This window comes from Streptomyces sp. NPDC026301, assembly GCF_055567935.1.
The window spans coordinates 57672-173014 of the sequence record NZ_JBVHPN010000015.1 but is presented as its reverse complement, the minus strand read 5'-3'; the positions used below and the strand labels follow the sequence as shown (position 1 = coordinate 173014).

General features: G+C 72.5%; 90 protein-coding genes and 1 riboswitch (2 of these 91 cut by a window edge). Of the genes, 55 read left to right on the top strand and 35 right to left on the bottom strand.

What is annotated here, in order from left to right:
- The 4 genes from ACZ4MH_RS25660 to ACZ4MH_RS25645 form a co-directional block, all read left to right on the top strand.
- On the top strand, positions 1-64 hold the 3' end of the coding sequence (locus tag ACZ4MH_RS25660; protein ID WP_351589861.1) for a MarR family winged helix-turn-helix transcriptional regulator. It extends 395 nt beyond the left edge of the window; only the last 64 of its 459 coding nucleotides appear in the window; its start codon lies off the left edge, out of view; its stop codon occupies positions 62-64.
- Positions 61-2904, top strand: coding sequence for an FUSC family protein (locus tag ACZ4MH_RS25655; protein WP_467754701.1), 2844 nt, complete (start codon positions 61-63; stop codon positions 2902-2904). Before ACZ4MH_RS25660 ends, ACZ4MH_RS25655 begins: the two co-directional genes overlap by 4 nt.
- Positions 2905-2997: 93 nt before the next feature.
- Complete coding sequence (gene miaB / locus ACZ4MH_RS25650) at positions 2998-4485, top strand: tRNA (N6-isopentenyl adenosine(37)-C2)-methylthiotransferase MiaB (RefSeq protein WP_351589855.1); 1488 nt, start codon at positions 2998-3000, stop codon at positions 4483-4485.
- 94 nt (positions 4486-4579) lie between these two features.
- The gene (locus ACZ4MH_RS25645) at positions 4580-5299 is read left to right on the top strand and encodes a class III extradiol dioxygenase subunit B-like domain-containing protein (protein WP_351589852.1); all 720 of its coding nucleotides are present in this window, start codon (positions 4580-4582) and stop codon (positions 5297-5299) included.
- 96 nt (positions 5300-5395) lie between these two features.
- Here the strand turns inward: ACZ4MH_RS25645 and ACZ4MH_RS25640 are convergent, their stop codons facing one another.
- The gene (locus ACZ4MH_RS25640) at positions 5396-5683 is read right to left on the bottom strand and encodes an antitoxin (RefSeq protein ID WP_351589849.1); all 288 of its coding nucleotides are present in this window, start codon (positions 5681-5683) and stop codon (positions 5396-5398) included.
- A 172-nt stretch (positions 5684-5855) separates the two neighbouring features.
- On the opposite strand from ACZ4MH_RS25640, the gene miaA reads away from it, so the two are divergent.
- The 6 genes from miaA (at position 5856) to hflX (ending at position 14489) form a co-directional block, all read left to right on the top strand.
- A complete protein-coding gene (gene miaA, locus ACZ4MH_RS25635; RefSeq protein ID WP_351589846.1) occupies positions 5856-6806 on the top strand; it encodes a tRNA (adenosine(37)-N6)-dimethylallyltransferase MiaA in 951 nt (316 codons plus the stop codon).
- Between the two features lie 179 nt (positions 6807-6985).
- On the top strand, positions 6986-7576 hold the full coding sequence (locus tag ACZ4MH_RS25630; RefSeq protein WP_351589843.1) for a hypothetical protein: 591 nt from the start codon (positions 6986-6988) through the stop codon (positions 7574-7576).
- 73 nt (positions 7577-7649) lie between these two features.
- On the top strand, positions 7650-8540 hold the full coding sequence (gene dapF / locus ACZ4MH_RS25625) for a diaminopimelate epimerase (RefSeq protein WP_351589841.1): 891 nt from the start codon (positions 7650-7652) through the stop codon (positions 8538-8540).
- A gap of 216 nt (positions 8541-8756) precedes the next feature.
- Positions 8757-11117 carry a RelA/SpoT family protein gene (locus tag ACZ4MH_RS25620; RefSeq protein ID WP_351589838.1) on the top strand — a complete coding sequence of 787 codons (2361 nt, stop codon included), beginning with the start codon at positions 8757-8759 and terminating at the stop codon, positions 11115-11117.
- A gap of 117 nt (positions 11118-11234) precedes the next feature.
- Positions 11235-12782 carry a M1 family metallopeptidase gene (locus ACZ4MH_RS25615; RefSeq protein ID WP_351589835.1) on the top strand — a complete coding sequence of 516 codons (1548 nt, stop codon included), beginning with the start codon at positions 11235-11237 and terminating at the stop codon, positions 12780-12782.
- Positions 12783-12989: 207 nt separating this feature from the next.
- Positions 12990-14489: a GTPase HflX gene (hflX, locus tag ACZ4MH_RS25610; protein ID WP_351589832.1), complete on the top strand. Its 1500-nt coding sequence runs from the start codon at positions 12990-12992 to the stop codon at positions 14487-14489.
- Between the two features lie 103 nt (positions 14490-14592).
- Here hflX and ACZ4MH_RS25605 read toward each other — a convergent pair whose 3' ends face one another.
- The gene (locus ACZ4MH_RS25605; RefSeq protein ID WP_351589829.1) at positions 14593-15807 is read right to left on the bottom strand and encodes a trypsin-like serine peptidase; all 1215 of its coding nucleotides are present in this window, start codon (positions 15805-15807) and stop codon (positions 14593-14595) included.
- A gap of 358 nt (positions 15808-16165) precedes the next feature.
- Here ACZ4MH_RS25605 and ACZ4MH_RS25600 point away from each other — a divergent pair, with 358 nt between their 5' ends.
- From ACZ4MH_RS25600 to ACZ4MH_RS25580, 5 genes are all read left to right on the top strand, one after another.
- Positions 16166-17584, top strand: coding sequence for a diaminobutyrate--2-oxoglutarate transaminase family protein (locus ACZ4MH_RS25600; protein ID WP_467754711.1), 1419 nt, complete (start codon positions 16166-16168; stop codon positions 17582-17584).
- A gap of 491 nt (positions 17585-18075) precedes the next feature.
- Positions 18076-19983 carry an IucA/IucC family protein gene (locus ACZ4MH_RS25595; RefSeq protein ID WP_351589891.1) on the top strand — a complete coding sequence of 636 codons (1908 nt, stop codon included), beginning with the start codon at positions 18076-18078 and terminating at the stop codon, positions 19981-19983.
- Between the two features lie 54 nt (positions 19984-20037).
- Positions 20038-20820, top strand: coding sequence for a GNAT family N-acetyltransferase (locus ACZ4MH_RS25590; RefSeq protein ID WP_351589826.1), 783 nt, complete (start codon positions 20038-20040; stop codon positions 20818-20820).
- A gap of 121 nt (positions 20821-20941) precedes the next feature.
- Positions 20942-22924, top strand: a complete 1983-nt coding sequence (locus tag ACZ4MH_RS25585; protein ID WP_467754700.1) for an IucA/IucC family protein — start codon at positions 20942-20944, stop codon at positions 22922-22924.
- 75 nt (positions 22925-22999) lie between these two features.
- Positions 23000-25039 carry an ATP-dependent DNA helicase gene (locus tag ACZ4MH_RS25580; RefSeq protein ID WP_351589820.1) on the top strand — a complete coding sequence of 680 codons (2040 nt, stop codon included), beginning with the start codon at positions 23000-23002 and terminating at the stop codon, positions 25037-25039.
- Between the two features lie 164 nt (positions 25040-25203).
- Here the strand turns inward: ACZ4MH_RS25580 and lexA are convergent, their stop codons facing one another.
- On the bottom strand, positions 25204-25995 hold the full coding sequence (gene lexA / locus ACZ4MH_RS25575) for a transcriptional repressor LexA (RefSeq protein WP_351589818.1): 792 nt from the start codon (positions 25993-25995) through the stop codon (positions 25204-25206).
- A 539-nt stretch (positions 25996-26534) separates the two neighbouring features.
- On the opposite strand from lexA, the gene nrdR reads away from it, so the two are divergent.
- Both nrdR and ACZ4MH_RS25565 read left to right on the top strand, forming a co-directional pair.
- Positions 26535-27056 carry a transcriptional regulator NrdR gene (gene nrdR / locus ACZ4MH_RS25570; RefSeq protein ID WP_030260734.1) on the top strand — a complete coding sequence of 174 codons (522 nt, stop codon included), beginning with the start codon at positions 26535-26537 and terminating at the stop codon, positions 27054-27056.
- Positions 27057-27177: 121 nt separating this feature from the next.
- On the top strand, positions 27178-30054 hold the full coding sequence (locus ACZ4MH_RS25565) for a vitamin B12-dependent ribonucleotide reductase (RefSeq protein WP_351589814.1): 2877 nt from the start codon (positions 27178-27180) through the stop codon (positions 30052-30054).
- Between the two features lie 173 nt (positions 30055-30227).
- Here the strand turns inward: ACZ4MH_RS25565 and ACZ4MH_RS25560 are convergent, their stop codons facing one another.
- The gene (locus tag ACZ4MH_RS25560; RefSeq protein WP_351589812.1) at positions 30228-30770 is read right to left on the bottom strand and encodes a TerD family protein; all 543 of its coding nucleotides are present in this window, start codon (positions 30768-30770) and stop codon (positions 30228-30230) included.
- Between the two features lie 268 nt (positions 30771-31038).
- On the opposite strand from ACZ4MH_RS25560, the gene ACZ4MH_RS25555 reads away from it, so the two are divergent.
- Positions 31039-31644: a YdbC family protein gene (locus ACZ4MH_RS25555; protein WP_351589809.1), complete on the top strand. Its 606-nt coding sequence runs from the start codon at positions 31039-31041 to the stop codon at positions 31642-31644.
- Between the two features lie 44 nt (positions 31645-31688).
- Here the strand turns inward: ACZ4MH_RS25555 and ACZ4MH_RS25550 are convergent, their stop codons facing one another.
- Positions 31689-32345 (bottom strand): TetR/AcrR family transcriptional regulator, encoded by a 657-nt coding sequence (locus ACZ4MH_RS25550; RefSeq protein WP_351589806.1) that lies wholly within the window; start codon positions 32343-32345, stop codon positions 31689-31691.
- A 196-nt stretch (positions 32346-32541) separates the two neighbouring features.
- Here ACZ4MH_RS25550 and ACZ4MH_RS25545 point away from each other — a divergent pair, with 196 nt between their 5' ends.
- The 4 genes from ACZ4MH_RS25545 to ACZ4MH_RS25530 all read left to right on the top strand — a co-directional run bounded on the left by ACZ4MH_RS25545 (position 32542) and on the right by ACZ4MH_RS25530 (position 35966).
- Positions 32542-33201, top strand: a complete 660-nt coding sequence (locus ACZ4MH_RS25545; RefSeq protein WP_351589803.1) for a histidine phosphatase family protein — start codon at positions 32542-32544, stop codon at positions 33199-33201.
- A gap of 10 nt (positions 33202-33211) precedes the next feature.
- Positions 33212-34126: an ADP-ribosylglycohydrolase family protein gene (locus tag ACZ4MH_RS25540; RefSeq protein WP_351589800.1), complete on the top strand. Its 915-nt coding sequence runs from the start codon at positions 33212-33214 to the stop codon at positions 34124-34126.
- Between the two features lie 430 nt (positions 34127-34556).
- Positions 34557-35258: a ribonuclease HII gene (locus ACZ4MH_RS25535; RefSeq protein ID WP_351589796.1), complete on the top strand. Its 702-nt coding sequence runs from the start codon at positions 34557-34559 to the stop codon at positions 35256-35258.
- Positions 35259-35324: 66 nt separating this feature from the next.
- Positions 35325-35966 carry a hypothetical protein gene (locus ACZ4MH_RS25530; RefSeq protein WP_351589793.1) on the top strand — a complete coding sequence of 214 codons (642 nt, stop codon included), beginning with the start codon at positions 35325-35327 and terminating at the stop codon, positions 35964-35966.
- A gap of 108 nt (positions 35967-36074) precedes the next feature.
- On the opposite strand, the gene ACZ4MH_RS25525 is transcribed toward ACZ4MH_RS25530, so the two are convergent.
- The 22 genes from ACZ4MH_RS25525 to ACZ4MH_RS25420 all read right to left on the bottom strand — a co-directional run bounded on the left by ACZ4MH_RS25525 (position 36075) and on the right by ACZ4MH_RS25420 (position 64776).
- Positions 36075-36728 carry a hypothetical protein gene (locus ACZ4MH_RS25525; RefSeq protein WP_467754699.1) on the bottom strand — a complete coding sequence of 218 codons (654 nt, stop codon included), beginning with the start codon at positions 36726-36728 and terminating at the stop codon, positions 36075-36077.
- A 399-nt stretch (positions 36729-37127) separates the two neighbouring features.
- Entirely contained in the window at positions 37128-39299 is a 2172-nt protein-coding gene (locus ACZ4MH_RS25520; RefSeq protein ID WP_351589790.1) for a RecQ family ATP-dependent DNA helicase, read from the bottom strand.
- Positions 39300-39390: 91 nt separating this feature from the next.
- Complete coding sequence (locus ACZ4MH_RS25515) at positions 39391-40128, bottom strand: hypothetical protein (RefSeq protein WP_351589787.1); 738 nt, start codon at positions 40126-40128, stop codon at positions 39391-39393.
- Positions 40125-40784 carry a 4'-phosphopantetheinyl transferase family protein gene (locus ACZ4MH_RS25510; RefSeq protein WP_351589784.1) on the bottom strand — a complete coding sequence of 220 codons (660 nt, stop codon included), beginning with the start codon at positions 40782-40784 and terminating at the stop codon, positions 40125-40127. The genes ACZ4MH_RS25515 and ACZ4MH_RS25510 overlap by 4 nt, the downstream gene beginning before the upstream one ends.
- A gap of 2 nt (positions 40785-40786) precedes the next feature.
- Complete coding sequence (locus tag ACZ4MH_RS25505) at positions 40787-41857, bottom strand: C45 family peptidase (protein WP_351589781.1); 1071 nt, start codon at positions 41855-41857, stop codon at positions 40787-40789.
- Positions 41854-42468, bottom strand: a complete 615-nt coding sequence (locus ACZ4MH_RS25500; protein ID WP_351589778.1) for a GNAT family N-acetyltransferase — start codon at positions 42466-42468, stop codon at positions 41854-41856. Before ACZ4MH_RS25500 ends, ACZ4MH_RS25505 begins: the two co-directional genes overlap by 4 nt.
- Before the next feature lie 2 nt (positions 42469-42470).
- Positions 42471-42734: a phosphopantetheine-binding protein gene (locus ACZ4MH_RS25495; protein ID WP_351589775.1), complete on the bottom strand. Its 264-nt coding sequence runs from the start codon at positions 42732-42734 to the stop codon at positions 42471-42473.
- Positions 42724-44250: an AMP-binding protein gene (locus ACZ4MH_RS25490; protein WP_351589772.1), complete on the bottom strand. Its 1527-nt coding sequence runs from the start codon at positions 44248-44250 to the stop codon at positions 42724-42726. Before ACZ4MH_RS25490 ends, ACZ4MH_RS25495 begins: the two co-directional genes overlap by 11 nt.
- The gene (locus ACZ4MH_RS25485) at positions 44247-47582 is read right to left on the bottom strand and encodes a non-ribosomal peptide synthetase (protein ID WP_351589769.1); all 3336 of its coding nucleotides are present in this window, start codon (positions 47580-47582) and stop codon (positions 44247-44249) included. Before ACZ4MH_RS25485 ends, ACZ4MH_RS25490 begins: the two co-directional genes overlap by 4 nt.
- Positions 47579-49852, bottom strand: coding sequence for a class I tRNA ligase family protein (locus ACZ4MH_RS25480; RefSeq protein WP_351589766.1), 2274 nt, complete (start codon positions 49850-49852; stop codon positions 47579-47581). Before ACZ4MH_RS25480 ends, ACZ4MH_RS25485 begins: the two co-directional genes overlap by 4 nt.
- A complete protein-coding gene (locus ACZ4MH_RS25475) occupies positions 49849-50919 on the bottom strand; it encodes an NAD(P)/FAD-dependent oxidoreductase (protein WP_351589763.1) in 1071 nt (356 codons plus the stop codon). Before ACZ4MH_RS25475 ends, ACZ4MH_RS25480 begins: the two co-directional genes overlap by 4 nt.
- Positions 50919-52238 (bottom strand): lysine N(6)-hydroxylase/L-ornithine N(5)-oxygenase family protein, encoded by a 1320-nt coding sequence (locus ACZ4MH_RS25470; protein ID WP_351589760.1) that lies wholly within the window; start codon positions 52236-52238, stop codon positions 50919-50921. Before ACZ4MH_RS25470 ends, ACZ4MH_RS25475 begins: the two co-directional genes overlap by 1 nt.
- A 161-nt stretch (positions 52239-52399) precedes the next feature.
- Entirely contained in the window at positions 52400-53710 is a 1311-nt protein-coding gene (locus ACZ4MH_RS25465) for an MFS transporter (RefSeq protein ID WP_351589757.1), read from the bottom strand.
- Complete coding sequence (locus tag ACZ4MH_RS25460) at positions 53700-55043, bottom strand: ATP-grasp domain-containing protein (RefSeq protein WP_351589754.1); 1344 nt, start codon at positions 55041-55043, stop codon at positions 53700-53702. The genes ACZ4MH_RS25465 and ACZ4MH_RS25460 overlap by 11 nt, the downstream gene beginning before the upstream one ends.
- On the bottom strand, positions 55040-56245 hold the full coding sequence (locus tag ACZ4MH_RS25455) for a saccharopine dehydrogenase C-terminal domain-containing protein (protein ID WP_351589751.1): 1206 nt from the start codon (positions 56243-56245) through the stop codon (positions 55040-55042). The genes ACZ4MH_RS25460 and ACZ4MH_RS25455 overlap by 4 nt, the downstream gene beginning before the upstream one ends.
- Positions 56235-57290: a saccharopine dehydrogenase gene (locus ACZ4MH_RS25450; protein WP_351589748.1), complete on the bottom strand. Its 1056-nt coding sequence runs from the start codon at positions 57288-57290 to the stop codon at positions 56235-56237. The genes ACZ4MH_RS25455 and ACZ4MH_RS25450 overlap by 11 nt, the downstream gene beginning before the upstream one ends.
- A gap of 142 nt (positions 57291-57432) precedes the next feature.
- Complete coding sequence (locus ACZ4MH_RS25445) at positions 57433-58554, bottom strand: cytochrome P450 (RefSeq protein ID WP_351589745.1); 1122 nt, start codon at positions 58552-58554, stop codon at positions 57433-57435.
- 46 nt (positions 58555-58600) lie between these two features.
- Positions 58601-59809 (bottom strand): acyl-CoA dehydrogenase family protein, encoded by a 1209-nt coding sequence (locus ACZ4MH_RS25440; RefSeq protein ID WP_351589742.1) that lies wholly within the window; start codon positions 59807-59809, stop codon positions 58601-58603.
- Between the two features lie 44 nt (positions 59810-59853).
- The gene (locus ACZ4MH_RS25435) at positions 59854-62103 is read right to left on the bottom strand and encodes an iron-containing redox enzyme family protein (RefSeq protein WP_351589739.1); all 2250 of its coding nucleotides are present in this window, start codon (positions 62101-62103) and stop codon (positions 59854-59856) included.
- Positions 62103-63065, bottom strand: a complete 963-nt coding sequence (locus ACZ4MH_RS25430) for a 3-oxoacyl-ACP synthase (RefSeq protein ID WP_351589736.1) — start codon at positions 63063-63065, stop codon at positions 62103-62105. Before ACZ4MH_RS25430 ends, ACZ4MH_RS25435 begins: the two co-directional genes overlap by 1 nt.
- Positions 63062-63937 carry an isocitrate lyase/PEP mutase family protein gene (locus ACZ4MH_RS25425; RefSeq protein ID WP_351589733.1) on the bottom strand — a complete coding sequence of 292 codons (876 nt, stop codon included), beginning with the start codon at positions 63935-63937 and terminating at the stop codon, positions 63062-63064. Before ACZ4MH_RS25425 ends, ACZ4MH_RS25430 begins: the two co-directional genes overlap by 4 nt.
- Before the next feature lie 47 nt (positions 63938-63984).
- Positions 63985-64776: a thioesterase II family protein gene (locus ACZ4MH_RS25420; RefSeq protein WP_351589730.1), complete on the bottom strand. Its 792-nt coding sequence runs from the start codon at positions 64774-64776 to the stop codon at positions 63985-63987.
- 577 nt (positions 64777-65353) lie between these two features.
- Here ACZ4MH_RS25420 and ACZ4MH_RS25415 point away from each other — a divergent pair.
- Positions 65354-66109, top strand: coding sequence for a LuxR C-terminal-related transcriptional regulator (locus ACZ4MH_RS25415; protein ID WP_351589727.1), 756 nt, complete (start codon positions 65354-65356; stop codon positions 66107-66109).
- A 73-nt stretch (positions 66110-66182) separates the two neighbouring features.
- On the opposite strand, the gene ACZ4MH_RS25410 is transcribed toward ACZ4MH_RS25415, so the two are convergent.
- On the bottom strand, positions 66183-67154 hold the full coding sequence (locus tag ACZ4MH_RS25410) for a DMT family transporter (protein WP_351589724.1): 972 nt from the start codon (positions 67152-67154) through the stop codon (positions 66183-66185).
- A gap of 303 nt (positions 67155-67457) precedes the next feature.
- On the opposite strand from ACZ4MH_RS25410, the gene ACZ4MH_RS25405 reads away from it, so the two are divergent.
- The 7 genes from ACZ4MH_RS25405 to ACZ4MH_RS25375 all read left to right on the top strand — a co-directional run bounded on the left by ACZ4MH_RS25405 (position 67458) and on the right by ACZ4MH_RS25375 (position 79135).
- Entirely contained in the window at positions 67458-68939 is a 1482-nt protein-coding gene (locus ACZ4MH_RS25405; protein WP_467754698.1) for a DUF4192 domain-containing protein, read from the top strand.
- Between the two features lie 113 nt (positions 68940-69052).
- The gene (locus tag ACZ4MH_RS25400; RefSeq protein ID WP_467754710.1) at positions 69053-71173 is read left to right on the top strand and encodes a glycogen debranching N-terminal domain-containing protein; all 2121 of its coding nucleotides are present in this window, start codon (positions 69053-69055) and stop codon (positions 71171-71173) included.
- Positions 71174-71221: 48 nt separating this feature from the next.
- A complete protein-coding gene (locus ACZ4MH_RS25395; protein ID WP_351600444.1) occupies positions 71222-71986 on the top strand; it encodes an NUDIX hydrolase in 765 nt (254 codons plus the stop codon).
- A 374-nt stretch (positions 71987-72360) separates the two neighbouring features.
- Entirely contained in the window at positions 72361-74679 is a 2319-nt protein-coding gene (locus tag ACZ4MH_RS25390; protein WP_351600446.1) for an ATP-binding cassette domain-containing protein, read from the top strand.
- Positions 74680-74960: 281 nt separating this feature from the next.
- Positions 74961-75935 (top strand): FadR/GntR family transcriptional regulator, encoded by a 975-nt coding sequence (locus tag ACZ4MH_RS25385; RefSeq protein ID WP_351600448.1) that lies wholly within the window; start codon positions 74961-74963, stop codon positions 75933-75935.
- A 676-nt stretch (positions 75936-76611) separates the two neighbouring features.
- A complete protein-coding gene (locus ACZ4MH_RS25380) occupies positions 76612-78171 on the top strand; it encodes an RNA polymerase sigma factor (protein WP_351600450.1) in 1560 nt (519 codons plus the stop codon).
- Between the two features lie 136 nt (positions 78172-78307).
- Positions 78308-79135, top strand: coding sequence for a S1 family serine peptidase (locus ACZ4MH_RS25375; protein WP_351600452.1), 828 nt, complete (start codon positions 78308-78310; stop codon positions 79133-79135).
- Positions 79136-79385: 250 nt separating this feature from the next.
- Here the strand turns inward: ACZ4MH_RS25375 and ACZ4MH_RS25370 are convergent, their stop codons facing one another.
- Positions 79386-79607, bottom strand: coding sequence for a DUF7455 domain-containing protein (locus ACZ4MH_RS25370; RefSeq protein ID WP_467754697.1), 222 nt, complete (start codon positions 79605-79607; stop codon positions 79386-79388).
- A gap of 433 nt (positions 79608-80040) precedes the next feature.
- On the opposite strand from ACZ4MH_RS25370, the gene ACZ4MH_RS25365 reads away from it, so the two are divergent.
- The 6 genes from ACZ4MH_RS25365 (at position 80041) to ACZ4MH_RS25340 (ending at position 87162) form a co-directional block, all read left to right on the top strand.
- Positions 80041-82161, top strand: coding sequence for a DNA gyrase/topoisomerase IV subunit B (locus ACZ4MH_RS25365; RefSeq protein WP_351600455.1), 2121 nt, complete (start codon positions 80041-80043; stop codon positions 82159-82161).
- A 152-nt stretch (positions 82162-82313) separates the two neighbouring features.
- Complete coding sequence (locus ACZ4MH_RS25360; protein WP_351600457.1) at positions 82314-82808, top strand: DUF1453 domain-containing protein; 495 nt, start codon at positions 82314-82316, stop codon at positions 82806-82808.
- 34 nt (positions 82809-82842) lie between these two features.
- Positions 82843-84030, top strand: coding sequence for a histidine kinase (locus ACZ4MH_RS25355; RefSeq protein ID WP_467754709.1), 1188 nt, complete (start codon positions 82843-82845; stop codon positions 84028-84030).
- Entirely contained in the window at positions 84009-84701 is a 693-nt protein-coding gene (locus ACZ4MH_RS25350; RefSeq protein ID WP_351591344.1) for a response regulator transcription factor, read from the top strand. Before ACZ4MH_RS25355 ends, ACZ4MH_RS25350 begins: the two co-directional genes overlap by 22 nt.
- A 167-nt stretch (positions 84702-84868) precedes the next feature.
- The gene (locus ACZ4MH_RS25345) at positions 84869-85456 is read left to right on the top strand and encodes a DUF485 domain-containing protein (protein WP_351591341.1); all 588 of its coding nucleotides are present in this window, start codon (positions 84869-84871) and stop codon (positions 85454-85456) included.
- Entirely contained in the window at positions 85453-87162 is a 1710-nt protein-coding gene (locus tag ACZ4MH_RS25340; protein ID WP_467754696.1) for a solute symporter family protein, read from the top strand. The genes ACZ4MH_RS25345 and ACZ4MH_RS25340 overlap by 4 nt, the downstream gene beginning before the upstream one ends.
- Before the next feature lie 34 nt (positions 87163-87196).
- Here ACZ4MH_RS25340 and ACZ4MH_RS25335 read toward each other — a convergent pair whose 3' ends face one another.
- The 3 genes from ACZ4MH_RS25335 to ACZ4MH_RS25325 form a co-directional block, all read right to left on the bottom strand.
- Positions 87197-87871, bottom strand: a complete 675-nt coding sequence (locus ACZ4MH_RS25335) for a DUF7342 family protein (RefSeq protein WP_351591338.1) — start codon at positions 87869-87871, stop codon at positions 87197-87199.
- Positions 87868-89595: a sensor histidine kinase gene (locus ACZ4MH_RS25330; protein ID WP_351591335.1), complete on the bottom strand. Its 1728-nt coding sequence runs from the start codon at positions 89593-89595 to the stop codon at positions 87868-87870. The genes ACZ4MH_RS25335 and ACZ4MH_RS25330 overlap by 4 nt, the downstream gene beginning before the upstream one ends.
- Before the next feature lie 114 nt (positions 89596-89709).
- Positions 89710-90681: a sucrase ferredoxin gene (locus tag ACZ4MH_RS25325; RefSeq protein ID WP_351591332.1), complete on the bottom strand. Its 972-nt coding sequence runs from the start codon at positions 90679-90681 to the stop codon at positions 89710-89712.
- Between the two features lie 628 nt (positions 90682-91309).
- Between ACZ4MH_RS25325 and ACZ4MH_RS25320 the strand changes: the two genes are divergently transcribed.
- On the top strand, positions 91310-92515 hold the full coding sequence (locus ACZ4MH_RS25320) for a CobW family GTP-binding protein (RefSeq protein ID WP_351591329.1): 1206 nt from the start codon (positions 91310-91312) through the stop codon (positions 92513-92515).
- 116 nt (positions 92516-92631) lie between these two features.
- Here the strand turns inward: ACZ4MH_RS25320 and ACZ4MH_RS25315 are convergent, their stop codons facing one another.
- Positions 92632-95100 (bottom strand): DNA gyrase/topoisomerase IV subunit A, encoded by a 2469-nt coding sequence (locus tag ACZ4MH_RS25315; protein WP_351591326.1) that lies wholly within the window; start codon positions 95098-95100, stop codon positions 92632-92634.
- 483 nt (positions 95101-95583) lie between these two features.
- Here ACZ4MH_RS25315 and ACZ4MH_RS25310 point away from each other — a divergent pair, with 483 nt between their 5' ends.
- From ACZ4MH_RS25310 to ACZ4MH_RS25295, 4 genes are all read left to right on the top strand, one after another.
- On the top strand, positions 95584-96978 hold the full coding sequence (locus ACZ4MH_RS25310; protein ID WP_351591359.1) for a M16 family metallopeptidase: 1395 nt from the start codon (positions 95584-95586) through the stop codon (positions 96976-96978).
- 20 nt (positions 96979-96998) lie between these two features.
- On the top strand, positions 96999-98366 hold the full coding sequence (locus ACZ4MH_RS25305) for a M16 family metallopeptidase (protein WP_351591356.1): 1368 nt from the start codon (positions 96999-97001) through the stop codon (positions 98364-98366).
- 344 nt (positions 98367-98710) lie between these two features.
- Positions 98711-98868: riboswitch (cyclic di-AMP (ydaO/yuaA leader) on the top strand.
- A gap of 12 nt (positions 98869-98880) precedes the next feature.
- Positions 98881-99714: a M23 family metallopeptidase gene (locus tag ACZ4MH_RS25300; protein WP_351591323.1), complete on the top strand. Its 834-nt coding sequence runs from the start codon at positions 98881-98883 to the stop codon at positions 99712-99714.
- Between the two features lie 264 nt (positions 99715-99978).
- Positions 99979-100677, top strand: a complete 699-nt coding sequence (locus tag ACZ4MH_RS25295; RefSeq protein ID WP_351591320.1) for a GntR family transcriptional regulator — start codon at positions 99979-99981, stop codon at positions 100675-100677.
- Positions 100678-100931: 254 nt separating this feature from the next.
- Here ACZ4MH_RS25295 and ACZ4MH_RS25290 read toward each other — a convergent pair whose 3' ends face one another.
- Complete coding sequence (locus ACZ4MH_RS25290) at positions 100932-101213, bottom strand: HPr family phosphocarrier protein (RefSeq protein WP_030260828.1); 282 nt, start codon at positions 101211-101213, stop codon at positions 100932-100934.
- A gap of 246 nt (positions 101214-101459) precedes the next feature.
- Here ACZ4MH_RS25290 and ACZ4MH_RS25285 point away from each other — a divergent pair, with 246 nt between their 5' ends.
- The 10 genes from ACZ4MH_RS25285 (at position 101460) to ACZ4MH_RS25240 (ending at position 111617) form a co-directional block, all read left to right on the top strand.
- Positions 101460-104345 carry a bifunctional acetate--CoA ligase family protein/GNAT family N-acetyltransferase gene (locus ACZ4MH_RS25285; protein ID WP_351591317.1) on the top strand — a complete coding sequence of 962 codons (2886 nt, stop codon included), beginning with the start codon at positions 101460-101462 and terminating at the stop codon, positions 104343-104345.
- A gap of 56 nt (positions 104346-104401) precedes the next feature.
- Entirely contained in the window at positions 104402-104992 is a 591-nt protein-coding gene (locus ACZ4MH_RS25280) for a DUF5998 family protein (protein ID WP_351591314.1), read from the top strand.
- On the top strand, positions 104992-106191 hold the full coding sequence (locus ACZ4MH_RS25275) for an alkaline phosphatase family protein (protein WP_351591311.1): 1200 nt from the start codon (positions 104992-104994) through the stop codon (positions 106189-106191). The genes ACZ4MH_RS25280 and ACZ4MH_RS25275 overlap by 1 nt, the downstream gene beginning before the upstream one ends.
- 325 nt (positions 106192-106516) lie before the next feature.
- Positions 106517-107167, top strand: coding sequence for a thymidine kinase (locus ACZ4MH_RS25270; RefSeq protein ID WP_351591308.1), 651 nt, complete (start codon positions 106517-106519; stop codon positions 107165-107167).
- Between the two features lie 685 nt (positions 107168-107852).
- Complete coding sequence (locus tag ACZ4MH_RS25265; RefSeq protein ID WP_351591305.1) at positions 107853-108113, top strand: hypothetical protein; 261 nt, start codon at positions 107853-107855, stop codon at positions 108111-108113.
- Between the two features lie 10 nt (positions 108114-108123).
- Complete coding sequence (locus ACZ4MH_RS25260) at positions 108124-108465, top strand: DUF6507 family protein (RefSeq protein ID WP_351591302.1); 342 nt, start codon at positions 108124-108126, stop codon at positions 108463-108465.
- On the top strand, positions 108466-109539 hold the full coding sequence (locus ACZ4MH_RS25255) for a hypothetical protein (RefSeq protein ID WP_351591299.1): 1074 nt from the start codon (positions 108466-108468) through the stop codon (positions 109537-109539).
- Positions 109466-110473 carry a hypothetical protein gene (locus ACZ4MH_RS25250; RefSeq protein WP_351591297.1) on the top strand — a complete coding sequence of 336 codons (1008 nt, stop codon included), beginning with the start codon at positions 109466-109468 and terminating at the stop codon, positions 110471-110473. The genes ACZ4MH_RS25255 and ACZ4MH_RS25250 overlap by 74 nt, the downstream gene beginning before the upstream one ends.
- Positions 110470-110919 carry a hypothetical protein gene (locus tag ACZ4MH_RS25245; RefSeq protein WP_351591294.1) on the top strand — a complete coding sequence of 150 codons (450 nt, stop codon included), beginning with the start codon at positions 110470-110472 and terminating at the stop codon, positions 110917-110919. Before ACZ4MH_RS25250 ends, ACZ4MH_RS25245 begins: the two co-directional genes overlap by 4 nt.
- Positions 110916-111617, top strand: coding sequence for a hypothetical protein (locus ACZ4MH_RS25240; protein ID WP_351591291.1), 702 nt, complete (start codon positions 110916-110918; stop codon positions 111615-111617). The genes ACZ4MH_RS25245 and ACZ4MH_RS25240 overlap by 4 nt, the downstream gene beginning before the upstream one ends.
- Positions 111618-111815: 198 nt before the next feature.
- Here the strand turns inward: ACZ4MH_RS25240 and ACZ4MH_RS25235 are convergent, their stop codons facing one another.
- Positions 111816-112130: a type II toxin-antitoxin system Phd/YefM family antitoxin gene (locus ACZ4MH_RS25235; protein WP_351591289.1), complete on the bottom strand. Its 315-nt coding sequence runs from the start codon at positions 112128-112130 to the stop codon at positions 111816-111818.
- Between the two features lie 128 nt (positions 112131-112258).
- On the opposite strand from ACZ4MH_RS25235, the gene ACZ4MH_RS25230 reads away from it, so the two are divergent.
- The 4 genes from ACZ4MH_RS25230 to ACZ4MH_RS25215 all read left to right on the top strand — a co-directional run.
- Positions 112259-113077 carry a thioesterase domain-containing protein gene (locus tag ACZ4MH_RS25230; RefSeq protein ID WP_351591287.1) on the top strand — a complete coding sequence of 273 codons (819 nt, stop codon included), beginning with the start codon at positions 112259-112261 and terminating at the stop codon, positions 113075-113077.
- 75 nt (positions 113078-113152) lie between these two features.
- Complete coding sequence (locus tag ACZ4MH_RS25225; RefSeq protein WP_467754708.1) at positions 113153-113818, top strand: ATP-dependent Clp protease proteolytic subunit; 666 nt, start codon at positions 113153-113155, stop codon at positions 113816-113818.
- 59 nt (positions 113819-113877) lie between these two features.
- On the top strand, positions 113878-114195 hold the full coding sequence (locus tag ACZ4MH_RS25220; protein WP_351591350.1) for a hypothetical protein: 318 nt from the start codon (positions 113878-113880) through the stop codon (positions 114193-114195).
- Between the two features lie 358 nt (positions 114196-114553).
- Positions 114554-115343: the start of a type I polyketide synthase gene (locus ACZ4MH_RS25215; protein WP_351591285.1), read on the top strand. Its footprint extends 5621 nt past the window's final position; 790 of the gene's 6411 nt are visible here — the first part of the coding sequence; the start codon lies at positions 114554-114556; its stop codon lies beyond the right edge, outside the window.

The window sequence follows — 115343 nt, the reverse complement described above, 5'->3', positions numbered from 1 at the left end:
CGTGGGCGCCGCCCGGGATGCCGTAACGACCGTCCTGCATGCCATCGAACCGGAGGTCAGTTGACCACGCCAGCCACCGAAACCCCGGACATCACCGACGGCCGTACCGGCCGCGATCCGGCCCGCGACAGCGCCGTGGCACCCCGGCGCGTCGGCGGGCCGAGACGCTGGTGGGACTGGGTGCTCGCCGCCGACCCCGGACTCGGCCAGCTGCAGGCCGGGTGGCGGACGCTGGTCGCCATGATCACCGGGCTCGCGACCGGTTACGGGATGTCCGTGGCGCTCGGCCTGCCCGCCATGCTGGGCATGATGGCCGGCGGCATGATGGGCCTGATGAGCGCGTTCGCCATCGCCGAGAACACCTGGCAGCGGTTGACCAAGGCCATCGTGTGGATGCCGTTCCCGTTCTCCGCCGCGCTGCCGCTCGCCGCCTGGCTGCACCAGTACCGCGCGCTCGAACTCACCATCATGGTGGCCGCGCTCGCGGTGACGTTCTTCCTCGCCCGGTTCGGCACCCTCGCGCTGCTGGCCGGCATGCTGCTCTTCAACGCCTTCATGGTCGGCATGATGGCGAACGTCCCGCTGAACCTCTGCGGCGAGATGTTCCTCGTCGCCCTGGTCTCCGCCGTCGCCATCCTGCTCACCCGCCTCGCGCTGTGCTACCCGATGCCGCGCGAGGACCTGCTCCGTACGCAGCGTGCCTTCGTCGTCGAGGCCCGCCGGGTCGCCGACGCCGCCACCGACGCGCTGGACCCCGACGCCGACCACGAGGTCGCCGTCAAGCGGATGCGGCGCAGCCTGCGCCGTCTGAACGTCACGACCGTCACCATCGACGGCCGCCTCGCCCAGCCCGAGGTCGCCGCCGACCCCGACACCGCCGAGCTCCTCCACCGCCACCTGTTCGACGCCGAGCTGGCCCTGAAGGGCATCGGCCAGTGCGTCCAGCAGCTCACCCGCCTCCAGGCGCCGGCGCATCTCCGGGAGGCCATGGTCGTCGGCCTGGTCATCACCCGGGACACCCCGCTCGGCCGCGCCGACGCGCTGCGCCCCGCCGCCCAGCTCATCCAGCAGCAGGCCAACGCCGTACTGGAGGCCGCCGACGCGGGCTCCGAAGAGGCCGAGGCCGCCGCGCTGGCCCGCCGGGTCGGCCACCTCCTGGACACGCTCGCCGACTCCCTCGCCCACTGGCTCGACCTCGGCTGGAACGCGCCCAGCGCCCGCGCCAAGGTGCCCTTCCAGCCCACCGTCGCGCTGGAGCAGAACCGCCCGGCCGGTACCGGAGCGGTCGCCCGCCGGGTCATCGCCGCACAGAGCGAGAAGGGCTGGCGGCGGGTGGTCCCGTACCTGCGCGCCCCCGTGCACGCCGGGCTCGCCGCCGCCATCGTGTGCCCCATCACCGACGCCATCAACCCGCAGCGCTTCTACTGGGGCCTGGTCGGCGTGATGATCACGCTGTTCGGTACCAACACCACCCACGAGAGGCTGCGCAAGCTCGGCCACCGTATGGCGGGCACCATCGTCGGCGCCGTCGTCGGTGTCGTACTGCTTCGCCTGATCGGTCCCGGGCACATCTATTGGACGCTCGTCGTCATCGTGGCCGGACTGGCCATCGGCTCCTGGGGCATGCAGCGCCAGTACGCCTACTGGGTCGCCGGCCTGGTCACGGCCCTGGTCCAGCTCTACGGCCTGTCCACCCCGTACACGGGCATGGAGAAGCTGCTCAGCGAGCGCCTGCTCGACAACGGGCTCGGCATCGTCATCGCCACCGCCTGCGCCGCGCTGATCTTCCCGGTCTCCAGCCGCAAGATCGCCCAGGAGGCCGAGCGCGGCTACGTCTCCGCGCTGGAACACCTGCTGTCCCAGGTTGCCGAGCGCTGGCAGGACCCCGCCGCCCCGGTACGGCTGCGCGGCGCGGCCCGTGGTGTGGACGCGGCGCTGTACCAGGTGCGCGGCGTGGCCCGGCCGCTGGTCCGGATGCCGATGGGCGTCCGCGGCCGCGGCGCCGAGAACCGCCTCGCGCTGCTCACCGCCGCCACCGGACACGCCCGCTCCCTCGCCGCCGCCGCGGACATCGACATCGACCTCGCCCCGGAGCTGGGCCGGCGCGTCGAGCGGATCACCGCCACCTTCGTGGAGTCCCTGCACGCCCTCGACCGGCGCTTCGCCACGGGGGAGCCCAGCGGCACCTGGGTACGCGTCAGCCCGCTCATCCGGGAGCTGGAGGACGTGCTGCGCGCACCGGCCGGGCCCCGCGCCGACCGCCTCCACCTGGCGCTGCGGGAGCTGGCCGCGCTGGACGAGGCGCTGGCCGGTTACGCCGAGGACCGCGGCCTGACCGTCACGACCGCGTCCCCCGAGCCGGAGCCGGCCACCGAGTCCGCCTCGGCGACGAGGGCCGGCGCGGCCGCGCGGCACGCCGCCGCCACGCTGGACCGCCGCACGCAGGCGGCCCTGGCCGCCTGGCTCGCGCACACCCGGCACGAGGGTGAGCCGGGCGCGAAGCAGGTCCCGGTGGCCACCGGCGCCACGGCGGGCGCAGCAGCCCCGCAGCAGCCCGCCAAGGCCGCTCAGGCGCCCGCTGCCGCGCCCCGCGGACGTACGGCGCCCTCCGGCGCCCGTACGGCCTCCTCGGCCGGCACGTGCACCGTCAGCGGTTCCCTGCACTGCCCGGAACACCCCGGCGGCTGCGAGGCGTGGATCACGGTCGTCAGCGACCGCGGCAAGCGCCGCGCGGGCGTCCGGGCGACCGGCGGCCGGTACCGCATCACGGGCCTGGAGCCCGGCGGCTACACCGTGATCGCCTCCGGCTCGGCGCACGCCCCGACAGCCCGCTTCGTGGCGGTGGACCCCTCCCGGGGCGACGTCCACCACGACATCGAGCTGAAGCCCGCCCCGCGCCCCTGACCCGCTGAACCCGCCCCCTGTCCGTCCGCCCCCTCCGGGATGCCCCCGGAGGGGGCGGACGGCCTTCGGGAACACGTACCCTGGTCGATTGAGATGAGTGCGAAGACATACGAGGTGCGCACCCACGGGTGCCAGATGAACGTCCATGACTCCGAGCGGCTGGCCGGCCTGCTGGAGGACGCCGGGTACGTGCCAGCGCCCGAGGGCGCCGACGGTGCGGACGTCGTCGTCTTCAACACCTGCGCGGTGCGCGAGAACGCCGACAACAAGCTCTACGGCAATCTCGGCCAGCTCGCCCCGAAGAAGACCGCGCGGCCCGGTATGCAGATCGCCGTCGGCGGCTGTCTGGCACAGAAGGACCGCGACACCATCGTCAAGAAGGCGCCCTGGGTGGACGTCGTCTTCGGTACGCACAACATCGGCAAGCTGCCGGTCCTCCTGGAGCGCGCCCGCGTCCAGGAAGAGGCCCAGGTCGAGATCGCCGAGTCGCTGGAGGCGTTCCCCTCCACGCTGCCCACCCGCCGCGAGAGCGCGTACGCGGCCTGGGTCTCCATCTCCGTCGGCTGCAACAACACCTGCACCTTCTGCATCGTCCCTGCGCTGCGCGGCAAGGAGAAGGACCGCCGGCCCGGCGACATCCTCGCCGAGATCGAGACCCTGGTCTCCGAGGGCGTCTCCGAGATCACCCTGCTCGGCCAGAACGTCAACGCCTACGGCTCCGACATCGGCGACCGTGAGGCGTTCTCCAAGCTGCTGCGCGCCTGCGGGAAGATCGAGGGCCTGGAGCGGGTCCGCTTCACCTCCCCGCACCCCCGCGACTTCACCGACGACGTGATCGCCGCCATGGCCGAGACGCCGAACGTCATGCCGCAGCTCCACATGCCGCTGCAGTCCGGCTCGGACACCGTCCTGAAGGCCATGCGCCGCTCCTACCGCCAGGAGCGCTTCCTCGGGATCATCGAGAAGGTCCGCGCGGCCATGCCGGACGCGGCCATCTCCACCGACATCATCGTGGGCTTCCCCGGCGAGACCGAGGAGGACTTCGAACAGACGCTGCACACCGTGCGCGAGTCCCGCTTCGCGCAGGCGTTCACCTTCCAGTACTCCAAGCGCCCCGGCACCCCGGCCGCGACCATGGAGGGACAGATCCCCAAGGAGGTCGTCCAGGCCCGCTACGAGCGGCTGGTCGCCCTCCAGGAGGAGATCTCCTGGGCGGAGAACAAGAAGCAGGTCGGCCGCACCGTCGAGGTCATGGTCGCCGAGGGCGAGGGCCGCAAGGACGGCGCCACGCACCGCCTCTCGGGGCGCGCGCCCGACAACCGCCTCGTGCACTTCACCAAGCCGGCCACCGAGGTGCGCCCCGGCGACATGGTGACGGTCGAGATCACGTACGCGGCCCCGCACCACCTGCTCGCCGAGGGCGAGGCCGTCGCGGTCCGCCGGACCCGCTCGGGCGACGCCTGGGAGCGCCGCAACGCCGCTCCGGCGCAGCCCGCCGGGGTCATGCTCGGCCTGCCGACGGTCGGAGCCCCCGCGCCCGCTCCGGCCGAGCCCGCGGGCGGCTGCTGCCCGACCTCCTGAGCGCCCCTCCCGGCCCCGTTCCCGCCCCGGCCACGTGTCCCGGGTACGGGGCCGCGGACGGACCCCCCACGGCGGCGGGGATACGCTGCGGAACATGCTCGTAGCTGCTGCTTTGTGTCCCTGTCCGCCGCTGCTCGTCCCCGAGGTCGCCGGCGGCGCCGCGTACGAACTGGACGGCCTGCGGGCCGCCTGTACGGACGCGGTCGGCGTGCTCGCGGCCGCGCGGGCCGACCGGCTGGTCGTCGTCGGCCCCGCCGAGCCCGAAGGCCGCGGGGCGTTCAAGGAGGGGGCCCCGGGATCCTTCGCCGGATTCGGCGTGGACCTCTCCGTACGACTCGGCGCACCGGACGGCGAAGGCGCCGCGGAGGGCAGGCGGCTGCCGCCCTCCTTGTCCATCGGAGCGTGGCTCCTGGAGCGCGCGGACTGGAGCGGCGTTCCCGTGACCGCCCTCGGGGTGGGCGAGCCGCTCGAACCGGAGAAGTGCCTGGGCGCCGGACGCCAGCTCGCGGCGTCGGCCGAGCGCGTGGCACTGCTGGTCATGGGCGACGGCAGCGCCTGCCGTACGGTCAAGGCGCCCGGCTACTACGACGAGCGCGCCGAGGCGTTCGACGCGGAGCTCGCCCGCATGCTGGGCGGCGCGGACGCCGCCGCACTCGGGGCGCTGGACGAGGAGCCCGCGCAGTCGCTCAAGGTCTCGGGCCGCGCCTGCTGGCAGGTCCTGGCCGGGGCCGCGGAAGGGGCCGGGCTGGGCGGCGAGCTGCTTCACGAGGAGGCGCCGTACGGGGTCGGGTACTTCGTGGCCGCCTGGTCCTGACCGGCCCGCCACGGGCCGCACAGCGCCGCACCTGCGGACGGCGATGGCCGGGGACCACTCGGATCCCCGGCCATCGGTCTGCGGGCCCCGGCCGCCTCACATCGGGTCGCCCGGCCGCCTCTCCTCGCCCGGCCCCTCGGCGGTCCCGCCGTCCGTGCCGCGGGTGTGCTTGCCCTGGTTCTCCGACATCCGGCGCAGCGCTTCCTTCGCCTTGGTCGTGCCGGTGCCGATCTGGCCGCTGTACTTGCCCTTCGTCCTGGAGTCGGCCGCCCTCCCGGCCTTGTCCAAGCCCTGATCGATCTTGTCCCCGTGCTGATGTGCGAGGTCACCGGCCTTGCCCTTGAGGAGGCCGGCCTTGGCCTTGAGATTGTCCAGCAGGCCCATGAGCCACCTTCCTTGGTCGGAGGACGCATGGTTCAAAAACGCCCATACCTGGGCTTTACCCTACTCTTGCGGGCCAAACCCCGCCTGTGTTCGCGCGGCGAGGGGTCCTTCTGAGAGCGGGCCGTACGGTGCCTCGTTCGAAACCGCCCGCGCGGTTTGACAGACTGGCGCGGTGAACAACGCAGTTCCCGCACCGCGGGTCATCGCCGTTGTCGGCCCCACCGCGGCCGGCAAGTCCGATCTGGGCGTCGCCCTCGCCCAGCGCTTCGGCGGCGAGGTCGTCAACGCCGACTCCATGCAGCTGTACCGGGGCATGGACATCGGTACCGCCAAGCTCGCCCAGGAGGAGCGGGGCGGCGTACCGCACCACCTCCTGGACATCTGGGACGTGACCCAGGCGGCGAGCGTCGCGGAGTACCAGCGGCTGGCCCGCGCCGAGATCGACCGGCTGCTCGACCGGGGGCGCACCGCCGTCCTGGTGGGCGGCTCCGGCCTCTACGTGCGCGGCGCGCTGGACAACCTGGAGTTCCCCGGGACCGACCCCGAGGTGCGCGCCCGGCTGGAGGCCGAGCTGGAGCAGGAGGGCAGCGGCGTGCTGCACGCCCGGCTGGCGGCCGCCGACCCCGAGGCGGCGCGCGCGATCCTGCCGAGCAACGGGCGCCGCATCGTCCGCGCCCTGGAGGTCATCGAGATCACCGGGCGCCCCTTCACGGCGAATCTGCCCGGCCCCGGTGACCAGCGCGAGGTCTACGCCGGCACCGTGCAGATCGGCGTCGACGTGGCCCGCCCCGAACTGGACGAGCGGATCACCGTACGAGTGGACCGCATGTGGGAGGCGGGGCTCGTGGCGGAGGTACGCGCGCTGGAGGCGCAGGGCCTGCGCGAAGGGCGTACGGCGTCCCGCGCGCTCGGGTACCAGCAGGTGCTGGCGTACCTCGCGGGGGAGTGCACCGAGGACGAGGCGCGGGCCGAGACCGTGCGCGCCACCAAGCGCTTCGCGCGCCGCCAGGACTCGTGGTTCCGGCGGGACCCTCGGGTCCACTGGCTCAGCGGTGCCGCCGAGGTCCGGGAGGAACTTCCGGAGCGCGCGCTGGCGTTGCTCGAACGACCGGTCACAGCCTGATCACGTCCTGGCATCGGGACGCTCCGGCCGTCATCGGGCCCCCTGAGGGCGTGTCATTATCGACCATCGACCGAGCCGTGGCGTCTGGAACTGGGAGGGCTTTGGCGATGGAGGCCCGCCCTCGCAGCAGAGCGCACCAGCCGGAAGCACCGCGTGAACAGCGCGCCGGAGGGGAACCGATGACCGGTCACGGGCCGGGCCGGACGCCGGCGCTCGACGACGCCGGACCGGCCGCCGGCACCGGACTGCCGCGCGGCGACAGGGCCGCCGCCGAGGACCGCCCCGCCGAGGACGCCCCGCTCCCGGACGAGGACCTCTTCCAGGACGACGACGGGCCGGCGGGCGACGCGGGCCTGGAGGACGCGACCGCGCTGGACGGTTCCGACGGGCCCGACGCGCAGCCGGAGGACGACCGGCCGGCCGAGGACGCCGCGTCCTTCCGGGAGCTGCGGCCGCCGCGCCGCCTCCGCCTGTGGCAGCTCGCCCCCATCGTGGGGCTGGCCGCCGTCGGCTCACTGATGTTCGCCTTTCCGCTGGCGTTCGAATTCGGCGGGGACGGCGGCGCCGTGTTCGCGATGCTCGGGCTGCTGCTGTGCTGCTGCGCGGCCGGCTGGGGCATGATGGCCGCCCGCCGGGTCGGCCACACCTGGCCGGGCCTGGCGGCCCGCGGTTCGGGCCGGCGCACGGACTGGCGGGTGGTGGCCGTGTACGTCGCGGTCGTCCTGGTGCTCGCGGCCCTCGCGATCTGGCGCGTGGCCCGGCTGCGCTGAGCGCCCCGCCCCGCCTCCGTACGCGGCGCGCCCGGATGCGGCCGCTGTCGGTGGTGCCCCGTACGATTCAAGGGTGAGCAACGAGCGCATCGCCTTCCTCAAGGGCCACGGCACCGAGAACGACTTCGTGATCGTCCCCGACCCGGACGGTCGGCTGGAGCTGCCCGCGTCGCTGGTCGCGCGGCTCTGCGACCGCCGGGCCGGCATCGGCGGCGACGGCGTGCTGCACGTCGTACGGTCCGCGGCGCATCCCGAGGCGCGCGCGATGGCCGACGAGGCCGAGTGGTTCATGGACTACCGCAACGGCGACGGCTCGGTCGCCGAGATGTGCGGCAACGGCGTCCGGGTGTTCGCGCGTTATCTGGAGCACGCCGGGCTGGTCGAGGCCGGCGACCTGGCCATCGCCACCCGGGCGGGCGTGCGCCGTGTGCACCTCGCCAAGGACGCCGCGGGCCCCGGGACGGGCGAGGTCACCGTCACCATGGGCCGCGCCGAGCTCCCCGAGGAGCAGGTCACGGTCACGGTCGGCGACCGCAGCTGGCCCGCGCTCAACGTGAACATGGGCAATCCGCACGCCGTCGCCTTCGTCGAGGACCTCGACCACGCCGGGGACCTGCTCAGCGCTCCGCCGTTCAGCCCCGCCGCCGTCTATCCGGACGGGGTCAACGTCGAGTTCGTCGCCGACCGCGGCCCGCGCCACGTCGCGATGCGGGTCCACGAGCGCGGCTCCGGCGAGACCCGCTCCTGCGGCACGGGCGCCTGCGCGGTCGCCGTCGCCGCCGCCCGCAGGGACGGCGACGACCCCGCGATCACGGGCAGCCCCGTCGCGTACACCGTCGACGTCCCCGGCGGCCGGCTCGTGATCACCGAGCTGCCGGACGGCACGGTCGAGATGACGGGCCCCGCGGTGATCGTCGCCGAGGGCACGATCGACCCCGCCTGGCTGGCCGCGGCCACCGCCTGAGACCGGCGTCCGGCCGGCTCGGCAGTCGTCCCGGAAAGCCTCTCGCAGGGTCACGGGGCACCGCTGAAGATTCGCTCGAATGGGTGATCCGTTTCACTCTGGGCGAGAGGCGGTGAGCGGTGCGTGATGGGCTCGGTAGCATCAAGCACCGGCCCGGACACCGCCGTCACCGCCTGATCGCGTCCGGCCGCCGGTCGATGCTGCCGGAGGTGCCCCATGAGCGCAGAGGCCACTGAACCCAGCGGTGCGCCCGCAGAGTTTCACCCGGCAGGGGTTCCGGCCCGCAAACGCGGCCGCCCCCGTCTGGAGCTGAGAGGCCTGCGCCGGTTCAGCCGCGCGGCGCTGCTGGGCCCCATGCCGCGCGACGGCCTGCCCGACGCCCTGGAGCACGTCGCCAAGGTCCACCGCGCCCACCACCCGGACGCCGACCTGGCGGTCCTCAGCAAGGCGTACGCGCTCGCCGAGTCCTCGCACCGGGGGCAGATGCGCAAGAGCGGCGAGCCGTACATCACGCACCCCCTCGCCGTGACGCTCATCCTCGCCGAACTGGGCGCGGAGACCACGTCGTTGACCGCCTCTCTGCTCCACGACACGGTCGAGGACACGGAGGTGACGCTCGATCAGGTGGGCGCGGAGTTCGGCGAGGAGGTGCGCTTCCTGGTCGACGGCGTCACCAAGCTGGAGAAGGTCGACTACGGTGCGGCGGCCGAGCCGGAGACCTTCCGCAAGATGCTGCTGGCCACGGGCAACGACGTCCGGGTGATGACGATCAAGCTCGCCGACCGGCTGCACAACATGCGCACCCTCGGTGTGATGCGCCCCGAGAAGCAGGCCAGGATCGCCAAGGTCACCCGCGACGTGCTGATCCCGCTCGCCGAACGCCTCGGTGTCCAGGCGCTCAAGACCGAGCTGGAGGACCTGGTCTTCGCGATCCTGCACCCGGAGGAGTACGCCGCCACCCGCACCCTCGTACGGCAGCACGCCGAGCGCCCCGACCCGCTCGCGGCCGTCGCCGAGCGGATGCGCGCCGTTCTGCACGACGCGGGTATCGACGCCGAAGTCCTCGTCCGGCCGCGGCACTTCGTCTCGGTGCACCGGGTGCGGATAGGGCGCGGCGAGCTGACCGGCGCGGATCTGGGGCGGCTGCTGGTGCTGGTCACCGAGGACGCGGACTGTTACGCCGTACTGGGCGAGCTGCACACGTGCTTCACGCCGGTCGTCTCGGAGTTCAAGGACTTCATCGCGGCGCCCAAGTTCAACCTGTACCAGTCGCTGCACACCGCCGTGACGAGCGAGCACGGCGAGATTGCCGAAACGCTTATCCGCACCCACCGGATGCACCGGGTGGCCGAGGCCGGGGTGATCGCGCTGGGCGACCCCCACGTCCCCGCCGAGGGCGGCCCGTACGGCCCGTCGGAGGCCGCTGAGGCGCCCGACGGGGAGCGGGTGGACCCCACCCGCCCCGGCTGGCTCTCACGGCTCCTGGAGTGGCAGCAGGTCGCTCCCGACCCGGACACGTTCTGGACCTCGCTCCGGGACGACCTGGCCGAGGACCGGGAGATCACGGTCTTCCGCGCGGACGGCGGCTTCGGCGGGGGAGCGGACACGGCGCGCGAGACGGCCGCGGATTCCTCGGGCGACCGCGGCGCGATCCGGCTGCAGGCGGGCGCGAGCTGCGTGGACGCCGCGTACGCACTCCATGGAGCCGGGGCGCACTGTTGCATCGGCGCGCGTGTGAACGGCCGCCTGGCGACCCTCTCGACGATCCTCCGCGACGGCGACAGCCTGCACCTGCTCATGGCCCCGGACTCCGCGGCGGGCCCCTCCCCGCAGTGGCTGGAGTACGCGCGCACGCCCGCTGCCCGCCTCGCCATCTCCCGCTGGCTCACCGCCCACCCGGGCGCGGAACGCGCGGAACGGGACGCCGGCACCGAGCTCCGCGAGACCGCGGAGGCCCCGGAGCGCGGCACCGAGAGCGACGCGGCCCAGGGCCCCGAGGAAACCACTGAAGAGCCCGGGGAGCAGAGCCCCGCCATCGAGGCGGGCAACGCCGACCCCGTGGACGCCGATGAGGCCCCCGGAGCGCGGCGCCCCCGCCCGCCCGTCCCCGCCGTCGCCGATCTCCCCGACGCGACGGTCCGGCTGGCCGGCTGCTGCACCCCCGTGCCGCCCGACAAGGTCACCGGCTTCGCCGTACGGGGCGGCATCGTGACCGTGCACCGCGCCCTGTGTCCGGCCGTGGCCCGGATGGCGGCGGCCGGGCGGGCGCCCGTAGGGGTGCACTGGCGGCGCTCGGCCGCCCCGGACCAGGGCTGCCGCGTCACGCTGCTCGCCGAGGCGTTCAGCAGGCCCCGGCTGCTGGCCGACCTCACCGAAGCCATCGCCGCGCAGGGCGCCGCCGTCGTCTCCGCCGACGTGGAGCCGCCCCGTGAGCAGCGAGTACGGCACACGTACACGCTGCACCTCCCGGACGCCGCCGAACTGCCCTCCCTGATGCGGGCGATGCGCCAGGTGCCGGGCGTCTTCGACGTCCTGCGCGCGGGCCGCAGCCGCCCGGTCGCGCCCGTCCACCTCTGAGGCGCGCGTCTCCGACGTCTTCGGCGACGCGCCCGGGAAGCGGCCGGAACCGCTCGTTCGGGTGCTGCCCTGCCGTGCCACCGTTCACGGGGGCGGCCGTGCTGGTAGCGGTAACGCATGCCCTTTACGTCCCGCCGTACCGCGTCCCCCACCCGCCAGGCGCCGGACCTGCCGCGCCCCCTCGCACCGCGCCGCCTCGTGGCCTGCCGCCGCGCCGTCCCGGCGGTGCTGGCCGTCGGCGCCCTCCTGGCGGCGGGCGCGCCGGAGCCCGGCCCCCAGGGGCTCGGCGACCGCCTCTACCCGCACCTCGGCAACCCCGGCTACGACGTCGGCGCGTACGACATCGCCCTGAAGTACTCCGGACGCAACGACGCCCCGCTGGACGCGGTCACCACGATCACAGCCCGGGCCACCGGCCACCTGGACCGCTTCAACCTCGACTTCGCCCGCGGCTCCGTGCGGTCCGTGCAGGTCAACGGCCTTCCCGCGCGGTACGCCACGCACGACGAGGACCTGGTGGTCACCCCGGTACGCGCCGTCGAACCGGGCCAGGACATGCGGATCGTCGTCCGGCACACCAGCAACCCCAAGGGCGGCAAGGACGGCGGCTGGGTCCGTACGGGCGACGGGCTGGCCATGGCCAACCAGGCGGACGCCGCGCACCGCGTTTTTCCCAGCAACGACCACCCCTCCGACAAGGCCGACTTCACCTTCCGGATCACCGCGCCCCGCGGCATCACCGCCGTCGCGAACGGCCTGCCCCTCGGGCGCAGCGCCCGCGGCCCGGCCACCACCTGGACGTACCGTTCGCTGCACCCGATGGCCACCGAGCTGGCCCAGGTCTCCCTGGGGAAGTCCGCCGTCGTCCGGCGCCAGGGCCCGCACGGGCTGCCCGTACGGGACGTCGTACCGGCCGCCGAGCGCAAGAAGCTGGAGCCCTGGCTCGCCAAGACGCCCGGGCAGATCGCCTGGCTGGAGCGCCGGGTGGGCCGCTATCCCTTCGAGACCTACGGGGTGCTGCTGGCCGACGCCTCGACCGGCTTCGAGCTGGAGACGCAGACGCTCTCCCTGTTCGAGAAGCACCTCTTCACCATGGACCGGCTGCCGTCCTGGTACGTGGAGTCACTGATGGTGCACGAGCTGACGCACCAGTGGTTCGGCGACAGCGTCAGCCCGCGCACCTGGTCTGACCTCTGGCTGAACGAATCGCACGCCACCTGGTACGAAGCGCTCTACGCGGACCGCGCGAGCAAGGGCAAGGCGTCCATGGAGGACCGCATGAAGCGCGCCTACCAGGAGTCCGACGAGTGGAGGGCGGCCGGCGGGCCCCCGGCGGCCCCCAAGCCGCCGGAGAAGGGCCAGAAGATCGGCATCTTCCGCCCGGTGGTCTACGACGGCAGCGCGCTCGTCCTGTATGCGCTGCGCGAGCGGATCGGCGCCGCCGACTTCGACCGCCTGGAGCGCGCCTGGTACGAGCAGCACCGTGACGGCGTCGCCGGCACCGCCGACTTCGTGGCGCTGGCCTCCCGCATCCACGGCCAGGACCTCTCCGGCTTCCTGCACGCCTGGCTGTACGACACCCGTACGCCGCCGATGCCCGGCCACCCGGACTGGCACGTCAAGAAGGAGCAGGCGAAGCCCGGCCCGAAAGGCCACGCATCCTGACCCCGGGCCCACCCCCGCCGCGCTCACCAGGGACAATGGCAGGGCACCAAAACTCGCGTGACGGGCGTCACCGGCCGTGCGACCATCGACGCACCGACGCCGGGACCGCCGGGAATCTCCCGGGGCGTCCGGACGTTGTCACGATCGAGAGTCCCTGGGCCCCGCAGTGGGCCCTGCGCGGGACGTCCCAACGACACAAAGGATCAAATGACCTCCTCTTCTTCCCTTCCTCAGCAGGACCGACAGCGCCTCCACGAGAGCCTTCGGGCCGACGCCCTGATGGAAGAGGACGTCGCCTGGAGCCACGAGATCGACGGGGCGCGTGACGGCGACCAGTACGACCGCTCCGCGCGCGCGGCACTGCGCCGCGTGGCGGGCCTGTCCACCGAGCTCGAGGACGTCACCGAGGTCGAGTACCGACAGCTGCGCCTGGAGCGCGTGGTGCTGGTGGGCGTATGGACCTCCGGGACGGTCCTCGACGCGGAGAATTCCCTCGCGGAGCTGGCCGCCCTGGCCGAGACCGCGGGCGCGCTGGTGCTGGACGGTGTGATCCAGCGCCGTGACAAGCCGGACCCGGCGACGTACATCGGCTCGGGCAAGGCCCAGGAGCTGCGCGACATCGTGCTGGAGTCCGGCGCCGACACCGTCGTCTGCGACGGTGAGCTGAGCCCCGGCCAGCTGATCCACCTGGAGGACGTCGTCAAGGTCAAGGTGGTCGACCGGACCGCCCTGATCCTCGACATCTTCGCCCAGCACGCCAAGTCCCGAGAGGGCAAGGCGCAGGTCGCGCTGGCACAGATGCAGTACATGCTCCCCCGGCTGCGCGGCTGGGGTCAGTCGCTGTCCCGGCAGATGGGTGGCGGTGGCTCCGGTTCGGCGGGCGGCGGCATGGCCACCCGTGGTCCCGGTGAGACCAAGATCGAGACGGACCGGCGGCGGATCCGCGAGAAGATGGCGAAGATGCGCCGGGAGATCGCGGAGATGAAGACCGGGCGCGACATCAAGCGCCAGGAACGCCGGCGCAACAAGGTCCCCTCGGTAGCCATCGCGGGGTACACGAACGCGGGCAAGTCCTCGCTGCTCAACCGCCTCACAGGCGCCGGTGTCCTGGTGGAGAACGCCCTGTTCGCCACCCTGGACCCGACCGTCCGGCGGGCCGAGACGCCCAGCGGGCGGCTGTACACCCTGGCCGACACGGTCGGCTTTGTACGGCACCTCCCGCACCACCTCGTCGAGGCGTTCCGCTCCACGATGGAGGAGGTCGGCGACTCCGACCTCATCCTGCACGTGGTCGACGGCTCGCACCCGGTGCCCGAGGAGCAGCTGGCGGCCGTCCGCGAGGTGATCCGCGACGTCGGCGCGCAGGACGTGCCGGAGATCGTGGTCGTCAACAAGGCGGACGCGGCCGACCCGCTCGTGCTGCAGCGCCTGCTGCGCCAGGAGAAGCACGCCATCCTGGTCTCGGCCCGTACGGGCCAGGGCATCGAGGAGCTGCTCGCCCTGATCGACGAGGAGCTGCCGCGGCCCAGCGTCGAGATCGAGGCGCTGGTCCCGTACACCCACGGTCAGCTGGTCTCGCGGACGCACGCCGAGGGCGAGGTGATCTCCGAGGAGCACACCGCGGAGGGCACGGTCCTCAAGGCCCGCGTCCATGAAGAGCTGGCGGCGGAGCTGCAGCCGTACGTACCGGCGGCAGCGGGCGGCTGAGCCGCACCGCCGGCCCGGCGGTGGCACCGACGCACGAGGGCCCGCTCCCCATCCCGGGGAGCGGGCCCTCACGCATGTCCGCTACGGGTGCCGTGCGTGCCGGCTACTGGTTCGCGAACTTCTTGCTCACGCCCTCGTACACGCCCTTGGCCTCCGCGCCCAGGTGCGGCCCGGCCAGCCAGGTGGCGGTCACCGGCCCGATCGAGGTGTTGGAGACCAGCGCCGTCCGGCCCTGCTGGTCCTTGGCGAACCACGGGCCGCCGGACGAACCGGCCGTCATCGTGCAGCCGATGCGGTACATCGTGGGCTGCGCGGTGTCCAGCGACAGCCGGCCGGGCTTCGCCGGGCACTGCTGCATCGTCTGGCCGTCGAACGGCTTGGCGGCCGGGTAGCCCTGCGCGGTCATCGACGCGATCTTCGGCACGGCCGGCGCGTTGAACTGCACCGGATAGGCCGACCCGACCGTCTCCTCCAGCGACTTGGTGTTGCCCGCCTCCGGCTTCACGTGCAGCACGGCGAAGTCGTACGGCGCGCCCTGGCCGCCCGTCTTCGCGCCACCGTCGATCCACTGCTGCGAGGTCTGCGCCGCGTCGGCCCAGAACACGCCCTTCGGGGCCAGCTGTTCCTTCGTCGCGCCCTGCAGCTCGGCGGCGGACTTGCCGCCGTCGTTGTACGAGGGCACGAAGGCGATGTTGCGGTACCAGCCGCCGTTCTTGCCCGCGTGCACGCAGTGCCCCGCCGTCCACACCAGGTTCGACTTGCCCGGGTGCGCCGGGTCCTCGACCACCGCGCCCGAGCAGACCATCGAGCCCTCGGGGCTGTCGAAGAACACCTTGCCGACGCCGGGCGCATTGTCGCTGTACGGCGCGCTGACCGGCTGCGCCTTCACGGGCGCCGGCTCGGGGTCGGTGACGCCCTGGTCACCGGAGATGTCCTCCGGCTCGACCGGCTTGTCGGGCTGCTCGGCGTCCTTCATCCGGTCCGGGTCCCACAGCCCCTTGATGTAGGGGTTCACGAACTGGCCGGCCTCACGCAGCCACTTCTTCTTGTCCCAGTTCTTCCACTCGCCGTGCTTCCAGTCGTCCAGATTCACGCCGAGGTCCTTGAGCTTGTCCTGCAGCTCCTTGGGGATCTTCAGCTCGCCGCCGCCCGGCTGGTCCACGGCCGACTGGTCCGGCTGCGAGCCGGCGTTGTCGTCCGAGGGGCCGCAGGCGGTGGCGGTCAGCGCCAGCGCGCCGACCAGCGCGGCCGCGGCGACGCCACGCGTGGTGCGGCGTCCGGCACGTGGCCGGGCGGCGGACGGGCGGATGGATCGCATGACTTGTTTCCCCCTGGGTGTGTTCGGCGACCGCTGCGACGATCGTCCGGCGAGCGCATTCGCGACCGTCCGGCGGCTGTTGGCGATCGGTATGGACTTGTTCGGACCGTTCCGCCGGTTCTGGTGGCCGGTCCGGAATGCAGAGCCCCACTATGCCGGTGCCGTGGGGGACGGCGCCGGGCGGGTCCGCGGTTCCGGCCGCCAAGGATCTTTGGCGAGGCCGTGATCCGGTGCCCGCGATGTCGTTGGTACGTACGGGGGACGGCCGGTCCGTGTTCACGGGGCGGCCCACAGAGCCGGCGACCGGCGCCGACGAGCGCGCCGGGAGCCCGTGGAACAGCAGGAGGACAACACCGCCGTGGCCTTGACCCAGCCTCCGCCGATGGCACCGCCGCTGGACCGTGAGCAGATCCTGCGGAGGCAGTCGCTCCGCGAGTCCGCCGCCCGCACGTACGCGCGTTCCCTGCCCATCGTCCCGGTCCGCGCCCGCGGGCTGACGATCGAGGGCGCGGACGGCCGCCGCTATCTCGACTGCCTCTCCGGCGCCGGCACGCTCGCGCTCGGACACAACCACCCCGTTGTGCTCGAAGCGATTCGCGCCGTCCTGGACTCCGGTGCGCCCCTGCACGTCCTGGATCTCGCCACTCCCGTCAAGGACGCCTTCACCACCGAGCTGTTCGCCACGCTGCCGCGGGAGCTGGCCGAGCACGGGAAGGTGCAGTTCTGCGGCCCGGCCGGCACGGACGCCGTCGAGGCCGCGCTGACGCTGGTACGGACGGCGACCGGACGCGACGGCCTGATGGCGTTCACCGGCGCGTACCACGGCATGACGGCGGGGGCGCTCGCCGCATCCGGGGGCGCGCGGGACACCTCCGTGACCCGGCTGCCGTATCCGTACGCCTATCGCTGCCCCTTCGGAGGCGGGGGCGGGGATGCCTCCGAGAGCGGGGGCGCGCACGGCGCGGAACTGGCCGCGCGCTGGGCGGAGAACGCCCTCGCCGACCCCAAGAGCGGCGTGCCGCGCCCGGCCGGCATGATCCTGGAGCCCGTCCAGGGCGAGGGCGGCGTGATCCCCGCGCCCGACAGCTGGCTGCGCCGGATGCGCGAGCTCACCGCCGCGCACGACGTGCCGCTGATCGTCGACGAGGTGCAGACCGGCGTCGGCCGCACCGGCGCCTTCTGGGCGATCGACCACAGCGGCATCGTCCCGGACGTCCTCGTCCTCTCCAAGGCCATCGGCGGCAGCCTGCCGCTCGCGGTGATCGTCTACCGCGAGGAGCTGGACACCTGGCGCCCCGGCGCGCACGCCGGCACCTTCCGCGGCAACCAGCTCGCGATGGCGGCGGGCGCCGCGACGCTCGCGTACGTACGCGAGAACGGCCTCGCCGCCCACGCCGCCGAGCTGGGCGCGCGCATGCTCGCCCGGTTGCGCGGCCTGGCCGGGCAGCACGACTGCGTCGGCGACGTCCGCGGCCGCGGCCTGATGCTCGGCGTCGAACTGGTCGACCCCGAAGGACCCGTGGGGCCGGACGGCGCTCCGCCGCCCGCCTCCCTGCTGGCCGCCGAGGTCCAGCAGCAGTGCCTGGACCGCGGCCTGATCGTGGAGCTCGGCGGCCGCGGCTCCGCCGTCGTACGCCTGCTCCCGCCGCTCACCCTCACCGACGAACAGGCCGACGCCGTACTCGACCGCCTCGCCGACGCCATCGCGGCGGCGGTCAGCGCCACCCCCGGACCGACGGGTTCGCCCCTCCCCACCATGCGAGGCACCACCCCATGACCGAACGCCTTGGCCCTGCGACGAACGGCCCGGCCGGCCCCGCCCCGGACGCCTCACCCGCGGCGGAGCCCCCGGCCGACGGACCGTGCGCGAGCCCGTCGCCGACGGAGATGCCCGGCGGGGGCGGCTCCCGGGAGGACGGGGCGCCGGCGGTGCCGCCGGAGGGCGGTGCGAGTGGCGGCCGCCGTGAGGTGGCCGACGCCGGCCTGCCGCCGGAGGTGCGTTCCGGTACCGGTGAGCCCGTGGCGGCGGACGCGTCGGCGTCCGAAGCGTCGGAGCCGCCAGAGCCGTCTGAGCCGTGTGAGCCGTCTGCATCGTCGGAGTCGACAAAGCCGTCCGGGCCGTTCGAGTCGTCCGAGTCGTCCGAGTTGTCCGACGAGCCCAGCGTCCCGCGGCAGGCGCGCCGCATCGGCCATGTGTGCGAGCCGGGGATGCTCAGTTCCCGGGCGGCCGTCGGGATCGCCTTCGGCGTCGGGGCAGCCATGCGGGACATGCGGCAACCGGTCGGTACGGAGCGGGACACGGACCCCGATCCGTCGAAGTGCCCCGACCCGCTGGAGCACCCCGATCCGGCGGCGGCCGCGGACGCGGCGGGTGTCGAGAACCTGCTGCGCTGCTGGGTCCGGGAGAGCGGTACGCCGCGCCCGCCCGGCGCCCACCTCCGGCTCCCGCTGGACGCCACCGGCACCACCCTGCGCATCCCCGTCCGCTACTGGTCGGCGACCGGCTGCCACCGCTTCGGCCCGCCCGTACTGGAGGAGGCGCCGGAAGGCGCGCCGACTGTGGACGCCGTCACGTTGGCCGCCCTGCTGCACCGCGAGGCGGCCTTCGGCGGGTCCGACGCTGCTGAGCGGCCCGGCGCGTTCATCGAGGAGGCCACGGAGGGACCCGCGGAGGGGGCCACGGAGGGGACTGCAGAGGGAGCCGCCGAAGGATCCCCCGGAGGATCCCCCGAGGGCGCCGCCGAGCTGATCGGCCGCGTGGCCGACTCCGTACGCTGCACCGCCGCCATCCTCGCCGACCGGCGGACCCGTCCCGCCGGCTCGCACGCCGACCGCTTCCTCGAAGGCGAGCAGTCGCTGATCCTGGGGCACCCGCTGCACCCCACACCGAAGAGCCGCGAGGGCCTCTCCGAGGGGGACCTGCGCGCGTACTCCCCGGAGCTGCGCGGCTCCTTCCCGCTGCACTGGCTGGCCGTGCACCGCTCCGTACTGGCCGCGGACTCGGCCTGGACCGCGCGCGGCCGTGCCGTGCCGCCCGGCCGGCTCGCCGCCGATCTCACCGGTGACGGCCTCGAACTGCCCGGCGACACCGTCCCGTTGCCGCTGCACCCGTGGCAGGCCCGCGAGGTACGGCACCGCCCCGACGTCGCCGCGCTCCTGGACGCCGGCCTGCTGCACGACCTCGGCCCGCACGGCCCGCACTGGCACCCCACCTCCTCCGTGCGGACCGTCCACTGCCCCGGCGCGGACGCCATGCTCAAGCTCTCCCTCGGGCTTCGGATCACCAACTCGCGCCGGGAGAACCTCCGCAAGGAGCTGCAGCGCGGCGTCGAGGTCCACCGCCTCCTCCGCAGCGGCCTCGCCGCACAGTGGCGCGCGGCCCACCCGGGCTTCGACATCGTCCGCGACCCGGCCTGGCTTGCCGTGACGGGCACCGACGGCGAGCCGGTCCGCGGCCTCGACGTCGTCTTCCGGCACAACCCCTTCGGGCCGGACGACGACGCCGTGTGCGTCGCCGGCCTCACCTCGCCGCGGCCGTGGCCGGGCCACGAGGGCCTGCGTTCCCGCCTCGCCGACCTCATCGGCACGCTGACCGCGCGCACCGGCCGGCCCGCCGGAGCGGTCGCCGCCGAGTGGTTCCTGCGGTACCTCCACGCCGTCGTACGGCCCGTCCTGTGGCTCGACGGCACCGCGGGCGTCGCGCTGGAGGCCCACCAGCAGAACACCCTCGTCCTGCTCGACGCGGACGGCTGGCCGAGCGGCGGCCGGTACCGCGACAACCAGGGCTACTACTTCCGCGAGTCCCGGCGCGCCGAGCTGGACCGGCGGCTGCCCGGCATCGGCGTCGAGAGCGACACCTTCGTGCCCGACGACGTCACCGACGAGCGCTTCGCCTACTACCTCGGCATCAACAACGTCCTCGGGCTGATCGGCGCGTTCGGCGCGCAGGGGCTCGCGGACGAGGGCGTACTCCTCGCGGCCTTCCGACGGTTCCTGACCGGGGCCGCCGCCGAGCCGGCGGCGCACCGCTCGCCGCTCCCCGAACGCCTCCTCGCCGCCCGGACCCTGCGGTGCAAGGCCAACCTGCTCACGCGGCTGCACGGCCTGGACGAGCTCGTCGGGCCGGTCGACACCCAGTCCGTCTACGTCACCCTCCCCAACCCCCTGAACCCGTGAGCCATGAGGCCACCGACCCGTGCCCCCGTGAGCCCACGAGAGGAGCACCCCGCCGTGCCCCCCACCGAACCCCCGGCCTCCCTGGCCCCCGCCCCGGACACGGCCCCGGCCCCCGCTCCGGACCCGGCCGCCGCCTCCGCCGGGAGCGTCCTCGCCCCCTGTGACGCTCTGCGTGACACGGTCGACCTCCGGCTGCCGCCCGAGCTGACCGTCCTCGGGGCCGAGGACACCGTTCCGCAGCTGCGCCCCGGCGACCCGGCGGCCGGCCCGCTCCTCGACGCGCTCGCCGGATGGGGCCCCGCCGAGACCCCGGCCGGGCCCTTCCAGCTCGTACCCGTCCGGCCGGAGCGCGACCTCGCGCTGATCGCCGGCTGGATGAACGACCCGGCCGTGGCCGCGTTCTGGGAGCTGGCCGGGCCGCCCGGGACCACCGAAGCGCACCTGCGGACCCAGCTCGACGGCGACGGCCGCAGTGTGCCCTGCCTGGGCGTGCTGGCCGGCGTCCCCATGAGCTACTGGGAGATCTACCGCGCCGATCTCGACCCGCTCGCCCGCTACTACCCGGCCCGCCCGCACGACACCGGTGTGCACCTGCTCATCGGCGGCGTCGCCGACCGCGGCCGCGGCCTGGGCAGCACCCTGCTGCGGGCCACCGCCGACCTCGTCCTGGACCACCGCCCGCAGTGCGGCCGGGTCGTCGCCGAGCCCGACCTGCGCAACACCCCCTCCATCGCCGCCTTCCTCAGCGCCGGCTTCCGCTTCGCCGCGGAGACCGAGCTGCCCGACAAGCGCGCCGCCCTGATGATCCGCGACCGCGCCCTGCGCACCGTCCTGTGATCCGCCACCGGCCCCGGACCCCGGCCCACCCCGCTCACGCCCTCCCCGTAACCCCTCCCTCCCTCAACAATCCGCTGCGAATTCCCTTATGCCGCTCACCCCGAGCACCGAGGAGCCAGCCTTGTCACCTTCCGCCCAGCCCGCCCATACCACCGGCCGTACAGAACCGACCGGCGCCGCCGCCCCGAGCGGCCCGGCCGACGCCACCGTTCCGACCGGCCCGAGCGGCCCGGCCGACGCTGCCGATCCGACCGGCCCGAGCGGCCCGGCCGACGCTGCCGATCCGACCGGCCCGAGCGGCCCGGCCGACGCTGCCGATCCGACCGGCCCGACGGGCTCCGCGTCCCCCAGCGCCCCCGCCGACGCGGCCTGGCGGCGCGCCGCCCGCCGCCTCCTCGCCAAGACGCTCGCGGAGCTGGCGTACGAGGAGGTCATCGCCCCCGAGCCGGACGGCACCGCCCCCTGCGGCAGCCAGCGCTACCGCCTTCGCCTCACCCCCGAGGTCACGTACCGCTTCCACGCCCGCCGCGGCGCATACGGGCACTGGCGCGTCGACCCGGACTCCGTCACGCCCACCGGCGACCCCCTGCACTTCCTCTTCCACGCCCACGACACCGCCCTGGGCCTGAGCGGTGACACCACCGGCCACCTCATCCGCGAGCTGACCGCCACGCTCGCCGCCGACACCCGGCTGGACGCCACCGCCCTCACCGCCGCCGAGCTGGCCGACCTCGACTACGCGGCCCTCGAAGGCCACCAGACCGGCCACCCCTGGCTGGTCGCCAACAAGGGACGGCTCGGCTTCTCCGCCGCCGACGCCGAGCGCTGGGCCCCCGAAGTCCGCACCCCCTGCCGGCTGCCCTGGATCGCCGCCCACCGCGACCTCGCGCGCTACCGCGGCACCGGCCCGCTGGCCACCCCCGACCGTCTCTACTCCGAAGAACTCACCCCCGATCTCCGCAACGCCTTCGCCCGCACCCTCGCCGACCAGGGCCTCGACCCCGACGACTACCTCTATCTCCCCGTCCACCCCTGGCAGTGGGACGAGACCATCGCCCCGCTCTACGCCCCCCAAATCGCCGGCAAATTCATCGTCCCACTCACCACTGACAACGACCTCCGGCTGCCGCAGCAGTCGATCCGCACCTTTCTCAACACCAGCCGCCCGCACGCCCGCACGGTCAAGCTCCCCCTGTCCGTGCTGAACACGCTCGTCTGGCGCGGCCTGCCCACCGAGCGCACCCTCGCAGCCCCCGCCGTCACCGCCTGGGTCCAGGGCCTGCGCGACGCCGACCCGTATCTCCGCGACGAGACCCGCGTGATCCTCCTCGGCGAGACCGCGTCCGTCACCGTCGAACACCCTCTGTACGACCGCCTCCCCGGCGTCCCGTACCAGTACAAGGAACTGCTCGGCTGCATCTGGCGCGAGCCGGTCGCCCCGTTGCTCGATCCCGGGGAGCGCGCCCGCACTCTCGCCTCGCTCCTGCAGACCGACCCGCACGGCCGCGCGCTGACCGCCGAGCTGGTGCACCGCTCCGGGCTCGCGCCGCGCACCTGGCTGCGCCACCTCTTCGCCGCCCTGCTGCCGCCGCTGCTGCACTTCCTCTACCAGTACGGCACCGTCTTCTCCCCGCACGGCGAGAACGCCATCGTCTGCTTCGACGCGCACGACGTGCCCACCCGCCTCGCGGTCAAGGACTTCGTGGACGATGTGAACACCACGGACGGCCCGCTGCCCGAACTGGCCGCCATGCCCGAGGACGTACGCGAGACCCTGCTCACCGAACCGCCCGGGTTCCTGACCCAGTTCATCCATTCCGGGCTGTTCGTCGGCGTGTTCCGCTACCTGGCGCCGTTGTGCGAGGAGCAACTCGGCGTACCCGAAGGTGACTTCTGGTCACTCGTACGGGCCGAGATCCTGCGCCACCACGAGCGCTTCCCGCACCTCAAGGAGCGGCACACGATGTTCGACCTGCTCACCCCGCAGATCGAGCGGCTCTGCCTCAACCGCAACCGTCTCCACATGGACGGTTACCGTGATCGTCCGCACCGCCCGCACGCCGCCGTGCACGGCATGATCCCGAATCCGCTGCACGCCCCCTGACGCGCCCGTGCGACCGGCCACGGACCGGCCTGGACGCGGTGGAGTGTCAGTGGGCCCGCGTAGGGTGGCAACGCTATGACGAAGCCCTCCCTCCCCGAACTGCTCCATGCCGCCGTCACCGCCGTCGGCGGCACCGAGCGCCCCGGCCAGGTCGCCATGGCCGAGGCGGTCGCCGAGGCCGTCGACGACGGCACCCACCTGCTCGCCCAGGCCGGCACCGGCACCGGAAAGTCCCTCGGCTATCTGGTCCCGGCGCTGGCGCACGGCGAGCGGGTGGTGATCGCGACGGCCACTCTGGCGCTCCAGCGCCAGCTGGTCGAGCGCGACCTGCCGCGTACGGTCGAGTCGCTGCATCCGCTGCTCCGCCGCCGGCCGCAGTTCGCCATGCTCAAGGGCCGGTCGAACTATCTCTGTCTGCACCGCCTCCACGAGGGCGTGCCGCAGGAAGAGGAGGAGGGCCTGTTCGACCCCTTCGAGCAGGCGACGCCGACGAGCAAGCTCGGCAAGGACCTGCTGCGGCTCCGGGACTGGGCGGACGAGACGGAGACCGGCGACCGGGACGCGCTGACGCCGGGCGTCTCCGACCGGGCGTGGGGCCAGGTCTCGGTGACCTCCCGGGAGTGCCTGGGCGCATCGAAGTGCGCGTACGGCGCGGAGTGCTTCGCGGAAGCCGCCCGGGAGCGGGCCAAGCTCGCCGACGTCGTCGTCACGAACCACGCGCTGCTCGCGATCGACGCCATCGAGGGCGCGCCGGTCCTGCCGCAGCACGAAGTACTGATCATCGACGAGGCCCACGAGCTGGTCTCCCGGGTCACCGGCGTGGCCACGGGGGAGCTCACTCCGGGCCAGGTCAACCGCGCGGTGCGGCGCGCCGCCAAGCTCGTGAACGAGAAGGCCGCCGACCAGCTGCAGACCGCCTCCGAGACGTTCGAGCGGCTGATGGAGCTGGCGCTGCCGGGCCGCCTGGAGGAGATCCCGGAGGACCTGGGGTACTGCCTGATGGCGCTGCGTGACGCCGCCCGTACGGTGATCTCCGCGCTCGGCTCGACCCGCGACAAGTCCGTCCAGGACGAGGACGCCGTACGCAAGCAGGCGCTGGCCTCCGTGGAGAACGTGCACGCGGTCGCCGAGCGGATCGCGAACGGCTCCGAGTACGACGTGGTCTGGTACGAGCGGCACGACCGCTTCGGCGCCTCGCTCCGTGTCGCCCCGCTGTCGGTGTCGGGGCTGCTGCGCGAGAAGCTCTTCGACGACCGCTCGGTCGTGCTGACCTCGGCGACCCTCAAGCTCGGCGGCGACTTCAACGGCGTGGCGGCCTCGCTGGGACTGGCCCCCGAAGGCACGCAGGGCGAGGACGTGCCCCCGTGGAAGGGCCTGGACGTCGGCTCGCCGTTCGATTACGCGAAGCAGGGCATTCTGTACGTCGCCAAGCATCTGAACCAGCCGGGGCGCGAGGGCACCCGTACGGACATGCTGGACGAGCTGGCGGAGCTGGTGGAGGCGGCCGGCGGGCGCACGCTCGGGCTGTTCTCCTCGATGCGGGCCGCGCAGGCGGCCGCCGAGGCGCTGCGCGGCCGCCTGGACGTGCCGATCCTGCTGCAGGGCGAGGAGACGCTCGGCGAGCTGATCCGGGCGTTCGCGGCGGATCCCCGTACGTGCCTGTTCGGGACGCTGTCGCTGTGGCAGGGCGTGGACGTGCCGGGGGCGAGCTGCCAGCTGGTGGTCATGGACCGGGTGCCGTTCCCGCGCCCCGACGATCCGCTGATGAGCGCCCGCCAGAAGGCCGTGGAGGAGGCCGGCGGGAATGGCTTCATGGCGGTCGCGGCGACGCACGCGGCGCTGCTGATGGCCCAGGGCGCCGGCCGCCTGATCCGCGCCTCCGGGGACCGCGGCGTGGTCGCCTGCCTGGACCCCCGGGTCGAGCGGGCGCGGTACGGCTCGTTCCTGCGCGCCTCGATGCCCGGCTTCTGGTACACCACCGACCGCAACCAGGTCCGCCGCTCCCTGGCGGCGATCGACGCGGCGGCACAGGCGGCGGAACAGGCGCCGGAACAGACCCCGCAAGCGGCCACGGAAGAGGCCGCGGAGCAGACCGCGGAGGCGGACGCCTCCTAGCCCTCCGGGAGCCCGCAGACGGACGTACGCGGGCTCCGGGCGAGACGTACGCGGGCCCCGCAGGGGGACATGCGCGGGCCCCGGACACCAGTCGATGTCCGGGGCCCGTCACGCCGATCGCAGCCTGCCCCGCGAGGGCGGCTGCGGTGCGGCCACGTGCGTACTCACACTCGGCGGAGCACCGCCACGACCTTGCCGAGAATGGTCGCCTCGTCGCCGGGGATGGGCTGGTACGCGGCGTTGTGCGGCAGCAGCCACACATGGCCGTCCTCGCGCTTGAAACGCTTCACCGTGGCCTCGCCGTCGAGCATCGCGGCGACGATGTCGCCGTTCTCCGCGACCGGCTGGCGGCGGACCGTGACCCAGTCGCCGTCGCAGATCGCGGCCTCGACCATGGAGTCACCGACGACCTTCAGCACGAACAGCTCGCCGTCGCCCACCAGCTGCCGGGGGAGCGGGAAGACGTCCTCGACGGACTCCTCCGCGAGGATCGGGCCACCGGCGGCGATCCGGCCCACCAGCGGGACGTACGACGCCGCGGGCTTGCCCGTGGTGTCCGCCGGGGCCGAGGCGGGCTGGTCCGAGCCGCGGACCTCGTACGCCCGCGGGCGGTGCGGGTCGCGGCGCAGGAAGCCCTTGCGCTCCAGGGCCATCAGCTGATGTGCCACCGACGACGTGCTCGACAGGCCCACCGCCTGGCCGATCTCGCGCATGGACGGCGGATACCCGCGCCGTTGGACGGAGTCCCGGATGACCTCGATGACCCGCCGCTGCCGGTCGGTGAGGCCCGAGCTGTCCGCACGGATTCCTGGAGGCCGCCCCGGCAGCGAGCGTGCCGGCTTCTGGCCCTCCGGGCTCACCGTGGCGTCGTCCACCGGCGGTTTCTGCGCCGGCTCGAAGCGGCCCTGGGAGTGGCTTTGTGCGGCGATGATCGCGCTGTCTGCGGTGGTGGTCACGTCGGCCCCTCTCGGAATGTTCTCCCTAGTTAGCCAACGGTAGTTGCTTTCGAAAGGTTGCGCCAAACACACGTTCGAGTGAAAATCCGTGGATTAGCTGACCTGATCAGGGAATCGGGTGTATGGCCGACGGGCGGCCGAAAGGCGATAACGGGCATTACGGTACCGTTCCCGCCGGGAATCCCCGGCGGCGGGTCCCCGCTCCTCCGCGGTTCCGCGACGATCACGGCCTGGCCGCCGTGACCTGCCCAAGTCTGTCATTGCCGCCCCTCCGCAGCGGTCACCGGGGGGTCTCACGTACCCTCGTGGCTGCTGCGCCGCCGCGACACGCGGTTGTGTGCATTTTCTCGCCCGGCACCACATGTAGTGCTTGGATGGGCGACAGCCACCAGACGTTGTGGTCCATGGTCTTCTTCGGCCCGTGGATCGCCTATGCTTGTGGTCGCTCCGGAGGCCCCCGTTCGGGCCCTGTCCGGGCTATCAGCCGTACGCCGAATTGGGTGGCGTACGTCCGTTTTCGAGGGTGAGGAGGGCAAGCCATGCACTGCCCCTTCTGCAGGCACCCCGACAGCCGGGTCGTGGACAGCCGCACCACCGACGACGGCACGTCGATCCGTCGCCGCCGGCAGTGCCCCGACTGCTCCCGGCGGTTCACGACGATCGAGACGGCGTCACTCACGGTGATCAAGCGGAGCGGGGTCACCGAGCCCTTCAGCCGCGACAAGGTCATCGCCGGCGTGCGCAAGGCGTGCCAGGGCCGGCCGGTCACCGAGGACGCGCTCGCCAAGCTCGGCCAGCGCGTCGAGGAGGCGGTCCGCGCGACCGGCAGCGCAGAGCTGTCCACCCACGATGTCGGGCTCGCCATACTGGGCCCGCTCCAGGAGCTGGACCTCGTGGCGTACCTGCGCTTCGCGAGCGTGTACCGGGCGTTCGACTCGCTCGAAGATTTTGAGGCGGCCATCGCGGAGCTGCGTGAGCAGCGGCCGCCCTCGCACCACTGCGGGAACTGCGGGGAGGCCGAGAATTCGGCGGTCCCCGTGCCCGCCCCCGCCGCCGACTGAGCTCGGCGCGCGACCCGGACCTCGCCGGAGCTGAGCAGGAGCCCCGGCGCAGCAAGACATACACCGTGCCACGGGAAGAAGTGTGCACATCAGGGCGTTTACGCCCGTACAGGGAGGCGGCATGACAGAGACGACGAGCGGCCCGGCGCGAGGCTCCCGAAAGGGCAGCAAGGCGAGCAAGGGTCTGCGTATCGAGCGCATTCACACCACCCCCGGCGTGCATCCGTACGACGAGGTGGCGTGGGCGAGCCGAGACGTCGTCATGACCAATTGGCGCGACGGCTCGGTCAATTTCGAGCAGCGTGGCGTCGAGTTCCCCGACTTCTGGTCGGTGAACGCGGTCAACATCGTCACAAGCAAGTACTTCCGTGGCGCGGTCGGCAGCCCGGAGCGGGAGAAGAGCCTCAAGCAGCTCATCGACCGCGTGGTGAAGACGTACCGGAAGTCCGGTGAGGAGAACGGTTACTTCGCCTCCCCGGCCGACGCGGAGATCTTTGAACACGAGCTGGCGTACGCGCTGCTCCACCAGGTCTTCAGCTTCAACTCGCCGGTCTGGTTCAACGTCGGCACCAAGCAGCCGCAGCAGGTCAGCGCCTGCTTCATCCTCTCCGTCGACGACTCCATGGAGTCGATCCTGGACTGGTACAAGGAAGAGGGGATGATCTTCAAGGGCGGCTCCGGCGCCGGCCTGAACCTCTCCCGCATCCGCTCCTCCAAGGAGCTGCTCTCCTCCGGCGGCAACGCCTCGGGCCCGGTCTCCTTCATGCGCGGCGCCGACGCGTCCGCCGGCACCATCAAGTCGGGCGGCGCCACCCGCCGCGCCGCCAAGATGGTCGTCCTGGACGTGGACCACCCGGACGTCGAGGCGTTCATCGAGACCAAGGTCTCCGAGGAGGAGAAGATCCGCGCGCTGCGCGACGCGGGCTTCGACATGGACCTGGGCGGCGACGACATCGCGTCCGTCCAGTACCAGAACGCCAACAACTCGGTCCGCGTGAACGACGAGTTCATGAAGGCCGTGGAGTCCGGCTCGAAGTTCGGCCTGCGCGGCCGGATGGACAACGAGGTCATCGAGGAGGTCGACGCCAAGGGCCTGTTCCGCAAGATGGCCGAGGCCGCCTGGGCGTGCGCCGACCCCGGTATCCAGTACGACGACACCATCAACCACTGGCACACCTCGCCGGAGTCGGGCCGGATCACCGCCTCGAACCCGTGCAGCGAGTACATGCACCTGGACAACTCCTCGTGCAACCTCGCCTCGCTCAACCTCATGAAGTTCCTGCGCGACGACGACAAGGGCAACCAGTCGTTCGACGCGGAGCGCTTCGCCAAGGTCGTCGAGCTGGTCATCACGGCGATGGACATCTCCATCTGCTTCGCCGACTTCCCGACCGAGAAGATCGGCGAGACCACCCGCGCCTTCCGCCAGCTGGGCATCGGTTACGCCAACCTGGGCGCCCTGCTCATGGCCACCGGCCACGCGTACGACTCCGACGGCGGCCGCGCGCTCGCCGGCGCCATCACCTCCCTGATGACCGGTACCTCGTACAAGCGCTCCGCCGAGCTGGCCTCGGTCGTCGGCCCGTACGACGGTTACGCCCGCAACGCCGACGCCCACAAGCGCGTCATGAAGCAGCACGCGGACGCCAACGGTGCCGCCACGCGCATGGACGACCTGGACACCCCGGTGTGGGCCGCGGCCACCGAGGCGTGGCAGGACGTCGTCCGCCTCGGTGAGAAGAACGGCTTCCGCAACGCGCAGGCCTCCGTGCTGGCCCCCACCGGCACCATCGGCCTGATGATGGACTGCGACACCACGGGCGTCGAGCCGGACCTGGCCCTGGTCAAGTTCAAGAAGCTCGTCGGCGGCGGCTCGATGCAGATCGTGAACAACACGGTCCCGAAGGCGCTGAAGCGCCTGGGCTACCAGCCCGAGCAGGTCGAGGCGATCGTCGCCCACATCGCCGACCACGGCAACGTGATCGACGCCCCGGCCCTGAAGCCCGAGCACTACGAGGTCTTCGACTGCGCCATGGGCGAGCGCTCCATCTCCCCGATGGGCCACGTCCGCATGATGGCCGCCGCTCAGCCGTTCCTCTCCGGCGCGATCTCCAAGACGGTCAACGTCCCGGAGACCGCCACGGTCGAGGAGATCGAGGACGTCTACTTCCAGGGCTGGAAGCTCGGCCTGAAGGCGCTCGCGATCTACCGCGACAACTGCAAGGTCGGCCAGCCGCTCTCCGCCAAGAAGAAGGAGGAGGAGAAGAAGGCCGAGCCGGTCGCCGAGAAGAAGGTCGTCGAGTACCGCCCGGTCCGCAAGCGTCTCCCGAAGGGCCGTCCCGGCATCACCACCTCCTTCACCGTCGGCGGCGCCGAGGGTTACATGACGGCCAACTCCTACCCGGACGACGGCCTGGGTGAGGTCTTCCTGAAGATGTCCAAGCAGGGCTCGACCCTCGCGGGCATGATGGACGCCTTCTCCATCGCGGTCTCGGTCGGCCTCCAGTACGGCGTGCCGCTGGAGACCTACGTCTCGAAGTTCACCAACATGCGCTTCGAGCCGGCCGGCATGACGGACGACCCGGACGTGCGGATGGCGCAGTCGATCGTCGACTACATCTTCCGCCGCCTGGCGCTGGACTTCCTGCCCTTCGAGACCCGCTCGGCGCTCGGCATCCACTCCGTCGAGGAGCGCCAGCGCCACCTGGAGACCGGTTCGTACGAGCCGGCCGAGGAAGAGGTGGACATCCAGGGCCTGGCCCAGTCCGCCCCGCTGACCCCGGCGACCCAGCACTCCGCGCCGACCTCCACCCAGGAAGTCGTCGAGGAGACCGCGGCACCGGCCCCGAAGCAGGCGCACACCAACGCGGAGCTGGTCGAGATGCAGCTGGGCATCAACGCCGACGCCCCGCTGTGCTTCTCCTGCGGCACGAAGATGCAGCGCGCCGGCAGCTGCTACCTCTGCGAGGGCTGCGGCTCCACGAGCGGCTGCAGCTGACGCGAGCGACAGCGCACCGGACGCGGCCGCTGAGCGTCCGCTCCGGAGGGCGCTGAGCCGCACCTGAGCGAGGGCGCCGACCATCGGTCGGCGCCCTCTCGGCCGTGGCGGGGCGGGCGTGGGGCGCCGCGTGGTGAACAGGCGCGTGACGCGGCTTGGCCGGCCGGGCCCGGTCACCGTCCGGCGGTGCCGGGCCTGTTCCCCATCGACGAGGCGAAGTCATCGGGGTCGGCGTCGTACCCGCGCACCCCGCCGACGAGCTGCCATTCCCCGTCACCGTCCCGGACGAACTCCGCGACCACCGCGGCCGTGGCGCCGGGACAACGGCCGAAGTCGTCCTCCGCCAGCACTTCGTAGCCCTCCAGGACGCGCACGAGGGTGTGCGGTATGTCGCCGAAGGTCCGGTGCCCGCCCCGCTGCTGGATGGCGACGCCCACCACCACCCGGCCGTACCTCTCCGCCAGTCGCGAGAATTCCAGCGTCATCGCCTCGTCGACGCCGAACCCCTGGCCCGTCCTGCTGTCCCGGTTCAGGGTGATCGTGCCGTCGGGGGAGCGGCTGTCGAAGTGCACGAGGTACGCGGGCTCGCCGTACAGCGCGTCCGTGGTGTACGTCGCGGCGATGATGTCGAGGTCGTTGGCGGGCTCGCCCTGGGGGCTCGGGTCCCATTTCAGCGTGACCTCGGCCTTGTCGATCCCCTTGTTGAGACTGCTCACCAGACTTCCCTTCTTCCGCCCCGGAGCACCGTGGCTGGGCCGTCCGCCTGCCGCCGGTGTTCCGGTGGAGACCGGTCCGGCGGCCAACCACCGGCTGCTTCCCAGGACTTGCCCATGCTGCTGCTTCCCGTGAATCACCCATGCTGCCACGAGGGTGTGACAAGCAGGGTGCGCCCGCCCTCATCCGCCATGTACGGCGCATGAGTTGAAGTGTGCGTACTGTGACGCGCAGTGACACGAGAGACGCCAGGGGCCGTACGATGGCGCGGTGCTGGTCAAGTGGATTCGCTGCACTGTTGTGGACCGTCGGGGGTTCGAACGGGGGCAGCGCAAATGGGCGGGGCTGCCCGGAGAGCCGGGCTTCCGAGGGCAGGGCGGCGGCTGGAGCCGTACTCGCCCCGGCGTCGCGCACCTCGTGGCCTTCTGGGAGAGCAGGGCGTTCTACGACTCGTTCATGGCGAGATCGCACGACCGCCTGGCCGCCGCGCAGATCGGCACGTACAAGAACGGCCAGACCCGCCTCTTCGAACACGAGCTGGACGTGAAGGTCGGCTTCCGTCCCGTCTTCGCGGACGCCGACGTGCTGCGGCTGGCGTACTGCCAGGTCAGGCCGGACCGGGTCGACCACTACAAGCTGATGCAGGAGAAAGTCTGGAACCCCGCGATGGCGGGCTCCCCCGGGATGCTGCGCGGCCTGTTGGGGCGCGCCCCGGGGGAGGAGTTCCTGGTCCTCTCGATGTGGCAGTCGGCGGCCGAACGCGGCAAGTACCGCCCCGAACGCCTCGAACGCCTGGCCCTGCGGGCCCAGACGGCCGCGGACATCGTGGGGATCACGGGGGACGTGGTCGATCTGGAGCCTTCTTGGACGGTGTGACGGCGTAACGGCGTAACGGTGTCGCGCCGTGACCTCGCCCGCGCTCAGTCGTCCGTCGTGAACGTTCCTGCGTGTGCCGCCGCAAGGGTGACGGCGACGGCCTGGTCGGCGGCCGGCTCGTCCAGGCCCTCGCGGGTGATGAACAGGCGGAAGAACAGCGGGGCCGCCACCGCGCGTACCAGTGCTCCGCCGTCGACGGCCGACCGCGGGCCCGGCAGCTCGCCGCGCGCGACGGCGCGGTCCACGATCGCCTCGCAGCGCGTGAACCGTTCGGCGTAGTACGCGCGCAGCGCCTGCGCGGCCGGCTCGGACTGGAAGGCGGCGGCGATCACCGCCGAGCTGGGCGCGGCGGCCGCCGGGTCGGCGAAGGAGTGCACGACCTCCAGCGCGAGCGCGCGCAGGTCGCCGTCGAGCGAACCGGTGTCGGGCGGGGTCCAGCTGTCCTCGCCGGCCAGCTCGAGCGTGTCGGCGACCAGTCCGTCGACCCCGCCCCAGCGGCGGTAGAGCGTCGTTTTGTGCACGCCGGAGTGCTCGGCGACGTACTCGACGGTCAGGCCGGAGTAGCCGTGCTCGGTGAGTCCGGCCAGTACGGCGTCGCGGACGGCCGCCCGCGTGCGTGCGGTACGGCCGCCGGGCCGGCGGGTGCCCGGGCGCGCGGCGCCGGCTCCGCCCCTGGTCTGCGGCGTCTGCTCGTTGTCCACAGGCAAAGACTACTCCAGTTGCGTTAGGTGATGGATCATGTCATCATCGTCAACGTAACGCAACAACCGTTGCGTTTCGATTCGTACGGCCGCCGGTGCGGTCGCGGGGGAGGTCACCAGTGTTCACCCAGGTCTTCGGGTCCGGCGTCCGGGAGCGCCTCGGGCATGGGGCGGCGCCTCGTCTTAGGCTGGCGGTATGGCACGCCCCCGACGCATCGTCCTCATCAGGCATGGAGAGTCCGACGGAAATATCGATGACACGGTGTACGAGCGGGAGCCGGATCACGCCCTGAGTCTGACGGAGCGCGGCGTCAAGCAGGCCGAGGAGGCCGGTGCGCAGCTGCGGACGATGTTCGGCGACGAGCGAATATCCGCGTACGTCTCTCCGTACCGCCGCACGCACCAGACGTTCCAGGCGCTCGGCCTGGACAAGGAGCGGGTCCGGGTGCGCGAGGAGCCGCGGCTGCGCGAGCAGGACTGGGGGAACTGGCAGGACCGGGACGACGTACGGCTCCAGAAGGCGTACCGCGACGCCTACGGCCACTTCTTCTACCGCTTCGCCCAGGGCGAGTCGGGTGCGGACGTCTACGACCGGGTGGGCGCGTTCCTGGAGAGCCTGTGGCGCAGCTTCGAGGCACCCGACCATCCGCCGAACGTTCTGATCGTCACGCACGGACTGACCATGCGGTTGTTCTGTATGAGGTGGTTCCACTGGACCGTCGCCGAATTCGAATCACTGTCCAATCCCCACAACGCCGATCACCGCACTCTGCTGCTCGGTCCGGACGGGCGGTACCGCCTTGACCGGCCGTTCGAGAGCTGGTGTACACCGCAGTCCTACGGGGTCACCGGTTAGAGTTCACCCGATGACCGCCGATCACCGTGACAGTGACGCACAGCGCTTCGCGCGGGCCCTGGAGAGCCTGCGGGGGCTCGCCGTGGGCGATGCCCTGGGATCCCAGTTCTTCGTGCCCGCCAACTACCCCGCGCTCAAGAGCCGCGCCCTGCCGTCGGCGCCCTGGCGGTGGACCGACGACACCGAGATGGCCGCTTCCGTGCTGGCCGTACTGACCGAGCACGGCCGCATCGACCAGGACGCGCTCGCCCGCTCCTTCGCGGAGCACCACGACGTCGACCGTGCCTACGGTCCCGCCGTGGACCGCCTGCTCCGTCAGGTGCGGGAGGGGCGGGACTGGCGCGAGCTGGCCTCGGCGCTCTTCAAGGGGCAGGGCTCATGGGGCAACGGTGCCGCCATGCGCATCGCCCCGTTGGGTGCCTGGTACGCCGACGATCCCGAGCAGGCCACGCACCAGGCGGAGATCTCCGCGTACGTCACGCACCAGCACCGCGAGGCGGTCGTCGGGGCGATGGCGGTCGCGGCCGCCGCCGCGCTCGTCGCCGCGCCGGACCGCACCACCGGCCCGGAGGCGCTGCTGGACGGCGTCATGGAGCTCATCCCGCGCAGCGCGGTCCAGGCGGGGCTGCGCCGTGCCCGCGACATGCTCGACTACGCCGACGCGAGCACGGTCGCCGCGGTGCTCGGCTGCGGCCGGCGGACCACCGCCCACGACACCGTGCCGTTCACGCTGTGGGCCGCCGCCCGCAACCTGGGCAACTACGAGCAGGCGTTCTGGACCACCGTCCGGGCGGGTGGTGACGTGGACACCACGTGCGCGATCGTCGGCGCCATCGTCGCGGCGGGCCCGGAGGGCGCGCCCCCGGAGGAGTGGCTGGCCGGCACGGAGGACCTCCCGCCCTGGACACCGAGCGGCGTGGCCTGAGGGCCTGCCGCCGGGAGGCGTGCGGCGTCGCTCGGGCCGGCCGCCGGGAGGCGCGCGGCGTCGCTTGAGCCGGCCGGCTGGGAGGCGCGTGGCCGGGGGCGTGCGGCGCGTTGCCTGAGATGTGTTGTCTGGTGGCGGGTGCGGCGTTGGCTGGGCGTCTCGGCCTGCCTGGGGGTGTGGGGCGTAGCCTTGGTGGTGGGTCCTTCGGGGCGTTGCTGGGCTTGAAGCGTTCGGTTGCTCGGTGAAGGTCGGGAGCATGCGTAGCACCACGTCTCAGGGGGCGCGGTTCGGAGGATCCGCGCGTCACCTTCCGGACGGTGCTCAGGGCTCTGTTCCGGGGCGTGATGACGTCGGCTGGGCGGGGGGAAACGGGCGAGGGGTACCCGCGGTGCGAAGTGGTGGTGGGCGGGGGCGTACTCTGTCTGGCGCCATGCCCTACGAGCCCCCTACTCACACCGTCGAGCGATCGCTGCGCGCCACGACGGGCGCCAAGATCATCGCAGGAGTGGACGAGGTCGGGCGCGGAGCCTGGGCCGGCCCGGTGAGCGTCTGCGCCGCCGTGACCGGACTGCGCCGCCCGCCCGCCGGACTCACCGACTCCAAGCTGCTGACCCCCAAGCGCCGCGACGAACTCGCCGCCGTACTCAGCGACTGGGTCACCTGTCACGCCCTCGGCCATGCCGGCCCCGAGGAGATCGACGAACTGGGCATGACCGCCGCTCTCCGGCTGGCCGCCGTCCGTGCGCTGGAAGCCCTTCCGGTCCGGCCCGACGCGGTCATCCTCGACGGCAAGCACGACTACCTCGGTGCCCCTTGGAGGGTCCGTACGGTCATCAAGGGCGACCAGTCCTGTGTCGCCGTCGCCGCCGCCTCGGTGTTGGCGAAGGTGCGGCGCGACGCGATGATGGCCGAACTGGGCCTGGAACACGAGCACTTCGGCTTCGCGGACAACGCCGGTTACCCCTCGCCGGTGCACCGCGCGGCCCTGGAGGAGTGGGGCCCGACCCCGTACCACCGGGTGTCGTGGTCCTACATGGACGCGCTGCCCCGCTGGCAGCACCTGAAGAAGGTGCGCCTCACCCCAGAATCAGCCGCTCTGGAGGCCGGTGGCCAACTCGGCTTCGACTTCTGAGCGGTACGGATGTGAATCCGGTACCCGCTGACATGTCCCGTACCTACGTTTGATAGACATCACTTCATGCCTCTCATCCCCGAGGAGCCTCAGATTCACGAGAGTGTCCCGGGTCCCCGCGCAACTCCGGCCGCCGGCCGCACCGCGTCGACCCCCCGTCCCGTACCTGGTCCCGGCCCCCGCCCCGCGCCTCCGCGCGGCGCCCCCGCGTCCAGCGCCCGCCCCGGCAAGCCCGGCCCGTCCCGCGGACCGGCTCCCACCCCGCCCGCACAGCGCACGGCTCCCAAGCCGTCCGCGGCGGCCGGTGCCGGCACCGCCTCCGAAGCTCAGCTGCAGCTGATCCCCGCGCCGGCCGACGGCGCCGTGGACGCCGCCGACGAGGCGGTCGACCTGCTCCTGGACTCCGGCCGCGCGCCGAGTGAGGTGCTGGTCCTCACCACCGGCGACCGGCACCCCTGGGCCGCGCACGAGCTGTCCTTCGGCGAGGCGTCCTACTGGGCGCAGCACGACGCCGCGGACGACGTGTTCTACGCGGACGCCACCGCCGAGCGCGCCGCCGGCCGCCCCGTGGTGGTCGTCGCGGTCAACGGCGGCTCGGACGAGACCGTCGCCAAGGCGCTGCCCGCCGCCATGGCCCGGGCCGGTGCCCTGCTGATCGTCTGTGGCGACCCGCAGCGGATCAACGCCCTCATCGGGGCGTCGGCGTAAGCGAGCCGGCTCGGAGGGGCCCGGTCCGGCCATCACGGCCGCCGGGCTCACTCCGTACCGCTCGCGCCGGCGTTTCCGTACCGCCGCGCGCGGGCGTCTCCGTGCCGGTCAGCGGGCCGCCGTGCGGCGGTGTGCCTCCGGTGCTCCGCCGCCCGTACGCCGCGGCGGGCCCGCGGCCATGCCGCCGTTGTGCCTCTCGCGGGCCGCGTCCGACAGCTGAGGACGCTCCGGCCGCGCGCCGGTGTACGGCCGGCGCCCGCCGCGGCCTTCCCCGAGCACCTGCCAGCCGTCGCGCGTCAGCGTGATGTACGCGCCGCAGCGCAGCCCGTGCAAGGTGCAGGCGTCCCGCAGCCCCCACATCCACGCGCCGTCCGCCTCCGTCCACAGCGGCTCACCGTCGCGGCAGTACAGCAGCACGGCCGTCCGCACCGGTGCGCGCAGCCGCAGATCGTGCGGGACCACCCGGCGCAGCTGCGTCAGCAGTGCGTTACGGAAGTCCCAGCCGTCGGGCGCGTCCGTACGCAGCACGAAGGACGCGCTGGCCGTCACCCGCTCCTCCGGATCGAGCACCGCGACCACGGCGGTGGACGGGCCGGGCAGATGCCGGTCGTGGAGGCCGGTGACGACCTCACGAGGGCTGCGCAGCAAGGGAATTCCCGCCGAGGCCCACTCGGAGGGCTCCAGCATCCGGCTCAGCCTGGCGGCCGACGCGGTGGAGGAGGGCTGGGACGCGGTCAGGGGCGGAGTGATGCCGAAGGTCACGGTCCTCCCTTCGTCGACGCGACGGAAGCCGGGGCGGCCGGGCGCGGCGTCGCACCACAACACACCCCTGCTGAGCCGCGGACGGCTGGAATGGGGAAGCACTACGATTCTCGCGGTCGTACACGCTTGCGGCAATGAGCAATTCGCCGCGGCGTTCGGAATCGATGGGTGCGTCGTCTTTTTCCTTCCCGCTCAGCCGCCCGCCGAAGCGCGTCCCGCCGCACGGGTCCGCCCCGTACGGTGCGGACCAGCGGAAACCCCCTCCCGCTTCCGCCCCGCCCGGCGCGCCCCCGACTCCGGGCGCCGCACGGCCCGTTGAGCGCGCTCCGACGCGCGCTCCGGGCCGCCGGCCGCTCCTGAAACGGGCACGCCGGCCGGCCGCCCCCGCCGGCCGCGCGATCAGCTCTGTACCGCCAGCACCAGCGGCAGCACACCCCCCGCCCCCGCCCGGCGGAGCAGTCGGGCGGCGACCGCGAGGGTCCAGCCGGTCTCGGTCGCGTCGTCCACCAGGAGCACCGGGCCGTCCGCGGCGCGCAACGCCTCGGCCAGCTGCGGCGGCACCGTCAGCGCCCCGTCGAGCGCGCGCAGCCGCTGCGCGCTGTTGGACCGCGGCAGGTGCGTCTCGTCAGCGCCCGCCGCGTACGCGATCGACCCCAGCAGCGGCATCCGGCCGATCTCGGCGACCCGGGCACCGAGGGACTGGACCAGCTGGGGCCGCGTGTGGGACGCCATGGTGACGACGCCCACCGGGCGGGCGGGCGCCTCCGGGCCGCCGCTCGCCCAGCCGCCCGGCCCCTTCGCCCAGTCGGCCAGCACCCCGACCACGGCGTCGAGCACGTCGGCGGGCACCGGGCCGTCCGGGGCCTGCGGGGTCAGGAGCGGGCGCAGCCGGTTGCCCCAGCCGATGTCCGAGAGCCGGCCGAGGGCCCGCCCCGCACCCGCCTGCTCACCCGCCGGGATGCGTCCCTTGAGGTCCACACCGATGGCGGGCAGCCCCGTCGGCCACATCCGGCGCGGCTCCACGACGACGCCCGCGCGGCCCAGCTCGCCGCGCGCCGCGTCCAGCGCGGCGGGGGAGACCTCGGCGGTGAAGCGCGGCCCCGCGCAGTTGTCGCAGCGGCCGCACGGCGCCGCGCCCTCGTCGTCCAGCTGCCGCTGCAGGAACTCCATCCGGCAGCCGTCCGTCGTGGCGTACTCGCGCATCGCCTGCTGCTCGGCCTCGCGCTGCTTCGCCACCCAGGCGTACCGCTCCGCGTCGTACGTCCACGGCTGCCCCGTGGCGGTCCAGCCGCCCTTGACCCGCCGGACCGCGCCGTCCACGTCCAGGACCTTGAGCATCGTCTCCAGGCGGGAGCGGCGCAGCTCCACCAGGGGCTCCAGCGCGGGCAGCGACAGCGGCCGTTCCGAACCGGCGAGCACGTCGATCGTCCGCCGGACCAGCTCCTCGGACGGGAAGGCGAGGGAGGCGAAGTACGACCAGATCGCCTCGTCCTCCCGGCCGGGCAGCAGCAGGACCTCGGCGTGCTCCACACCGCGGCCGGCGCGGCCCACCTGCTGGTAGTAGGCGATGGGGGAGGAGGGCGAGCCGAGGTGGACGACGAAGCCGAGGTCGGGCTTGTCGAAGCCCATGCCGAGCGCCGAGGTGGCGACCAGCGCCTTGACGCGGTTGCCGAGCAGGTCCTCTTCGGCCTGCTGACGGTCGGCGTTCTCGGTCTTGCCCGTGTACGACGCGACCGTGTGCCCGCACTGCCGCAGGAAGGCCGTGACCTCCTCGGCGGCGGCCACCGTGAGGGTGTAGATGATCCCGGAGCCCGGCAGGTCGTTCAGGTGCTCGGCGAGCCAGGCCATGCGGTGCGCGGCGTCCGGCAGCCGGAGCACGCCGAGGCTCAGGCTCTCCCGGTCCAGCGGGCCGCGCAGGACCAGCGCGTCCGTGCCGCCGCCGGTGCCGAGCTGCTCGGCCACGTCGGCCGTCACCCGGGCGTTGGCCGTCGCCGTCGTGGCCAGTACGGGCACGCCGGGCGGCAGGTCGGCGAGCATCGTGCGCAGCCGGCGGTAGTCGGGCCGGAAGTCGTGACCCCAGTCCGAGATGCAGTGCGCCTCGTCCACCACCAGCAGGCCGGTCGCCGCGGCGAGCTTGGGCAGCACCTGGTCGCGGAAGTCCGGGTTGTTCAGCCGCTCCGGGCTGACCAGCAGCACGTCCACCTCGCCGGCCGCCACCTCGGCCTGCACGGTGTCCCACTCCTCGGTGTTGGCGGAGTTGATCGTGCGCGCGCGGATGCCCGCCCGCGCGGCCGCCTCCACCTGGTTGCGCATCAGTGCCAGCAGCGGCGAGACGATCACCGTCGGGCCGCTGCCGCGCTGCCGCAGCAGGGCGGTCGCGACGAAGTACACGGCCGACTTGCCCCAGCCCGTGCGCTGCACCACCAGCGCCCGGCGGTGCTCGGCGACCAGCGCCTCGATCGCCCGCCACTGGTCCTCGCGCAGCCGGGCCGCTCCCGCCGGGGCGCCGACGAGGCGGGCCAGCACCGCGTCGGCCGCCTGCCGCAGGGTTCCGTCGTTCGTGTCGTCCATGAGTCCATGCAAGCGCATCCCACTGACAACGGGCGAACCGGCGGCCGGCGAGAACGCGGCACGGGACCGCGGCCCGAGGGCGGCACGGCCCTCAGTCCCCTAGGACGAGCCTCCGCGGTGGAACGTGCAGTGCGGTGAGGGGCAGGCCGGGGGAGGCGGCCAGTTCCGCGGTCACGGCCTGCCAGGTGCGGAGCAGCTCGGCGGTCCGTTTCCGCTCCGCGGGGCGGGGTGAGGCGACTTTCAGGCGGGGCCCGGACGCCGAGGGCGGTACCGAGAAGTGGTAGACGCCTATGTCCGGCGCGTACCAGGAGCGCAGCCGCCAGCCGGGTGGTGGCACCGGAGGGCCTACGTGGTCGAAGACGAAGATCGGATCGACCGGCTCGTCGGGGGCGCCTGTGGGAGACAGGAGGCCTGGGGCCGTGATCTCCGCGCGTGCGCCGTCGGCGACTCGCCAGTGCGCCATGAGGGCCTGCCACGCGCGGTACGCGATGCGGGCCTCCTCCGGGGCGGCGTGAGGACCGAACTCCGCACCGGCCCCCGCACCGGCCTCCGCATCGGCCTCCGGCCCCGCGCCCGCCGCCGTGGCGATCTCCCTCAAGAGCCGCCCGGCCCCCGGGGCCACGCCCCGCACGTCCTCGCACGACAGCCGGAGTTCCGGGCCGTCCCACGCGTCGGTCACCTCGGCGCTGACGCCTGCGTGCCGCACGGCCCGGCCGGTCAGTACCCGCGAGACGGCGGCGGTCAGCTCGGCGGCGCCGACGTTCAGGGCGATGACGTGCAGGCGGAGCCGTCCGGAGCGGACACTGCCGGCTTCTGGTTCTGCGGTCATTTCTCCTCGTTCCTCGGCGCGTCGATGAGGGACCGGCCGGCAGCGCCCCGGGTGACGACGGCCGTCATCGCCGCGGGGAGGCCGTTGCGCGACGGCAGTAGTTCCGTACGGCCGTACCAGGCACCCGGCCCGTGGCCGGAGATGCCGCGCAGGGCGACCGTGCCCCCGGGGCCGAGGGCGAGGCCGACCTCCGCGGCGCCCCGGGCCAGGCCGCGCCCGGTCGCCTTCACGGCGGCCTCCAGCAGCGTCCAGGCCGGGAGGAACGCCGCGGGGTCGGCCGTGGCCGGCAGGGCCGGGTACACCGCGGCGAGCACGTCCAGCGCTGCGGGGACGGGCCGCAGCCGCTCGATGTCCACGCCTACGGGCCCGCGGTCGTCCGCGCCGACGAGCAGCAGGCGCCCGGACCGCGACCAGCTGATGTGCTGCTCCCGGTGGTCCGGCAGATACGGCTTGCCGGACGGCGTGTACGCGACGCGCAGGCCTGCCGGGGAGATCCCCAGCCGCCGGCCCAGCAGGTCGCGCACCGCCCGCCGGGAGCGGAGGAAGCGCCGGGCCGGGGCCGCGTCCGTGAAGGCCGCGGCCCGCCGTCTCTCCGCCTCCGTGGGACGCGCCTCCAAGTCACCCCCACCGTCCAGATCCACAAGCCACACGTCCACCGCTACAACCTGAAGACCTGCGTAGCGGAGAGCGACGGATCGCCCGGCCGGACGTGCAGTTCGCCGCGGGACGGCAGCATCACCACAGCGGCGACGGTGCGTTCGGCGCGGATGTCACCCCGGTCCGGTACGCACACCGGTGGCTGCGACAGCAGCCCGAAGTGGTCCTCGGCGCCGCACCCCGGGGGCAGTTCGGCGAGCCCGGCGGTGGCCGCCTTCAGCCGGCGCACGGACGAGTTGCGGGCGAAGACGTTGATCTCGTCGAACGGCACGAAGTCCGGGTGCAGGAAGTGATTGGTGTGCACCGTCTCCACCTGGCCGGTGTGCACCGTCTCCGCCGCCTCCGTGACCCGTAGCTCGTCGCCCAGGATCTCCACCACGGCCGCCCGTTCCCGGTCGCACAGGACGAGCGTCCGGGAGCTCGCCAGGGGCAGGCCGCGCAGGATCTCCAGGGCCTGGGTGACGTCCCGTGCCGTGTCCAGCAGATGCCGGATGGCGAGGTAGGGCGGTACTCCGGGGCGCCAGTCGCCGCCCAGTACCAGGTTGAGCCCGACCGCCAGGCCGTCGCTGTTCAGCCCCAGGTAGCCGAGCAGGCCGCCGAAGCTGAGGACGAGCGAGCGGCGCGGCGACCCGGTGCGGGCGACCTCCAGCACGCCGAGGTGGTCGTCGAGGTTGCCGTTGAGGTCGACGGTCTGCGCGAGGACGGGGCCGGCCGCGCCGGTGCGGGCGTAGGTCGTGCAGTCGCCCGCCGTGGGCACCTTGCGGTAGCCCATGATCTCCCGGCGCAGCTGGAGCAGCCATGCCTCGTCCGGCGTGATCCCGGCGCCGGCCGCGAGCCCCGCGACCTCCTCGGCCAGTTCCGGCGTGGCCGCCGTGACCGCCGCCCGGTAGGCGGCGATCGACGGCAGCAGCCCGTCCAGCGAGACCGGCTCCGGCATGACCTTGTTCAGCCGGGAGAGCGAGTCGTCGAGGAAGGCACGCAACGGACCGGCGAGGGCCTCACCATGGGCCCGCCCGGCGGCGAAGGGGCCGCCCGACGCGCGGATGAAGGGAATGCCCGCGCCCGTGGTCATCCGACGGCGTCCAGCTGGGCGACCTTCGGCTTGGTGGCGAGCTCGTCCTTCACGCGGGGCCACTCGGCGCGCAGGACGCTGTAGAAGATCGCGTCGCGGCGGCGCCCGCCGGGCATGAAGTTGAAGCTGCGCAGGGTGCCCTCCTCCACGGCGCCGATGTTGCGCAGCCCGCGGCGCGCCTGCGTGTTGAGGATGTCGGTCTTGAACTCCACGCGCTCGGCGCCCAGCTGCTCGAAGGCGTGCTCCAGGAGCAGGTACTTCGCCCAGCGGTTGATGCCCTGGCCCCGGAAGTCGCGGCCCAGCCAGGACCAGCCGATCTCCAGCCGCGCGTCGGCCTCGGCCATGTTGCCGTAGCTCATGCTGCCGGCGACCCGGCCGGTGGACTTGTCGGTGATGATGTGGACGACGCGGCGGCCTGCCTCCTGGTCGGCCAGGCAGGTGTCGAAGAACTTCTCGAAGTCCGCGTCGGTCTCGACGGCCGACACGAAGTACCGCCAGATGTCGGGGTCCATCGCGACGGCCCGCACGGCCTCGCGGTCGGCCTCGGTGACCGGTCGCAGCAGGACGTGCGCGTTCTCCAGGACCACCGCGGCGCTCTCGTTCCAGGTCATGGTCAGGCCACCTTCTTCGTGAGTCGGGACAGGGACTCGGCGACGCTGCGCAGGGTGCGCATCTCGGCGAGGTCGTGCTCGGTGAAGTGGGCGAGGTCGACGTCGGTCGCCTCGCACACCTCGGTCAGAAAAAGGACCTTGTTGAGCGAGGTCAGGCCGTAGGAGCCGGCCATGTCCGCGTCGAGGTCGAGGTCCTCGGGGGCGACTTCGGGGTCCAGTACCGCGGAGAGGGATTCCCTGGCCGCGCTCTCCATGTCAGGCCGCATGAATGCCTTCCTTACTGTCGTGGATGCCGGAGTGGTAAGTGGCGAGGATCTGCTTGCGCTTGGGCTTGTACTGGGACGTCAGCAGGCCGTTGTCGATGCTGAAGGGCGCGTCGGCGACCACGACCCGGCTGATCCGCTCGTCCGCCGTGCGGGCGGCGTTGGTGAGGGCGAGCTGGGCCGCGATGGCCTCGGTGTCGGCGGGCACGGCGGCCGGGGAGACGACGGCGACCAGGTCGGTCTGCGCGGGGCAGAACAGGACGCACTCGGCGACCGCCGGGCTGGTCCTCATGTGCTCCTCGATCGGCCGGACGACGATCTTCTTCCCGTTGTCCAGGACGATGACGTCGTCGGCGCGGCCGCGGATGAAGAGGAAGCCGTCCTCGTCGAGATGGCCGAGGTCGCCGGTCCGTACGGTGCCGTCCGGGGCGAACATCCGCTCCGAAGCGCCCGGTTCGGCATACGCGTAACCGTAGTTGACCGGGTGGTCGCTGCGCACGCGGACGGTCCCGTCCTCGTCCACCAGTACTTCCTTGCCGCGCAGTACCTTGCCGACGCTGCCGACGCGGTGGGCGCCGGGGTGGTTCTTGGTGACGATGCAGGTTTCGTTGAGCCCGTAGCCCTCATAGATGGGCAGCCCGGCGTCGTGGAAGAAGCGGAGCATCGCCGCGTCGGCGGGTGCGGAACCGGTCCACAGGTAGCGGATCCGGTCCCCGAACAGGTGGCGGGCCGCCTCCCCGGCCGTCCCGCCGGAGCGGCGCAGCCGGGACTCCACCTGGCGCTTGGCCGTCTCGTAGAAGGCCGGCACGCCCATGACGACGGTGGGCCTGACGCGGCGCAGCGCCGCGAAGGCCGCCTCGTAGGTGCTGATGGTGACGTCGTGGCCGTGCACCAGCGCCGAGTAGACCCAGTAGCGCTGCTGGAGCAGCGAGAGCGGCAGGAAGACGAACAGGTCGTCCCCCGGCTTGTGTTCGAAGATCTCCTGCACCGCGGCCAGCGAGCTGTCGATGGAGCCGACGGTCGCGCCGAGCCCCTTGGGAGTGCCGGTGCTGCCGGAGGTGAACTTGATGGTCGTCACGTCCCGCGGTGCCCAGTGGACCGCGGGCAGCGCGGTGTCCTCCTCCGGGCCCGCCGGCTCCTCCGCGAGCGCCCGGACCTCGCCGACCGGCACGGCGCCGGGGGCGTCCGTGTGCTGGTCGGTGAAGAGCAGCGTGAGGCCGTAGCGCGCCATCAGCTCCGCCGAGGGCGCGAACTTGCCGGGCTCCAGTCCGGCGGTCTCCGCCTTCAGGAGCAGCGCCGCGAGGTCCAGCAGCACCCACTCCAGGCTGTTGGCGGCCAGGATGCCGATCCGGTCGCCCGGGCCGATGCCGCGCGCCTGCAGCCGGCGCGCCAGCCGGCCGGCCCGCTCGTACAGCTCCGGCAGGCCGAGGGACTCCGTACCGTCCAGGCGGGAGAAGGAGATCCGGCCGCCGAGCGGCGCGGTGGTGACGATGTGGTTGATGAAGGAGTGGTCGGTCACCGTGCCTGCTCCTCTTCCGGTGTCAGGGCCGTGGCCATTGCGGCGACGGTGTCCAGGTCGGCCAGCACGTCGAGGGGGATGGTGACCCCGAACCGCTTGCGTACGGCGGTGAGAATGCGGGCCGCCGTGATCGAGTCGCCGCCGAGCGCCCGCAGGCTGTCGTGGACGCCGACCCGGGCCCCGCGCAGCACCGTGGACCAGATCTCCACCAGCGCCTTCTCGGTGTCCGTGGTGGGTTCGCCACCGCCGCGCGGGGTCTCCGCGGCCGGTGCCGCCTCCTCGACGGCGGTCTCGGCGAGCTTGCCCCGGTCCACCTTGCCGTTCTTGGTGAGCGGCAGGTCACCGTGCCACAGAACGGCCGTGGGGACCATGTAGTCGGGCAGGTCGCGGCGGAGGGCGTCGCGCAGCTCGGCCTCGGTGGGCCGGGCTTCCCCGCTCGGTACGAGATGGGCCACCAGGCGGTCGCCCCGCGCGCCGGGCCGGCTGGCGACCACGGCCTTGGCCACGGAGTCCAGGGCGACCAGCCGCGTCTCGACCTCGCCGGCCTCGATGCGGTAGCCGTTGACCTTGATCTGGAAGTCGCTGCGGCCGAGGATCGCGATGCTGCCGTCGGGCAGATAACGGCCCAGGTCACCGGTGCGGTAGAGGCGTTCGTTGCGCCGCGGGTCGTACCCGAACCGCTCGGCGGTGCGCTCCTCGTCGCCCCAGTAGCCACGCGCCAGCCCGGTGCCCGCCGCGCAGATCTCGCCGGTCACCCAGTCGGGGGCGTCCAGCCCGTCCCGGTCCAGGACGTACGCGCGGTTGTTGGCGTTGGGCCGGCCGTACGGGATGGACCGGCTGCCGTCCTCCTCCGGGGCGACCGGGTGCAGGATGTTCCAGATCGTCGTCTCGGTCGGGCCGCCGAGCGAGACGACGTCGAGGCCGGGCTTCAGGCGGCGCAGCGCGGCCGGCAGCGCCGGCGGGATGCGGTCGCCGCTCATCATCACCAGGCGCAGCGCGGGCGGCACCACCTCGTCGGCGACCGCCTGGTCGTGCAGCATCGAGACGATGGCGGGAACGGAGTTCCACACGGTCACCCCGGCGCTCCGGCACAGGTCGAGCCAGTGGGCGGGGTCCACGGACCGGTCCCGGTCGGGCATCACCAGCGCGGCCCCGGCGGACAGCGCGCCGAAGACGTCCCACACCGACAGGTCGAAGTTGAACGCGCTGATGGCGAAGAATCGGTCGTCCGGGGTGATGTCGAAGCGCTTGTGACAGTCGGCGACGACGTTCGCGACGTTGCGGTGGCTGACCATGACGCCCTTGGGCGCGCCGGTCGTACCGGAGGTGTAGAGCACGTACGCGAGGTCGTCGGGGGAGGCGCCGGGCAGCCGGGCGGGGAGCTCGACCGGTGCCGTCGTCGTTTTCTGAGGTACCGTCACATCGAGGCGGAGTACCTCCCGTTCGCCGCTTTGGTCCTGCCAGTCGAGGTTGGTGAGTACCTGGCGGACCCGGCCGTCGCGCAGCATGTAGCGCTGCCGCTCGGCGGGCAGTGCCCCGTCGACGGGCAGGTAGGCGGCCCCGGCGAGGACGGTGGCGAGGATGCCGACGATCTGCTCGGGCCCGCGGCCCATCACCAGACCGACCAGCTCGTCCCTGCCGACGCCCCGCTCCCGCAGCCACTGTGCCGCCGCGGCCGCGCGGCGCAGGAGTTCGCCGTAGCTGATCCGCGTGTCCGAGGTGAGGATCGCGGGGGCGTCCGGCGTGCGCTCGGCCTGGGCGGCGAAGGCGTCGCCCAGCAGTTCCTCCGGCAGCGGTACGGCCGTGTCGTTGGCCGCGCGGCGCCGCTCGCGCTGGGCGGCGGGCAGCAGATCGAAGGTGTGGCGCTGCCAGGCGGCCTCGCCGGACAGCGTGTCGAGCAGCGCGCCGTACCCCTGGGCGACGTCGTCCAGCAGACCCTCGGGGAACAGCTCGTCGATCCCGTCGAGCTGGACGACGAGGCCGCCGTGCTGCTCCATGGCGAAGGCGTTCAGCCACACCTGCGGGGTCTGGCTGACGCTGAAGACCTCCGGGCCGAACAGCTCCAGCGCGGAGCCGTCGACCTCGGCGTCGACGTGGCCGATGGCGCTGTTGAACGTGAAGGGCATCCGGGCGCCCGTCACGCCGCCGCGCCGGCGCGCCAGTTCCTGCATGACGTCGCCGCCGGAGAAGTGCCGGTGGTCCAGGTCGCTGCGGAGCCGGGCCTGCAGCGCCCGGGCCCGCTCCTCGAAGGTGCGGGAGCGGTCGATCTCCGCCTCGACCAGCATCGTGTCCGAGAAGTTGCCGATCGCCTCGAAGACCCGCGGGTGGATGGGCGGCCGGTTGGCCACGGTGGTGGTGAGGGTGAAGCGCGGCCCCGCACCCCAGACGGAGAGCGTTTCGGCGTACGCCGCGAGCAGCAGGGCCGACGGCGTCAGTCCGGCGAACGCGGCCCGCTCCTTCAGCGCCGTCCAGGCCCGCTCGTCCAGCCGCACCTGGCGCTGTGAGAAGCGGGTGGCGGTCAGCGCGGACGGGCTGGTGGCGAGCGGCAGGTCCGGGTGGGGCGCGAGGTCGTCGACGCGTCCGAGCCAGTACTCGCGCGAGCGGCGGGCCGGTGCCCGCTCCCGCCCGGCCTGCAGGGCCGCCACGTACTCCTCGTACGGCAGCTCGTCCGGCGCGTCGTCGTCGGTGCCGTCGCGGTACTGCCGCCACCAGGCGCGGAAGAACAGGAACATGCTGATCCCGTCCATGACCAGCCCGTCGTGGCTGACGTGCAGCACCATGCGGTCGTCGGCGAGGACCGTCACGTCCGCGGCGATCAGCGGTACTTGATCGGCGGCCAGCACCCGGTGCGAGCGCTCCTCGCGCAGCGCGGCGCGGATCCGGTCCTGTTCCTCGGGGCTCTCGCCGCGCAGGTCCAGGCGGCTGATCCGCGGCCGGTGCTGGCGGAACTCGGTGACCTGCCGGTCGTCCGAGACGAAGCGGGAGCGCAGCGCGCTGTGCGCGTCCACGACCGCTTCGAGGGCCGACTCCAGCCGGTCCACGTCCCACACGCCCTCGAACTCGTGGTAGACGTGGCTGGAGACGTCGCCGATCTCGAAGATGCCGCTGCGGCCCAGCAGATAGGCCCGCTGGAGCGGGGTCAGCGGGAACCCCGGACCGTGCCGCTCCTCTTCGGCCAGGTGCGCGACCAGCTCCTCCTTCATGCTCTTGACGAGCGCGATGAAGTCGGGGTCCATCCGTTCGCGGCCGCCCTGGAGCCGCAGGTCGTCGCCGGAGAGGGAGACGGACAGGCCCCGGCTGTCGATCTCGCGCAGGACGTCGCGGTAGTTCATCGGGCGCCCTCCTCGGTCAGCGCGGTGAGGGCGGCCTCGTCGGCGCGCTCCTCGATCAGCGCGGCGAGGCCGTTGACGTCGTGGCTGCCGAGCAGTTCCTCCACGGTGACGTCCACGTCGAGCGCCTCCAGGATCTGGTACTGCAGCGTCACGGCCTGCAGCGAACTGGTGCCCAGCTGGCTGAGGTTGCTGTCGCACACCACCGCGTCCTCCGGGAGCTGCAGCGCGGCGCGGATCAGCGCGGTCAGCCACGGCATCAGCTGCGGGCCGGCGTGCGCGGGGCGGGGCGCGGGAGCGGTCGGCCGGAAGAAGACGGCGTCGGCGAGGCGGATGCCGCTCTCCGGGGGGACCAGCTCCACGGTGCGCGGCCACACGGCCGGCTCGGGCAGGCCGAGCGCCTCGGCGAGCCGCGCGGCGAAGCGGGGCATGACGGGCGCTGCGGCGTGCGCGAGGAGGCGTGCCGCGGCCAGTTCGAGGGCGATGGCGGTCCGGGCCTCGCTCTCCCAGCCCGCGGTCTCCGCGAGGACCGCCTCCTGGCGGGAGAAGCGCAGGGTGTCCGTGACGATGCCGTCCAGTTCGGCGGCCGCCTGGTTGAGCGAGAAGCCCTCGGAGCCGAGGCTGCCGGTGACCGCGGCGAGCCGGGCGCCGAGCCGGGCGAGGAAGGCGGAGTGCTCCGGCGTCCAGGTACCGGCGTCCGGGGCCGCTCCGCCGTACCGCTTGCCGATCCGGGCCCCGAGGTCGTTCAGCCAGCTCTGCCAGGTGCCGATCAGCGTCTCGTCGAGGGTCGTCTCGTACGCCGCGCGCTGGAAGTTGGTGCGCCGGCCCTCGGGGCGGGTGGCCGCGAGGAAGTAGCGGACGGCGTCGACGGAGTCAGGGCCGAGGATCTCCTTGCCCCAGATGGCGTGGCGCCGGCTGGTGGAGAACTTGCTGCCCTCCAGCAGGTAGAACTCGTTGACGTGGTAGTCGATGTCCGGCGTCCACCCGGGGTGGGCCAGCCGGTACAGGGCCGGGTAGAGCACCGAGTGGTAGAAGCTGTTGTCGTAGCCGAAGAAGTGGACGACCTTCCAGTCCTGCTGCGGCTGTGCCGCCCGCCACTTCTCGCCCAGGCGCGCGCCGAGGGACTGGATGCCGTGCAGGAAGCCGTACGACATCTCCGGCCACACCCAGATGACCTGTCCGGTCACGTCCTTCTCGGCCGGCGGGACGCCCCAGTCGGAGGGGTGGCTGACGGGGATGTCCAGGCTCGCGCGGCGGAAGAGCCGGTCGCTCAGCTCGCGCAGCCGGGCCGGGACGCGGCCCAGGCGGTGGTGCTCGGCGATCTGCTCGCGGAAGGTGTGCAGCGGCAGCGACCAGCGGGCGACCGGGGCGCTGCGCGGGGTCGCGGCCGAGCGGGCGGAGGCCGGGTCGACCAGGTCGGTGACGGTGTTCGGCTCGCCGCACTCCTCGCAGATGTTGCCGCTGGTGCCCGCACCGCACGCCGGGCAGCCGCCCTTGACGTCCACCTCGTAGAGGTACTGCCCGCTCTCCGCGTCGAAGAGCGCGTCCGCCTCGGTCACCCGCACCGTGCCCGAGGAGACCACGCGGGAGAAGAAGTCCTGCAGGCCCGGGCGGTAGGACGGGTCGTCGTCGGTGACGGTGAACTGGTCGGGGACGATGTCCATCAGGGCCAGCGTCCGGGCGATCTCGGCGCTGTAGTGGGCGGCGGTCTCCGCGGGCCCGCGGCCGTCGGCGCGCGCGGCGCCCAGTACGTAGCTCTGGTAGTCGTCGCTGCCGGTCAGGTGCCACGCCTTGGTGCCGTTCATCCGCTGGTGGCGGACGTAGGCGTCGGCGCCGAGGTACGGGCCCGAGAGGTGCCCGAGGTGCAGGTCGCCGTTGGGGGTGGGCGGGGTGGAGAAGACGAAGACCGGCCGCTCGCCGAAGGCCGTGCGCGCCGTGTTCCCGGCCGAGGCCAGGGCGCGGGACGGGTCGCGCCAGTACTGCGTCAGGAAGACCACGTCGGTGTCGCCGGTGTTCTCCAGGACGTGGGACTCGAAGGGCTCGAAGAGGGCCACCGTGCCGGGTGCGGCCGGGTGGCGCCGCCCGTCGACGACGAACTCGCCGCGGCCCGCGACGATCACGAAGAACTCGGTCTCGTCGTGCTGGTGGCTGTCCGAGCTGCGGCCGGGGGCGACCCGTCCCCAGCCCGCGCCCACACCCAGGCCGTCGATGTCGCTCATGTCGATGCCGAACGCCTCGTGGAGGGCCGTGTCGTCGTACGTATGGAGGATCACGCCGCGTCCTTTCGCTGGGAGGGAAGGGGGAGAAGGCCGGCGGTCTCCGCCGCGATGGCGGGGGCGAGCCGGTAGCCGGAGCCGTTGGCGGCTCCCGCGAAGACCACGCGCCCGTCGTCGGTGAGCGGGCGTACCAGCGGCTGCATTGCGGGGCCGTAGGCGTCGCAGAAGACGCGGCCCGACACGCAGCGGTCGGCCAGTTGGGGGGCGTAGCGGGCCAGGACGTCCAGCGCCTCGCGCCGGTCGGCGGCCGAGACGCCGGTGGGCAGGGTGTCCGGGGCGACGTCCCACTCCTGGCAGGTGTAGCTGAACAGCCAGTGCCCGCGCTCGTGGTACGGCAGCAGGAAGGCGTCCTCGTCCTGGAGGACGACCGCCCGGTCGCCGGGGGCCGGCGGTACCTCGATGTGCAGGGCCACGATCTTCTTCACCCGTGCCCCGAGCGGCGCGACGAGGTCCCGCCAGGCGGGGGCCGCGAGCCAGGGGCCGGGGGCCAGGACGACGTGTCCGGCGGTCAGGGTGTCGCCGGTGCCGAGGGCCAGCTCCACCGCGTCGGGGCCCGCGCTCAGGCCGGTGACCGCGACGCCCTCGCGGAACTCCGCGGTCCGGCGCAGGTCGCGGGCCAGCAGCTGGGTGAGGGCGTGCACGTCCGCGTACTGGCAGCCGTCGCCCTCCCACGCGGCCTTGCCCGCGGGCACCCGGGCGATCCCCCCGGCCACCTCCGCGACGGGCCGGAGCCTGGCCTCGGGCAGATAGGTCTCGCGCAGCCGTGCCTCGTCCGACGCGTCCGCGATCACCGTCATGTCCAGGCTGTGCACCGGCAGTTCGGGGCGGGCGGCCTTGAGCGCCGCGTAGTGGCCCTGGCTGTACGCGGCCATCCCGCGGACCCGCTCCGAGGAGCCGCGGGGGAAGTGCAGGCCGGCCGAGCGGCGGCTGGCGCCGCTGCCGACCGCGTCCCGCTCCAGCAGGACCACGGAGGCGTCCGGGGTGCGGGCCAGGATCTCCCGGGTGATCAGGCAGCCGAGCACGCCGCCGCCGACCACCGCGAAGTCGGTGTCGGTCCGCGCCATCACGCGCCCCACGGGACGTTGGCGCCGGCCTTGGACGACCACTCGATGAACGACGCCAGCTGCTCGTCGCCGCGCACCCCGCTCAGCCGGTCGGCGATGCGCTGGCTGCGCCAGGCGTTCAGGCTGAGGTTGGGGTCGGCGAGGCCGCGCTGACCGCGGGCGGCGTTCTGGACGAAGATGTTGCGGTCGGCCGGGCCGTCCCAGCGCACCGCGAAGTCCTCGTCGATGCTCAGCTCGTCGCCGTGGCGCTCCAGCCGGCCGGCGATCGGGTCGAGGAAGTCCGTGCGCGCCGGGCGGAAGCCGGTGGCCCAGACGACGACGTCCGCTTCGAAGTGCTCGACGGCGCCGGGCTCGTCGTTGTGCCGGACGCCGATGTCCCAGCCGCCCGCGTCCGCCGCCGACACGTCGACGACCTCGCGGTTGGGGTGCAGCCCGACCAGGTCGGGGTTGCCCTGGACGAAGCGGTGGACGTAGATCCGCTGGTAGATGTCGCGCAGTGTCGACTCGGAGATGCCGTCGCTGCTGAGGATGTGCTGCGCGTTGAACGCCTGCCGGGCCTCCGGCCGCAGGCCGTAGAAATAGTCGGAGTGGGACGGCATGTAGTAGTCGTTGGTGAAGGGCGAGTCGTCGATCGGGAAGTAGTTGCGGCGCCGGGAGATCCACGAGACGCGGCGCGGCAGTTCGCCGTCCGAGCGGGAGATCAGGTCGAGGAACGCCTCGGCCCCGGACTGGCCGCCGCCCACCACCACGACCCGCTTGTCCTTCAGGCCCTGTGCGGCGGTCATGTAGTCGTTGACGTGGAACTGCGTGGGGCCGAGCAGGCCGCGGCCCTGCGGCGGCACCCACGGCCGGCTGCCGACGCCGACGACGATGTTCTCGGCGGTCACGGTGCGGCGGTCGGTACGGACGGTGAAGACGCCGTCGAAGCCGACCTCTTCGACGCTCTCACCGAAGACCACGTTCTCGTTGCGCCGGCTGGCCCAGGCCAGGTAGTTGCGGAACTCCAGCCGCGGTACGTCGGCGAACTGGGCGTTGAGGAAGTGGTACACCCGTCCCTGGTCGTGCAGATAGGACAGGAAGGAGAACGGACTCTTCGGATCGGAGAGGCTGACGAGGTCCTTGAACATCGACACCTGCAAGGTGGTGCCGGGTATCTGCTGGTCGTCGTGCCAGCCGAAGGACTCCTTCCGGTCCAGGAAGAGGTTGCGCACCTCCGGGCGGCCGTGCAGCAGTGACGCCAGGCTCAGGTTGGCCGGTCCCACGCCCACTCCTACGCAGTGGTACTGCGCGGAATCGGCCCGGTTTGTCGCGTGCCCCATGAGATCTCTCCTTCAGGCGGATGCCGGCGGTCTGCCGGTCGAGTCGTGCCGGATATGAGGTGTGATGTGGCGGGATATCGGGCAGGTGGGGGGTCGTGCGTGACCGGACGGACGGTCGTGCGTCCGTGTCACAGGGGGAATGCCGCAGGGGAGGTGGAGCGTCAGACCGGCGAGCCGGCCGTACGTGCCTCCGGCCGGTCACCGCTCCCCTGGGAGGCGGGGCTCATCGTTACGGGGACAGACGGCGGCGCCGCCGACGGCGGCCGGCGCACGGCGATCAGGCCGAACACCGTGGCGAGGAGCGAGCCGACGGCGACCGCCGGCCAGACCAGCCCGCCGAGCTCCAGGAAGAGCCAGCTGCCGAGCATCGGGCCCACGGCGGTGCCCAGCCCGAACATGAACTGGAAGCTGCCGATGTACCGGGACCGCAGGTGCTCCGGGCCCGCCTTCGCGGGGTAGGCGAAGACCGCGGGACCGCCGATGATCTCGCCGAGCGACCAGATGAGCGTGCCGACGATGACAGCGGCCGGTCCGATCGGCAGCCCGTAGAAGGCCACCCCGGCGCCCACGAGGGCGAAGCCCAGCCCGACGGTCAGCTTCAGCGGCCACTCCTGGGAGAGCTTGGTGATCAGCAACTCGAAGGCGATGACGATGAATCCGTTGAGCGAGACGGCGAAGGTGTACCAGAAGAGCGCCAGCCCGGCGTCCTTCATGTACAGCGGCAGCGTCGACAGGTACTGCATGTAAACGGCCGAGTGGCAGAAGGCCGCGACGAGGTACAGCAGGTAGCGCCGGTCGCGGACCACCGCGCGGTAGCCGCCCGAGGGCCGCGCGCCGTCCTTCGGACCGGTGGCGGCCGGCTTTTGTGCGCGGGCGGGCAGCGTGGCCCGGGCGAAGACCGCGTACAGCAGGGCGATCGCGGCCTCGCCCCAGAACAGCAAGGTGTACTCGTGTCCGCCCGCGTTGTAGAGGCCGTAGCCGACCAGCGGTGCGGCCGTGGCCCCCACGTTGAGCCCGAACCGGTACATCGCGAAGATCATGACCTGCCGGTGGTCGGACGTCAGCTCCGCCAGCAGCGTCGCCGACGCCGGGCGGAAGAGCTGTGCGCCGAGGCTGACGAGCGCGATCGCCGCCAGCAGGGCGGTGAAGTCCGGCAGGTAGAGCAGGGCGGCCGTCAGCACGCTGGTGCTGCCCATGGACACCACGGTGGCGTTGCGCACGCCCATCCGGTCCGCGAGCGTGCCGCCGATCAGCGAGCCGACGACGGCGCCGGCTCCGTAGACGCCGAGGGCGATGACGGTATGGCCGTCGGAGTAGCCCTTGGCGGTCAGGAACAGGACCAGGAAGATGTTGAGGAAGCCGCTGAGGCGGTTGACCAGCACCCCGGCGAGCACGGTCTTCACCGCGAGCGGCGCCTCACGGAACGTGCCCCACACCGTGGCCCGTTCGCCGGCCCGGGTCTCAAGAGCCATGACCGGCCGCCGTCCGCACCGTCAGGGTCACCGCGGCGCGCACCCGGCGCTCCAGCTCGTCCAGTTCCCCGGGGGTCGGCGCGTCGATGAGGAAGGTCACCGCGCGGTCGTCGGAGCTGGTCAGCGGGGACAACGGGGCGCCCTTGTCCTTGAGCACCAGGACCGCGCGCAGCGCCGGGGGCGCGTCCGGGCCGCCCGGCGCGAGCTCCGGCCACATCCCCCCGTCGCCCACCCACACCGGCGAGACGCCCGGCCAGTCGACCGTGACGTCCTCCAGCGTGCCGGGCTCGTGGTCCAGGTAGACCTGGCGGGCCCAGCGCCGCGGCGCGGGGTAGGAGGCCGGCTCGCCCAGCGCGATCCGGACGATCTCCGGCTCCAGCGGCCGCCCGGTGGCGAGCTGGTAGAGCGCGAGCAGGCCGTCGCCCGGGGTGCGGGCCGCGATCTCCATCAGGTACGGGCGGCCGTCGGCGCCGACGCGCCACTCGGCGTGCGCGATCCCGTCGCGGAAGTCCAGGGTCGCCAGCAGCCGCCGGTTGGCACCCAGCAGCGCCTCGTCCTCCTGCGTACGGGCGTTGGGCACGGAGTGCGCGAGCTCCACGAAGGAGCGGGCGTGCGACTCGGTGGTCTCCTTCCTGGTGACGGAGGCGAAGATCACCTCGCCGCCCTGCACCAGGCTCTCCACCGAGTACTCCTGCCCCTGGACCTGCTGCTCGACCAGCACGGTCTCGTACGCGGGGTAGTCCGCCAGCCGCTCCCGCAGCTCGGCGGCGTCCGCGACGGTGACCACGCCCGAACTGGAGTGGCGCGTCGCGGGCTTGGCCACCACCGGGTACGCCAGGCCGCCGAGGGCGGTCTCCTCGCGCTCGCCGGGCGGTACGACCAGCGAGGCCGGGCCGAACGCGTCCAGGTACCAGCGCTGGAGGTACTTGCTGCGGCAGGCCCGCGTCGCGCGCAGCCCGGGTCCCGGCAGGCCGAGGGCGTCCCCGAGCAGACCGGTCGGCTCCACCAGCGTCTCGCCGACCGCGTACGCGCCGACGACGGTGTACTGCCGCCGCCAGTCCCGGGCACGGGCGATGAAGCCCGGTATGAACGAGCCCTCCTGGTCGAGCGAGCCGTCCACGAACGCGATGTCGTCGATGAGGGAGGCCGGGTGATCCGGGTCCTTCATGCAGGTGCGCGCGGTCTCGCGGTAGCTCGCGGGGGTGATGAGCAGCACCTTCAGGCCCCGCGCGGACAGCTCCTGGAGGTAGCGCGGGTTGCGGCACACCACCCAGAAGGCGCCGGTGAGGACGAAGGCTTCGGGGGCTCTCCCGCCCGGTGTCGTTTCGGTCATGCGCGGTCTCCCCGTGATGTCGTGAGCGTCTCGTCGAACGTGATGCGCAGGCCGTTGTCGCCGAGGAAGTCCAGCCAGCGGCCGGCCTCCTCGGCGGACTCGGCGGCCCGGTTCAGGCCGGCCGGCAGCGCGCCGGCCAGCAGCCGGGTGAGGCCGAAGGCGAGCGGCAGGGACACGCAGCGGGCCATGGCGCTCTCGGTCTCGTCCCCGGTCAGGTCCATCAGACCGGCGCCCCGCCAGCCCTCGCCGCCCGCCGTCCGGACGTCGAGCGCGACCGAGAGCACGACCCGGTCGCGGTCGGCCTCGGTGGTGGGGTAGCGGTCGGCCAGCTCCTTGGCCAGCGCCCTGGTGCGGGTCTCGTCGCCGGCGCGCACGGTGCGGAAGACCTCTTCCCAGGCGCCGCGCCAGCCCGCGTTGCGCAGCGTGCCGCGGACGAACGTCCGCAGCCGCCAGCCGTCCGGAACGCCGTACTGGGCGATGAAGGGCAGGCTGTCGCGGTTGGGGTAGACCTCGAACTCCGCGTCGTCCAGGCGGTGGACGCGGGTGGCCTCCCAGGGGCGCGCGACGGTGCGCTCCGCGCCCTCGTCCATGTAGCGGGCGGGCGAGCCGAGGGCGGCCAGCACTCCGTAGGGCGCCCAGCTGAACCGGTAGCGGAAGTCGTTGGGGACGGCCGGTATGCCGCCGCAGTACGAGGTGAAGTCCACCGACTCGGCCGTGTCGCCGACCGCCTCCCGGGCGCGCCCGACCAGCCGGTGGGCCAGCAAGTGGTCGATGCCCGGGTCCAGTCCGGCCTCGGTCAGGACGACGAGGCCCGCCTCGGCGGCGGCCGCCGCCTGCTCGGCCACGGCATCGGAGACGTAGCTGGTACAGGCGAAGTGCGCCCGGCGGTCCAGGGCCAGCCGCAGCAGCCGCGGGTGCTCGGTGGCGGGCAGCATGGAGACGATCACGTCTCCCGTGCCCACGGCGGCCTCCAGGGCCCCCGTGTCCAGGGCGCGCACCTCCGCCCGGCCGGTCAGGCCCAGGGCGGCCAGCCGGGCGGCCGCGCGGTCGGCGGTGCGGTCCCACAGCACCACGCGCCCGACCCGGTCGCACAGCGCGCCGAGGCCGCTGCCGCCGGTGGACAGGCCGGTGCCGATCCAGTGGACGGTGCCGCTCGCGGGGACAACCCCGGTGCGGTCGGTGGTCGGCCGGCTAGCGGACATGGGTGGTCTCCTTGTGGTCGGGGCCGGCCGCGGCCTCGAAGACGCGCAGCGCGCGTGCCCAGGCCGGGTCGGTGTCGGACAGCTGCGCCAGCTGGGGGGCGAGCTCCGCCGAGAAGGCCCGGCTGGACTCGGCGGGCAGCAGCGAGGGCAGGTTGTCGATGGCGATCAGGTCGACGGGCCGGTCGCCGTCCCGCAGCCGCCGGACCGGCCGGTCCCAGTCGGTGACCTCGTCGTAGACGGGCAGGACGTTGCACTCCGAGGTCACGTCGCAGGTCACGTCCGAGATCACCGCCGTGCGGCGGCCGGGCTCGTCCAGGTCCGCGGGGGTCACGAAGGGCGGCACGGGCCGCGTGGTCAGCACGGTGTTGACCACGATGTCGTGGCCGAGCAGCGCCGCACGGTCCAGCGCGCGGGTCTCCGCCACGTCCCACCGGGTCGGTGTGATGCCGGCCGCCTCCAGCGCGTCGCAGGCGCCCCGCCCGCTGCGCCCCAGCGCACCGATCACCAGCGCGGTCCCGCCGTCCCCGGCCGCCAGCAGGGCGTCCAGCCCGGGGCGGTCCGTCGGGCGCAGCGGCGTCTCCAGCCGGCCCCGGTGGTGCAGTACGGCCAGCGCGGCACCGACGTAACCGGCCCAGTACCCGAACGCCGCGAGCCGGCGGCCGTCGTCGTCCGTGAGGTACTCCAGGTCCAGCAGCGCGCCGCCGCCCGCCGTGAACCGGCCGAGCAGCTCCGTGGCGCCCGCCTGCCCCTTGTAGGCGTGGCCGAAGTAGATGTGCCGGTGCCGCAGCGCGTGCGGCCGTACGGGCAGCTCCTTCAGCCCCAGGACGTAGTGGTCCTCCGGCGCCTCGGGCCAGCTGCCCGCCGGCGCGGTACGGCAGCCGGCGGCCGTGTAGTCGGCGAGCGGGAAGGCGCGCTGCGCCGACTCCTCGACGGTGATCTCGACACCCTGGTCCACCAGCTTCGCGGCGTCCTCGGGCACGAGCGGCGCGCGGCGCTCACTGGCGCGGGATTCGTGACGCATCCACAGGCGTGGCATGTCCGGCATCAGGCGGTACTTCCTCTTCGGGATGGCTGGAACAGGGCAGCGGGCACCGCCCGGGCGGTGCTGTCGGGACCGGGCCGGGAGTGTTCAGCGGGAGCGGGGCGGGCTTACAGGAGCGGTTCGCGCCTGCAGGACCGATCTGCGCCTACAGGCACGGGATACGGGCGTTGGCCAGCGGCCGGTACGTCACCTCGGCCGGCAGCTCGGGCGGGTCGAAGCCGGCGGCGAGCAGCTCGCCGACGACTCCGCAGGTCACGGCGACCGCCAGGGCCTCCCCGGGACAGCGGTGGGTGGCCGCGCCGAAGGTGAAGACCACGGGGTCCGGGCGGCCGGGCAGAAAGGCGTGCGGGTCGGGGTTGGCCGCCGGGTCGCGGTTGGCGGCGGCCAGTACCACCAGCACCTGCTCGCCCGGCGCGACCTCGGCGCCGCCGTACCGGAACGCCTCGGCGGCGAACCGGCGGGTGTTCTGGATCGGCGCGTCGTGCCGCACGACCTCCCGGACGAAGGCTTCCGGAGCGGTCGGCCGCTGCCCCTCACGGGCCAGCGCCAGCAGGGTGTTGCCGATCAGGCCGGCCGTGGCGTCGTACGTCTGGGACAGGAAGCCGACCGCGTTGGCCAGCAGCGGCGCCGTTTCCGGCCAGTCGGCGCGCCGCGCGGCCCGTACCAGCTCGGCGAGGAGCCCCGTGCCGTCGGCGCCGCGCTCGATGCCGGGGCCCAGCAGCTCCTGGAGCCGGCCGGCCGCCAGCGCCGCCGCCCGCTGCTGCTCCGGCGTGGCCGAGGCGGGGATGCACTGGACGAAGTCGCCGATGAGCCGGGCCGTTTCGGCGTCCGCGCCCTCGTCCAGCCCGCACAGCGCCGCCACCACCTGCGCGGGCACGCCGAACATCAGCTCTTCGAAGGGCGGCCGGCCGTCCTTCAGGTACGCGCGGGTGCGCTCCGCGGCCAACTGGGCGGCGTGCGCGGTGTCGGCCCGGCCCAGCGCGTCGACGACCACCCCCTTCAGCCGCCGCTGGAGGGCGCCGTCGGTCATCCGCACCAGGGACCCGAAGACCTCACCGGCGGGGGTGCCGACCAGGCCGGCCGGCACCGGCTCGGCGGCGGGCCGGACGCGCAGCGCGCCAGAGGTCAGCACGGCGCGCACCGCCGCGGCGTCGCTCGCCACCCAGGCGCCCACGGCCGGGTCGAAGGCGAAGGGACGCTCGGCCGCCAACGTCGCGTAGTAGGCGTAGGGGTCCGGCAGCCGGACCGCTTCGATGGGGGTGGTCACCCGTGGGACTCCTTGCTCGGTGGAACGGTGTGGGGGGGCGGGCCGGTCAGATGTCGCGCGCTGCCCGGGCCGCGCGGCGCGGGTCGAGCGTGCCGGCGATGGTCAGCCGCATGACCTCGGACGTGCCCTCGTAGATCCGCAGGGCGCGGATCTGCCGGTACAGGCGCTCGGTGACGCTGTCCTTGACCACCCCCGACGCGCCCAGCAGCTGGACGGCCGTGTCGACGATGCGCTGCGCCTCTTCGGTGGCGTACAGCTTGGCGATGCTGGAGTGCCGGGCGAAGCGGCGGCTGCCGCGGTCGGCCTCCCAGGCGGCCCGCGCCACCAGCAGGGCTGCCGCGTTGAGCTGGACGTCCATGTCCGCCAGCGACGCCTGCGTCAGCTGGAGGTCGATCAGTTTGGCGCCGCCGATCGACCGTGTACGGGCGCGGGCCAGGGCCGTGTCTGCGGCCCGCCGGGCGAAGCCGAGCGCCGCCGCGCCGACCGTCATCCGGAAGCGTTCCAGCAGGTCCATCGCGATGACGAAACCCTTGCCCGGCTTGCCCAGTACGGCGTCCTCCGGCACCCGGCAGTCCTCGAAGTCGAGGTGGGCGAAGGAGCGGGGCGCGAGCGCGTCCAGGCGCTGCCCGACCCGTACGCCGGGGGTGTCGGCGGGCACCAGGAACGCCGTGAGGCCCAGTGCTCCCGGGGCACCGCCGGTGCGCGCGATGACGACGTACACATCGGCGATGCCGCCGTTGGCGATCCACGCCTTGCGGCCGTTGAGCACGTACCCGCCGTCCGGGTCGCGGTCGGCCCGCAGTGCGACGGCGGCGACGTCCGAGCCCGCCTCCTCCTCGGACACCGCGAAGGCCCCCACGAGCGAGCCCGTGGCCATCCGCGGCAGGTAGTGCCGCTTCTGCGCGTCGCTGCCGAAGCGGATGAGCGGCGTGGCCGACAGCGCCTGGATGGAGAACGCGAAGTCCGCGAGGTCCTCGGCGTAGGCGAGCGCCTCGCGCGTCAGGCAGAGGGCGCGGTGGTCGCCGGGCAGGCCCTCGGCGCCGGACTCCGGGTCCAGGAAGGCGAGCCAGCCGTCCTCGCCCAACTGCCGTACCAGGCGCAGCCCGGCCTTCTCCGGGTCCTGCTGCCGGACTTCGTCCCACAGGGCGGTACGGGCGTCGCACCAGGTGCCGAGGGCGTCGGCGAGCCGGCGGTGCCGGTCTTCGTAGAAGGGGAGTTGCAGTATTTCCGGGTCGAAGCTCGTGATCTGTTGCAAGGCGGGGTCTCCGTGCGGGAGGGGCGGTGGGCGCGCGGGAGGCGTCAGATGACCAGTTCGGCGTCGTCGGGCCGGGCGGCCGGCACCACGGGGGCCGGCGCTGCTGCCCGGCGGTCGGTGACCTGCTTGACCAGCTGGTGTTCGACGAAGTACGCGAAGGAGGCGTAACCGCGCCAGATGCGGCGCCACTCCCGCTGGACGGCTTCCTCGCCGGAGGCGCGCCGGACGTCGTCGAGGTAGGAGACGATGATGTCGGCCGACTGGCGGGCGTGGCCCGCGGAGAAGTTGTCGATCGACAGGTGCGCCTCTTCGTAGGACACGTCGAAGTTGTGCCGGCGCAGTTTCTGGATCTCGTGCAGCCGCATCTCGCCCAGCCCGAACATCTCGATGCCCAGGTTGTAGCCGAGGATCTCGTTGTAGAGCGTGTCGGGGAAGAGCGACAGGCACACCTGGTGCACGGAGAAGCCGTAGAGCCCGTCCGGCAGATCGCCCTGGTCCAGGAACTCCTGCTGCCGGATGTGCGGCAGATGGATGTCCATGCTCGCCAGCACCTGGTGGATGAGCGTGATGTGGTTCTTGGCGAGGTCCCCGCGGCCCATCTCGTCGGCGTAGATGGCGAACAGCATGCGGTCGCTCTGCCGGTGGTCGCGGCCGAGGTTGCCGACGCGGTGCGCCCAGCTGCCGTCGATCAGGCTGCCCAGCGCGAACGTGGACTGCCCGAAGACCACCTCGTCGCGGTCGGGTATCTCCGTCAGCGGACGGTACGGATTCACCAGCTTGTCCCAGTAGATCCGCTCGACGCGCTCCATGAGGGCTTCGGGGGTGTAGTCGAAGTACTCGGCGTCGGTGAGCTTTCCGCCGCCCCCGTGGGTGAAGAGCAGCTCCGCGTCGGCGAGACCGGCCTCGGCGCGGTCCCGGGCCACCGGCAGGATGTGCGGGTACTGCTCGATGTTGACGATGCGGTGGAACAGCTGCCGGTCGTCCAGGCCGCGCTCCGGCTCGGCCGCCACCACATCGGCCGGCGCGGCGCGCCGCAGCGCTCCGGCCCACTCGGCGGCCTGCTCGTCACCCGCGGTGTTCGGCCGGAAATCGAGGTCCGCCGGCTCGCCCGCGGCGATGGACTCCGTCCACGCCGTGAACGTGGCGGCCTCGTGCTCGTCGAAGATCCCGAACATCGGCCCGCCGAATTTGATCGACTGCAGGAACCGGCAGACGCCCGAGGCGCTGGTCCGCGTCTGCCGGGCCTCCCGGAAGACCGCCACGAACTCGGCGAGGTCGAGGTCCTCGTCGCCGAGCCACTCCGAGAGCCGCCGGCCGCCCATCCGTACGCCGCGGTGCTGCTTGCCCGCGAACGGCGCGTGCCGGGCCACGATCTGCGCCACCCTGGCGTCCAGGGACAGGCCGTCCTGCCAGTCGGCCAGCTCGGTGAGCAGGGCCGTGTGCTCCCGCTCCAGGCGCAGCACCACCTCGATCGCGGTGCGCGTCCGCCGCCGGTCCTCGGCGCCGGTCGGCGACTGCTCGGTGAGCGCGAGGTACTCGGCGAGGACCGTACGGGCCGCCGCCTCCGGAAGGAGCGCCTCGGTCCCCAGCAGCAGGTCGTCGACGCCCAGCGCGCACATCGCGTAGTGCACGCCCACCACTTCGGGCAGGAAGGACGCGGGGAGCCGGGAGAGCGCGAGGGGGAACGCGGCGTGCAGGGCGGTCAGCGGGCGGGCGCCGGCCTGCTGGAGGAAGTCGGCGGCCTCGATGCCGGGCAGGTGGACGCCCAGGTCGTCCAGGGCCCGCCGGCGCCGCGCGAGCAGGCCGCGCTGCGGAGTGCCCTCGCCCCGCAGGAGGAAGTACTGGCCGAACAGGCGGTTGACGATGACGGAGGGCTGGGTGGCGGCCTGCGACACGGTGTCCAGCCAGCAGCCGCCGAGCAGCGCCAGGGGAGCCCGCTGGCGCAGCACGAGTCGGTGCGTCTCCGCTCCGGCCTCGCGCAGCGCGGTGAGTGCCGGTACGAGGGCGGCGCGCGCCTCCTGGACGTACGCGGCGACCGCGTCGGCATCGGTGCCCTGCGGGAGGGCGGGATCCGCGGTGGCGGCGGCGCTGCCGAGGAACGCGTCGAGGACGCGCCGGGCGACGAGCAGCGTGGTCTCGCTCTCCTGGTCACCGAGCAGCTGCCCGAAGACGCCGGCCGGCGCGCCGTCGAGGACGGCGCCGGCCTCCTCGACGGCCTTGGGGCTGAACAGGAAGGGGGCCCGGGGCAGGGACGTGGTCAGGTCCGGAAGCGGGAATCCGGTGTGCGCGTTCATCAGAGCTCCCTGGAGGTGGTGGCTGCCGGTGCGGGGGCGGCGGACAGCTTGCGCAGCAGGACGCCGACGCGGACGCCGGGCACGCTCGCGGCGAGCAGATAGTGGCCGCCGTCCCGCAGCTGTCCGGCCGCGCCCCGGTCCACCAGGTTGATCAGCGGATCGGCGGCGAAGCAGTGGCCGAACCGGGTGATGTTGTCGAGGAACAACTGCTCGGCGGTAAAGCCCGCTTGGCGTTCCTTCATGACGACGAGCGGCTTGTACAGATTGAGGTGCAGCACGCCGTCGACGTCACCGGCCTTCATGCCGGCCGCCGTGAACACCCGCTCGTTGACCGCGCGGGCGAGGTCGGAGCTGATCTCGTTCGACCAGTCCAGCGCCGTCGGGTCCTGCGCCGAGGCGCCGGCGACCATCTCGTAGGCGTCCGTGCCGTGCGGCTCCTCGCCCACCACGCAGGCCGCCGCGCCGTCGCTGAAGAGGGCGAAGTTCTCCATCCGTACGGATTCGTCGCTGATCCGGTCGGTGGAGAGGACCAGCACCCTGCGGTGGTGGCCCGCGGCCACGAACGCCTGCGCCATGCGCAGGCCTACCAGCAGATTCGTGCAGCGGTTGAGGGTGACGCCGGTGAAGGCGGCGTCGCCCAGCCCGATCCCGGACATCACCGCCGCCACGAACCTGCCATGGGTGCGGGGCCCGCCGGGGAACCTGGTCGAGCACATGATGAGGCCGTCGACGGACCCGGGGTCGACCCCGGCGGCGGCCAGCGCCGCCACGCCGCTCTCCACGGCCAGGGTCTCCAGGCTCTTCGCCGTGCGCCGGATTGTTCCCCAGCCCCACAGCGCGGCCTTCGGAGGCATGCCGAAGTCACGGGCGCGCGCGGTGAGGTCGGTGATCGTCGAGTGGTCGGCCTCGGTCTCCCCCAGGACATAGCGGGGAGCGGACAAGTATGCCGGTGCGGTGTTCACGGTGTGGGGTCACTTTCCGGGCCGGCCGGCGGGCCGGGCGCCATCATCGCGTTGGCCTCGGCATACGGGACGGCGTCCGCCCCGAAGCCGAAGGTGCCGTGGTCACGGATTTCCTGGGCCGCACGGACGACGGCGCCGAGCGAGGCCCGGGAGAGCGCCGAGCCGACGCTGATCCGCCGTACGCCCAGGGCGCCGAGCTCGGTGACGGACAGCCGCAGCGCGGGCGAGCCCACCAGGACGTTGACGGGCGCGGAGACGGCGGAGCACACCGCGCGGATGGCGTCCGCGTCCGGCAGGGCCGGCGCGTAGAGCACGTCGGCGCCCGCGGCCTCGTACGCCTGGAGGCGGCGGATGGTGTCGTCGAGGTCGGGCCTGCCCTGGAAGAAGTTCTCCGCCCGTGCGGTCACCAGGAAGGGGAAGTCGAGCTCCTTGGCCGCGGCGACGGCCGCCGCCACGCGCTCCACCGCCTCTTCGAGAGGGCGTACGGGGTCCTCGGCCAGGCCCGTGGAGTCCTCGACCGACCCGCCGACCAGGCCCACCGCGGCGGCGCGCCGGATGGTTTCGGCCACCTCCTCCGGGCTGTCGCCGAAACCGCTCTCCAGGTCGGCGGAGACCGGCAGCGGGGTCGCGGCGACGATCGCCGCCGCGTTGTCCAGGATCTCCGTCCGGCCGATGGGGTCGGCGCCGTCGGGCAGGCCCATGCCGTGCGCCAGGCCGGCGCCGGTGGTGGCGAGCGCGGCGAATCCCAGCCCGGTCAGGATGCGGGCGGTCCCCGCGTCCCACGGGTTGGGCACGACGAAGGGCTGCGGGCCCTCATGGAGCTGCTGGAACGCGACGGCGCGGCGGTGCTGTGCTGCGGTGGAGGGGTTCATTCGGGGTGTCTCCTCTGCGGTGCTCGGGACATGGGCGCAATGCACTGTCAGATAAGCTCAACGTGCTCATCAACAGGCGCGTTCGCGCCAGGTGCCCCTGCCCCTCGAACGAGCGACCGCAGCAGGCCGGTGACGGCGCCCGGGCTGCCGTCGAAGTAGAAGTGGCCGCCGTCGGCCCAGCGCTGGGTGAGCCCGCCGGCGCATTCGCGCTCCCAGGGAGCGAGGCCGGCCTCCGTGACGTGCGGATCGTCGTACCCATTGAGCAAGGTGACGGGTACGTCCAGCGGTGCTGCCGGGCGGTAGGCGTACTCCGCGACCATGCGGAAGTCCGACCGCAGATGCGGGAGCAGCAGTTCCTGGAGCGCCTCGTCGGCCACGATCTCCGGCGGCAGCCCGCCGAAGAAGCCCACGGCCTCGGTGAATTCCCGCCCTTCCAGCCGCGCGGTCTCCACGACGCGCCGGGTGGGCAGCAGCGCGGGAGCTGAGCAGCCGGAGGCGACCAGGTGCCGGAAGTCCGGCAGGCCGCGGATGCGCCGCGCGACCTCGAAGGCGAGTACCGCGCCGAAGCTGTGTCCGAAGAGGACGAAGGGCCGGTCGGCGGTCGCGGCGATCGCCGCCGCCGCTCCGTCGGCGAGTTCCGGGACGGTGGTGAGGGCGGTCTCCCGGTAGCGGGGGCCCCGTCCCGGCGGGCAGATCGCGACCACTTCGGCGTCGTCTTCCAGGTCCTGCTGCCAGCCGAGAAAGGCGCGGGGATTGCCGCCGGCGTGGGGGAAGCAGTAGACGCGGGAGGCCTGCCGGGGCCCGGCTTCACCGCGCAGAAACCATGGGGAAGAAGTCACAGTGCGGAACCGATCTCTCGTACCTGGTGGGGGGTGGGCACGCTCTCAGGAGGTCGACCGGGAACCGGCCGCATTCCAGCCGACATCGTCGAGCCGGACGTCACCCGAGGGATGTGCGGAGACCGAGGTGTCCGCGGGACCGGCCCCGGGCATGACCGCCAGAAAACCCGCTACCGCGACGAACCCGATACGAAGAGTGAGGAGCGAACGTCGGGTCGTGTGGGCCCTTGAGAAAGAATTTTCCCGCATGTTCTCGGTACCTCTCTTGTGAAGAGCGTATGAACCGGTCAGGGAATGGGGTGGCAAAGGGGGAGGGGTGTCTTGGTCGAAGCGAACGCGCCCTCCGTGATCGCCTGCTTTCAATCTTCCTTGCCGCAAGCCGGAGTTGAAGATCTAAGATGGTTCGGGTTTCCGTACTGCGGGAAACCGAGGGGTCATACATGCACCTAAAGGGCGTACGGCTCGGCATGGGGGATAGCGGATGAATGATGCAAAAGGTGTCAATGTAGAGCAGAACGGACAGGGTTTTGCGCGATTAGAGCCCCTGTCCGAGGGGGCCGAGAGCACGCTCCGGCGCATGGCCGAGCAGTTGGACGAGCTGTCCAGGCTCACCGTCGGCCGGCCGATCGACGGCATCGGCGACACCCAGGAGGCGCCGGTCGCTCCCGCGGAATCCGGCATTTGCCATCTCGACGGCCTGGATGTCATAGCGGGCGCCATCAATGAGGCGCTGGCCGGCGCACGCAGGGAAATCCTCACCGCACAGCCGGACGGGCCACGACCGGGCCCGGTTCTGGAAAAGGCGCTGGAATCCGTGCGCCGCCATATCGAGGCGGGGGTGGCGATGCGCACGCTGTATCAGCACACCACGCGATTCGACGAAGCGACCAAGAAGTACGTACGAGCGGTCTCCGATTATGGCGTGCGAGTCCGCACGCTGGCCGAATTCTTCGACCGCCTTATCGTCATCGACGACGCCGTCGCTTTCATCTCGGCGAATGAGAGCCGCACGCACGCCTTAGCGATCAGGGAGCCGGCGGTCGTGCGTTTCCTCAAGGATGCTTTCGAGCGTTCCTGGGACCGTGCGAAGGAGTTTCCGTTCGTTCCGCTGCACGCGGCGAAGGCGGCCGGCGACGTCATTCCGTCACTCCGCGAATCCATCAGCAGGCTGCTCATCGGGGGGTACTCGGACAAGCGGATCGCGCGTCGGCTCGGTATCAGCGAAAGGTCGCTGCAAGGGCACATCGCGGCCATGAAGCAGGAACTCGGGGCGCACACCCGGGTGCAGCTCGGCTACCTCCTGGCAAGGAACGAGACCACGTTCGTGCTGTGAGTGGCCGCACAGGGAGGGGCCGGAGGGAGTGTGTACTCCCTCCGGCCCCTTCCGGACGTTGTGGCGCTTGCGGTCAGTGGCGTGTCTCCGCCGCCGGGGCCTCGGAATCGGCCGCGGGCGACGGCTCGGCCGCAGGAGCCGGCGACGCCTGTGGCGCGCGTACGCCGCGCCTCCGGGAGACCGCGACCCCGCCGAGGCAGATGGCGCCGCCGAGGAGGGTGAGCCAGCCCGGCACCTCCCGCAGGAAGAGCCAGGAAATGAGGACCACCACGGCGGGCACCGCGTAGGTGGTCGCCCCCATCTTGCCTGCGGTCGTCCGGGACAGCGCGTAGGCCCAGGTGCTGAAGGCCAGGGCGGTCGGGAAGAGCCCCAGGTAGACGACGTTCAGGGTCGCCGAGAGCGGCGCCTCGGAGAGCTGCGAGACCAGCTGTCCGCTGAACGGGAGGCAGGCGACCATGCCGATGAGGCAGCCGAACGTCGTGGTCTGCATCGGGGTCGCGTACCGCAGGGCGGGTTTCTGCGACACCACCCCGCCGCCGTACGCCACGGCCGCCAGCAGGCAGAGCAGTACGCCCAGTACGGAGGACGAGCCCTCGCCGGACGTGGAGAAGCCCACCACGACCGCGCCCACGAACGACACCGCCATGCCGAGCAGCAGCAGGGGCGGGAAGCCCTCCTTGAGCAGCCAGCCGCCCAGCAGCGCGATCACCATCGGTCCGACGTTGACGACCATGGACGCGGTACCGGCGTCGACTTTCTGCTCTCCCCAGTTCAGGACCACCATGTAGACCCCGAACCAGAGCACTCCGGATACCACGATGCCCGGCCATGCCTTACGGGGCGGTAAACCGCCCCGTTTGACCAGCAATACACAGACCAAAGCGACGGAACCGGTCACGAGCCGGCCCAGCGCGAGCGCCCCGGGGCTGAAGTAGTCGGCCGAGGCGCGAATGGAGACGAACGCCGAAGCCCAGAGAACAACGGTGACCGATGCCGCGATGAGCGCACTACGGTCGGTTCCGGAAGTATTTGTCGATCGATTCACGCAGGCAATCTAATCACCCGCATACCTCGTGAACAGGTCGCCGCGCAGCTCGTCACCGCCCAATTCGCCCTGTTGTCGCGGCATTTGGCAAAGGCGGCCGACGCCGCGTCCGAGGGAGGGCTGCGGTGCCTCGCGGCCGGCGGAAACCGCTCGCGACCTGCACGATCGAACACCGACGCGGAACACGTACGCCGGTCCTGCCCGCCGCCTCCGGTCGTCCGCCGCGGATTGTGGAAAACCTCGTCACCCGGGAGATATCCACAGGGGTCGCGGCGGCGGGCCGGGCCGCGGGATCTTCGAGCCATGAACCAGCACATCGAGCCGGCGAACCCGGCGGAGCACCGGTCCTCCACGTCCCCGAAGAACCCCGAAGCCCAGGTCACCCTGCGCGGCCCCGCAGAACTGGCGGATGCCTTGCCGTACTTGCTCGGCTTCTATCCCGACGACAGCGTCGTCCTCGTCGCCCTCCAGGGCGAACGCGGACGCTTCGGCGGCCGCGTCCGGCTCGGCATCCCCGCCGACACCGCCCAGTGGCCCGCCGTCGCCGACCAGCTCGCCGACTGCCTGATCACCTCGGCCCGGGAGCGCGGCACACCGCCCCGCGGCATCATCGCCTTCCTCTGCCAGGACCCGGCGTCCGCCGAAACCGGCCGGGAGGTGAAGGACCGCCTCAGGCCGCTCGCCCAGCGGCTGCGCACGGCCTGCGGCAGCCGGGACGTCCCCGTCATGGAAGCCCTGTGCCTCTCCAACGGGCGTTACTGGTCCTACGTCTGCCCGGACGAGCGCTGCTGCCCGGCCGACGGCACCCCGCTCGTCCTGCCCGGCACGTCGGTCATGGCGGCGGCCGCCGCCTACGCCGGCGTCCAGGTCCGCGGCTCGCTCAAAGAGATGGAGGCGCGGCTGCTCCCGCTCACCGGGTCCCGCGCCGACGGCCAGATCAAGGCCCTCGACGCGGCGGCGGCCGCCCTCGTCCCGCGCATGCTGTCCGGCCAGGACCCCCGTGCGGTCCGCGAGGAGACCTGTGCCCTCCTGGCCCGCACGCTCCACACGTTCCGCGGCGACCCGCCCTCCGGCAGTCACCGCGCCAAGGACGCCTGCGACGACGCCCTCCTCGGCGACGGCGAGGCCGCCGAGCTGATCCTCGGACTCCAGGACCGCCTCACCCGCGACCGTGCCGCCGCGTGGCTGGAAGGCCCCGATGCCGCTCCGGCGCTGCGGCTGTGGCGCGCACTGGCCCGCCGCTGCCCCGGGGCGTACGAAAGTCACGCCGCCGCACCGCTCACGCTGGCCGGCTGGGTCGCCTGGGCGACGGGTGACGCCGCGTCCGCCCGCGTGGCCCTGTGCCGTGCCCTCACCCTCGACCCCGACTACCTCTTCGCGCAGCTCCTCCACCGCGGCCTCAACGAAGGACTCGACCCGGAAAAGCTCCGCGACTGCCTCCGCTCCACGCCGAACCCCGCCGCGTCCTCCGTGGCGTCGGAGGACGCCGTTCCCGTTCCGGAGCAGCCGGCGGCGTGCGCCCCGGACACCCCGGCCGAAGCGCCCGCGCTCCCCGGCGAAGCGCCCGCGCTTCCCGCCGAGGAGGCCCCGCTTCCCGCTGACTCCCGGCCCGAGACGGCCACGACCGCCTCCCGCACCGGCCGGGCGCCGAGCCCCCGCCCCCGTGCCGACCGGCCCGCCGGCCCCCGGACGCGCACCCGCCCGGCAGCGCGTCCGCGCACGGGGCGACCCCACCCGCGTACGGGCCCCACGGGCGGCCGCCGGGACGACCGGAGCCCCCGATGAGCCCACCCGCTCTGACATTCCGGCGTTACCTGCGCATCGGCCGCGGCGTTCCCCTATGTGGCGCAGACCGTACGGAATCCCCATCACGTCAGGGAGCACTCCCCATGGCAGGCATGTTCCCCACCACCCCGCAAGCCCACCCGGCCCCCGCACGGCAGCGCGCCGCGCCCCCTCCCCGGCCTCCCGAGCCGCAGCCGGTCCACACGGCCCTGATCTGCGTCGCGCTGCCCGCGCTCGCGATCTCCTCCACCACCGACGGCCAGCTCACCGGCCGAGGCATGGAGGGCTTCTACCGCTCCGGCAGACGCCTGCTCGCCCGCTGCGTTCTGCGGGTGGCGGGCGCTCAGCCGCTGACCGTCCAAGCCAGGCCGCTCGCCGCCGACCGCGCCCGCTTCACCGGCACGCTCCGCACGCCGCACGACCCCGGACCCGACCCCGGCCTCCTGGTCGAGCGCCTCCGGAACGCCGACGGCACCGAACGCATCACCCTGCACAACCACACCCGCCGGGCCCTGCGCCTCCCCCTCGAAATCACCTTCGCCACCGACCTCGCCGAACTGGGCGCCGTCGCCGGCGGACTCCCCGGGCCCGATCTGCCCGCCTCCGTCCACGACGCCGGCCTCCGCTGGGCCACCGACACGGTCCACGCCACCGTGACCGCGGACCCGCCGCCCGACGACGCGCTCGCCGCGGCCGGGCTGCTGCGCTGGGGACTGCACCTGCCACCCGGCGCCCAGCGCACCATCGAACTCCGCGTCCGCAGCGGCACCACCGCACCGGCGCGCGGCGCCTCCCGCGGAAGCGCCGTCCCCACCGCACCGGCGCGACCCGCCTCCCGCGGAAGCGCCGTCCCCGCCGCCACCGGGCCGAGCGCCGGCCGCCCGCCGCGCCCCTGGTCCGCAGCCCGGCTCCAGTGCGACGACCCACGCGCCGGCACGCTGCTCGCCACCGCACTGGACGACCTCAACGGCCTCCTGATCCGGGACCCCGCGGTGCCCGCCGACGCCTGCCTCGCCGCCGGCGTCCCCTGGCGCTGCGCCCTGGCACCGGCCGAGTCGCTGTCCGCCGCCCGCATGCTCCTCCCGCTGGGGACCAGACTCGCGGCAAGCACCCTCCGCATCCTCGCCCGCACCCAGCACGCCGACCCAGGACCGGAATTCGGACGAATTCCCGGCCCGCTGCGCGACGCGGGCCCCCATTCGCCGCCCAGTTGCACCGGCGTCGAGGCGACCCTGCTGTTCCCCACCGTCCTCGCCGAAGCCCGCCGGTGGGGCCTGCCAGCCCCCGACGTCGAACGCCTGCTGCCCGCCGCCGAACGGTGCCTGACCTGGCTGTGCCGTACGACGGAGCCGGCCGCCGACTCCCCGGCCACCGGCGGTTGTGTACCGGACCCGGCCCCGACCGGCCCGTACCGCTGCGAAACGCAGGCCCACGCCCACCGCGCCGCGCTCCTGGGCGCCGATCTCCTCGAGGGCTGCAACCGCCCCGGAGCCGACGCGCTCCGCGAATGGGCCGCCGCACTGCGCCGGCGCTTCCGCGACGGGTTCTGGATCGACGACGCGGGCGGCGGCCGCCCCGCGGCCCTGTGCGCCCCCGACGGCCGGCCGCTCACGCGCCTCGTCGCCGGCGCCGCCCACCTCCTCGACACCGGCCTGCTCGGCGCCGGCGCCTTCGCGCCCGGCCTGCTCGACAGCACCCGCGCGGAACAGGTGGCGAGGCTGCTGAACAGCCCTGCCCTGGACACCGGCTGGGGCCTGCGCGGCCTCGGTGGCAAGGAGGACGGGTACAACCCCTTCGGCCACCGCAGCGGAGCGGTCCGCGTGCAGGAGACCGCCGTCGCCGCCTCGGCCCTGGCCGCCGCGGGCCACGCAGCGGCGGCGGCCTCCTTGATCCGGGGACTGCTGGACGCCGCGGAGACCTTCGGGTACCGCCTGCCGGAGATGTACTCGGGACAGCAGCGCACGGGCGACGGCGCTCCCGTGGCGCACCCCACGGCCTGCCGCCCGGCGGCGGTGGCGGCGGCCGGCGCGGTGCACGCCCTTATCGCCCAGGCGGGCATCCGCCCGGACGTCCCCGGCGGCACGCTCTCCGTGCGGCCCGCCGCCGGCACGCCGCTGGGCGCCCTGCATCTCACCGGCCTGACCGTCGCTGAGCAGCCCTTCGCCGTCCATGTCAGCGGCCGTGGCCTGGGAATGGTGGAGGAGGCGGCGGATGGGCTGCAACTGGGGGCGTGAAGGCGCGGACGGCCTGTTTATCGTCAGGCGGACGACTATGATCGCGGCATGCCTCCCTACGACCCGTCGGCCTTCCCCCCGTTCGCCGTCACCGTCGACCTGGTCGTGCTCACCGTGCGCAGGCACGCGTTGTGCGCGCTGGCCGTGCGCCGCGGTGAGCCACCGTTCCCGGGGCGGTGGGCCCTGCCCGGCGGATTCGTGCGGGCCGATGAGGACCTGGAGACCGCGGCGGCCAGGGAGCTCGCCGAGGAGACCGGCCTGCACGCCCACGGTCCGGCGGGCCCGCAGCCGTTCCCCGGTGCCCACCTCGAACAGCTCGCCACGTACGGAGACCCCAAGCGCGACCCGCGGATGCGGGTGGTCAGCGTGGCCCACCTGGTGCTCGCCCCCGACCTGCCGGCGCCGCGCGCGGGCGGCGATGCGCACAGCGCGCGCTGGGCCCCGGTCGAGACGCTCCTGGGGCAGGAGAACGGCCTCGCCCGCGACGGCGAACCGACCGCCTCACTGGCCTTCGACCACGCGCGCATTCTCGGGGACGGCGTGGAGCGCGCCCGCTCCAAGATCGAGTACTCCTCGCTCGCCACCGCGTTCTGCCCGCCGGAGTTCACGGTGGGGGAGCTGCGCCGGGTGTACGAGGCGGTCTGGGGCGTGGCCCTGGACCCGAGGAACTTCCACCGCAAGGTGACCGGCACGCCCGGATTCCTCGTCCCGACCGGTGGCACGACGACCCGTCAGGGCGGCCGCCCCGCACAGCTGTTCAGGGCGGGCGGCGCGACCCTCCTGAACCCACCGATGCTCCGCCCCGAGGTGTGACCCCGGGGCCCTGACGCCCTCCCGCCCGCGCTCGACTCGCCGGCCCCGGCCCCGGCTCCTTGGCCCGGAGCGGACGGCGTCCGCGCGCCGCGAGGACACGAGCAGCGCGGCGCACTCGGCATTACGGGCAAATAGGACATTGCGGGTTACCTTGGCGGGGTGAGTCCTTCAGTCCCCGCAGCACTCGCAACTGCCGCCGCCCTCGCCCCCGTGCCCCTCCGCGCTGCCACGCCCCTTCGCGCTCCTGCCGTCTCCCGAGCCGCAGTTCCCCACCGCGCTCCTGCCGCCCTCCGCGGGCCCGTTTCCGTTCCGGGGGCCGGCGCGGGGGCCGACGCGGAGGCCGATGCGGGGGCGCGTACCCGACGAGGCGCGCGATGATCCAGGCCGTCGGACTGACCAGCGAAGCCCGGCGCGGCCTGCCGCCGGCCGTGGACGACCTGACCTTCGAGGCGCCCGCCGGCGCGGTCACCGTCCTCCTCGGCGCCCGGGGCGCGGGCAAGACGACGGCCCTGCGCCTGATGCTGCGGCTGGAGCGCGGGCGGGGCATCACCCTCTTCCGCGGCCGCCCCCTGCACCGCCTGCCGAACCCGGCGCGGGAATTCGGCGTGCTGCTCGGCGACGTGCCCGGCCATCCCGCCCGTACGGCCCGCTCGCACCTGCGGATGCTCACCGCCGCGGCCGGAGTCTCCCCGGGCCGCGCCGAGGACGTCCTGGAGGCCGTCGGCCTCGGCGGCCTGGCGGAACAGCGCCTGGGCGAGTTCTCGCGCGGCATGGACCGTCGGCTGGGCATGGCGGCCGCCCTGCTCGGCGACCCGTACGCGCTGCTCCTCGACGAGCCGGACGACGGCCTGTCGCCGCGCGAGACGGCCTGGCTGTACGGCCTGCTGCGGGGGTTCGCCGAGCGCGGCGGCAGCGTGCTCGTCACGGCGTCCGACCCCAAGGCGGCCGCCCGGCTGGGCGACCGGATCGTCACGATCGAGGACGGCAGGCTGCTCGCCGACCAGGAGGCCGGGGACTTCGCGCACACGCGACTGCGGCCCCGCGTCAGCGTGCGGTCGCCGCACGCCGACCGGCTGGCGGCGCTCCTGGTCGACGAATGGCAGCGCGCCGACCCCGCGGTGGACCCGCGCGCGGAACAGCCGCTGGAGGTCGTACGGGAGAGCGGCAATCGCCTCGCCGTGTACGGGAGCAGCTGTGCCCTGGTGGGCGACACGGCCTTCCGGCACGGGATCCTGGTGCACCAGCTCGCGGACGAGACGGGGGACGCCAGGCCGGTCGTGCCGCTCAACCGGGCCGACGGCCGGGTGGCGGCGAGGCTGACGGCCGGTCATGGCGCGGTGGTGGCCGCGGAGCCGGCCAAGTCCGAGGCGGACACCGAGAAGGACGACGCCCGGTACGCCGGGGCGGCGCGCCGAGGACCCAACGAGCCGCGGGCGGAGTCGCGGGACGAGGACCGTACCGAGCCGCACACCGAGGACCGTACCGAGCCGCACGCCGAGGCAGGGGACGGGCAGCGTGCCGAGGCGCACGCCGACGCGTGGGGCGCCGGCGAAGAGCGCGCGCACGCCGGCGAACCGGTGCGCAAGGACGCCGGAGGGCACTGCGCCGTGGTCTCCGGCCCCGTCGCCACGGGGAACACGGGCCGGGCCGACGGCCTCCACGCGACAGGCCGGGTCGTCACCGTGTCTTCGTCCTCCCGGGCCCTTCCGCTCACGAAGGACCCCGACGGCGAACTCGCGTCCACCCTCGAACTCGCGCCCGTGCCCGCCGACGATGGGGTCAGTGGGGCGGCCGCGGCCGGCCCCACCGGCACCCCGCCCCATGGCACAGCGGTCCACCTCGCGGCCCCTCGTGCGCCGCGCACCTCCCCGCCCCCGCGCGGCAAGGTGCCGGCGGCTCAGCTGGTGCTGCCGCGGCTGTCCGCACCGGGGCCCGCCTGGCCGGTCCGTTATGAGCTGCGGCGAGCGGCCAGTGACCGTACGGGAATCGTCGTAGGCCTTCTCGTACTGGCGATCTCGCTCGTCCTGGCATGGGTACTGGCGCGCACCGGTGGCACACCGGCGACACGCGTACTGATGGGCTGGCCGGACCGGCTGCCGTTCCCGCCCGCCGCGGTGGGGGCGGGACTGATCGGCGCGCTCGCGTTCGGACAGGAGTTCCGGTACCCGGCGCTCGCGCCCGAACAGGGCTCCGTACCCCGCCGACTGCGGCTGCTGGGCGCCAAATTGCTGGTCAGCGCGGCGAGCGCGCTCGTGCTGGCGTCGGTCTCGCTCGTCATCGATGGCGTGCTCGTGGGCTACGTCTTCGGCGCGCAGGCGTTGCCCGCGGTCGCCGACTGGCCGCTGCTGTCGCTCGGTTGGGGCGCGCTGCTCATCGCGTCCGCATGGGCCGGCCTCCTGGCGGCGGGGATCTTCCGGTCGACGGCGATGGGGCTGGCGACAGTGCTGGCGGTGCCTGTCGCCGTGGTCCCGCTGATCCAGGGATTGTTGAGCGATCCGGCCGCCCGTTCGATGGTCGGCTTCCCTGCGCGGGTACGGACGACGGCCGCGGTCGACTGGCCGTCCGGCGTCGATCGGCTGACCGATGCCGCCTGGCGGCTGGCGGCGCACCCGGTGGCCGGCGCGATGACGCTGTCGCTCGCGGCCCTGTTCTGCGCGTACGCCCTGACCGCCCTGCGCGGAAGAACACGTTGAGGCCGCGAGCAGTCCAAGGGCGAACAGATCACGAGTCGAAGAGGCACGAGGCGAAGGGGTGAGGAGAGGAGCGAAAAACGGAGGAGCGGGGAGGCTGATGGTGAAGGTGAGGGAGAAGCGAAAGACGAGGTGAGCGGAGGGGCAAGAGCGGCGCGGTACTCATGAGGCTCCGGCGGCTTCCCACGTCCCACGCAGCGCGAACTGGCCAGAACTCCGCGTAATGCGTCTGCTTCCTTCCGATAAAGCGTCAATTGTAGGGTGATGGGCGATCACCCTTTCGTGTGCTTTTCACCAAAGACCTCAAGGCGCTCCGGCACGTCGCCGACAAAGGATGCGTGAGTACCCTTGCGCACACCATGATGACCGCGACTCGCCCCGCCGACACCGGCCTGACCGGCCCGGGCGAGCTCGACCGCTACCCCTACGCCGACGCCGTCGGCGGCGAGCGCACCGACCGTGTGGCTCCCGTGTGGGACGGCCACGAAAGCGAGATGGGCCGGGTCGGCCGTCGCGCCGCCGGCAGCCGTGGCCGTGGCCTGCACGGCCAACTCGTCCAGCAGCTCGGCCAGATGATCGTCTCCGGTGACCTCGGGGCCGACCGTCCACTCGTACCCGAAGAGATCGGCCAGCGCTTCGAGGTCTCCCGCACCGTCGTCCGCGAATCGCTGCGCGTCCTGGAGGCCAAGGGCCTGGTCAGCGCGCGCCCGAACGTCGGCACCCGAGTCCGCCCGGTCAGCGACTGGAACCTCCTCGACCCCGACATCATCGAGTGGCGGGCCTACGGCCCCCAGCGCGACGACCAGCGCCGCGAGCTGTGCGAGCTGCGCTGGACCATCGAGCCGCTCGCCGCGCGCCTCGCCGCGGGGCACGGCCGTGAGGACGTGCAGCAGCGCCTCGCCGACATGGTCGAGATCATGGGCCACTCCGCGGCCCAGGGCGACTCGCTGACCTTCGCCCGCGCGGACGCCGAGTTCCACTCGCTGCTCCTCCAGCTCACCGGCAACCGCATGCTGGAGCACCTCTCCGGCATCGTCTCCGCAGCGCTCCAGGTCTCCGGCGGCTCGCCCCTCGGCTGCGAGCACCCCGTCGAGACGTCCGTCGGCCAGCAGATGAAGATCGTCGACGCGATCGGCGCGGGCGACGCGGCGGGCGCCGAGGTCGCGATGCGTCAGCTCCTCGCGACCGGCGGTGAGGCCGGAGTGCCCGGCGGGAGTGGTGCGGCGGACCACGTGGTGCCCGCGCCCCGCGAGCACTGACCCCCCTGGAACCCACGTCACTCCCAGGCACCCCGCCCTGAAGAAACCGTACGCCGCACCCCTGCGCGACCGGCCGCCTCCCGGCGGCGGCGCACCCGCCTCCGCGAAGAGGGCGGCAAGGCGGCGCAGGCACCGTACGCACCCGTACGCGCACACCGAGGAACGCAACCCACGCGGTCGACGCAGCCGAGGCGGCGCATGCGGCCGACGCGGCAAGCGCGGCGAACACCGCGACGAAGCAACGCGGCGAACGCAAGGAAGAAGCAACGCAGCGAACGCAAGGCAGAGGACTCCGTACGTGCCGACGGGCCGTACGAGCCAGCGGGGCGGTCGCCGAGCCGCACGTCTCCGTGCGGGGCGGCCGCCTGCCCGGCCGTGTCCCTCGTGGCCGCCGAGGCTCCCTTCTCGCCTCCTTCTCTCCAGTACGCCCCCACATCGAGCAAAATGTGTCGTTATGGGGTGTGACTCGGGCCACGCGGATTGGGCGTAACGCTCTGCGGGGAAGCGCGATGACTTAAGAGGTGATAGCCGAGGAGGGAATACGGCGGCCGCTTGCGGCGCTGTCCCAACTCCCTGGTTGCCCCTGCGCCGTCGGCCCACCCCCGTCGACGGTCGTCGGCTCCGGTCCACAGTGGACGGAGCCGGAAGCCGTTTCCATCGTTCCGAGAGGTTGTTCGTGTCGGCCAGCACATCCCGTACGCTCCCGCCGGAGATCGCCGAGTCCGAGTCTGTGATGGCGCTCATCGAGCGGGGAAAGGCTGATGGGCAGATCGCCGGCGATGACGTGCGTCGGGCCTTCGAGGCTGACCAGATTCCGCCAACCCAGTGGAAGAACGTTCTGCGCAGCCTCAACCAGATCCTCGACGAGGAGGGTGTGACGCTGATGGTCAGTGCCGCAGAGGCGCCCAAGCGCACCCGCAAGAGCGTCGCAGCGAAGAGTCCGGCGAAGCGCACCGCCACCAAGACCGTCGCGGCCAAGGCCGCCGCGGTGAAGAAGACCACCGCGGCAGCGGCCGCGTCCGTCTCCCCGGCGTCGGACGGCCCGGGCGCCGAGGCGGAGCCCTCGCCGGCGAAGAAGGCGGCGGCCAAGAAGGTCACCGCGAAGAAGGCCACGGCCAAGAAGACGGCCGCCAAGAAGACCACGGCCAAGAAGACCAAGAAGGACGCGGTCGACGAGATCCTCGAAGAGGACACCGTCGAGGAGACCCCGGCGGCGCCGGGCAAGGGTGACGCCCCCGAGGCGGCCGAGGGCACCGAGGCCGCGGGCTTCGTGCTGTCGGACGACGACGAGGACGACGCCCCCGCGCAGCAGGTCGCCGCGGCCGGCGCCACCGCCGACCCGGTCAAGGACTACCTGAAGCAGATCGGCAAGGTCCCGCTGCTCAACGCCGAGCAGGAGGTCGAGCTCGCGAAGCGCATCGAGGCCGGCCTGTTCGCCGAGGACAAGCTGGCGAACGCCGACAAGCTCGCGCCGAAGCTGAAGCGTGAGCTGGAGATCATCGCCGAGGACGGCCGCCGCGCCAAGAACCACCTGCTGGAGGCCAACCTCCGCCTCGTGGTCTCGCTGGCCAAGCGCTACACCGGCCGCGGCATGCTCTTCCTGGACCTGATCCAGGAGGGCAACCTCGGTCTGATCCGTGCGGTCGAGAAGTTCGACTACACCAAGGGATACAAGTTCTCCACGTACGCGACGTGGTGGATCCGCCAGGCGATCACCCGCGCCATGGCCGACCAGGCCCGTACGATCCGTATCCCTGTCCACATGGTCGAGGTCATCAACAAGCTCGCCCGTGTGCAGCGCCAGATGCTCCAGGATCTGGGCCGCGAGCCCACTCCGGAGGAGCTGGCCAAGGAGCTCGACATGACCCCCGAGAAGGTCATCGAGGTCCAGAAGTACGGCCGCGAGCCCATCTCGCTGCACACCCCGCTGGGCGAGGACGGCGACAGCGAGTTCGGTGACCTCATCGAGGACTCCGAGGCCGTCGTGCCGGCCGACGCGGTCAGCTTCACTCTTCTGCAGGAACAGCTCCACTCGGTCCTTGACACGCTCTCCGAGCGCGAGGCGGGCGTCGTCTCGATGCGCTTCGGCCTCACCGACGGCCAGCCCAAGACGCTGGACGAGATCGGCAAGGTCTACGGCGTCACGCGTGAGCGTATCCGCCAGATCGAGTCCAAGACGATGTCCAAGCTGCGGCACCCCTCGCGTTCTCAGGTGCTGCGCGACTACCTGGACTGACGTCCCAGGTCAGCGGGCACGTGGGCCCGGTCACTCCGCTCGGGGAGTGGCCGGGCTCCGGCGTGTCCGGGGTGCGGCACTCGGCGGACTGACTCACTCTGGGTGTACGAAAGCTCCCCCAGAGTCAGGAGTCGGTATGGGCATCCGCACCCGCGCTGTCACCACGGTCCTCGCCGTCATCGCGCCGGCCGTCGCCGCACTCGGAGCGCCGGGACCAGCCGCCGCCGACAGCGTCATCGTCGGGGGACAGCAGGTACAGAGCTCTGCCAGCCCCTGGGTCGTCGCGCTGGCGAGCCGCGAGCGCTTCGGGGACGAACGCTCCGGGCAGTTCTGCGGTGGCGTCCTGGTGGGGCCCTCGACGGTGCTCACGGCGGCGCACTGTATGGGCAAGGACGTGCTGGGCGCGTCCCCGGACGCGGTGAAGGACCTGCGGGTGATCGTCGGGCGTACCGACCTGCGCGGCCGTGCCGGCAGGGAGATGGCGACGAGCAAGGTCTGGATCAACCCCGCGTACGACGCCACGACGAACGCGGGGGACTTCGCCATCGTGAAGCTGCGCGGGATGGCACCGAGCGACTACGCGCTGCCCATGGCCGGCCTGGGAGACCGCGCCTATCAGCCGGGCACGGGCGCCACGGTCTACGGCTGGGGCGACACGACCGGCAACGGTACGTATTCGTCGGTGCTGCGCGCGGCGCGGGTGCAGGTCATGCAGGATTCGGCCTGCAAACGTGCGTACCCGAAGAGCGTGGACGGCACGTACGACGGCGCCTCGATGCTCTGCGCGGGCACGCAGCAGGGCGGGCACGACGCCTGCCAGGGGGACAGCGGCGGACCGCTCGTGGCGAACGGGCGGCTCGTGGGGCTGGTCTCCTGGGGCACCGGCTGCGGTGAGCCGGGCAAGCCGGGCGTCTACACGCGGGTCTCGGCCGCCAAGCAGGCGGTGATGGCCCAGGGCGGCTGAGAGCGGCCGCGACGGGCGGCAGGGTCCATGGGGTGGGGGAGCGGCTCAAGAGCCGCGCAGCGCCCCGGGAAATCCTCTGAGGGGGCAGTGTCGGACGGGGCGTGCCGGTCCTCGTGACGGATCACGAAGGCCGGACGCCGAAGGGCGCACCGAGGTGAGTACGAGTGCGGGCGGTCTCCCCGGTGGGTACCGGGTGAAACCGCCCGCGCACGGCTCGTAGCCGCTACTCGCTCGTCGTCGGTGCGATGTGTCAGCGTTCCTCTTCGGACGCAGACGCCGGAGAGGCGGTCAGCCGCTCCGTCTCGTCCTGTATCTCCGCGGCGATCTTCTTGAGTTCTGGCTCGAACTTGCGCCCGTGGTGGGCGCAGAAGAGCAGTTCGCCGCCGGACATCAGGACGACGCGCAGGTAGGCCTGTGCGCCGCAGCGGTCAGCGGCCGTCAGCGGGCTCGCGGGGGTCAGAACAGTAGTCACGTCGCCTCTTCTCTAGCTCGACGAGCTGTCGTACCAGGGTCAACATCCAACCAGGCCGAAAACGTTCCCGCTCGTGGCTTTTCCTCGAAAATTTTTTTCCGAGGTGGCCGGGTGCTGCCGGGTGGCGGCGAATGAGCCGTATTGCGTGGTGGTCTGATTCAAGTTGTCGGTCGGGCTGTCCTCCCGGCTGGGTTGCCGGTCGTTGATGAGGACGTGCCCGGAGCCTAAATGGTTCATGCCTCGAAGGGAACGTGATGTTCACGTCACCCACACGAGGAATAGAACGTACGAACGAAACTCTACTAGCATGGGCCCGCTTACGGGTGGCGTCACGTCGGCTCTACCTGGCCTCGGTACCCTCTGACCGGCGACACCGCCACACACAGGGTCCGCGGAATGCGGACCACCAGAAATTCAGCGAGGAGCGAACCGCGTGACCGCCGAGATGTCCGTGCCGTCCACCGCCGTGCTGACCGGGGCAGACCGGGACGGATCCAACTACACCGCGCGGCATCTGCTCGTCCTGGAGGGCCTGGAGGCCGTCCGCAAGCGCCCCGGCATGTACATCGGGTCCACCGACAGCCGCGGCCTGATGCACTGCCTGTGGGAAATCATCGACAACTCCGTCGACGAGGCGCTGGGCGGCTACTGCGACCGCATCGACGTCGTCCTGCACGAGGACGGCTCCGTGGAGGTCCGGGACAACGGCCGCGGCATCCCCGTCGATGTCGAGCCCAAAACCGGCCTCAGCGGCGTCGAGGTCGTCATGACCAAGCTGCACGCCGGCGGTAAGTTCGGCGGCGGCTCCTACGCGGCCTCCGGCGGCCTGCACGGCGTCGGCGCGTCCGTGGTCAACGCCCTCTCCGCCCGCCTGGACGTCGAGGTCGACCGCAATTCCAAGACCCACTCCATCAGCTTCCGGCGCGGCGTCCCCGGCATCTTCACCGAGTCGGGCCCCGACGCCCCCTTCGACCCCACCGGCGGGCTCGTCAAGGGCAAGCGCATCCCGAAGACCCGCACGGGCACCCGGGTGCGCTACTGGGCGGACCGCCAGATCTTCCTGAAGGACGCCAAGCTCTCCCTGGAGAACCTGCACGCCCGCGCCCGCCAGACCGCCTTCCTCGTGCCCGGCCTCACGCTGGTCGTACGGGACGAGCGCGGCATCGAGAGCGAGGGCCCCAGCGAGGAGACCTTCCACTACGACGGCGGCATCAGCGAGTTCTGCGAGTACCTCGCGCAGGACAAGGCCGTCTGTGACGTGCTGCGCCTCTCGGGGCAGGGCACCTTCAAGGAGACCGTGCCGGTCCTGGACGACCGCGGGCACATGACGCCCACCGAGGTCACCCGCGAGCTGGGCGTGGACATCGCGCTGCGCTGGGGCACCGGGTACGACACGACCCTCAAGTCGTTCGTGAACATCATCGCCACCCCGAAGGGCGGCACCCACGTCAGCGGCTTCGAGCGCTCCGTGACCAAGACGGTCAACGAAGTGCTGCGCTCGGCCAAGCTGCTGCGCGTCGCCGAGGACGACATCGTCAAGGACGACGCCCTCGAAGGGCTCACGGCGGTCGTCACCGTACGGCTGGCCGAGCCCCAGTTCGAGGGCCAGACCAAGGAAGTACTGGGCACGTCGGCCGCCAACCGCATCGTCGCCAACGTGGTGGCCAAGGAGCTGAAGGCGTTCCTGACCTCCACCAAGCGCGACGCGAAGGCGCAGGCCCGCGCCGTACTGGACAAGGCCGTCGCGGCCGCCCGTACGCGCATCGCCGCCCGGCAGCACAAGGAGGCGCAGCGCAGGAAGACTGCGCTGGAGTCCTCCTCGCTGCCCGCCAAGCTCGCCGACTGCCGCAGCGACAACGTGGACCGCAGCGAACTGTTCATCGTGGAGGGCGACTCGGCGCTCGGTACGGCCAAGCTCGCGCGCAATTCCGAATTCCAGGCGCTGCTGCCGATCCGCGGAAAGATCCTGAACGTTCAGAAGTCGTCCGTCTCGGACATGCTGAAGAACGCCGAATGCGGCGCCATCATCCAGGTCATAGGGGCCGGTTCGGGCCGCACCTTCGACATCGACGCGGCCCGCTACGGCAAGGTCATCTTCCTCGCCGACGCCGATGTCGACGGCGCGCACATCCGTACGCTGCTGCTCACGCTCTTCCAGCGGTACATGCGCCCGATGATCGAACAGGGCCGGGTCTTCTCCGCCGTGCCGCCGCTGCACCGCGTGGAGCTGATCAACCCCAAGAAGGGCGTGGACAAGTACATCTACACGTACTCGGACAACGAACTGCGGCAGACCCTGCTGGAACTCCAGCGCAAGAACGTCCGTTTCAAGGACAGCATCCAGCGCTACAAGGGCCTGGGCGAGATGGACGCCGACCAGCTCGCCGAGACCACGATGGACCCGCGCCACCGCACCCTGCGCCGGATCAACATCAGCGACCTGGAGGCCGCCGAGAAGGCGTTCGACCTGCTCATGGGCAATGAGGTCGCGCCGCGCAAGGGGTTCATCACCGACTCCGCCGCGTCCCTGGACCGCTCGCGCATCGACACCTGATCGCCGCTGTCGTGCGAGGGCCGTCCACCCCTGGGTGTACGGCCCTCCGCGCATTTCCACCCGGAGCCCACCCGCGGGCCGATCCGCACGCCGCCGCGCCTTCCTAGCGTGGGGAGACGTCGAAACCGTCCCCGCAACCGGAGGCTCGAACCATGGGCGGCGTGCCCACCATCCTCGTCATCGCGGCGGTCGCCGCCCTCGTCATCGTCCGGCAGTTCAGCGCACGGAAGGTCGCCGCCGACCGCAGGAGCTGGTGGGTGCTGCCGGCCGTCCTGGTCTACGTCTCGGTCAGCCGGTCCGGCGGCGCGCTGCTGAGCGCCTCCCACCCCACCGCCTCCGCCGTCCTCCTGGGCGCCGGCGTCGCCGCCGGGCTCGCCACCGGAGCCGGCCTCGCCTGGACGATGCGCCTGTGGACCGACCAGGACGGCACCGTATGGGCCAAGGGCCGGGGCGTGACGGCCGCCGTCTGGGCCGCGGGCGTCGCCGTACGCCTCGGCCTCCTCGGCATCGGCGCGCTGCTCGGCGTCCATCTGAACGGCCAGGCCACCACCCTCACCGTCGCCGCCCTGTTGCTCGCCCAGTCCGGCGCGCTGGCCTGGAGGGCCGGGGTGCTCGGCCCGGCGTACCGTGTTGCTGCCCCCAGGTGACCCGCGAGGAACAGGAGCGTCCGTGCCGCTGCCGGTGCCGCTGAACTCCTGGACGCGCTGGCCGCTGCGCGAGGCCCTCTCCCGGGTGGGCACCAGCCCCGCGCGCCTCTGGCTCGGCCGGATCATCCGCGCCCTGGTGCTGGCCGCGCTGCTGTGGACCGCGTTCACCAGCCATCATCTGCGCGGCTGGGCGGCGGTCGCGGGAGCCGTCGGCATCCTCGCCGTCGGCGTCGCCTTCTGGGGCTTCTTCCGCGCCACGCTCCGGCACCTCCTGTGGCCCTCCGTCACCCTGCTGCTCCTCATGGAGGCCGGTGCCTTCGGCTTCCACGAGGCGGGGCTGCGGGTGCCCGCTGTCGTGCTGTGGTGCGCCTGCGCCGTCACGGCGCTGGAACGCCTGCCGCCGGCCGCCGCGATCCCCTGCACCGCCGCGGCCCTCGGCGCGTACGCCGTGCTCAACGGCGACGGGCTGTGGGCGACGGCGATCACCACCGCCGGGCTGGCCCTGGCCGGATACGTCCTGCGGCTGGACGCCGAGGCGCGCGGCAACGCCCAGCGCCTCCTCGCCCAGGAGCGCGCCGCCCGCGCCGCCGAGGCCGAGGCCCGTGCCGCCGAGGCCGAATCGGCGGCGCTGGCCGAGCGCGGCCGGATCGCCCGCGAGATCCACGACGTGCTCGCGCACAGCCTCAGCGCCCAGCTCGTACACCTGGAAGCCGCCCGTCTTCTCATCGAACGAAGCCCTGACCTGGAGGGTTCCCGCACCGAGGTACTCGAACGGGTGACGGCGGCCCGCAGGATGGCGCGCGAAGGGCTGGACGGCACCCGGGAGGCGCTGTCCGCGCTGCGGGGCGAGATGGGCCCCGTGGAGGACTTCCTGCGCGAGCTGGCCGCCACCGAGGGCGCGCGGCTGGACGTGGTGGGGGAGAGCCGCGCGCTGTCCCCGGAGGCAGGGCTCACGCTGCGCAGGGTCGCCCAAGAGGCGATGACCAACGTCCGCAAGCACGCCCCCGGGGCGCGCGTGGAGCTGCGCCTGGAGTACGCGGCGGGCGAGGTGGGGCTGCGGGTGCGCGACTCCGGTGGCCGCGGCGCGCCCGGTGACCTCGCGGCCAGCGGCTCCGGGTACGGTCTGCGGGGAATGCGGGAGCGCGCCGAACTGCTCGGCGGGACGCTGGAGTCCGGCCCGGGTGAGGAGGGATTCGTGGTGTGGCTGCGAGTACCGGCGTGAGCGCGCGCGTGGTGGTCGCCGACGACCAGACCGTGGTGCGCGAGGGCATCGTGATGCTTCTGGGACTGCTGCCGGGCATCGAGGTCGTCGGCTCGGCGGCCGACGGCGACGAAGCGGTCCGCATGACCGCCGAATTCGCTCCGGACGTCGTCCTGATGGACCTGCGGATGCCGCGCTGCGACGGGGTGGAGGCGACGCGCCGCATCCGGGAGCAGCACCCCGGCACCCAGGTCGTTGTGCTGACGACGTACGCCGACGACGAGTCCCTCTTCCCGGCCCTGCAGGCCGGCGCCCGTGGCTACCTCACGAAGGACGCCGACGGCGACGAGATCGTACGGGCCGTCGAGGACGTCATGTCCGGTCAGGCCGGGCTCTCGCCGCAGGTGCAGCGGCGGCTGCTGGAACGGTTCGCCGAGGCTCCGTCCGTACCGCGACCGAGTGCTGCGGCCGCTCCTCCGGAGCCGCCCGACGGCCTCACTGCCCGCGAGACCGAGGTGCTCGCCCTGGTCGCCGAGGGACTCTCCAACCCCGAGATCGCCCGCCGCCTGCACGTCTCCACCGCGACGGTGAAGACCCACATCAACAACCTCTTCGCCAAGGCCGGGCTCCGCGACCGGGCGCAGGCGATCCACTACGCGTACCGGCACGGGATCGCGCAGCCCCCGGGGTGACCCGGAAGGGTGACACCGCTCCTGTCAGCGCGCCACAAGGCCAGGAAACCTCCCGGTTGGTCCGTCACCTGATGGGGTGAAGGATTCGCAATGGATGTCCGGGAACCACCGCGTCTGTCCATCCTTGGGCGCACGGCCAGACAGGCCGCGGAACAAGGAGATGCCCGGTGGAGAAGCGCGACGGCCGCCCGGCCGGAGCCGTACGGCTCGACGACCCCTGGTACGACACCCTCGCCTCCGGACGGGGCGACCGGGGCGCGGCCGCACGGGAGGACGGCGGCGTGCCGGCGCAGCGGGCGGCCGGATGGGCGGACGCGGACGACACGGAGCGCGAGACGGCCGACGCCACGGCGGAGGACGGCCCCGACCTGTCGTGGCCGAGCCCCCCGGCGCAGCGCACGGACGTCCCCGGGGCGTCCGGCGACCCGGCGCACGAGGAGGTGTACCTCGCCGTCCAGCGCAGCGCCGCCTTCCAGGAAGTGCGCCGCCGCTACCGCAGCTTCGTCGTGCCCGCCACAGCCCTCTTCCTGACCTGGTACCTCGCGTACGTCATCGCGTCCGTCACCGCGCCCGGACTGATGGCCCGCCAGGTGATCGGCCCGCTCAACGTCGCCATGCTCGCCGGACTCGGCCAGTTCGCCACGACCTTCCTCCTCACCTGGGCGTACGCCCGCCACGCCCGGCTGCGCCGGGACCGGGCCGCGCTCGACCTGCGCTGGGAGACCCAGGACATGACAGGGGGCAACGTCCGTTGACCGGCCGCCCGTCCGCCCTCGCCGCCTCCGCGGCGCCCGATGACCACCACATCCTGGCCCTCGTCCTCTTCAGCGCCTTCGTGGCCGTGACCCTCGCGGTCACGGCCTGGGCCGGCCGCCGACGGCACGGTTCCGCAGAGGAGTTCTACGCCGGGGGCAGGCTCTTCTCGCCCATGGAGAACGGTTTCGCCATCGCCGGTGACTACATGTCGGCGGCGTCCTTCCTCGGCATCTCCGGCCTCATCGCCCTCTTCGGGTACGACGGCCTGCTGTACTCCGTGGGCTTCCTCGTCGCCTGGCTCCTCGTGCTTTTCCTCGTCGCCGAACTGGTGCGCAACTGCGGCCGCTTCACCCTCGCCGACGTGGTCGCCGCCCGTATGCGCCGCCGCCCCGTACGGATCGCCGCAGGCGTCTCCTCCGTCACCGTCTCCGTGCTCTACCTCGTCGCCCAGATGGTCGGTGCGGGCAGCCTGGTGGCCCTCCTGCTCGGCGGGACGAGCCAGGTGGCCCGTACGTGGACGGTCGTCGGCGTCGGCGCCCTGATGGTCTTCTACGTCATCTGCGGCGGCATGCGGGCCACGACCTGGATCCAGATCATCAAGGCCGTGCTCCTCATGGGCGGCGCCATCGCGCTGACCCTCCTCGTGCTGGTCCGTTTCCACGGGGACCTCGGCACGCTGCTCACCACCGCGGCGCGACAGAGCGGCCACGGCGCGGACTTCCTCGCCCCGGGCCTCAAGTACGGCGGCAGCTGGACCGCTCGGCTGGACTTCCTCAGCCTCGGGCTCGCGCTGGTCCTCGGTACCGCGGGCCTGCCGCACATCCTGTCGCGCTTCTACACCGTGCCCACCGCCCGCGCCGCCCGCCGCTCCGTGGTGTGGTCCATCGGGCTCATCGGCGGCTTCTACCTGATGACGATCGTGCTCGGCTTCGGAGCCGCGGCCGTGCTCGGGACCGGCGCGGTACGGGCCGCCAACCCGGCCGGCAACACCGCCGTACCGCTGCTCGCCCTCGACCTGGGAGGCGGCCCCGACTCCACTGGCGGAACGATCCTTTTCGCCGTGGTCGCGGCGGTCGCCTTCGCCACGATCCTCGCCGTCGTCGCGGGCATCACGCTCGCGTCTTCGGCGTCGGTCGCGCACGACCTGTACGGGGCGCTGCGGCGCAGCAGGCCTTCTTACGGGGGCACCGCGTCCTCGTACGGCGACGACGCGTCCTCCGAAGGGCGTGACGGCGCCTCCCGGGAGCGGGGCGCGGCCTTCGGGGAAGTCGCCGTCGCGCGGGCCGCGGCGGTCGGCGTCGGGGCGGCGGCCATCGGCCTCGGCCTGCTCGCCCAGGACCTCAACGTCGCCTTCCTCGTGGGACTGGCCTTCGCGGTCGCCGCCTCCGCCAACCTCCCCGTCCTGCTCTACTCCCTCTTCTGGCGCCGCTTCACCACCCGGGGCGCCGTCTGGTCCGTCTACGGAGGGCTGCTCCCGGCGATCGCTCTCGTGGTCCTCTCACCGGTCGTTTCCGGCAGCCCCACGGCGATCTTCCCCGGCCTGGACTTCCAGCTCTTCCCCCTGGAGAACCCGGGCCTGGTCTCCATCCCCCTGGGCTTCGCGCTCGGCTGGCTCGGCACCATCACCTCTCCGCAGGCCCCGGACGCCGCCGCCCGGCACGCGGAGACCGAGGTACGGGCGCTGACGGGCGCGGGGGCGGCGTGACGGCCGCACAGGCGGCGCAGCGGGCCCGGTCGGCTCAGACCCAGTCGTACCGATGCTCCGGCCGGCCCGTCTCGCCGTACCGCAGCGTCAGCTTGACCCGGCCGGCCCGCTCCAGCAGCTTCAGGTAGCGCTGTGCGGTCTGCCGGCTGAGGCCTGCCTGCCGGGCCACCTCCTGTGCCGACAGCGGGGTCTCGGCGGAGCGCAGGACGGACCGTACGCGGTCGGCCGTCGCCGTGGAGTGCCCCTTGGGCAGCTCGGCCGGACCGGCGTTGGCGGCCCCCAGCGCCCCGAAGATCCGGTCCACCTCGGACTGTTCGGCCTGCCCGCCGACCTCGAAGGTCCGCCGCAGCGCCGCATACCCCTCCAGCTTCGAACGCAGCCCGGCGAACGTGAACGGCTTCACCAGGTACTGGAGCGCGCCGTGCCGCATGGCGGCCCGTACGGTGGCGACGTCGCGGGCCGCCGTCACCATGATCACGTCCGTGTGCAGGCCGCGCTGCCGCAGCCGGGCCACGAGCTGCAGGCCCGTCTCGTCCGGGAGGTAGTGATCCAGCAGGACGAGATCGACGGCCGTGCTCTCCAGCACGGCCAGCGCCTCGGCGGCGGTGTGCGCCTGCGCGACGACCCGGAAACCGGCGATCTTCGTGACGTACGCGGCGTTGATCCCGGCCACCCGGACGTCGTCGTCGACGACGAGTACGTCGATCATCGCGCGCCTCCCAGGGGATCCGGCAGCGTTTCCCCGCTCCTGTCGGAGACATGCGTCTCGGACAGGGCGTCCGCGAGCGCGTCGGGGAGCGTCACGGTGAACCGTGCGCCGCCGCCCGGACGGTCGTCCACCTCGGCGCCGCCCCCGTAGCGCTCGGCCAGCCGTCGTACGAGGACCAGCCCGATACCGCGCTGCCCGTGTGCCGGCGGCTCCTTCGTCGTCCAGCCCTCCGTGAAGATCTCCTGGCGCCGCTCGCGCGGCACGCCGGGGCCGTTGTCGCTGACCCGCACGGTCGCCGTCCGGCCCTCGGCGCGCACCTCCACCTCGACCTGCCCGTCCCGTCCGCCGGCCGCCGCGTCCAGCGCGTTGTCGACCAGATTGCCGACGACCGTGACGAGGCCGTGCGGGTCGACCACCCGGTCCGGCAGCCGGGTCGCTGTCGCGATGCTCAGCGACACGCCGCGCTCGGCGGCCACGGTCGCCTTCCCCACCAGCAGCGCCGCCAGCAAGGGGTCGTGCACGCGCTCGGTGACCTGCTCGGCGGTCGCCCGGTGCACGCCGACCGCGTGCGTCACAAACTCCACCGCCTCCTCGTACAGCCCCAATTCCAGCAGCCCGAGGAGGGTGTGCAGCCGGTTCGCGTGTTCATGGTCCTGGGCGCGCAACGCGTCGATCAGCCCCCGCGTACCGTCCAGCTCGCGGCCCAGCCGCTCCAGCTCCGTACGGTCCCGCAGGGTGACCACGGCGCCGCCGTCGTCGGTCGGCATCCGGTTGGCCACCAGGACCCGCTGTCCGCTGACGGTGAGCAGGTCGGCGCCGGAGGCCCGGCCCGCCAGCACGTCCGTCGTCCGGCCCGGGGGCAGCACGGTGTCCAGGGGACGGCCGATGTCCTCCGCACGCAGGTCGAGCAGCCGCTGCGCCTCGTCGTTCAGCAGCCGGATGCGGCCGTGCCGGTCCAGCGCGACGAACCCCTCGCGGATGCCGTGCAGCATGGCCTCCCGCTCGGCGAGCAGCGCGGAGATGTCGGAGAAGGCCAGGTCATGGGTGCGGCGCTGGAGCCGGCGCGCGACGAGGTACGCGGCCAGCGCGCCCACGGCGAGCGCCCCGCCCGCGTACGCCAGCAGGTCGGGCACGGTCGACAGCAGCCGTTGCTGCACGCTCTCGTACGCGATGCCGACCGAGACGGCGCCGACGATGTGTCCGTGGTCGTCCCGCAGCGGGACCTTGCCCCGCGCCGAGCGGCCGAGGGTGCCCTCGTCGATCTGCATGACCTCCCGGCCGGAGAGGGCGGCACTGGGATCGGTGGAGACGTGCCGGCCGATCTCGCCCGGGTCGGTGTGCGACCAGCGCACGCCGTGCTCGTCCATGATCACGACGTACTCGGCGCCGGTCGCCCGCCGGATCCGCTCGGCGGCCGCCTGGACCGGGCCGCCGGCGGCGGGGCGGGACGCCTCCAGCGCCTCGTCCAGGCGCGGCTGGGCGGCGGTGGTCTGCGCGATGGCCAGGGCGCGGCGCATGGCCTGGTCGTCCAGCTGGGCGCTGAGCGGCGCGAGGAAGAGACCGGTCGCCAGCGCGGTCACGCCGGCGGCGATGGCCAGCTGCACGAGCAGGACCTGCGCGAACACGCGGCGCGGCCAGCGCAGCCGCAGTCGCGCCCGGCCGCCGCCGCGCGGCTCACCGGCCGCGCCGGGCCCGCTCGCCCTCTCCTCGCCCTTGTCGCCCATACGAACGAACAGTAAGCGGGACGACGGTGGCTCGGGTAATCACCGGGCCCGCGCGGTCGCCGACGGCCCCGCCGAAAGTTATCCACAGGCCCGCCACGGCCGGGCGGAATCGCTCTAATCTTCAGTCGTGGTCACGGAACGTGACGATCGTGTGACGGCGATGGCGGGGGTGAGGGCAGTGATGTCTGTGACGGACATGAGTGCGGGAGGAATGGCGGAGGCTCCGCAGCTGGCCGGGGTGGCGGTGTCGCCGGCGCGCTGCTCGACGGTGACGCGCCAGACGCGGCCGTCGGCGTGGGCGAGCGTGAGGACCCAGAAAGGAGGCGTTCCTTCGCCGGAGGAGCGGGCCTCGATCCCGGTGACGTCGAGGGCGTCGGCGCGGTCCTCGCCGATCAGATCGCGGACGGCGAGGTCGGCGGCCTGCGCCGGGCGGTCCCAGGTGGAACGGCCGCGGCAGTGGTCGGTGACGACCCGGCCCTCGCGCGCCGCGACGACGGCGTCCTTGACGAGCGGCGCCGCTGCCCGGCCGTACGCGTATCCGTACGGCAGCACGAAGAGCGTGGGGGAGAAGCGATGACCACCGATGTGCGTGACCTCCCACGCCTCCATGCCGTCCGCCGCCAGCTCCGCGGCGAGCGGCCGGCCCAGTACGGCACAGCAGCGGTCGCGCTTTCCGTTGGTGCACACGAGGACCGGCGGCGGGCCGGTGTACGGCTCCCAGAGATCGCCGTGCGCACCCGCGCCCAGCGCCGCGAAGTCCAGGTCGAGAAGCGTGCCGGGGTCGGCGATCCGTGCCGTACGGATCCAGGAGCGGCCGGGGGCGGTGTGCGCGAGGAAGACCCGGCGCGGCGTGCTCGCCCCGCGGTCGGCGTGCCGGCCGGGGCGGCGGATCAGGGCGACGCGTACACCGGTGTCCGCGGCGGCGGCCTCCAGGGCGCGGCCGACGGCCGGGTCGAGGTGGCTGTCGGTGAGCGCCTTGGCACCCCAGGGGCCGCTCTGCTCGACGAGCAGCCAGGTCCGGGCGGTGGCCGCCGTACCGGCCAGGGGTTCGGCCGCCATGCGGGAAGCGGTTGCACAGGTACTCACATAGGCGACCCTAACCTGCGGGCTGCGACGCCGACGGGCAGCGGGCCGGCAATGGCCGGTCCTCGCCGGGGCGCTTCGGGTTGGCCCCGTCACCGGTCTCCTGCCGGGCGGTGTCTTGCCGGGCATCCAGCGGGCGGAGCCGATACTGGCCGCGCATCCGGGGAGGGCCGGCGCGCCTCGGGAGCGGGGCGCGGCTTGGGCGCCTCGGGATCGGGACGTGGCTCGGGAGCGGGACGTGGCTCGGCACCCGGACGTGGCTCGGGAGCGGGGCATGGCTCGGGAGCCGGACATGGCGCCAATATCCTGGAGCGGGCGACGGGCCTGAAGATCGTCCAGGTCCTCCGGGCAGCAATGCGCTCCGCAGCGACCGCTGCCTGCCGGGTCCGTGCCCGCCACGCTCGATCGACGTACGCCGCGGCCGAAGCCGGCAGGCGTACGCGGACCGACCGGACACGCTGGAGGCGCCCCCTTGACCAGTACGCAGCACCCGGCCACTCCTGGCCCGGCCACTCCTGCCGCGGCCACCCGTGCCCCGGATGCCCGGGAACAGGAGATTGTCCGAGAGGCGGCGGGCCCGGGGACGGGCCCGGGGCCGGGCTCGGACCCGGCTCCGACCGCCGGGGACTCCGTGCCGCGGCAGATCCCGGTCGTCGTGCTCGCCGGGTTCCTCGGGTCCGGCAAGACCACCCTGCTCAATCACCTGCTGAGCCGGAGCGGCGGCACCCGGATCGGCGCGGTCGTCAACGACTTCGGGGCGATCGAGATCGACGCGATGCTGGTCGCGGGCCAGGTCGACTCGATGGTGTCGTTGGGGAACGGCTGCCTGTGCTGCGCGGTCGACACGAGCGAGCTGGACACGTATCTGGAGCGGCTGGCGCGCCCGTCCTCCCATATCGACGTCATCGTCATCGAAGCCAGTGGCCTGGCCGAGCCGCAGGAACTGATCCGGATGATCCTCGCGAGCGAGAGCGACCGGATCGTGTACGGCGGGCTGGTCGAGGTGGTCGACGCGGCGGAGTTCGAGGGCACGCGCGCTCGCCACCCGGAGCTGGACCGGCACCTGGCCATCGCGGACCTGGTGGTCCTCAACAAGGCCGACCGGATCGGCGACGCCCGGCGAGCGGAGCTGCTGGGCACCCTCGGCGAGCTGGCGCCCGGTACGCCTGTCGTGCCCGCGGCGTACGGACGCATCGACCCGGAGCTGCTCTTCGAGCGCCGGCCCCGGGAAGGCGTGGCCGAGGGACAGCTGTCCTTCGAGGACCTGCTCAGGGAGGAGGTCGAGCACGAGGAACACGACGAGAACGACGAGCACGAGGAGAACGAGGAGTGTGCGGCGCACGGAGGGAGTGCCGGTGACGGGAGCTGTGACGGACACGCACACGGACGCGGACACGGGAACCGACGTCACCTGCACGCCGGTTACGACACCGTGGAGTTCACCTCGGCCGAGCCGATGCACCCGCGGCGGTTGATGGAGTTCCTGGACGCGCGGCCTGCCGGGCTGTACCGCATCAAGGGGTTCGTGCACTTCGGGGTGGCGGGGAGCGGGCAGAAGTTCACCGTGCACGCGGTGGGTGGTTTTCTGCGGTTCTATCCCGGGGCGTGGGCCGAGGGGGAGGAGCGGCTGACGCAGCTCGTGCTCATCGGGTCCGGTATCGACGCTCCGGCGCTGCGGAAGGAGCTGGACGCCTGCCGCGACACCGCGCCCGAGGAGACCGACCCGCACACGATGTGGGGAGTGCTGCGGTACGTACCGTCGTCCGCTTCCGATGAGGAACCGGACACGACGGAGGAGGACGAGACCTTCGCAGGGGCGCACATGAAGGACGCGTAAGCGACACCCCTGGGGCCCCCGGGCCCGGCGCCGCACGCCACCGAAAGCCTCGGCACCGCACGCCACCGAAGTGACGTACGGCGCCGAGAACCGAGCCAGGGGCGGGGCGGACGTCCCTACACCGGCCCCGCCAGCGTGGCCACCTTCTTCGTGAGCGGGACGCCCGAGCCGTCGCGGCGCGGGTCCGGGTCCGGGAGCGGCACCGGGCTGCCCTTGGCGTCCGCGGCGCGGGCCGGGGCGGCGCCGGCCCAGGCCAGGGTGAGATGGTCCTCGCCCTTCAGGAAGCGCTGGCAGCGGACGCCGCCGGTCGCCCGGCCCTTGCGCGGGTACTGGTCGAAGGGGGTGAGCTTGGCAGTACTGATGGAGTCGTCCAGCGTGCCGTGGGAGCCGGAGACGGTGAAGACCACCGCGTCGGCGGCCGGGTCGACGGCGGTGAAGGAGATGACCTTCGCGCCCTCGGCGAGCTTGATGCCGGCCATGCCGCCGGCGGCGCGGCCCTGCGGACGTACCTGCGCGGCCGGGTAACGGAGCAGTTGGGCCTCGTCGCTGATGAAGACCAGGTCCTCCTCGCCGGTGCGCAGCTCGACGGCGCCGACGACGCGGTCGCCGTCCCGGAGGGAGATGACCTCCAACTCCTCCTTGTTCGCCGGGTAGTCCGGCACCACTCTCTTGACCACGCCCTGTTCCGTACCGAGGGCGAGGCCGGGTGAGGATTCGTCGAGGGTGGTCAGGCAGACCAGCTCCTCGCCGTCGTCGAGGGTGAGGAACTCGGAGATCTTCGCGCCGCCGGACAGGCTGGGTGTGGCGGCCGTCTCCGGCAACTGCGGCAGGTCGATCACCGACAGGCGCAGCAGCCGCCCGGCGGAGGTGACCGCGCCGACCTCGGCGCGGGCCGTGGCCGGGACGGCGGAGACGATGACGTCGTGCTTGGCACGCTTGGCGTCGGTGTCGAAGGAGCCCTCGCCGCCCGCCGTACGCGCCAGCAGCCCCGTGGAGGACAGCAGGACGCGGCAGGGGTCGTCGGCGACCTCCAGCGGCACCGCGGCGGCAGCGGCCGCGCCGGAGGACTCCAGCAGGACCGTGCGGCGCTCGGTGCCGTACTTCTTGGCGACCGAGGCCAGTTCGGAGGAGACCAGCTTGCGCAGCTCGGCGTCGGAATCGAGGATCTTGGTCAGCTTCTCGATGTCGGCGCGGAGGGTGTCGCGCTCGGACTCCAGCTCGATGCGGTCGAACTTGGTGAGACGGCGCAGCGGGGTGTCGAGGATGTACTGCGTCTGGATGTCGCTCAGCCCGAAGCGCTCGATCAGCCGCTGCTTGGCCTCCGCGCTGTTCTCGCTGGAGCGGATGAGGCGGATGACCTCGTCGATGTCGATCAGCGCGGTGAGCAGGCCCTCGACGAGGTGGAGGCGGTCGCGCTTCTTGCTGCGGCGGAACTCGCTGCGCCGCCGTACGACGGTGAAGCGGTGGTCGACGTAGACCTCCAGGAGCTCCTTCAGGCCCAGCGTCAGCGGCTGGCCGTCGACCAGCGCGACGTTGTTGATGCCGAAGGACTCCTCCATGGGAGTGAGCTTGTAGAGCGTCTCGAGGACGGCTTCGGGGTGGAAGCCGTTCTTGATCTCGATGACCAGGCGGAGGCCGTGCTCGCGGTCGGTGAGGTCCTTGACGTCCGCGATGCCCTGCAGCTTCTTCGAGCCGACCAGGTCCTTGATCTTGGAGATGACCTTCTCGGGGCCGACCGTGAAGGGCAGTTCGGTGACGACCAGGCCCTTGCGGCGCGGCGTGACGTTCTCCACCGCGACGGTGGCGCGGATCTTGAAGCTGCCGCGGCCCTTCTCGTACGCGTCCCGGACGCCGGAGAGGCCGACGATGCGGCCGCCCGTGGGCAGGTCGGGGCCCGGGACGTACCGCATCAGCGTTTCGAGGTCGGCGTTCGGGTGCTTGATGAGGTGCCGGGCGGCGGCGATGACCTCGCCGAGGTTGTGCGGCGGCATGTTCGTCGCCATGCCGACGGCGATGCCGGAGGCGCCGTTGACGAGGAGGTTCGGATACGCCGCCGGGAGGGCGACGGGCTCCTGCTCCTGGCCGTCGTAGTTCGGTTGGAAGTCGACGGTGTCCTCGTCGATGGACTCCGTCATCAGCGACGTCGCGGAGTCCATCCGGCACTCGGTGTACCGCATGGCCGCCGGCGGGTCGTCGTTCCCCAGCGAACCGAAGTTGCCGTGGCCGTCGACCAGCGGCAGCCGCATGGAGAAGGGCTGCGCCATGCGCACCAGCGCGTCGTAGATGGACGCGTCGCCGTGCGGGTGGAGCTTACCCATGACCTCGCCGACGACGCGGGCGCACTTCACGTATCCGCGGTCGGGGCGCAGGCCCATCTCGTTCATTTGGTACAGGATGCGGCGGTGTACGGGCTTGAGGCCGTCGCGTGCGTCGGGCAGGGCGCGCGAGTAGATGACCGAATACGCGTACTCCAGGAAGGAACCCTGCATCTCATCGACGACGTCGATGTCGAGGATCCGCTCCTCGAAGTCCTGGGGCTCCGGTGTGCCCCCTGACGGCGGGGTCTTCGTGCTGCGGCGGGCCATCGCGGCTGCGGCTCCTTCGCTCGAACTCTGCTTCGCTTACGGCTACGGCGTCTGCTGGACCGGCAGGTCGGCGCGGTGCTCGCGTCCCCTGCCGGGGCAGGCCCGACGGCTGAGTCTGCCGGGATCTGCCGTGCTCCGGCGCGCTCAACGGCCGAACCTGTCGCGGACCATTGTGGACCGCCGCACTGACATCGCCGACCGCGACCCGTCCGTAGCGCCCCTGCGCACCGGCCGTCACCCGCCTCCGGAGCCCCGCCGGGACCCCGCTGGAGCCCCGCCGAAGCCCCGCGGACGACGGCCGTGCCGGGCCCGGAAACCGCGCGACAGGCGGCGAACACCAGAGCGGAACGCAGGTGCGGAGCGCCCCGATCCGGGGAATCTCCTACCGGCGGGAGCGCCGGACGGGAACTTCGCCAGATGCCGACGCGCTTGCATACAGTGACAGAACTTCCTCGCAAGCGGATCGAAGGGACGTACATGCCCATGGGTCACACGGCCACAGAACAAGCCGGCTCCGGCGGCCTGACAGCAACCGAGCACCGGCTGGCCAATGGCCTGCGCGTGGTGCTCTCGGAGGACCACCTGACCCCCGTCGCGGCGGTCTGCCTGTGGTACGACGTCGGCTCCCGCCACGAGGTGAAGGGCCGTACGGGCCTTGCGCACCTCTTCGAGCACCTGATGTTCCAAGGGTCGGCGCAGGTGAAGGGCAACGGTCACTTCGAGCTGGTGCAGGGCGCCGGCGGCTCGCTCAACGGCACCACGAGCTTCGAGCGGACGAACTACTTCGAGACCATGCCCGCCCACCAGCTCGAGCTCGCCCTGTGGCTGGAGGCGGACCGGATGGGTTCGCTGCTGGCCGCACTGGACGACGAGTCGCTGGAGAACCAGCGCGACGTGGTGAAGAACGAGCGCCGCCAGCGGTACGACAACGTGCCGTACGGCACCGCGTTCGAGAAGCTGACGGCGATGGCCTACCCCGAGGGCCACCCGTACCACCACACGCCCATCGGGTCCATGGCCGACCTGGACGCCGCCTCCCTGGAGGACGCGCGGAACTTCTTCCGCACGTACTACGCGCCCAACAACGCCGTGCTGTCCATCGTGGGCGACATCGACCCCGAGCGGACCCTCGCCTGGGTGGAGAAGTACTTCGGCTCCATCCCCGGCCACGACGGCAAGCAGCCGCCGCGGGACGGCTCGCTGCCCGAGATCATGGGCCGGGAGCTGCGCGAGGTCGTCGAGGAGGAGGTGCCCTCGCGCGCCCTCATGGCGGCGTACCGGCTGCCGCACGACGGCACCCGTGAGGCTGATGCCGCGGACGTCGCGTTGACGATCCTGGGTGGCGGCGAGTCCTCCCGGCTCTACAACCGCCTGGTGCGCCGCGACCGCAGCGCCGTCGCGGCGGGCTTCGGCCTGCTGCGCCTGGCGGGCGCGCCCTCGCTGGGCTGGCTGGACGTGAAGACCTCGCACGGCGTCGAGGTGCCCGCCATCGAGCGGGCCGTCGACGAGGAGCTGAAGCGCTTCGCCGAGGAGGGCCCGACCGCCGAGGAGATGGAGCGCGCGCAGGCCCAGTTGGAGCGCGAGTGGCTGGACCGCCTGGAGACGGTCGCCGGGCGCGCGGACGAACTGGCCCGGTACGCGGTGCTGTTCGGCGACCCGCAGCTCGCGCTGAGCGCCGTACAGCGCGTTCTGGACATCACCCCGGACGAGGTGCAGGCGGTCGCCGCCGCCCGGCTGCGCCCCGACAACCGCGCGGTGCTGGTCTACGAGCCGACCCTGCCCGCCGGGGCCGAGGCCGCGGCCGCCGGGGAGCCGGAGCCCGCCGCGGCCGCCGTCCAGAACGACACCGAGACCAAGACCGAGGAGGCGGCCCAGTGACCGACGCCGTGACCCCGACCATGACCTTCCACCCGCAGCCGCAGGCCGGGCAGCCGAAGCCGTGGGCGTTCCCGGCCCCGGTGCGCGGCGCGCTCGGCAACGGCCTGACGGTGCTGCGCGCCGACCGCCCGGGCCAGCAGGTCGTGGCCGTCGAGATCAACCTCGTCGCGCCGCTGGACGCCGAGCCCGAGGGCCTGGACGGCGTCGCCACGATCATGGCGCGGGCGTTCTCCGAGGGAACCGACAAGCACGACGCCGAGGAGTTCGCCGCCGAGCTGGAGCGCTGCGGCGCCACGCTGGACGCGCACGCGGACCACCCCGGCCTCCGCGTCTCCCTGGAGGTGCCGGCCTCCCGCCTCGTGAAGGCGCTCGGCCTGCTCGCCGACGCCCTGCGCGCCCCGGCCTTCCCGGACAGCGAGGTCGAGCGCCTGGTGCGCAACCGCCTGGACGAGATCCCGCACGAGCTGGCCAACCCGGCCCGGCGCGCCGCGATGGCCCTCTCCAAGGAGCTGTTCCCGGCCACCTCCCGGATGTCCCGGCCGCGCCAGGGCACCGAGGAGACGGTGGCGCGCATCGACGCCGCCGCTGTCCGCGCCTTCTACGAGGCGCACGTACGCCCCGCCACGGCCACCGCCGTCATCGTCGGCGACTTCACCGGGGTGGACCTCGACGCGGCGCTGGAGGAGACCCTGGGCGCGTGGACCGGCTCCGCCGCCGAGCCGGTGGCCGCCTCCCCCATCACCGCCGACGACAGCGGCCGTGTGGTCATCGTCGACCGGCCCGGCGCCGTCCAGACGCAGCTGCTGATCGGCCGCATCGGCGCCGACCGGCACGACCGCGTCTGGCCCGCCCAGGTGCTCGGCACGTACTGCCTGGGCGGCACGCTCACCTCCCGCCTGGACCGCGTGCTGCGCGAGGAGAAGGGCTACACCTACGGCGTACGGGCCTTCGGGCAGGTGCTGCGCTCCTCCGGTGACGGCACGGGCGCGGCGATGCTGGCCATAAGCGGTTCGGTGGACACGGAGTCCACGGGTCCGGCGCTGGAGGACCTGTGGAAGGTGCTGCGGACGCTGGCCGCCGAGGGCCTGACCGACGCCGAGCGCGACGTGGCGGTGCAGAATCTGGTCGGCGTGGCGCCGCTGAAGTACGAGACGGCCGCCGCCGTCGCCGGGACGCTGGCCGACCAGGTCGAGCAGCACCTCCCCGACGACTTCCAGGCGGAGCTGTACCGGCGCATGGCCGAGACCGGCACGGTCGAGGCGACCGCCGCCGCGGTCAGCGCCTTCCCGGTGGACCGGCTCGTCACGGTCCTGGTGGGCGATGCCGCGCAGATCGCGGAGCCGGTGCGGAAGCTGGGCATCGGCGAGGTGTCGGTCGTCACGGGCTGACGCGGGGCGGGCCGGCGGCGGTCGCGGACCGGCGCCGTCCCGGGGCGGTTGCGGTGGTGAATTCGCCTGCGCGGTACGGCGGAAGGACGGGCCGGAACGCGTCGTACCGGTCCCGTCACTGGGTGTCTTGAACCGTGCCAACGCCGCTCACATAGCAGGACATAAAGGGTCCCGGGCCGCCAAAGCGGCCCGGGATCTTCGTTTTTGTCCGGAATGCTGTAGGTGGTTGCCTCCGCCCCGTGTGGCGTCCGGCACAAACTCTCGATTCTGTTTGCTGATCGCGAGATGTCCCCTTTAGCGTCGGTCCGGCTGTTCGTCAGAACTGCGCCGCGCCCGCGGCCGCCGGACAGTCATCGCCGAGTCCCCGTACGGCGCGAGCCAGGGGAGCCGGGGACCCACATGTCCCCTTGGGGTGAATCGGCGTCCTCTCCGGAGGCCGCCGTAGGAGACCTTCCTGCTCCGAACCCGTCAGCTAACCCGGTAGGCGAGAAGGAAGGAAAGGAGTGCGCCGGTCATGGCGTTCACCCGTGCCACCGGCAAGCACCGCCGCCCCGGCCGTGCTGCCCGGACCACCCGCAACATCGCCGGCATAGCCGCCGCGACCGGTGTCGTCGTGTCCATCGCCTCCCCGGCGCTGGCCGCCGCCGAGGACCCGGCCGCCACCGACACCGGCCTGACCCGCGCCATCGCCGACACCGGCGACCGGGTCGCCGACAACATCGTGGCCCAGGCCGACGCGCAGGAGGAGGCCGCCGAGGTCGCCGCCGCCCGTACGCAGGTCGAGGACGCCGCCGTCAAGAACGCCGAGGCCGCCAAGAAGAAGGCCCAGGAGGCTCAGCGCAAGGCCGCGGCCGAGGCGGCCGAGAAGAAGGCCGCCGCCAAGAAGAAGGCGGCGGAGAAGCGCGCCTCGCGCTCCGACGCCCGTACCACGCTCAGCGCCAGTGGCTTCGTCGCGCCGATCGCCGGCAGCTACGTCTCCACCCCGTACAAGGCGTCCAGCGGCCTGTGGTCCTCCGGCAGCCACACCGGCATCGACTTCCACGCCGCCTCCGGCACCGCCGTCCACGCCGTCGGCGCGGGCACGGTCGTCGAGGCCGGCTGGGGCGGCGCGTACGGCAACAACATCGTCCTCAAGATGAACGACGGCACCTACACCCAGTACGGCCACCTGTCGTCCATCGGCGTCTCCGTGGGCCAGCGGGTCTCCGCGAACCAGCAGATCGCGCTGTCCGGCAACACCGGCAACACCACCGGCCCGCACCTGCACTTCGAGGCGCGCACCGGCCCGGAGTACGGCTCGGACATCGACCCGATCGCGTACCTGCGTTCGCACGGCGTCAGCGTCTGAGGGACCCGAGCCTCTGAGGGGCCGCGCACCGTACGGCGTTCCCCGTGTACCACCCGAAGCCCCGGCCCCCGGCCGGGGCTTCGGCGTCTCCGTATGCGCTCCCGTTGCGCTCCCGTCCCCGCCTCCCCGGAACTCCCGCCCATTGGCCAAAAAATATCCATGAATTCGTGACGGCCATCGGAAATGCCGGTCCGGTGTCATAGAGTCACGGAAAAGGCGCCGCCCGGACGGCGTTTCCAGAGGATTACGGCGGAGGCACGGACGATGCGAGGGAACATTTCGGCGCATGCGGTCTGCACGGCGATTCGCGACGACATCGTCTCCGGAACGTTCCCGCCCGGCTCCCGGCTGATCGAGGAACTGCTCGCGTCCCGGTACGGCGTCTCCCGCGTCCCCGTACGCGAAGCGCTGCGCACGCTGGAGTCCGAGGGGTTCGTCACCACGCGGCGGCACGCGGGCGCGTGTGTGGCCGAGCCGACCGAGCAGGAGGCCGCCGACCTCCTGGACATCCGCCTCCTCCTGGAGCCCCTGGGCGCCGCCCGCGCCGCGGCCCGCCGCTCGGCCGCCCATCTGAAGGTACTGCGCGGCCTGGTCCGCCTGGGGCGTGCGAGGGCCCGCCACGGCAGCGCCGCCGACCTGCGGCAACTGGACTGCTGGTTCCACGAGACGCTCGCCCAGGCGTCCGGCAGCGCGAGCATGACGGCGCTGCTCACCCAGCTGCGCCGCAAGATCGACTGGGTGTACGCGATCGACCTGGACCAGCCGTCGCCCGGTGAGGCGGACCGGTCCTGGCAGGAGCACGGCGCGATCGTGGACGCGGTGGCGCGCGGCGACGCCGAGCGCGCCCGCGCACTGACCGCCGCCCATGTGGAGCACGCGCTGCCCGCCCACCGGCTGCGCCGTCCGGCGCCGGCGGTGAGGGAAGTGAAACGGTCCGTAAACACGGCGCGCGTCCGGAATTAACACCGCTGCCGTATACAACTCCTGGGGAATTCCGTACCCCTGCTCCGCCGTGCCCGAATTACTTTTGCGTGGGCCCGATTGTGCGTACCTGATTGCGTGCGCCCGAATGTCTTTTGCGTCGGATCCCGGCCGACGGGAAAGCGGGGAATTCCGTGCAATGCGAACGGCCCCGCCCATGACCCGTGTGCGGGTCACTGTGGCGGGGCCGTGACGGCGGTACCGGGCGGCGTACGGCCGCCGGTCTGCCCGAAGGGTCAGACCGTCTCCGGGAGCTCCTCGAGGCCCTCGGAGACGAGCTTTGCCAGGCGGTCCAGCGCGGCGTCGGCGCCGTCGGCGTCCGAAGCCAGCACGATCTCCTCGCCACCCTGGGCGCCCAGGCCCAGGACCGCGAGCATGGAGGCGGCGTTGACGGGGTTGCCGTCACCCTTGGCGATCGTGACCGGCACGCCGGAAGCGGTGGCCGCACGGACGAAGATCGAGGCGGGGCGGGCGTGCAGACCCTCGGCCCATCCGACATTGACGCGGCGCTCAGCCATGGTGTTGCCCTTCGGGTAGGGAAAGTTGTCTAGACCAGTCTCTCACGCGGGCACCGGTGGTCCGGTGTGCCCAGCCCCCGTGAGCGCTCGGATCCTAGAAGTCCAAGCCTGCGTCACGCCCAGGCTGTACGCATGCTGAGACCCGGTCGTACGCACCGTCCCGCCCCGGAGCACGTACGGTCGTCCCCGAGGCGCCCCGGACGCTTCGGCCGCCCCCGGATACGCACACGGTCGTACGCTGTCCGCATGGAGACGTCGTCGGATGCCGCCGCCTACCCCGCTCACTGGGAAGCCGACGTGGTGCTGCGTGACGGCGGCACCGCCCGGATCCGCCCCATCACCCCGGACGACGCGGAGCGCCTGGTCTCCTTCTACGAGCAGGTCTCCGACGAGTCGAAGTACTACCGCTTCTTCGCGCCCTACCCCCGGCTCTCCGACCGCGACGTGCACCGCTTCACCCACCACGACTACGTGGACCGGGTCGGGCTCGCCGCCTTCGTGGGCGGCGAGATGATCGCCACCGTCCGGTACGACCGCATCAACGCCGACGGCCGGCCCGCCACCGGCCCCGACGCCGACCAGGCCGAGATCGCCTTCCTCGTGCAGGACGCGCACCAGGGCCGCGGCGTGGCCTCCGCGCTCATGGAGCACGCCGCCGCGGTCGCGCGCGAGCGCGGCATCCGGCGCTTCGCCGCCGAGGTGCTGCCCGCCAACACCAAGATGATCAAGGTGTTCACGGACGCCGGATACACCCAGAAGCGCACCTTCGAGGACGGCGTCGTCCGCCTCGAATTCGACCTGGAGCCCACCGAGCAGTCCGTCGCCGTCATGCGCGGCCGCGAGCACCGCGCCGAGGCCCGCTCCGTACAGCGGCTGCTCGCCCCCGGGTCGATCGCCGTCATCGGTACGGGGCGCGCCCCCGGAGGCGTCGGCCGCTCCGCCCTCCGCAACATCCTCGACTCCGGCTTCACCGGCCGCACGTACGCCGTCAACCACGCCTTCCCCGAAGGCGGCAGCACGCTGGACCCGGAGGGCGTACCGGCCCACCGCTCCCTCCGGGACATCCCCGGCCCCGTCGACCTGGCCGTCGTCGCCGTGCCCGCCGCGCACGTCCCCGATGTCGTGCGCGACTGCGGCGAGCACGGCGTACAGGGGCTGATCGTCCTCACCTCCGGTTACGCGGAGGCCGGACCCGAAGGGCGCGAGAAGCAGCGCGCACTGCTGCGCCAGGCCCGCTCGTACGGCATGCGGCTGGTCGGCCCGAACGCGTTCGGGCTGATCAACACCGCGCCCGCCGTCCGCCTCAACGCCTCCCTCTCGCCCCGGCTGCCCGGTGCGGGCCGCGTCGGCCTGTTCACCCAGTCCGGCGCGATCGGCATCGGCCTGCTCAGCGCCCTCCAGGAGCGCGGCCCCGGGGACGGCGCGATCGCCGGCGTCTCCACCTTCGTATCCGCCGGCAACCGCGCCGACGTCTCCGGCAACGACCTGCTCCAGTACTGGTACGAGGACCCCGACACGGACGTCGCGCTGCTGTACCTGGAGTCCATCGGCAACCCGCGCAAGTTCACCCGGCTCGCCCGCCGCACCGCCGCCGCCAAGCCCGTCGTGGTCGTCAAGGGCGCCCGGCACAGCGGCACCGTCCCGCTCGGCCACACCGTCCCCACCACCCGCGTACCCGACTCCACCGTCTCCGCGCTCATGCGGCAGGCCGGCGTCATCCGGGTCGGCACCCTCACCGAGCTGATCGACGCGGGGCTGCTGCTGGCCTCCCAGCCGCTGCCCGCCGGCCCCCGGGTGGCGATCCTGGGCAACTCCGAAGCGCTCGCTCTCCTGGCGTACGACGCGTGCCTCACCGAGGGGCTGCGCCCGCAGCGCCCCCATGTGCTGCCCTTCGCCGCCACGACCGCCGACTTCCGCGCGGCGCTGGCCCGGGCTCTGGCCAACGACCGCATCGACGCGGTCGTCCTCACCGCCATCCCCTGGGTCGCCGAGGGCAGCAGCGCGGACCCGGAGGAGATCGCGGCCCTCGCCACGGCCCTGCGCGAGGCCGCGGCCGAGGGCCCCGCCAAGCCCGTCACCGTCGTCCACCTGGCGATGGAGGAGCTGGCGGGGGCGCTCTCGGGGACGGGGACGACGGGCGCGACAGCCTCGACAGAGGAGCCCGCGCCGCAAGCGGAGCCGGCGCTGCATCCGGAGGCGGCGCGGGACACGAAGGCAGCGCAGGACAAGGAGGAGGCGCGCCCCGGCCCGCCCCGCATCCCCGCCTACCCCTCGGCCGAGCGGGCCGTCCGGTCGCTCGCGGAGGCCGTCCGGTACGCGGCCTGGCGCCGCGAGTCCGCCGTACCGGGCAAGGTCCCCGAGTACGAGGACATCCAGGAGGCCGCAGCGGGCGCCGACATCGACCGGCTCCTCGACGAGCTCACCGCCGACACCGAGCCGCACCGCTCCGTGGCCCTGCCGCCCGACGAGGCCGCCGCCCTGCTCGGCCGCTACGGCATCCGCGTCCGCGCCGCGCTCCCCGCACCCGACCCGGACGCCGCCGTACGCGCCGCCGAGTCCCTGGGCTACCCCGTCGCCCTGAAGACCACGGCGCCGCACCTGAGGCACCGCGCAGACCTCGGGGGTGTGCGCCTCGACCTCCCCGGAGAGCGCGCCCTGCGCCGCGCCTATGAGGAGCTGACCGACTTCCTCGGGAAGCCCGAAGAGCTGCGCCCGGTGGTGCAGGCGATGGTGCCGCGCGGCGTGGACACGGTGATCCGCGCCTCCATCGACCCGGCGGCCGGCGCCGTCCTCTCCTTCGGCCTGGCCGGCGCCCCCTCCCAGCTCCTCGGCGACATGGCGCACCGCCTCATCCCCGCCACCGACCGCGACGTCGCCGAGCAGATCCGCTCCATCCGGACCGCGCCGCTGCTCTTCGGGTGGCGCGGCTCCCAGCCCGTGGACAGCGCCGCGCTGGAGGAACTGCTGCTGCGCGTCTCCCGGCTCGTCGACGACCACCCCGAGGTCGTCGGCATCGACCTGGAACCGGTCGTCGTCGCCCCTCAGGGCCTCGCCGTCCTCGGCGCCGCCGTCCGCCTCGCCCGCCCCCCGGCCACCACCGACCTCGGCCCGCGCCGCCTCCCTGCGTACTGAGCCCGGCCCGCCGCCTGCGGCCCGTGGCGGCCCCGGCGCCCCGTAGGATGGACGGCATGGCTAAGACCGGTACGACGACCCAGGGGCTGCGCGCGGCGATCGAGCGCAGCGGCTATTACCCGGCACTCGTGGCCGAGGCGGTGCAGGCCGCGGTGGGCGGCGAGCCGGTGGTGTCGTACCTGGTCCACCAGGAGACCACCTTCGACGCGAACGAAGTGCGCCGCCACGTCACGGTGCTGGTCCTCACCGACACCCGCTTCATCGTCAGCCACACCGACGAGCAGGCCGCGGACGCCACGTCGCCGACGCCGTACGCGACCACCTCCACCGAGTCGGTGAAGCTCGGCCGGATCTCCTCCGTCGTGCTCAGCCGCGTCGTGGCCAACCCGGAGTCGTACACCCCGGGGCAGCTGCCCCGCGAGGTCGTGCTGACCATCGGCTGGGGCGCCGTCGCCCGGCTCGACCTGGAGCCCGCCAGCTGCGGCGACCCGAACTGCGAGGCCGACCACGGCTACACCGGCTCCTCCACCGCCGACGACCTCTCGCTGCGGGTCAGCGAGGCCGGCGACGGCCCGGACACCGTCCGGCAGACGCTCGCGTTCGCCCAGGCGCTCTCCGAAGCCACCGCCGCATCGGCCGCCCGCTGATGACGGGTTTCGCCGTCGACCCGGCGTCCGCCTGGCCCGAGCCGCTGGACCTCGCCACCGCGCCGGTGCCCCGTTACGGCACGGGGGCGCTCTGCGACCTCCTGCCCGCCATCACCGCGGGCCAGGGCCTGGCGCACGCGCAGCCGACGAGCCTGGAGCTGGCGCCCGCCGACCGCGCCTGCGTCTTCCTCGTCGACGGCCTGGGCTGGGAGCTGCTACGCGCCCACCCGGACGAGGCGCCCTTCCTGACCTCGCTGCTCGGCACGTCCATGAACGGCACCGGGCTGCCCATGACGGCCGGCTTCCCGTCCACCACGGCCACTTCCCTGGCCTCGGTCGGCACGGGCCTGCCACCGGGCGCACACGGCCTCGCCGGATACACCGTCCAAGACCCCGACACCGGCGCGCTGATGAACCAGCTGCGCTGGCAGCCGTGGACCGACCCGTACGCCTGGCAGCCGTACCCCACGGTCTTCCAGCAGGCGCACGCGGCGGGCATCCACACCGCCCAGGTCTCCGCGCCGAACTTCGAGCGCACCCCGCTCACCGAGATCGCGCTCAGCGGCGGCACCTTCCACGGCCGCCTCTCCGGCGAGGACCGCATGGACCTGGCCGCCGAACAACTGGCCGCCGGCGACCGGTCGCTCGTCTACACGTACTACTCCGAGGTGGACGGCAAGGGCCACCGCTACGGCGTCGACTCTGACGCCTGGCGCGGCCAGCTGATGTACGTCGACCGGCTCGCGGAGCGGCTCGCCGAACAGCTGCCGCCGCGCTCGGCCCTGTACATCACCGCAGACCACGGCATGATCGACATCCCGTTCGACCCGGAGTCCCGCGTCGACTTCGACGAGGACTGGGAACTGCGCGCGGGCGTACGGCTGCTGGGCGGCGAGGGCCGCTGCCGCCATGTGTACGCGCATCCGGGCGCGGCCGACGACGTGCTCGCGGTCTGGCGCGAGGTGGTCGGCGAACAGATGTGGGTGGCCGGCCGCGAGGAGGCGATCGCCGCGGGGTGGTTCGGGCCACGCGTCGACGACCGGGTACGGGGCAGAATCGGTGATGTGGTGGCCGCCGCCCATGCCGACATGGTGATCATCGCGAGCGAGAAGGAACCCCGCGAATCGGCCATGGTCGGCATGCACGGCTCCATGACCCCGATCGAACAACTCGTCCCCCTCCTGGAAGTCCGCACCTGACGCACTCCGCCGGAGAGCCCACCCCGTGACGCGCACTGTGCGGAACCCGCACGCGGGTGCTCCGCCCGGCCGGAAGTCTGTACGTGACGTGCTCCGTCCGCGCTGTCAGTGGCACCCGTTACTGTGTTGAGCAGGGGTCCTGCGTCCCCCCCAACGGGGGAAGCGGTGGCTGAAACGGTACGGCGCCCGAACCGCTCTTCTCGGGGCCCGAACCGCCCTCCTCGGAGACAGCGGGAGCCGAAACCGCACCCATCCGAGCCCTCCACCCCATACGACCCGATTGCCGTCGGCAGGCCCCGACGCGCCCGAAAGGCAACAACCCCCCATGGCTGAACTGGTGTTCTTCAGCGGCACGATGGACTGCGGAAAGTCGACTCTGGCGCTGCAAATCGTGCACAACCGTTCGGCCCGTGGCCTGCAGAGTGTGATCTTTACGCGGGATGACCGTGCGGGTGAGGGCAAGCTGTCGTCGCGCTTGGGGTTGACCACCGACGCGGTGGAGGCGACGCCTGGGATGGATCTGTACGGGTTCGTCGTGGACCGCATGTCGCGGGGCGGCAGGGTCGACTACGTCATCGTGGACGAGGCCCAGTTCCTGTTGCCGGAGCAGATCGACCAGGCGGCCCGGATCGTGGACGATCTGGACCTGGACGTCTTTGCCTTCGGTATCACCACGGACTTCCGCACGAAGCTGTTCCCCGGGTCGCAGCGACTGTTTGAGCTGGCGGACCGGGTGGAGGCGCTGCAGGTCGAGGCGATGTGCTGGTGCGGCGCCCGGGCCACGCACAACGCTCGTACGCTGAGCGGCGAGATGGTCGTCGAGGGCGAGCAGGTCGTGGTGGGAGATGTGGATATGGCGACGGAGGTCGTCGGCTATGAGGTTCTGTGCCGACGCCACCATCGCCGCCGTATGACGAGCGCTTCCGCACGGGCGTCGGCACTGTCACCCGACGTACTGCCGGTCACCTCCGACTGACCTCTGCCGCCGCTGCGACAGCCGGGATTCCTTGAACACGTCGGCGTGAGGACTGGAGACCGCGCCTCATTGCTGCGCCCGGCTGGGTTCCTCGCCGGGGAGTTGAAGTCGACTGTCGGCGCTTCGGATACGAAAAGGCGCACTATCAGCGCTTCGCCGACGCCTACAGATGGGACGTCACCCGCCCGCACGGCTACCCGGTACTCCGGGACCTCCGCGAACTCCGAATGATCACCACAAACGCCTGCAAAGTCATGCACAGCCCCTGGCGACCCTACGACGGCAGACCTCCGCCAGGAAGCCGAGGAGAGACAACGTCCGCGCTATGCGCCCGCATCGTGCGCCGTGCCGCGGCGTGAGGCGCACTTCGCTGCCTGGAGGTCGATTGAGTCTGCATGCGTCTATGGGTAGCTTTGTTCGCCTGGCTGTGTGTCGCGCGTGCTCTACGTGGCTGGGCGTGCAGTCGGGCGGGAATGTTTCCTTGTCTGCGGGGCTGGGCGGTCGGTCCGGGTGGCGGGATCGGTAGCGCGAGTTGAGCAGGTGGCAGCGACGGTGGGCGCTGATACGCCTACGGGCTACACCTACGGGCTTACACCTACGGGAACGGGGCCACGGCCAAGGGGGAGAGGGCGCGAGTTGGGTAATGAGGGGGCGGCGGAGCCACGGCGCCGGTGCATCGGGCGGGGTGCAATCGAACCTCCACGGTGTCATCGCGGGTCTCGACTCGCTGAGCGGCGCGCCAAGACCGGTAAGGAAAGGCCGCGATGGCCGGATTCCGGCGGGCGGCGTCTCGGGCCAGTACCACGGCACGGAACAGCGCAGGAACAAGTCGGCGAGCGAAGTTCACTCCATCATTCGTCTGGTCAATTCGCCGCTGCAAAAGAACGATGGCACTGCCCGGCCCGCGCATCAGCAGACCAAAAGCGTGGCGGGCGGGATCGGCTGAGGGGTGAGTCATGAAGTTCGACATTTCGCCGAGCGGAATGAATGAAACCGGTCAGAAGGCCACCCGCCACGGCAACGACCTCGACTCGGATGTCCGGACACTGCTCGACGCGCTCGACGGTGCGGGGTCGGCGAGCGGCGGCCCGATCGCCGAGGCCCTGGCCAGGTTCGCGGGGGACGTCCAACAGAAGACCGGCATCATGTCGTCCAGGGTGGCGTGCACGGTGGACGGCGCCGGACGGGCAACCAGCATATTCGGGGAGGGGGACGACGAGATGAGAAGCAACGCGAACCAGGGAATGGGCGGGGTGAATTCTTCAGAAAACGGCTGGCTCGGGCAGGGTGGTCGTTAAATGACGGACACGCTGATCGACCCGGAGGAGATCCCTTCCCTGGACGACGTGCACTTCGGGGATGTGGAGGCGGAGGTCCGGACGATCCGGAGGGCCGCCTCTGGAATGGAGCACCGCGGCGGGAAAATCGACGGTGCGTGGGCAGCAGGTGTCGGCCTGAATTACCTTGCGCCGAACGGCGCGGTCCTCGCTGAAAAGCTGATTCCCGTCAAGCAGCAGGCGAGCAAGGTCGCCGAGGCCGCCCAGACCGTCGCTGATGTCCTGCAGGGGTACGTTGACGCCGGTGCGCCGATAAAGAAGTCGCTCAAGCAGCTGAAGCGCGATGCCGAGAGTCTGGTCGCCAAGGCGAAGCCGCTGGGCGAGGGCTGGCGGCACAAGCCGGACCTGGTCGAGGAGAACGATCGCATTACCTCCGCCGTACGCGTCAAGGTCGCCGCCCATGACGAGGCCAGTCAGACCGCCGTTGACAAGATCAATGCCACGAACGACGGCCCCGGAACCAACTGGGCCGAGCAGGGGCGTCAGTACCTGGGGTTCGGTGGTTACGGGACGACGGGGCTCGGTGCCGGCGTGTCGTGGGCGAGCTACTACAAGTACGGCAGGTTCGCCCCCAGGGGATATCTGCCGGGCGGCAGGTACGGCTATCTGCCGTGGAAGAACGAGCCGCTGTGGAAGAACACCTACCGGCGCATGTGGAGCACGAACTGGCAGGCCAAGAGCTATGCCGCCGCAAGCCGGAACAAGTGGGCGACCGTTGGCAAGTGGGGCGGCAAGGTGAGTATGGGACTCACCGCTGTTACCTCGGGGCTGAGCCAGTGGGGCCAGGACTCCCAGGACCCCAACATGTCCACCGGGAAGCGCGTCGCCCGCACCGGGGTCAAATCCGCCGCGACGACCGGCGGCACGTGGGCGGGTGCGGAAGGCGGCGCAGCGGCCGGTGCCGCGGTAGGCGCCGCATTCGGCGGAGTCGGCGCGCCGGTGGGCGCGGTGGTGGGTGGTCTTGTCGGTGCTGCCGCAGGTTCTGGCCTCGGCAGTGCGGCCGGAGACTGGATTAACGGAATTATTGGGAAGTGATGTAATCGTGGCGCGCCGGCGGACCCTGTCGATCTTTTCAGCGAGGTCGCCAGTGGTCGTGATGGCTTTGGTTTTTCTGGGCGTCTACCTAGAAACCAGTCACGCCAAGTCCTGGGGTATACAGGGACTTCCCGCAACCGTCGTCGGCGGTCTCGGATCTGTCTACACGGTGTGGTGCTGGCTCGGTCGTACGCGGCAGGCCCGTTCCTGGGCAGTGATCGATCGTGGTCCGCAACTGGCGCTCATCGGCATTCCCCTCTTTGCCTTCGTGATGCTCGGGGGCGGGATTTACTATCTCTTCGGTCTCCCCAAGCTGGTGGTTCTCCCCTTCGCCTTCATCAGCGCTCTGCACTTCCTGGTCCTGCTCGCCGGGTTCTTCGGTCTCCCGAAATGGTGGGGCCCCCGTTGGTTCCGCCGAGGCGAGTACAAGAAGGATTTCAAGGGCGCGCAGCCTCAGGGCGCTCTGGGGACCTTGGTGGATTCCTGCGCAGCACAGACTCCTACCCTGCTCAGTCAGGAAGAGATAGGGAAGAGATTCGGGGATGTGTCCGAGCCCGTGGCCCAGTGGAAGGGCGGCTGGGTGCACGATCCGGATACCGACGAGCAGGGTCACGGGCTCGCGCGCAAGGGAACGGTCGAGGGCAAGCTGGCCTGGTATCCGCAGGGGTTGGGCTTCGCCGCCACCAAGCAGGAGGACTCGCTTCGCCAGAAGCCGACCGTCGTGACGATTCCCGCCGGTCAGCTCACCGGGGTCGAGGTGGTGCCCGCGCGGGCGGGCGCGGACGGTCGCCGACGACCGGGATTCTGGATGCGTTCGCCCTTCCCCAGGCTGGTCGTGCGGACCGCGAGCGGCGCCTATGTATTCGACGTGGCCAGGGGCCGAGCGCGAAAGGTGGCCGCCTTCATCAGGGAACGGACCGGGCAGCACGCATGACCAGCAACGAACTGCAGCCGTACGAAGACCGGGAATTCAATATCGCCCTTCCGGAGCACTGGGAGGCGGTGGAATCCCCAGGGCCGCCGGTCGCCCTGATCGCCGTGGAGCCGGGGGACGGCGAGGCGTTCCGCGCCAACGTCGTCGTCACGGCCGAGGACGTCGAGGACGCACGGCAGTGGCAGCAGGCCGTGGGCCGGGCGCTGGAGGACCACCTCCAGGAGTACTTGCTGGTGGACGAGGAGCCGATGGGTTCCGGCACGCGACGGCTGTTCCACCATGTCCTTCCCGAGGCCGGGGCCATCACCGCGGAGCAGTGGTCCTGGACGACGGGGCGCCGGGGGTTCACCGTGACCGCCTCGGCCGCCACATTCGACTACGACGCGAAGGCGGACCTGTTCGCCTCGGTCGCCGGCTGCTTCCGTCTTCGGGAGGTGCCCACATGACCGGGGTGCTCTTCGACGGTGACAGCGGCCGGCTGCGCCTGTCCCCGGAACTGTTCGAGGCCTTCTACGACTGGGCGGAGGGTGAGCGGGGCGACGGCGAAGGGCTGCGTACGCTTTCGGAGGCCGGGGTGCTGGCCGACGGGAAGCCGCACCCGGCCGTCGCGCCGGTGGTGGACGCCATGTCCGACCCGGCGTGCCTGCTCTCCGTCCACGGCGCCGCCGCGGACGGCAGCGGCGTGCACGGTGCCGGCTGGCTGGGCGGGGAGTCCGCGGCACTGCTCCTGGACGCCCCGGACGACCTGGTGGAACTGACCGGCACGGCCCCGGCGTCGATGCCGGCCGCGGTGGCCTGTGTCGTCGGGCTCGCGCCCCGGCCGGTGCCCGACGCGGCTGCGGTCCCGCTGCCCACCGCCGAGGTCGAGGAGCTGTTCGAGAACGAACCGCACGATGGCCGCCCGCTGACCGGACACTCGGTGCTGGAGGCGGTCGGTGCTTCCGCCGCGGACGGTGCGCGGTGGTGGGAGGTGGCGACGCGGTGGCCCGATGCGGCGGGCACCCCGCACACGCGCACCCTGCGGGTCCTCGACACCGCCGACGGGCTGTGGGCCGTGATCAGGAGTGACTCCGAGCGGACCACGTTGGAGCCGGTCTCGGCGACTGCGGTGTGGCGGTTGCTGCTGCGCTGTTTTCCCTTGTAGGTGACGCGGACAAAGAAAACGACAGCGTCCCCGCGAGTCGTAGCACCGGTCGAACCGGTGCTGTTCGCACCGAAGAGACGGGAGTCGTCGGCTTGTGGCCGGCGGCTTCCGTGCGTACTACGGGCGCGTACTACGGCCGCGTACTGCGGGGTTCTGCCCCGCCGCTGAGCCCTCCGGACCAGGGAGGGCCGCGCCCTGTCAGGGGCCGTAAGGGCCGGAGTTGTACGGGGAGCCGTATTCGGCGACGAGGCCGAAGCGGCCCTGGCCCTGTTCGCCGGGGGACTGGACCTCCGAGACGAAGGACACGGTCCCGATCACCCGTTCCTGTACCTCCTGGGCTTCCTGCGCCTCCTGAGCCGCGGCGTCCAGCTGTTCCAACTCCGCGGCCGACACAAGGGCGACGAGCGGCTTGCCGTGGCGGGTCACGACGACGCGCTCCCCGCCGTACACCGCGCGGTTGATCAGGTCGGCGAGTTCGGCCCGGGCTTGCGTCACGGGAATCTCATAAGCCATGATCACCATCCTACGTCCTGTACATCCTGTACGTTCGTGCGAACGCGCTTGCGCTTCTGCTGAGGGGGAGGGTCATGCCATGCCCCCGCCGGCCGGCCGTGAGCCCGACCGACAAGGAGCTGTGTGAAGTGGGCGGAAACCTGGTCTGCCTGAAGGCGTCCAGTGGGCGGCACGCCCTGGTCTTCATCCACCCCGCGAGCGGTTCGGCCGCCTCGTTCCGCGCCCTGCAGCCGCATCTGCGTTCGGACTGCTCCGTCTACGCCTTCCAGGCCACGGGCATCGACCCCGGCCGTCCCCGGTCCATCGAGGGCATCGCGGACGCCTACCTGACGGAGTATCTGGCCACCGACTCCCGGTCGGTGCCCGTCTTCGTCGGCTGGTCCTTCAGCGGGCCGGTCGCCGTGGAGATGGCGCGCCTCGCCGAGGAGCGGGGGGTCGCTCCGGCCGGCGTGATCCTGCTGGACAGCGCGACCCATGAGGTGCTGGCGGGCCGTACGACCGATCTGGCCACGGAGGTGGGCGGGCTCTTCGGGATCGACATGTCCGGCGCCGGATTCTCCGCCGGGGCCTCCTCGGCCGATGACTCCGCGGTCGCCGCGCTTCTCGACCACGCGGCGGACCTGATCGCTGTCGCGAATGACGTGCCGGGGCTCACGGGCCAGGATCTGCGCCCCTTCTGGGACATCTACCGCTGGCACCAGGGGATTTTCGACAACAGCTGGCAGGCCAGGCCCTGTTCGGCGCCGCTCCTGGTGATCCGGGCGCGGGACGAAACCGGCTGGAACGCGGCGCCGGAGTGCCTCGGCTGGTCCGAGGTGACCGGCCGCCCGGCGACCGTCGCCTGGGCCGACGGCACGCACTACACGATGATGGACGACGCCCGGCTGGGAGAGATCGCGCCCATCATCGAGCGGGCCGTCGAAAACGCTTTTGCTGTAAAGACGTGAACTTTTTGACGTAAAGGCGTGAACTACGTCTCTCTGTTTGAATTGTTCGACTTCTCGCCAGGCTATTTTCCGCTTCTGCAACAGGACGGTACTGTGAACTCCAGCAATCTTTCCGATGCTCGCGCCCGACTGCCCCAGGCCGAGGCGCGCTATGTGGTCCCGCGCTTTGTGGAGCGCACCTCGCAGGGTGTCCGTGAGTACGATCCGTACGCCAAGCTCTTCGAGGAGCGCATCATCTTCCTGGGTGTGCAGCTCGACGACGCCTCGGCCAATGACATCATGGCCCAGCTGATCTGCCTGGAATCGATGGACCCGGACCGGGACATCTCGCTCTACATCAACAGCCCGGGCGGCTCTTTCACCGCGCTGACCGCGATCTACGACACCATGCAGTACGTCAAGCCCGACATCCAGACGGTCTGTCTGGGGCAGGCGGCCTCCGGTGCGGCCATTCTGCTGGCGGCGGGTACCCCCGGAAAGCGGCTGGCGCTGCCCAACGCCCGGGTGCTGATTCATCAGCCGTACACCGAAACCGGTCGCGGCCAGGTCTCCGACCTCGAGATCCAGGCCAATGAAATCCTGCGTATGCGGTCGCAGATGGAAGAGATGCTTTCCAAGCACTCCGACGCGCCGATCGAGAAGGTCCGCGAGGACATCGAGCGCGACAAGATCCTGACGGCCGAGATGGCCCGTGATTACGGGATCGTGGACCAGGTCGTGGTGCCGCGTAACGTCCAGTAGCCGGGCCGATCTCCCGACTGAGTGATCAAGACGAGTGCAGGCAGGCGGTCGCGTCCGTGATGTTCCCCGAAGGTCCCAAGATTCCGGCTCTCACCGAGGCCGAGTCCAAGGTCGTGGATGCTTATGTGGCTGTTCTGAAACGGCTGGGCGACGCCAACCCCACGCAGACGAAGGGTACGTACACGGCGCTCAGGGCCGCGCAGGCACTCGTCTCCGAGACGCGGGCGCTGCGGGACGCACTGTCCTTGATGTTCGAGCGTCAGGAAAAAGAGATTCACGTGCGCACGATGGCGAAAGCCCTGCAGTCGCTCGACGGTGACCGTTTCCTGCCCCGGCTGGGCTCGCCCGGCGACGGGGCGTCGCCCGAAGGTTCCTGACCGGGCGGCGAATCACCGGAGAACTCCGTGCCTGCCGGCGCCGATGGCCTTGCCGTCATCGGCGCCGGTTCGTTCTGCGTGCGCCGCGGCGACCCGGCGCATTGAAGTCGGAATTCTTTATTCCGGTTACTGATGACGTCGATGAGAGGTCGGCGGAGGGGGCGGCAGAGAGGTCGGCGGGGGTTCCGCATAACGGTCAGACATCTCGATCCGTTTCCATGGTGCGCATTTGAAGTTGTAAATGCCAACCAGGCCCACCATTGCGCAGGTTGACTCTCCGCCGCTCCCAGGCTATTAATTATTTGATCTTGATCGGCGGCCTCGACAGGCTTGCCGGAGCGATGGTTATTCCGTTTCGGTGCGAGGTTTTCGCCATGCCCGTACGGGCGTTTTGAGGCAGGGCGACCGGTTTTACTCCCGGTCGCGTTCATCGGTAGCTGCTTTCTGTTTTTATGAACTGGGGGATGCGGTTGTGGATACCGTCGATGACATAGCGGACTGGCTGCGGCAAAGAATCGGAAGTGAGCTCGGTACGGCGATCCGTGATGCCGACCTGGAAACTCAGTTCCGGGACCTCGGTATGGATTCCGCCGGGATGACCGGCCTTACCGCGCAGTTGGCCAAGCGGCTCGGCAGGCCCCTCGCGTCCACGGTCGCCTGGCATTTTCCGACCATTGCCGCCCTGGCCGGCGCCCTCGCCGGCGGCCTGGACGCCCCGGTGAACCCCCCGGCGCAGGCCGACGCGGCCGGCACGGGCAACGCCGTACCGTTCGACGAGCCCATCGCCGTCGTCGGCCTGGCGTGCCGGTTCCCCGGCGCCCCCGATGCCGCCGCGTACTGGGACCTGCTGCGCTCCGGCACCGACGCGGTCACCGGCATCCCCGCCGAGCGCTGGGACGCCGAGGCGCTGTACGACCCGGACCCGCACAAGCCCGGCCGGATGAGCACCCGCCGCGGCGGCTTCCTGCGTGACATCGACCGGTTCGACCCGCAGTTCTTCGGCATCTCGCCGCGCGAGGCCGCCCAGATGGACCCCCAGCAGCGGCTCGCACTCGAACTCGCCTGGAATTCCCTGCAGGACGCCGGGATACCGCCCGCCTCCCTGCGCGACGGCAGCACCGGCGTCTTCCTGGGCACCCTGTGGAGCG

Coding starts and splice junctions, on each gene's coding strand:
- ACZ4MH_RS25515 (WP_351589787.1), bottom strand. CDS start 40,128: ATGACCGCAGAACCAGAAGCCGGCAGTGTCCGCTCCGGACGGCTCCGC.
- ACZ4MH_RS25605 (WP_351589829.1), bottom strand. CDS start 15,807: ATGCGATCCATCCGCCCGTCCGCCGCCCGGCCACGTGCCGGACGCCGC.
- ACZ4MH_RS25360 (WP_351600457.1), top strand. CDS start 82,314: ATGGGCGGCGTGCCCACCATCCTCGTCATCGCGGCGGTCGCCGCCCTC.
- ACZ4MH_RS25615 (WP_351589835.1), top strand. CDS start 11,235: ATGCCCTTTACGTCCCGCCGTACCGCGTCCCCCACCCGCCAGGCGCCG.
- ACZ4MH_RS25565 (WP_351589814.1), top strand. CDS start 27,178: ATGACAGAGACGACGAGCGGCCCGGCGCGAGGCTCCCGAAAGGGCAGC.
- ACZ4MH_RS25495 (WP_351589775.1), bottom strand. CDS start 42,734: ATGCGGCCTGACATGGAGAGCGCGGCCAGGGAATCCCTCTCCGCGGTA.
- ACZ4MH_RS25235 (WP_351591289.1), bottom strand. CDS start 112,130: ATGGCTTATGAGATTCCCGTGACGCAAGCCCGGGCCGAACTCGCCGAC.
- ACZ4MH_RS25505 (WP_351589781.1), bottom strand. CDS start 41,857: ATGACCACGGGCGCGGGCATTCCCTTCATCCGCGCGTCGGGCGGCCCC.
- ACZ4MH_RS25400 (WP_467754710.1), top strand. CDS start 69,053: ATGTTCCCCACCACCCCGCAAGCCCACCCGGCCCCCGCACGGCAGCGC.
- ACZ4MH_RS25460 (WP_351589754.1), bottom strand. CDS start 55,043: ATGACCGAAACGACACCGGGCGGGAGAGCCCCCGAAGCCTTCGTCCTC.
- ACZ4MH_RS25435 (WP_351589739.1), bottom strand. CDS start 62,103: ATGAACGCGCACACCGGATTCCCGCTTCCGGACCTGACCACGTCCCTG.
- ACZ4MH_RS25255 (WP_351591299.1), top strand. CDS start 108,466: ATGACGGACACGCTGATCGACCCGGAGGAGATCCCTTCCCTGGACGAC.
- ACZ4MH_RS25245 (WP_351591294.1), top strand. CDS start 110,470: ATGACCAGCAACGAACTGCAGCCGTACGAAGACCGGGAATTCAATATC.
- ACZ4MH_RS25300 (WP_351591323.1), top strand. CDS start 98,881: ATGGCGTTCACCCGTGCCACCGGCAAGCACCGCCGCCCCGGCCGTGCT.
- ACZ4MH_RS25280 (WP_351591314.1), top strand. CDS start 104,402: ATGGCTAAGACCGGTACGACGACCCAGGGGCTGCGCGCGGCGATCGAG.
- ACZ4MH_RS25455 (WP_351589751.1), bottom strand. CDS start 56,245: ATGTCCGCTAGCCGGCCGACCACCGACCGCACCGGGGTTGTCCCCGCG.
- ACZ4MH_RS25305 (WP_351591356.1), top strand. CDS start 96,999: ATGACCTTCCACCCGCAGCCGCAGGCCGGGCAGCCGAAGCCGTGGGCG.
- ACZ4MH_RS25485 (WP_351589769.1), bottom strand. CDS start 47,582: ATGAACTACCGCGACGTCCTGCGCGAGATCGACAGCCGGGGCCTGTCC.
- ACZ4MH_RS25595 (WP_351589891.1), top strand. CDS start 18,076: ATGCGGCAACCGGTCGGTACGGAGCGGGACACGGACCCCGATCCGTCG.
- ACZ4MH_RS25545 (WP_351589803.1), top strand. CDS start 32,542: ATGGCACGCCCCCGACGCATCGTCCTCATCAGGCATGGAGAGTCCGAC.
- ACZ4MH_RS25415 (WP_351589727.1), top strand. CDS start 65,354: ATGGCCGAGCAGTTGGACGAGCTGTCCAGGCTCACCGTCGGCCGGCCG.
- ACZ4MH_RS25645 (WP_351589852.1), top strand. CDS start 4,580: ATGCTCGTAGCTGCTGCTTTGTGTCCCTGTCCGCCGCTGCTCGTCCCC.
- ACZ4MH_RS25395 (WP_351600444.1), top strand. CDS start 71,222: ATGCCTCCCTACGACCCGTCGGCCTTCCCCCCGTTCGCCGTCACCGTC.
- ACZ4MH_RS25405 (WP_467754698.1), top strand. CDS start 67,458: ATGAACCAGCACATCGAGCCGGCGAACCCGGCGGAGCACCGGTCCTCC.
- ACZ4MH_RS25270 (WP_351591308.1), top strand. CDS start 106,517: ATGGCTGAACTGGTGTTCTTCAGCGGCACGATGGACTGCGGAAAGTCG.
- nrdR (WP_030260734.1), top strand. CDS start 26,535: ATGCACTGCCCCTTCTGCAGGCACCCCGACAGCCGGGTCGTGGACAGC.
- ACZ4MH_RS25500 (WP_351589778.1), bottom strand. CDS start 42,468: ATGACCTGGAACGAGAGCGCCGCGGTGGTCCTGGAGAACGCGCACGTC.
- ACZ4MH_RS25535 (WP_351589796.1), top strand. CDS start 34,557: ATGCCCTACGAGCCCCCTACTCACACCGTCGAGCGATCGCTGCGCGCC.
- ACZ4MH_RS25295 (WP_351591320.1), top strand. CDS start 99,979: ATGCGAGGGAACATTTCGGCGCATGCGGTCTGCACGGCGATTCGCGAC.
- ACZ4MH_RS25375 (WP_351600452.1), top strand. CDS start 78,308: ATGGGCATCCGCACCCGCGCTGTCACCACGGTCCTCGCCGTCATCGCG.
- ACZ4MH_RS25520 (WP_351589790.1), bottom strand. CDS start 39,299: ATGGACGACACGAACGACGGAACCCTGCGGCAGGCGGCCGACGCGGTG.
- ACZ4MH_RS25620 (WP_351589838.1), top strand. CDS start 8,757: ATGAGCGCAGAGGCCACTGAACCCAGCGGTGCGCCCGCAGAGTTTCAC.
- ACZ4MH_RS25630 (WP_351589843.1), top strand. CDS start 6,986: ATGACCGGTCACGGGCCGGGCCGGACGCCGGCGCTCGACGACGCCGGA.
- hflX (WP_351589832.1), top strand. CDS start 12,990: ATGACCTCCTCTTCTTCCCTTCCTCAGCAGGACCGACAGCGCCTCCAC.
- ACZ4MH_RS25260 (WP_351591302.1), top strand. CDS start 108,124: ATGAAGTTCGACATTTCGCCGAGCGGAATGAATGAAACCGGTCAGAAG.
- ACZ4MH_RS25470 (WP_351589760.1), bottom strand. CDS start 52,238: ATGGGGCACGCGACAAACCGGGCCGATTCCGCGCAGTACCACTGCGTA.
- ACZ4MH_RS25425 (WP_351589733.1), bottom strand. CDS start 63,937: ATGAACCCCTCCACCGCAGCACAGCACCGCCGCGCCGTCGCGTTCCAG.
- ACZ4MH_RS25530 (WP_351589793.1), top strand. CDS start 35,325: ATGCCTCTCATCCCCGAGGAGCCTCAGATTCACGAGAGTGTCCCGGGT.
- ACZ4MH_RS25310 (WP_351591359.1), top strand. CDS start 95,584: ATGGGTCACACGGCCACAGAACAAGCCGGCTCCGGCGGCCTGACAGCA.
- ACZ4MH_RS25290 (WP_030260828.1), bottom strand. CDS start 101,213: ATGGCTGAGCGCCGCGTCAATGTCGGATGGGCCGAGGGTCTGCACGCC.
- miaB (WP_351589855.1), top strand. CDS start 2,998: ATGAGTGCGAAGACATACGAGGTGCGCACCCACGGGTGCCAGATGAAC.
- ACZ4MH_RS25390 (WP_351600446.1), top strand. CDS start 72,361: ATGATCCAGGCCGTCGGACTGACCAGCGAAGCCCGGCGCGGCCTGCCG.
- ACZ4MH_RS25580 (WP_351589820.1), top strand. CDS start 23,000: ATGACGAAGCCCTCCCTCCCCGAACTGCTCCATGCCGCCGTCACCGCC.
- ACZ4MH_RS25330 (WP_351591335.1), bottom strand. CDS start 89,595: ATGGGCGACAAGGGCGAGGAGAGGGCGAGCGGGCCCGGCGCGGCCGGT.
- ACZ4MH_RS25450 (WP_351589748.1), bottom strand. CDS start 57,290: ATGCCGGACATGCCACGCCTGTGGATGCGTCACGAATCCCGCGCCAGT.
- ACZ4MH_RS25335 (WP_351591338.1), bottom strand. CDS start 87,871: ATGATCGACGTACTCGTCGTCGACGACGACGTCCGGGTGGCCGGGATC.
- ACZ4MH_RS25240 (WP_351591291.1), top strand. CDS start 110,916: ATGACCGGGGTGCTCTTCGACGGTGACAGCGGCCGGCTGCGCCTGTCC.
- ACZ4MH_RS25475 (WP_351589763.1), bottom strand. CDS start 50,919: ATGGCGCGGACCGACACCGACTTCGCGGTGGTCGGCGGCGGCGTGCTC.
- ACZ4MH_RS25315 (WP_351591326.1), bottom strand. CDS start 95,100: ATGGCCCGCCGCAGCACGAAGACCCCGCCGTCAGGGGGCACACCGGAG.
- ACZ4MH_RS25220 (WP_351591350.1), top strand. CDS start 113,878: ATGTTCCCCGAAGGTCCCAAGATTCCGGCTCTCACCGAGGCCGAGTCC.
- ACZ4MH_RS25285 (WP_351591317.1), top strand. CDS start 101,460: ATGGAGACGTCGTCGGATGCCGCCGCCTACCCCGCTCACTGGGAAGCC.
- ACZ4MH_RS25275 (WP_351591311.1), top strand. CDS start 104,992: ATGACGGGTTTCGCCGTCGACCCGGCGTCCGCCTGGCCCGAGCCGCTG.
- ACZ4MH_RS25640 (WP_351589849.1), bottom strand. CDS start 5,683: ATGGGCCTGCTGGACAATCTCAAGGCCAAGGCCGGCCTCCTCAAGGGC.
- ACZ4MH_RS25540 (WP_351589800.1), top strand. CDS start 33,212: ATGACCGCCGATCACCGTGACAGTGACGCACAGCGCTTCGCGCGGGCC.
- ACZ4MH_RS25465 (WP_351589757.1), bottom strand. CDS start 53,710: ATGGCTCTTGAGACCCGGGCCGGCGAACGGGCCACGGTGTGGGGCACG.